Source organism: Pseudocitrobacter vendiensis, from assembly GCF_943590815.1.
GTDB classification, from domain to species: domain Bacteria; phylum Pseudomonadota; class Gammaproteobacteria; order Enterobacterales; family Enterobacteriaceae; genus Pseudocitrobacter; species Pseudocitrobacter vendiensis.
Genome location: NZ_CALSBS010000020.1, coordinates 1 through 91,757, shown reverse-complemented (window position 1 = coordinate 91,757; position 91,757 = coordinate 1). Strand labels below are relative to the sequence as shown.

The window sequence follows — 91,757 nt, the reverse complement described above, 5'->3', positions numbered from 1 at the left end:
TCCCTCTCCCTGTGGGAGAGGGCCGGGGTGAGGGCCCCTACACAAACGGCGCGTACGGATCCGCCATCTCAAACGCCGCCGTTCTCTCCGCTTTCGGCGGGTAAATCAGCTCGCTGACGATAGACACCTTCAACTTCTTCGCCTCTTCGCGCGTCAGTTTCACCTGCTGATCCCATCCTTCGGTATACACAGCACCCCATGCGCCGAGATCCAGACAGGTGACGTACATCTCCTGGCGATACGGCGACGGTTCCACTCCCAGTAAACTGGCGGCAGCGTTATTCCCGGCGAATTTGCCCAGCAGAATCGCGTGCTGGCAGGTCATCAGCGCGTGGTTGCCTTTGTCATCCGTTGCCGCATACGCCACGTCGCCGGTGGCGAAAATCGCTTCATGGCCGACAACCTGAAGATTCGCATCCACATGCAGACGCCCCTGGCGATCGCGCGGCGCATCAATTTGTGCCGTCAGGTCGCTTGCCTGCACGCCCACGGTCCAGATAACGGTTGAAGAGGCAATTCGCTGCCCGTCTTTCAGCGTGACGCCAGTAGCATCCACCGATTCGACTTCTGCATTCACAATCCATTCGACCCCCAGTTCGTTGGAGGCATCGATGACCACATTGCGGAGTTCTTCACTGTAACGTGAACCCGGCTGTGGGCCGCGCTCAACTACGACTACTCTGGTCTTAGCATTTGAGCCAAGAATGTCGCGCAGACGGCCGGGTAATTCCATCGCCATTTCAATACCGGTAAACCCGCCGCCGCAGACGACGACGGTGTTACGCGCGTCACTTTCAGTTTGAGAGGCCAGAGAATGCAGATGTTTTTCTAAAACGGCGGCGCTTTCCAGCTGATCGAGATCGAAGGCATGCGCTTCAACACCTGAGACAAATGAACGGTTTACGTGACTACCGCTCGCCAGAATCAGGCGGTCGTAGGGATGCTGGTGAGTTTTACCGTCCGCATCTTTCCAGCTCACGCTACGCGAGTCGGTGTGGATATCAGATACGGTACCGCGCAGGAATGTCACGCCGGTGACGTCGAACAGCGGCATCAGCGGGGAAACCAGCGTTTCAACGTGACTTTCATAAAAACGCGGGCGCACGCGCAGCTCTGGCTGCGGAGCAATCACTGTAATATCAATAGCCTGATTATCATGCTTGTCCGCCAGGCGCGCCGCGCTCAGGGCAGCCCACATTCCGGCAAAACCGGCACCTACGATCAAAATTTGTTTACGCATCGCTCATTCACTCTGTTAACGTCGATTAATTGACTCGGATTTTATTGGTCGTAGTTTAAAAAGGCAATGTGAAAAATCAGCACGATTGGGTGCTTCCTTCTATCATTATGATTAATATCTATTTATTTTTTTAGTTTCGCCGTATTGAAATGAAGTGTCTGGATTGATAAGGGCGAACTAGCTACAATAACTCAGAGTTATATTGGCTGAGATTAAAGCATGGCATTTTACAGTTCCGGGGTTGAGTACGGCATTCATAGCCTGATGTGCATGGTAGACAGCAAGGGCGACACCCGTGATATGAGCGTGCGCGAAATTGCCGAGTTACAAAGCGTGCCCTATGACTACCTCGCCAAAATCTTCACTCGCCTGTCAAAAGCCGGGCTGGTGCGCAGCATTGAAGGGAAGGGCGGTGGTTTTCAGCTGGCAAAACCCGCGGAGCACATCACGGTGAAAGATGTGGCTGTTGCCATCGACGGTGAGAAGCGCATCTTTGAATGCCGCGAGATTCGCCAGCGGTTGGCCGTGTTTGATGAACAGCCGCCGGAGTGGGCGTGTGAAGGCATCTGCGGCGTGCGCTCGGTAATGGACATGGCACAGCAGCGAATGGAAGAGGCGCTGGCTCAGCACACGATCCTCGACCTTGCCCGCAAGATGTACCGCAAAGCGCCGGATGAATTTGTTATCGAAGTTCAGGACTGGATTGCCGCGCGCAAAGCGTAAGCGAATTGCCTGATGGCGCTACGCTTATCAGGCCTACGTGTCGATACGTGATTGTAGGCCGCACCACCTACAAAAACGCCCGCAAAAGCGGGCGTTGTCATTATGCGCGAGAGGCGATTACTCCTCTTCTTCGTCGCGCAGCGGAACAATCAACATATCGACGTGAACGGTGTTGATCAACTGACGAGCAGAAGACATCAGCTTGCTCCAGAAGTCCTGATGATGACCGCAAACCACCAGGTCCATATCGTATTTCTTGATGGCGTCGACCAGCACCTGGCCCAGATCGCCGCTGCCGCTCAGGGTTTCGGTAATCGGGTAACCCGCATTGGTAGACAGCTCAGACAGCGCATGGTGCGTCTCTTCCGAAATGCGTTTCTGCATGTCGCCCAGATTCACATCGATAAGGCCGGTGTAGAGATCGGAGTAGTTCACATCAACATGAATCAGGGAAACTTTCGCGTTGTATGGGCGTGCCATAGAAACGGCTTTCTCAACCAGTACTTTGCTTTCTGGTGAAAGGTCTACCGCGATAAGAATGTGTTTGTAAGCCATGGTGTTACTCCTTCCATAAAGTTGTCGATGACCAATGGGCGTGAAGTCGCCCGCGTCCTGCATATCGATTGCGCGGGGGGTAGCCCTGCCTTAAATCTGCTGCATCCGGGGATGCTAATCAGGCCTTGTAATAATCTTAAAGACCTCATTGTAGAAGATATTTCTACATTATAGCGACCGGGTCTGCGCGTCAATGCGACGCGATCACCAATTCTTTAAACAAATTTATCTAAAGACACCTATTGATAACGCTTAAGGTTGTGGTAAAAAATTTCACTAATCTCCTACACTATTTAATGAGCCGATCGGATAAATAAACGTGATCGGATTCTCACCTTTTCACTGAGCTGTCTAAGCTATTGGTTATCGGGGTGCGGTAGCCCGGGAGGAGTCTCCGCTGGGTGGGTCGCCGGGGAGGAGGTATGATCAGCACAATCGCGCTGTTTTGGGCCCTGTGTGTCGTCTGTGTGGTGAATATGGCACGCTATTTCTCGTCGTTGCGTGCATTGTTAGTGGTACTGCGTGGTTGCGATCCCTTGCTCTATCAGTATGTTGATGGTGGAGGTTTTTTTACCTCACATGGCCAACCCAGCAAGCAGGTGAGGCTGGTTTGGTACATTTACGGTCAGCGCTATCGCGACCATCATGACGACGAGTTTATCCGCCGCTGTGAGCGCCTGCGCCGCCAGTTTATTTTGACCAGTTCACTATGTGGTTTAGTGGTCGTGAGCCTGATCGCTTTGGCTCTCTGGCATTAGCTTCTCGCCATAAAAAAAGACGGGCCAGTTTCCTGACCCGTCTTTTTTGTCTGCCTGATAATCAGATAATCATCAACGACAGCCAATACAATCCGCCCGAAAGCAGAATCGATGCTGGCAGCGTGAACACCCATGCCATCAGAATGTTGGTCACGGTTTTCCGTTGCAGACCGCCGCCATCCACGATCATCGTACCCGCCACAGAAGAGGAGAGAACGTGAGTGGTGGAAACCGGCATCCCGGTATAACTCGCCAGGCCGATGGATACCGCAGAGGTCATCTGCGCCGCCATACCCTGTGCATAGGTCATGCCTTTCTTACCGATTTTTTCACCGATGGTGGTTGCCACACGGCGCCAGCCAATCATCGTACCGCAACCCAGAGCCAGCGCGACGGCCATGATGATCCAGACCGGTGCGTACTCAATCGTATTGAGCATGTCGCCTTTCAGTTTCTTCAGCAGACGCTGATCGTCAGCGCTCACTTCTGGCAGCTTAGCGACTTTGTCAGTGGTATCAGAGATACACAGCATGATGCGGCGCAGCTGGCTACGCTGTTCGACGCTCAGTTTGTCGTAGGTCTCGATATCCGCCAGCATGTTCTTCACGCGGGTTAACGCGTAGAGAGAGTTTGCCGGATGACAGTGCAGCTCGCCAGACGGCGTGATGGCGGTATCAGGCTCAGGAATAATCTGGTCAACACCGGTGACTTTTTTCAGCAACGCAGGATGTTGCTGATAGAAGACTTCAACGTTATTGATAGCATCACGGGTACGGGTGATTTCGTAGCCAGATGCGTTCATGTTGACCACGAACCCTGCCGGAGCCACGCCAATCAATACCAGCATGATCAGACCAATGCCTTTCTGACCGTCGTTCGCGCCGTGAGAGAATGCCACGCCGATAGCCGAAATGATCAGGGCAATACGCGTCCAGAATGGCGGCTTTTTCTTACCGTCTTTCTTTTCACGCTCTGCCGGCGTCAGGTGGATACGCGCACGTTTTTTCGTACCGCTCCAGTAGCGACGTAGCAGGAACACCAGACCACCTGCGAAGACCAGGCCGACAATTGGTGACACGATGAGGGAGCCGAAAATATTCAGTACTTTCGGAATGTTAAGCGCATCCACCACCGATGTGCCGGTCATCAGCGCATTGGTTAAACCAATACCAATGATCGCGCCAATCAGCGTGTGAGAACTGGATGCCGGCAGACCAAAATACCAGGTGCCGAGGTTCCAGATAATCGCAGCCAACAACATGGAGAAGACCATGGCGAGGCCGTGCGCTGAACTGACATTAAGCAGGAGATCTGTCGGTAACATATGCACAATGGCATAGGCTACACTCAGGCCGCCCAGCAGAACGCCGAGGAAGTTAAAGATAGCCGCCATGGCAACCGCAAGCTGCGATCGCATAGCGCGAGTATAAATCACGGTTGCCACTGCGTTTGCCGTATCATGGAAGCCGTTAATGGCTTCATAGAACAGAACAAAAATCAGAGCAAGTACCAACAAAAGCCCGGTATGTAAATCCAGACCTGCGAACAAATGTAACATAGTACGTTACGCCATTTTGAGGACATGAACGCGCGGCATTATCATGGACTTTGGCAGCGCGGGCAAAGTGAAATATAGACTTTTTTTGATATTCCCCCACAGTTCTATAGCTGTCGCAAATGATTATTTAAGATTTTTCAAATAGATATGCGGGATTGCCTTATATTTCACTGGTACGACATGCGTGAAAAATTTACAATTCCCGACAATCACTAAGTTGAGGATAGTGCGTGGAAAGGTTTGATGCCATTGTAATTGGGGCCGGTGCCGCAGGAATGTTTTGTGCCGCGCAGGCCGGGCAGGCGGGCCTGCGCGTACTGTTGCTGGATAACGGTAAGAAGCCCGGACGCAAGATTCTGATGTCCGGCGGCGGTCGCTGCAACTTTACTAATCTTTATGTCGAACCTGCGGCATATCTCAGCCAAAACCCGCATTTTTGCAAATCTGCGCTGGCGCGCTACACCCAATGGGATTTCATCGACCTGGTCGGAAAGCACGGCATTGCCTGGCACGAGAAGACGCTGGGGCAACTTTTCTGCGACGATTCCGCCGAGCAAATTGTAAAACTGCTGGTAGATGAATGTGCAAAAGGCAACGTTACGACACGCCTGCGCAGCGAAATATTGAGCGTTGAGCGTGATGAAGCGGGCTTTATCCTGCAACTCAACGGCGAAACGGTCACCGCGAAGAAACTGGTGATTGCCAGCGGTGGACTGTCGATGCCGGGCCTTGGCGCATCGCCATTTGGTTACAAAATTGCTGAACAATTCGGCCTGAAGGTTCTGCCAACCCGCGCCGGGCTTGTGCCTTTCACACTTCACAAACCGATGCTGGATGTTTCCCAAACTATCTCGGGTGTTTCTGTTCCCTCTGTTATTAGCGCAGAAGATGGCACCGTTTTCCGCGAAAGCCTGCTGTTTACGCACCGCGGTCTCTCCGGCCCGGCGGTGTTGCAGATCTCCAGCTACTGGCAGCCCGGTGAATTCGTCACCATTAACCTGCTGCCGGATATCGACCTTGCCGAATTCCTTGATGCGCAGCGTGTGGAACACCCGAATCAGAGCCTGAAAAATACCCTGGCAATGCATCTGCCGAAACGTCTGGTGGAGTGCTTGCAACAACTGGGGCAGATTCCGGATGTCACGTTAAAGCAGTTGAATGTGCGCGATCAGCAAACACTGGTGCAAACCTTAACCGAATGGCGCGTGCAGCCTAACGGCACAGAAGGGTATCGCACGGCGGAAGTGACGCTGGGCGGCGTGGATACCAACGAACTCTCTTCCCGAACCATGGAAGCGCGTAAGGTGCCGGGGCTGTATTTCATTGGTGAAGTGATGGATGTCACCGGCTGGCTGGGCGGCTATAACTTCCAGTGGGCGTGGTCAAGCGCCTGGGCCTGTGCGCAGGCGCTGAGCGAATAACGCCGGGGGCGCTGCGCTTGCCCGGCCTACAAGGGCGCAAACTCCGTAGGCCTGATAAGCGAAGCGCATCAGGCAAAAGCGCCGGGGGCGCTGCGCTTGCCCGGCCTACAAGGGCTCAATCCCGTAGGCCTGATAAGCGAAGCGCCATCAGGCAAAAGCGCCGGGGGCGCTGCGCTTGCCCGGCCTACAAGGGCTCAACTCCGTAGGCCTGATAAGCGAAGCGCATCAGGCAAAAGCGCCTCCACCGCCTGATTCCCGAAAGCCGCCAGGATGCTGCTACAAGAACACAATAGACATACAAAAATCAGGTGTTACTATCACATTGATACTATCAATGAGTACGCGTGTTTCATTTACGGCCAGGAACGCTGATGATGACAACATTACTACCCGATTTCGCAACACCTTCATCCAGCACTCTCCTTTACGGTGAGCGTCATTCCGACGCCTGTACACCGTCTGGCTCTCTCTCCTTTTTCCCTCTTATCCCGGAGGGGAATTGTCGCTGAACGCTTGTTCGGCGCGCTTTGTGACACGCGTGGTTTGGTAACAGGGATTATGGCGGGTCGAGCATGGACAAGATTAAACGTCATTTGACGTGGTGGATCATTGGCATTGTCGCGGTGGTAGCTGCCGTGGCGTGGTGGATGTTACGGCCCGCGGGTGTGCCGGAAGGGTTCGCGGTCAGCAATGGCAGAATCGAAGCCACGGAAGTGGATATCGCCACCAAAATAGCCGGGCGCATCGACACCATTCTGGTGTCGGAAGGGCAGTTTGTGCGTCAGGGCGAGGTATTAGCGAAGATGGATACCCGCGTGCTGAACGAGCAGCGCCAGGAAGCTATCGCGCAAATTAAAGAAGCCGAAAGCGCGGTAGCGGCTGCGCGAGCTTTGCTGGAGCAGCGCCAGAGCGAGATGCGTGCGGCGCAGGCGGTGGTGAAGCAGCGTGATGCCGAGCTGGCATCCGTCTCTAAACGTCATACCCGCTCGCAGACGTTATCGACGCGCGGCGCGGTCTCCGCGCAACAGTTAGATGACGATCGTGCGGCGGCAGAGAGCGCGCGTGCAGCGCTGGAGTCGGCGAGAGCGCAGGTCTCTGCATCCAATGCGGCGATTGAAGCGGCGCGCACCAATATCATCCAGACGCAAACGCGCGTCGAGGCAGCGCAGGCTACCGAGCGGCGCATTCAGGCTGATATCGACGACAGCGAGCTCAAAGCTCCGCGCGACGGGCGCGTGCAGTATCGTGTCGCCGAGCCGGGTGAAGTGCTGGCGGCAGGCGGTCGGGTGCTCAATATGGTCGATCTCAGCGATGTTTATATGACCTTCTTCCTGCCGACCGAGCAGGCGGGGTTGTTGAAAATTGGCGGTGAAGCGCGTCTGGTGCTTGATGCCGCGCCCGATCTACGCGTTCCGGCCACCATCAGCTTTGTGGCGAGCGTTGCCCAGTTCACGCCAAAAACCGTGGAAACCCGCGATGAGCGGCTGAAGCTGATGTTCCGCGTGAAAGCGCGCATTCCACAAGAGCTGCTGCAACAGCATCTGGAGTATGTAAAAACCGGGCTGCCGGGCATGGCGTGGGTGCGTCTGGATGAACAGCAACCCTGGCCGGATGACCTGGTGGTGAGGTTGCCGCAATGACAGGCCAGATACGGCCTCCCGTCGCACAGCTTGAAGGCGTCGGCCAGCGTTACGGCGCGACGGTGGCGTTAAAGAACATTACGCTGAACATTCCGTCACGGTGCATGGTGGGATTGATTGGCCCGGATGGCGTCGGGAAATCGAGCCTGCTGTCGCTGATTTCCGGTGCGCGGGTGATTGAGCAGGGCAATGTGATGGTGCTCGGTGGCGATATGCGCGATGCGGCGCACCGCCGCGATGTCTGCCCGCGTATCGCCTGGATGCCGCAGGGGCTGGGCAAAAACCTCTACCACACGCTATCGGTGTATGAAAACGTCGACTTCTTCGCGCGCCTGTTTGGCCACAATAAAGCGGAGCGCGAGGCGCGGATCACCGAACTGTTGAACAGTACCGGGCTGGCCCCGTTCCGCGATCGCCCTGCCGGGAAGCTCTCGGGTGGGATGAAGCAAAAGCTGGGGCTGTGCTGCGCGTTGATCCACGACCCGGAACTGCTGATCCTCGATGAGCCCACAACCGGCGTTGACCCGCTTTCACGCGCGCAGTTCTGGGATCTGATCGACAGCATCCGTGAACGACAAAGCAACATGAGCGTGCTGGTCGCGACCGCATACATGGAGGAAGCCGAGCGTTTCGACTGGCTGGTGGCAATGAACGCCGGGGAAGTGATGGCGACGGGCAGCGCGCAGCAACTGCGGGATAAAACCGGCAGCGAGACGCTGGAACAGGCATTTATCGCCCTGTTGCCAGAGGCGCAGCGGCAGGCGCATAAACCGGTCGTCATTCCGCCGTATCAGGCAGAAAATGCAGAAATCGCCATTGAAGCACGCGATCTCACCATGCGTTTCGGTGATTTTGTCGCGGTGGACCATGTGAATTTTCGCATTCCGCGCGGCGAGATTTTTGGTTTTCTCGGCTCCAACGGCTGCGGCAAATCGACCACCATGAAGATGCTCACGGGCCTGTTGCCTGCCAGCGGAGGTGAAGCCTGGCTGTTCGGTCAGCCCGTTGACCCGAACGATATCGAAACCCGTCGCCGTGTGGGGTATATGTCGCAGGCGTTCTCGCTTTACAGTGAACTCACCGTGCGGCAAAACCTCGAACTTCACGCCCGCCTGTTTCATATTCCCGAAGCGGAAATCCCGGCGCGAGTCGCGGAAATGAGCGATCGCTTCATGCTCGCCGACGTCGAAGACGCACTTCCCGCCGCGCTACCGCTGGGCATTCGCCAGCGATTGTCGTTGGCGGTGGCGGTGATCCATCGCCCGGAAATGCTCATTCTTGATGAACCGACTTCCGGCGTTGACCCGGTGGCGCGCGATATGTTCTGGCAACTGATGGTTGATTTGTCGCGGCAGGATAAAGTCACTATTTTCATCTCCACTCACTTTATGAACGAAGCGGAGCGCTGCGACCGCATGTCGCTGATGCACGCGGGCAAAGTGCTGGCCAGCGGCACGCCGCAGGAACTGGTTGAGCGCCGTGGCGCGGCGAATCTGGAAGAGGCGTTTATCGCCTGGCTTCAGGAAGCCTCCGGCCCTGCACCGCAGGTGCCGCCGCCAGACGACATCCCGGTGACGCATGAAGCGCCAAAACCGCCGCGTCAGGGCTTCAGCCTGCGCCGCCTGTTCAGCTATAGCCGCCGCGAAGCGCTGGAACTGCGCCGCGACCCGGTACGTTCTACGCTGGCGATGCTCGGTACGGTGATTCTGATGCTGATCATGGGTTATGGCATCAGCATGGATGTCGAAAACCTGCGCTTTGCCGTGCTCGATCGCGACCAGACCATGAGCAGCCAGGCATGGTCACTCAATCTTGCCGGTTCCCGCTACTTTATCGAACAGCCGCCGCTCACCAGTTATGACGAGCTGGATAAACGAATGCGCGCAGGCGACGTTGCGGTGGCGATCGAAATTCCGCCCAACTTTGGTCGTGATATTGCACGTGGTACGCCGGTGAAAATCGGCGTCTGGGTGGATGGTGCGATGCCGAGCCGGGCGGAAACGGTGCAGGGTTACGTGCAGGCGATGCACCAGACCTGGCTACAGGACGTCGCCAGTCGCCAGCCGACGTCAAACGCGCAGAACGGCCTGATGACCATCGAAACCCGCTATCGCTATAACCCGGATGTAAAAAGTCTTCCGGCGATTGTGCCTGCGGTTATTCCATTACTGCTGATGATGATCCCTTCAATGCTCAGCGCATTAAGCGTGGTGCGTGAGAAAGAGCTGGGGTCAATTATTAACCTCTACGTTACGCCGACGACACGGAGCGAATTTCTGCTCGGCAAACAGTTGCCCTACATCGCGCTGGGGATGCTCAACTTCTTCCTGCTTTGCGCGTTGTCGGTGTTTGTGTTTGGCGTTGAACACAAAGGCAGTTTCCTCACCCTGACGCTGGCGGCGCTGCTGTATGTCACCATCGCTACCGGGATGGGGCTGCTGATTTCCACCTTTATGAAAAGCCAGATCGCCGCCATTTTTGGTACCTCGATCATTACGCTGATCCCGGCGACGCAGTTCTCCGGGATGATCGATCCGGTGGCGTCGCTGGAAGGGCCGGGGCGGTGGATCGGCGAGATCTACCCGACCAGCCATTTCCTGACCATCGCGCGCGGGACGTTTTCGAAGGCGCTGGATCTGGGCGATCTCTGGCCGCTGTTCATTCCGCTGCTGATTGCTGTGCCGCTGGTGATTGGCCTGAGCGTGCTGCTGCTGAAAAAACAGGAGGGATGATGCGCCGATTACGCAATATTTATAACCTGGGCATCAAGGAGCTGCGCAGCCTGTTGGGCGATAAAGCGATGCTGGCGCTGATTGTGTTTGCGTTTACGCTGTCGGTTTACTCGTCGGCAACGGTCACGCCGGGGTCGCTGCATCTGGCGCCTATCGCTATCGCGGATATGGACCAGTCGCAGCTTTCTAACCGTATTGTGAATAGCTTTTACCGCCCGTGGTTTCTGCCGCCGGAGATGATCACTGCCGATGAAATGGACGCCGGGCTGGATGCCGGGCGTTATACTTTCGCGGTGAACATTCCGCCCAATTTTCAGCGTGACGTGCTGGCCGGGCGTCAGCCGGATATTCAGGTGAACGTCGATGCCACGCGCATGAGCCAGGCGTTTACCGGCAACAGCTACATCCAGAGCATTATCAACGGCGAGGTGAACAGTTTTGTCGCGCGCTACCGCGATAACAGCGAGCCGCTGGTGGCGCTGGAAACGCGGATGCGTTTTAACCCGAACCTTGAGCCTGCGTGGTTCGGTGGGGTGATGGCGATTATCAACAACATCACCATGCTGGCGATTGTGCTGACGGGCTCGGCGCTGATCCGCGAGCGCGAGCACGGCACCGTAGAGCATTTGCTGGTGATGCCCATTACGCCGTTTGAAATCATGATGGCTAAGGTGTGGTCGATGGGACTGGTGGTGCTGGTGGTGTCCGGGCTGTCGCTGGTGCTGATGGTGCAGGGCGTGCTGGGCGTGCCGATTGAAGGCTCGATCCCGCTGTTTATGCTCGGCGTGGCGTTGAGTCTGTTTGCCACCACGTCCATCGGGATTTTCATGGGCACGGTCGCGCGCTCAATGCCACAGCTGGGGCTGCTGATGATTCTGGTGCTGTTGCCGCTACAGATGCTCTCCGGCGGCTCAACGCCGCGCGAGAGCATGCCGCAAATGGTGCAGGACATTATGTTGTCGATGCCGACGACCCATTTTGTCAGTCTGGCGCAGGCGATTCTTTATCGCGGGGCCGGGTTTGATATTGTCTGGCCGCAGTTTGTCACGCTGCTGGCGATTGGCGGGGTGTTCTTTATGATTGCCCTGCTGCGGTTCAGGAAGACGATTGGCACGATGGCGTAGCTTGCGGTTGCCGGATGGTGCTTCGCTTATCCGGCCTACGAATTCATTGATGATGTTCGCCTGTAGGCCGGATAAGGCGCAGCCGCCATCCGGCATTTCCCTGCACCACGTTTCCCTACCCCTCGCTAAACAATCGCAACAGCGTCTCAACCTGTTCATCCAGCGGGGCGAAATCCTGCTTCACAATCAAATGCAGCGGCGTGGCGCGACGCGCGCCGTGGTCGAGCGGTAAAGGCTTCAACACGCCCTGTTCCAGCAGGCGCTGTATGCGCTCTTCCGGTAACCAGCCATAGCCCACCTGATACATCACCGCATCAATCGCCGCATCAATCGTTGAAAACGTCCACGCATCGTTGCCCGGCTGACGAGCGTTGTCATGGTCGGCAATACGAATGAGCGGCCAGTTACGCAGCATCTCATCGCTGAACGGCGCATCCTGGTGAAACAACGGGTGGTCGCGGTGGGCGACGGCGACAAAATCGATATTCATCAGCCATTCGCCGCGCCCGGTAATATCCTGGCGTCGCGTCAGCACCATGACATCCGCTTCTGCCAGCACGCCGTCGCTGTCGGTGCTGTTTTCCAGCACTTCCGTCAGTCGTACCTGCGTTTGCGGATAATGCTGCTGAAACTGGCGCAAAATCGCAAACAGACGTTTACGAGGAAAGATGCTGTCTACGACCAGATTAAGCCGCGTGCGCATGCCATCGCGCAACGTGGCGGCGCGTGTTTCGACCCAGGAAAAGGCTTTCAACAAGGGTTTTACCTGGCTCAGCAGCAGTTCGCCTGCGGGCGTCAGTACCGCGCGGCGGCCTTCCGGCACCAGCAGCGCAACACCTAATCGTTCCTGCAATAGTGACAAGTTATAGCTAACCGATGACTGGCTACGGTTGGTCTCTTCTGCCGCTTTGGCAAAGCTGCCGAGCGCCACCACTTTTTCCAGTAGCGCCCATTGTTCCAGGGTGGTCTTATGCATTATTGATTTAAAATTTAGATGAATTTCATTCAAACATAGCGTTATTCATTCATTTTTTAAAGCAATAAGATAACTCCATCGAAAAGAGGAGAACGAATGATGAGCAGCTTTGATAAAAATGATTTGAGCGGTTTTATCGGTAAACATCTGGTTTATACCTACGATAATGGCTGGAACTACGAGATTTACGTCAAAAACGGCAACACCCTTGATTACCGCATTCACAGCGGTCTGGTTGGGAATCGTTGGGTGAAAGATCAGCAGGCATACATCGTGCGCGTCGGGGAAAGCATCTACAAAATTTCATGGACTGAACCGACCGGAACTGACGTCAGCCTGATTGTGAATTTGGGCGACAAACTGTTCCACGGCACTATCTTCTTCCCACGCTGGATAATGAATAACCCGGAAAAAACCGTCTGCTTCCAGAACGATCACATTCCGCTGATGAATTCATATCGTGATGCAGGCCCGGCTTACCCAACCGAAGTGATTGATGAGTTCGCGACCATAACTTTTGTACGCGACTGCGGCCCGGACGATGACACGGTCATCGCCTGCGCCGCCAGTGAACTGCCGAAAGATTTCCCGGCAAACCTGCGCTAAACATTAGCCCGGCAGGCGGCTTTTGGGCCGCCCCGGGCCAAGCAGTATCGCCAGTTTGCTGCCGCCTTTTGTGGTTTCCATCCAGATTTTACAGACGCTGGTCAGCGGCACCGACAGCAACATGCCCACCGGCCCCAGCAGCCATCCCCATATCAGCAACGACAAGAACACCACCAGCGTCGACATCCCCAGACGATGCCCCATCACGCGTGGCTCCAGAATATTGCCCAGCACCATGTGCACCACCAGGAACAGCGCGCCGACCATCAAACATTCGTAATAGCCATTAAACAGCAGCGCCTGAATCATCGGGGGGATAGCGGAAATCACCGAGCCAATGTTGGGAATATAGTTCAGCAAAAACGCCAGCACGCCCCACATCAGCGCGAACTGCACGTCGAGCAGCAGCAGGCCAAGCCAGACAATCACGCCGGTCATGAGACTAATAAACGTTTTGAGCGCCAGATAATGTGAGACCCCTTTTAATGCGCGGTGAAGGCCGGCGATATGCACTTGCGGATTCACAAGGGCAAAACGCAACTTATAGGGCACGTGGCGGGCTTCGAAAAGCATAAACACCACGGTCATAATCAGCAGCACAATGCTGGTCATCGCCCCGGATAGCTGGGTCATTAAGGTGGTCGCCAGGGTCATCACTTTATCGGAATCCATTCGCTGGAGTAATCTTTCCGGCGAAACGTGCAGATGCAGAAATGGCAGCATCTCCTGCAACTCGATAAATTTGCGGGTGAGCTCTTTGTTGTAGCTCGGCATCAGGGCAATGAAGTCATTGATCGATGAAGCGAGCACGGCCATCAGCGCCGTCAGGAAGAAGAGCATCACTATCATCACAATGGTGATGGCGAGCGCGCGGGAAAATCCCCGACGCATAAACCACCTTACCAGCGGGTTAAGCACAATGGCGAAAAAGAGCGCCAGCAGCAACTGGACGATAATATCGGCGGCGGCATGAATACCGGCCAGGATCACCACCAGGGCGGCGAGTTTGAGTAAAATATGCAGGCCCGCTTTATCAGGCTGTGGGGAGGTCATATCGAATTCCTTTTGATCGTTCGCACTTAAGTGTAGTGCGAAGCGGCAAGCGCATTATCTGAAAGTGCGCGGCGCAAAAGCGCGACTTCAATTTCAGCGCATGCAATAATGAAAACATCGTTTTAAAATTCGGATGTTTGTCATGCCAGACGCCGCAGATGGGGCGCAACTCAGCGGTTTTCGCCTCAATTTACGCATCGTTTCCGTCGTTATTTTCAACTTCGCCAGCTATCTCACCATCGGCCTGCCGCTCGCGGTGCTGCCGGGCTATGTCCATGATGTCATGGGGTTTAGCGCCTTCTGGGCGGGTCTGGTTATCAGCCTGCAATACTTCGCCACGCTGTTAAGTCGCCCGCATGCCGGGCGCTATGCCGACCAGCTCGGGCCGAAGAAAATCGTGGTGTTTGGTCTGTGCGGCTGTTTTCTCAGTGGCCTGAGTTATTTACTGGCGGCGATGGGCGGCGGCTGGCCGATGGTAAGCCTGGTGCTGCTGTGTCTGGGGCGCGTGATTCTGGGGATTGGGCAAAGCTTTGCTGGAACGGGCTCTACGCTGTGGGGTGTCGGCGTGGTGGGCTCCCTGCATATCGGGCGGGTGATTTCCTGGAACGGCATCGTGACTTATGGCGCAATGGCGATGGGCGCGCCGCTCGGCGTGCTTTGTTATCAGTACGGTGGCCTGCATGGGCTGGCGTTGGTGATTATGGCGGTTGCCGCGCTGGCGGTGATTTGCGCGCTGCCGCGTGCTGAAGTGAAAGCGGCGAAGGGCAAAGTGATGTCGTTTCGCGCGGTGCTCGGTCGCGTCTGGCCCTACGGCATGGCACTGGCACTGGCCTCGGCGGGCTTCGGCGTTATCGCCACCTTCATTACGTTGTTTTACGACGCCAAAGGCTGGGACGGCGCAGCGTTCGCGCTCACGCTCTTTAGCTGCGCGTTCGTCGGCACGCGTCTGCTGTTCCCCAACGGGATCAACCGTCTGGGCGGGCTGAACGTGGCGATGATCTGTTTTTCGGTTGAGATTATCGGCCTGTTACTGGTGGGCATCGCCGACACGCCGCTGATGGCGAAAATCGGTACCTTCCTTGCGGGAGCGGGCTTCTCGCTGGTATTCCCGGCGCTGGGCGTGGTGGCGGTGAAGGCCGTGCCGCAGCAAAATCAGGGTTCCGCGCTGGCCACCTATACGGTATTTATGGATTTATCGCTTGGGATCACCGGGCCGCTCGCCGGGTTGATGATGGCGTGGATGGGCGTATCGACGATTTATCTGGCTGCTGCCGGGCTGGTGGCGATTGCCTTGCTGCTGGGATGGCGGCTAAAAAAAAGGCCTCCGGTTGAACAACCGAAGGCCGCGTCGTCATCAGACTAATTAGTTGATGACGATAGTATTGATGATGTTCTCAGCGGCAGTCTGCGCCTGCTGCTGATTATCTGCCGGCAGGGTAACCTGCATCGTCAGCAGCTTGCCATCAATTTTGCCGAGGATAACGGAAGAGTATGCAGTCTGGCCTTTAGCAGAGATGATGCTGTCCAGTTGTTGCAGCGTCTGGCCTTTCACCTCGATGGATTTATTGGTCACAACCTGCAACTGCGGGTCGCGGCTACGCTGCTGTTCTTCCAGACGTTTCGCCATTACGCCGAGGTCTTCATCGGTGTTGTCGCCCACGATAACGATCACGGCTTTCTGCCCGGTAGCATCGGAGTAGACGTGCATATTGTTGCTCTGGGTGCCCATTTTTCCGCTCTGGTCGGTCATGTCTGCGGGTAATGAGAAGCTCAGCTTGCCATCCAGCAGATTAATCGGCTGCCCGGAGGCGTTGCTCTCTGCCGCTGCACCCTGTGCCGGAGCTTTGGTATCGCTGTTGTCACAGGCTGCCAGCCCAACAACCAGCAGGCCAATACCAACGTATTTCACCAATTTGCGCATTGACTTCTTCCTTTCGATAAACGGCCATTAACGGCTCATTCACCCATCTTATCACAACTCGGAAAACGAACCTTTAACCTGGCTGCATTGCTGACAAATCAGATTTGTCTGCCAGCCGTTTCATCAGCATATTCAGCAGTACGCCGTACATCGGCAGGAAGAAGATGATACTGATCAGCACTTTAAAGCAGTAATCGACCAGGGCGATTTCCACCCAGTGCTGTGCCATAAACGGGTCGGTGCTGCGCCAGAAGGCGATGAAGAAGAAGGCCAGCGTGTCGCTGATGTTGCCAAACAGCGTCGAGGCCGTCGGCGCAAGCCACCAGTGACGGCTTTGGCGCAGGCGGTTAAAGACGTGAACGTCGAGGATCTGCCCCAGCGCGTAGGCCATAAAGCTGGCGGCGGCGATACGGGCGACAAACAGGTTGAAGCTCGCCAGTGCGCCAAAGCCCTGCCATTCACCCATATAGAAAAGTGATGAAATAGCGTAGGAGACCATCAGCGCGGGGATCATCACCGCGAAGACAATGCGACGAGCCAGCGGCGCGCCGAAAATGCGCACGGTGAGGTCAGTCGCGAGGAAAATAAACGGAAAGCTGAACGCGCCCCAGGTGGTGTGGAAGCCAAAAACAGAAACCGGCAACTGCACCAGATAGTTACTGGAAATAATAACCAGCAAATGGAATAGCGATAGCCAAACCAGCGCGTGCTTGCGCTGTACGGATGTAAAGGGAGTCATATTGTACCTTTTTAGAGATTGGGGTGAGGGAACCCAATAAAACTGTTCGTATTCTTATCGTTACCTGCGCGATAAGGGAGCGAATGATACTGCTTCCGCGCGGCATTGCAATGGTTGTTTTTCACGCAATCGTTAACCTGACTTGCGTCACAGAAATCACGGCGTAAACTAAGGCCGATTTTTCTACGGTGAGACCACAATGACCGATCTGTTTGCCAGCCCAAACCACACTTTAGATGCCCTTGGCCTTCGTTGCCCGGAGCCGGTAATGATGGTGCGCAAAACTGTACGCACGATGCCCGTAGGCGAAACGCTGCTGATTATTGCCGACGACCCGGCAACCACCCGCGATATTCCCGGTTTCTGCACGTTCATGGAACATGAACTGATTGCTAAAGAGACCGACGCTCTGCCGTATCGCTACCTGCTGCGTAAAAGCCATTAGTTTTTGTCAGGGCAGATTCTGTGATCTGCCCTGAAATATCGTTATCACATCGTTAAAATCTCGTTTCGAAATTGTTTCTTTTGTGAGTTATCTCACCGCCCACCTCGCACTTCCCGTCTAGCTTTTAAGCGGAAAACTAAAACAACGTTTTATCTCTTACCGCAAAATACCGCTGGAGCTGACCGATGAAGATGACTGTTAAGCCATTCGTGGCCGCTTTGTGCCTTTCAACCGCCACTCTCCTGTTTACCTCTTACGCCTCGGCGCAGGTGATAAAAGCTGCAGATGTTCACCCCGAAGGCTACCCGAACGTGGTGGCCGTGCAGCATATGGGGGAGAAACTCAAACAACAAACCGGTGACAAGCTGGAGATTAAAGTCTTTCCCGGCGGCGTGCTGGGCGATGAAAAGCAGATGATCGAGCAGGCGCAGATGGGGGCGATCGACATGATCCGCGTATCGATGGCCCCGGTCGCGGCGATTTTGCCCGATATCGAAGTCTTCACGCTGCCCTACGTTTTTCGCGACGAAGATCATATGCATAAAGTGATAGACGGCGACATCGGCAAGCAGATTGGCGACAAGCTCACCAACAATCCGAAATCGCGACTGGTTTTCCTCGGCTGGATGGACTCCGGCACGCGTAATCTCATCACCAAAGAACCGGTGCTCAAGGCGGACGATCTCAAGGGCATGAAGATCCGTGTGCAGGGCAGCCCGGTGGCGCTGGCGACACTCAAAGATATGGGCGCGAACTCGGTGGCGATGGGCGTGAGTGAGGTATACAGCGGCCTGCAAACGGGCGTGATTGACGGTGCGGAGAATAATCCACCAACGTTTATCGCCCATAACTACCTGCCTGTCGCTAAAAACTACACCCTGAGCGGCCACTTTATCACCCCGGAAATGCTGCTCTACTCGAAAGTGACGTGGGACAAACTGAGCCCGGAGGATCAGCAAAAAATCATCACCCTGGCCCATGAAGCTCAGATGGAGCAGCGCGCGCTGTGGAAAGCGTACAACGAGCAGGCGCTGGCGAAGATGAAAGCGGGCGGCGTGCAGTTCCACGAAATCGACAAAACCTTCTTTGTTCAGGCCACGGAACCGGTGCGTAAAGCGTATGGCGAAAAGCATCAGGACCTGATGAAAGCCATTGCTGATGTCCAGTAGCGGAGGCCCTATGTCAGAGCGTTTTTCGCGAGCGATGGATCGGCTCTATATGCTGGCGATGTGGGTTGCCGGACTGTCACTGTTGCTGATGACGGTTGTCATTCCGGTGGGGATTTTCTCTCGTTATGTGCTCAACCGGGGCGAATCCTGGCCGGAGCCGATAGCCATTATCTGCATGGTGACGTTCACCTTTATCGGCGCGGCGGTGGGTTATCGCGCCGGGTCGCATATCGCGGTCAACATGCTCACCGACCGACTGCCCGCTACGCTGCAAAAAGCGGCGGCGCGGCTGGTGGACTTATTGATGCTGGTCGTGACCGCCATCATGTTCTGGTACAGCTTTTGGCTCTGTGTCGAGTTGTGGGAGCAGCCCGTCGCGGAATTCCCGCTAATGACTTCCGGCGAGAGCTATCTGCCGCTGCCTGTAGGTTCTGCGGTGCTGATTCTGTTTGTGATTGAGCGTCTGCTGTTCGGTTCGCAGGAACACCGCCCGGTGGTGCTCATCGGTAACCACGGTTAAGAGGTGAAAGATGGATGCGTTTATTTTGCTTTTCACCCTCGCCATTTTGTTGGCCGTGGGGATGCCTGTCGCGTTTGCGGTGGGCCTGAGCGCCGTTGCCGGCGCGCTGTGGATTGACCTGCCGCTGGAGGCGTTGATGATCCAGATAACCAGCGGGGTGAACAAGTTCACCCTGCTGGCGATCCCATTCTTCATTCTGGCGGGAGCGATTATGGCTGAGGGGGGTATTGCCCGGCGGTTGGTCAATTTTGCCTATCTGTTCGTGGGCTTTATTCGCGGCGGGCTATCGCTGGTGAACATTGTCGCCTCGACCTTTTTCGGTGCGATTTCTGGTTCATCGGTGGCGGATACGGCGTCTATTGGCAGCGTGATGATCCCGGAGATGGAGAAAAAGGGCTATCCACGCGAATACGCGGCGGCGGTGACGGCAAGCGGTTCGGTGCAGGCGATTCTGATTCCACCCAGCCATAACTCGGTAATTTACTCGCTGGCGGCGGGCGGTACGGTCTCTATCGCGTCGTTGTTTATTGCGGGCGTGCTGCCGGGGCTGCTACTGGGATTGTGCCTGATGATTCTGTGCCTCGGTTTTGCCCACAAGCGTGGTTATCCGAAAGGCGAACGCATTCCGCTCAGGCAGGCGCTGAAGATTTTTGTCGATGCGCTGTGGGGGCTGATGACGGTGGTCATTATTCTCGGCGGTATTCTCTCGGGCATTTTCACCGCCACGGAGTCGGCGGCGGTAGCCTGCCTGTGGGCATTCTTCGTGACCATGTTTATCTACCGTGATTACAAATGGAACGAGCTACCGAAGCTGATGTGCCGGACGGTGAAAACGGTCAGTATCGTAATGATTTTGATTGGTTTTGCCGCCGCATTTGGTGCGGTGATGACCTATATGCAGCTTCCGGTGCGCATTACCGGGTTCTTCACGTCGTTGTCAGATAACAAATACGTCATCCTGATGTATCTCAACATCATGCTGCTGCTGATTGGTACGCTGATGGACATGGCACCGATTATCCTGATCCTGACGCCGGTGCTGTTGCCGGTGACCAATGCGTTAGGCATCGACCCGGTGCATTTTGGCATGATCATGATGGTGAATCTGGGGATTGGCCTGATTACCCCGCCGGTGGGCTCGGTGCTGTTTGTCGCAAGCGCAGTGAGTAAGCAGAAGATCGAAAGTGTGGTGAAAGCGATGCTGCCGTTTTACGGCATGCTGTTGATGGTGCTGGCGCTGGTCACCTACGTTCCGGCGATATCGCTATGGTTGCCGAGAGTATTGGGGATGTGAGTTTGATGCGCGTTGTTGCCGGATGGCGCTTCGCTTATCCGGCCTACGAATGTATTGGCGATGTTAATCCCACGCCGCAATCTTACCGTAGGCCGGATAAGGCGCAGCCGCATCCGGCAAACCCCGGCACCGCACTCATTGACGCTCGCATGTTTTCGTAGGCCGGATAAGGCGCAGCCGCATCCGGCAAACTCCGCCACCGCACTCATTGACGTTCGCATGTTCTCGTAGGCCGGATAAGGCGCAGCCGCCATCCGGCAAACCCATCACCGCAGCCTCATTCGCAACAACCGCAGCGCGTTCAGCGTGACCAGCACCGTTGCCCCGGTATCCGCCAGCACTGCCAGCCACAACCCGGTAATGCCAAGCAGGGTGGTGACGAGGAAAATGCCTTTCAACCCCAGCGCAATGGCGATGTTCTGCCGCACGTTAGCGTGCGTGGCCCGCGCCAGGCGCAGCATTTGCGCCAGTCCGGTTAAGCGGTTGTGCGTCAACGCAGCATCGGCAGTTTCCAGCGCCACGTCGCTGCCGCTACCCATCGCAATGCCAATGGTGGAGGCTTTCATGGCCGGCGCGTCGTTAATACCGTCGCCGACCATCGCCAGCGGCGCTTTCGCATTCAGCGCCGTGACTTCGGTGACTTTATCCGCCGGCAGTAGCCCGGCGCGGAAATCGAGCCCCAGTTCGCCCGCAATGGCCGCTGCCGCACGTGGGTTATCGCCGGTCAGAATAATGCCCTGAATGCCCAGCGTATGCAGGGTGTCGATAGCTTCGCGCGCGTCATCACGCAGCGTATCGCGCAGTGCCAGTACGCCCAGCAGCGTCTCTTCACGTGTCACCAGAACTACCGTGTTACCGGCTTTTTCCAGTTCTTCAATCTGCGCTTGATGGGCATCTGCCGGGAATTTACCCGCCGCGCAAATCAGAATGCGTTTCCCGTTCACGTCGGCTTCGATACCGGAACCGGCCAGCGTGCGCTGGTCGTCGGCTGCGGGTAGCGTTAGCTGGCGCTGCTGTGCCTCGCGAACAATCGCCTGCGCCAGCGGGTGCGTTGATCCTTGCTCCACGGCGGCGGCCAGCGCCAGCAAACTGTTTTCATCGAGTTCTGCGGTAGCGACAACGGATGTCACCTGCGGTTTGCCGACGGTTAGCGTGCCGGTTTTATCGAATGCCACCTGCTGCACGCGCCCCAGTTGTTCCAGCGCCGCGCCGCCTTTAATCAACGCGCCATAACGCGCGGCGGTTGCCAGGCCAGAAGTAATCGCCGCCGGAGTGGAGATAACCAGCGCGCACGGGCAGCCAATCAACAGTAGCGTCAGGCCTTTATAAATCCACTCCAGCCAGGGCGCAGAAAACGCCAGCGGCGGGACCAGCGCAACCAGCAGCGCCACGACCATAATCGCCGGGGTGTAGATGCGGCTGAAACGGTCAATAAAGCGCTCAATCGGCGCGCGGCGCTCTTCCGCTTCTTCAATTAAACGCAGAATGCGGTCGATAGCACTGTCGCCAGGCTGTGAAGTGACGGTGATCTGCACCAGGCGATCAACGCTGGTGGCCCCGGCGCTGACGCGCTCGCCCGCACTGTGTTCCACCGGGATAGATTCACCGGTTAAGGCACTTTCATCAAAGCTGGCAAAGGCAGAAAGCAGCGTGCCGTCGGCAGGTAAGCGTCCGCCCGCTGCTACTTCAATCACATCGCCAGGGCGTAAATCCTGCTGCGCGACGGTTTCACGCTGGTCGCCACGCACGCGCACAGCGGTGTCGGGTTTCAGCGCCATCAGCGCGCTCACGCCCTGACGCGCGCGGGTCGCCGCCCAGCCTTCGAGTCGTTCGCCGATCAAAAACAGCAACAACACCATCGCCGCTTCCGCCGTTGCGCCAATAAACAGCGCACCGATAGCCGCGACGCTCATCAGCGTTTCGATAGCAAACCAGCTACCGCTTTTGATCAGGCGTAACGCCTGACGTGCCACCGGATAGAGGCCGACCAGCGTCGTCGCAATAAACGCGGCGTTCCCGAGAGGATGATTGAAATGCTCGAGCCCCCAGCTGATAACCATCAGCAGGGTCAGCAAAATGAGCGGCAGGTTTTCACGCAGGCGGGAAGACGCTTCTTCCGTTTTCGGCGCGTTTTCATTACGCAGGGTGTACCCGGCGGCGGTGACCGCGCGTTCGACCTGGTCGCGAATGTCATTATCGGCATCGACCAGCAGCTTTTCGGTGGCGAACAGCACTTTGACCTGTTTAACGCCGGGGATCTGACTTACCGCCGTTTCGACTTTGCGGGCGCAGGCGGCGCAGTCCATGCCATCGACAAGCCAGCTGTAGCGGGCATCCGGCAGGTTGTCGGCGGCGGTTGACGCGCATTCGCCGTCGCAGCAGCAGTCGTCCGTTTTGGCAGGTGCAGGGGTAAACTTCAGCGAGGAAAACTGCGGCGCTTTAGCGGGCTTCGTCTCTGGAGTCGACATGGTATCCTCCGGTTAATGATCGTTGTTTCATTAAACGCAGCATACACTCTGGAGTCGACTCCAGAGTCAAGAGCCATTTTACAGATAGAGTGCGCGGACGATCAAAAAGTGTCCGGCGAAGTAGCAGGCCGACGAAATGGCGTTATCGGCGCGGAAGCGATAGCGATAGTGGCTGACCAGCCAGACGATATTCCCCAGCAACAGTAGAGCAGCGCCCACGAAGCCCGAAAGCGCCGGGCTGGTAGGACGCAGGAACCACAGTTCACCTGCCAGCCAGACCATGACCAGTGTCATGGCGATAAAGGTGGCGACCGGGATACGCAGCTCTTCCAGTTTGCTCCAGATAACCGCCAGCAGCAGTGCGCCAATCACTAACAGCACCAGCGGCAGCGGCCAGAAAATGCTGAGCGTCATTTGGCTGGCAAACCAAATGGTGTACAGCAGATGCGACAGGAAGAATGCGCCAATGGCATAAAGCAGGCGCTGGCGCGGCAGTAGCGTTAGCGCATCGCCAACCAGAGAGGCACACAGACCTGCAACCACCAGATAGCCAATCGCCTCAAACATCGGCGCTTGCCAGGCAAGGAACAGAAGAAGAATGAGCGTAACCGGTTTAAATACCCAGCGCTGCCAGACCGGGCCACGGTAGGACGCATCGACATAAAGCCATGCCGATAAGCAAACAGCAATAAACGACCAAAGCATATTAAGTCCCTGTTATCATTAATTAGGTATTACACGCGTAGTCTTGGTCTTCAGTGTAGTGTTCATGAGCGCCTAATGACAATCGCCTTCCATGCCGTATCGCCCGAATTCCGTAAATTCCTATGAGATGTGATGATGAGTAAGATGCCGTTATTTTTTGTCGTCGTGGTCGCAATTATCGTGATTGCTGCGTCGTTTCGCTATGTGCAGCAGCGGCGGGAGAAGCAGGAAAACGAGGCTGCGCCGCTGATGCAAAAACGCGTCACGGTCAGTAACAAGCGGGAAAAAGTGCTTAACGATCGCCGCTCGCGCCAGCAAACGGAAATCCCGGCGGGCAGTTCAATGCGCTATGACGTGAGCTTTAAGCCGGAACAGGGCGGGCTGGAGATGCATTTTCGCCTCGACGGCGCGCAGTATCATGCGCTGACGGTGGGCGATAAAGGGGTGCTGAGTTATAAAGGTTCGCGGTTTGTGACGTTTGAGGCAGAGAGTTTGGGGCAGTGATGTCGGGTGGCGCTACGCTTACCCGACCTACGGTTTGCACTCATTTGTAGGCCGGATAAGCGTCAGCGCCATCCGGCAAAAAACCGCACATTACTTCTTCTTCGGCGTGATTTTTTTCTGCCACACCAGCAGTTCAAAAACGCCAAACAGGAAGATTCGCACCTTCTCTGCTTTGGTCATCTGCGGGCCATCTTTCGGAATGGTGGACTGCAATAACGCCAGTTGCATACCGTGCATCAGCACCATAAACACCAGCGCGACGTTAACGAAAATATTCAGCGGGCGCGGGAAGGGCTGGAAAAGATTGAGCAGCAAAAACGCCCACACGCACAGCATCAGTAACCGACCGAAATTAATCAGCATCCTTTTCTCCTTGTGCTTCACGATGGTACAGGCGGTATGCGACCTGACCGGCGACTTTTTCACGGTGTAGTTCCCAGCTTACCGGCACCGCTGGCAGGCCATTTTCCACTTCGCTTTCAACGTAGATAAGCGCATCGTCCGCCAGCCAGCCGTTGTTCTCCAGCAGGGTGAGCGTTTCAGCGAGCAGCCCTTTACGGAACGGCGGATCGACAAAAACGATATCATGCGGCGTGCCTGGCTGGTTGAGGAATGAGAGCGTATTCGTATTCACGACTTTGCCCTGATTCGCCTTCAGCGTGGCGAGATTTTTCTGCAACTGCTGGGCGACCTGTTTGTCCATCTCCAGCAGTGTTGCGCCCGCCGCATAGCGCGAGAGCGCTTCCAGCCCGAGCGCGCCGCTTCCGGCGAAGCAGTCCAGACACTGGGCATCGACCATGGATGGCGCCAGCCAGTTAAACAGGGTTTCACGCACGCGATCGGTGGTAGGACGCAGGCCGGGGCTGTCCGGAACCGGTAATTTTCGGCCACGCCACTGGCCGCCGATAATCCGGATCTGGCCGCTGCCCGCAGAGGTTGGTTTCTTCATTTTATTGCTCAGGTCGCTCTTTTGGCCTGCTATTCTAACGATCTGCTTACTTCGGCGAAACCTTAATCCGCAGGCGGTGATGCGCGCCGCGTTAAGTGGTAGACTAACCGACTAATTTCATCATTATTTTAGCTTTCGCCCCTGTTATGGCGAAACAGCGCCATAAATAAACCGCGAGGAGTTAAGTCGCAAATGGCAAAAGAGAAGAAACGTGGCTTTTTTTCCTGGCTGGGCTTTGGGCAAAAAGAACAGCAGCAGGACGTTGAATCTGAACAAAAAATCGAAGAACAGGCGGCGGTAGATGCGCAGCCTGCGCAGGACGATGCAGCGATTGTTGACGCGCCTGTTGAGCACACTCAGCAGGAGAGCGAAGCGTTCGCCGCCGAGGTGGTTGAGGTTACCGAAGAGGTTGTGGAACGCGAAAAGCCGCAGCCCGTTGAGACGGTTGAGCCTGAAGTCGTGCCAGAAGCGGTGATTGAGCATGAAGAGCTGCCGCTGCCGGAAGAGATTGCGCAAGACATTGCTGAGCCGGAAGTTCAGCCGGAAGAGGTTATCGTTGAAGAGGTGATTGAGCCTGTTCAGGAGGCCGAACCGCGGGTTGAAGAGGTCGCGGTTGTTGAACCGGTGGTTGAAGAGCCCGTCGTTGAAACGCCTGTTGCTGAAGAGCCTGTCGTAGAAACAGCGGTTGCTGAAGAGCCCGCAGCCGTAGAGCCTGTCGCCGAAGAAATCCTCGTCGAAGACGAGCCGGTAATTAGCGATGAAGAGCTCGACACACAGGCGTTGGCCGCGGCAGATGCCGCAGAAAACGCTATCGACGACGAAGCCACTGAAGCGCAGCAGGAACAGCCTGAGCAACAGGAACAAGAAAAACCGACCAAAGAAGGTTTCTTCGCGCGCCTGAAGCGCAGCTTACTGAAAACAAAAGAAAACCTCGGTTCCGGATTTATCAGTCTGTTCCGTGGCAAGAAAATCGACGATGATCTTTTTGAAGAGCTGGAAGAACAGCTGTTGATTGCCGACGTCGGCGTGGAAACCACCCGTAAAATCATCAGCAGCCTGACCGAAAGCGCCAGCCGCAAACAGCTTCGTGATGCCGAAGCCCTGTACGGCCTGCTGAAAGATGAAATGGGCGATATTCTCGCAAAAGTGGATGAACCGCTTAATATTGAAGGCAAAACCCCGTTCGTCATTCTGATGGTTGGCGTCAACGGCGTGGGTAAAACCACCACCATCGGTAAGCTGGCGCGTCAGTTCGAGCAGCAGGGCAAATCGGTGATGCTGGCGGCGGGCGATACCTTCCGCGCAGCAGCGGTGGAACAGCTTCAGGTGTGGGGCCAGCGTAACAATATTCCGGTGGTCGCGCAGCACACGGGCGCGGACTCCGCATCAGTGATTTTCGATGCTATTCAGGCGGCGAAGGCGCGTAACGTCGATGTACTTATCGCCGATACCGCAGGGCGTTTGCAGAACAAATCGCACCTGATGGAAGAACTGAAGAAAATTGTCCGTGTCATGAAAAAGCTCGACGTTGAGGCTCCGCATGAAGTGATGCTGACGATTGACGCCAGCACCGGTCAGAACGCCATTAGCCAGGCCAAATTGTTCCATGAAGCCGTTGGCCTGACGGGGATTACGCTCACCAAACTGGACGGTACGGCGAAGGGTGGGGTTATCTTCTCTGTGGCTGACCAATTCGGTATTCCGATTCGTTATATCGGCGTCGGCGAACGTATCGAGGACTTGCGTCCGTTTAAAGCGGGCGATTTTATTGAGGCACTTTTTGCCCGAGAGGACTAACAATGATTCGCTTTGAACACGTCAGCAAAGCCTATCTCGGCGGGAGACAAGCGTTGCAGGGAGTGACCTTCCACATGCAACCAGGCGAGATGGCATTCCTGACCGGCCATTCCGGCGCAGGGAAAAGTACCCTGCTGAAGCTTATCTGTGGAATTGAACGGCCCAGCGCCGGGAAAATCTACTTCAGCGGGCACGATATCAGCCGTCTGAAAAACCGCGAGGTGCCGTTCCTGCGTCGCCAGATCGGCATGATTTTCCAGGATCACCATCTGCTGATGGACCGCACCGTGTTTGATAACGTGGCGATCCCGCTGATTATTGCCGGAGCAAGCTATGATGATATCCGCCGCCGCGTCTCAGCGGCACTGGATAAAGTCGGGCTGCTCGACAAAGCGAAAAACTTCCCGATTCAACTTTCTGGCGGTGAGCAGCAGCGCGTGGGTATTGCCCGTGCGGTGGTGAACAAACCTGCCGTTCTGCTGGCGGATGAACCAACGGGTAACCTCGATAACGCGTTGTCGGAAGGCATTTTGCGCCTGTTCGAAGAGTTTAACCGCGTTGGCGTAACGGTATTGATGGCGACCCACGACCTGGGCCTCATCTCCAGCCGCGCTTACCGTATGCTGACGCTGAGCGACGGCCATTTGCATGGAGGCCACACGGGTGAATAAACGCGAAGCAATGAATCACATCCGCCAGTTCGGCGGCAGGCTGGATCGTATTCGCCAATCGGTGGGTAAAGGCGGCGGTGGGCGTAACGCGCCAAAACGCCCGAAAGCCGCACCGAAACCGGCTAACCGCAAAACGAATGTGTTCAATGAGCAGGTGCGTTATGCCTGGCAGGGCGCATTACAGGACCTGAAAAGTAAACCGTTCGCCACGTTCCTGACGGTGATGGTGATCGCCATCTCCCTGACTCTGCCCAGCGTGTGCTACATGGTCTACAAGAACGTGAACACGGCGGCATCTCAGTATTATCCGTCGCCCCAAATTACGGTCTATCTGCAAAAAACGCTGGATGACGATGCGGCAGCGCGCGTGGTCGCGCAGTTGCAGGCGGAGCAGGGCGTCGAGAAGGTAAACTACCTCTCCCGTGATGAAGCGTTGGGTGAATTCCGCAACTGGTCCGGCTTCGGCGGGGCGCTGGATATGCTTGAAGAGAACCCGTTGCCTGCGGTGGCGGTGGTGATACCGAAACTTGATTTCCAGGGCACTGACTCGCTCAATACCCTGCGTGACCGTGTGGCGCAGGTAGATGGCGTGGACGAAGTGCGTATGGATGATAGCTGGTTTGCACGTCTGGCGTCGCTGACCGGGCTGGTGGGCCGCGTATCCGCTATGATCGGCGTGCTGATGGTGGCGGCGGTATTCCTCGTCATCGGAAACAGCGTGCGCCTGAGCATCTTTGCCCGTCGCGATACCATTAACGTGCAGAAATTGATTGGCGCAACGGATGGTTTCATCCTGCGTCCGTTCCTTTATGGTGGCGCGCTGCTCGGTTTTTCCGGCGCATTTCTTTCACTGATTCTGTCAGAAATTTTGGTGATGCGGCTCTCTTCCGCGGTGACAGAAGTGGCGCGTGTTTTCGGAACTCAGTTTGAACTCAGTGGCTTATCCTTCGATGAGTGCCTGTTACTGCTGCTGGTTTGCTCGATGATTGGCTGGATTGCGGCATGGCTTGCCACCGCACAACATTTACGTCGATTTACTCCCGAGTAATAAAGTTCTGTTATACTCTTCCCCTGCTACGAGTTCCCGTTAGCAGGGGATACGTTCCACTCTTACCCTTCCCCTGCCCTCGCTTATCGAGTGTCACATTTTGTGCGTAATCTATTCACAGTGTTGCATTGAACTTGTGGATAAAATCACTGTCTGATAAAAGAGTGAATGATAATCTCGTTGCTCAAAAGCTCTGGCACGGTTGTTGCTCAACGGCCAGACGATATTGATTGAGAGGATTGAATGACCAAAGAAATGCAAAATTTAGCTTTAGCCCCTGTTGGTAACCTGGAGTCTTACATCCGGGCTGCGAACGCATGGCCGATGTTGACGGCTGATGAAGAGCGGGCGCTCGCTGAAAAGCTGCATTACCAGGGCGATCTGGAAGCAGCTAAAACGCTGATCCTGTCTCACCTGCGCTTTGTTGTTCATATCGCTCGTAACTACTCGGGCTATGGCCTGCCGCAGGCGGACTTGATTCAGGAAGGTAATATCGGCCTGATGAAAGCCGTTCGTCGCTTCAACCCTGAAGTGGGCGTGCGTCTGGTCTCTTTCGCCGTACACTGGATCAAAGCGGAAATTCACGAATACGTGCTGCGTAACTGGCGTATCGTGAAAGTCGCAACGACCAAAGCACAGCGTAAGCTGTTCTTTAACCTGCGTAAAACCAAGCAGCGTCTGGGCTGGTTCAACCAGGATGAAGTCGAGATGGTCGCGCGCGAACTGGGCGTATCCAGCAAAGATGTCCGTGAAATGGAATCCCGTATGGCGGCACAAGACATGACCTTTGACATGTCTTCCGACGACGAGTCCGACAGCCAGCCAATGGCGCCGGTGCTTTATCTGCAGGATAAAACGTCTAACTTTGCCGACGGCATCGAAGACGATAACTGGGAAGAGCAGGCTGCCAACAAGCTGACTGACGCGATGATGGGTCTGGACGAACGTAGCCAGGACATTATCCGCGCGCGCTGGCTGGACGAAGACAACAAGTCGACGTTGCAGGAACTGGCCGATCGTTACGGCGTTTCCGCTGAACGTGTACGTCAGTTGGAAAAGAACGCGATGAAAAAACTGCGCGCCGCGATTGAAGCGTAACCGCGCAACGCGTTAAGCAGTACCCGATAACCCCTGGATGCGAGTCCGGGGGTTTTTGTTTTTATATCGTGCATATTCTTAGGCAGGGCGGATAAGCGAAGCGCCATCCGGCAATCGCTATCGGCACTAAGAATGTCATAAATCTGTTACACCCCTTCCAAATTTCTCGTTTCAAAATCCGAAAAATGGGGTATGTTTTTAGCAGACTATGCTGCTATGACACCGCATGCATCGGTTATTACTACTATCATATGCTTATCTTATAGATAAAAGCAGAATAACGTGTCGCACAACAACATCATAACAAATACAATCACCATAACAATGGGGAACCTCAGGATGAACATGAAGGGTAAAGCGTTACTGGCAGGATGTATTGCGCTGGCGTTCAGTAACATGGCTTTCGCAGAGAACATTAAAGTCGCGGTTGTGGGCGCGATGTCTGGCCCGGTTGCGCAGTATGGCGACCAGGAGTTTACCGGTGCTGAGCAGGCGGTTGCGGATATCAACGCCAAAGGCGGCATCAAAGGTAATAAGCTGCAAATCGTAAAATATGATGATGCCTGTGACCCGAAACAGGCGGTCGCGGTAGCGAACAAAGTGGTTAACGATGGCATCAAATATGTTATCGGCCACCTTTGCTCTTCTTCCACTCAGCCCGCTTCTGATATCTACGAAGATGAAGGCATTCTGATGATCACCCCGGCGGCGACCGCTCCGGAGCTGACCGCCCGCGGTTATCACTTGTTACTGCGTACCACCGGCCTGGACTCAGACCAGGGCCCAACCGCGGCAAAATACATTCTCGATAAAGTGAAGCCGCAGCGTATCGCTATCGTGCACGATAAACAGCAGTACGGTGAAGGTCTGGCACGCGCGGTGCAGGACAACCTGAAGAAAGGCAACGCCAACGTGGTCTTCTTTGACGGCATTACCGCAGGCGAGAAAGACTTCTCGACCCTGGTCGCGCGCCTGAAGAAAGAGAACATCGACTTCGTTTATTTTGGCGGCTATCACCCGGAGATGGGGCAGATCCTGCGTCAGTCTCGCGCGGCAGGCCTGAAAACCCAGTTTATGGGGCCGGAAGGTGTGGCGAACGTTTCGCTGTCTAACATCGCGGGCGATTCTGCGGAAGGTCTGTTAGTGACCAAGCCGAAGAACTATGACCAGGTTCCGGCAAACAAACCGATTGTGGATGCGATTAAGGCGAAGAAACAGGACCCGAGCGGCGCGTTCGTGTGGACCACCTATGCTGCGCTGCAATCACTGCAGGCGGGCCTGAATCAGTCTGAAGACCCGGCGGAAATCGCCAAATACCTGAAAGCGAACTCCGTAGAAACCGTAATGGGGCCGCTGTCATGGGATGAGAAGGGCGATCTGAAAGGCTTCGAGTTCGGTGTGTTTGACTGGCATGCTAACGGTACGGCGACTGACGCGAAATAAGGTTATTCCATTGAATAATGGGCCTCGGTTTATGACCGGGGCTTTTTTATGCCTGCTTTTAATACAACTATTGCCAACATTGTTAACTGGCGTATAGTTATTTGTACGGTGATTTTCCGTACAAATTGAAGTTGAACATTAAGAGGCTGTTATGTCAGCACTAAAAAAACAGCGAATCGATCTCCGGTTAAGTGATGATGATAAAAGCATGATTGAGGAAGCTGCGGCGATCACCAATCAGTCCGTGACTCAGTTCATGCTGAACAGCGCCTCGGAAAGGGCGGCGGCTGTCATCGAAGAGCATCGACGCATTGTCTTAAACGAAGACTCCTGGAAGAGCGTGATGGATGCACTTGATACGCCTCCGGAGCCGAATGAAAAACTGAAACGCGCGGCGAGACGTCTTTTAGACATGGAGTAGAGCGTGCAAGATCTGATTATTGAGATTCTCCAGGATGACGTGGAGTATGACTGGCGTCAGTTTGATTGCGGCGAGGCGTCGTTGAATCTCTTTCTAAAAGAGCATCTGCGCCGCCAGCATGATGGCAAAGTCTTGCGTGGTTATGTGCTCAGAAGGGGTAATGAGGTGCTAGGGTACTACACCTTATCTGGCAGCTGTTTTGAGCGCATGGCGCTGCCTTCCAAATCAGGGCAAAAGAAAATACCTTATCGAAATATCCCAAGTGTTACGTTGGGTCGACTGGCGGTAGACAAATCACTGCAGGGAGAAGGCTGGGGTTCGCTGCTGGTGACGCATGCCATGAAAGTGGTGTATCAGGCCTCACAGGCCGTGGGGATTTATGGCCTGTTTGTAGAAGCGTTGAATGATAAAGCCCATGCTTTTTATCTTTCACTGGGCTTTATCCCGCTGGTTCGGGAAAATCGTCGGGCGCTGTTTTATCCTACCCAATCAATCGAGAAACTGTTTACCGCTTCTCCCACCCATCCGCCTGTGCCGTAAAGCCCAGCGCCTGCATAAATGCCGCCATTGCGCCGCGGTCTTCCACGCCGATATCCGCCATCCACCAACTGGATGCTTGCGCGTTATCCGCCAGCGTTTCTTCCAGCAGATATTGCCCCACGCCGCGTCGGCGGGTGATTTCGCGCACGCTAAGGGAGTCGAGCGTCGCCTGAGTGCCTTCAAGCGTGACGCGCACGGCGCCGAGCAGACGCTCGTTAAAGCGCGCGGCATAAATACGATGGTTGTCATCAAGGGTGAGCGTGTCGATGTCGTACTCCGGCCATATTTTTGCCAGATCGAGACGATCCTGTTCGCTGAAGTGCTGTAAGCGGATGATGGTCAGTTTCATTCGAAAAAATCCTGCCAAAACGGGTAACTGAGTGTACCTAATTTTCCTTTCAGGGCGATTCTGTTTTTTATCCATTCATTAGCTGATTAATTTTTTTAGACAGATAAAGGCAGTTTTATTCAATATGGATTGAAAAACAGGCAGTGTTTTACCCTGAAAAGTAGTGATTTATTCCGCCTTATGTACCGTTATTTTATGCTGAATTCTGGACTTTTTTTGTTTATCTCGGCAGAAATACAGAATATTATCTCTGCTTAATAGACTGAAAAATAGAGATTTTAGTCTGGTTATGGCCAAAAAACTGCGCTAAACCATTAAAGAGACTGGTAAAAATAGCGTTGTTTAAAAAAAGAACAAAGTGCGTTTTAACCATAAAACTACAAAATAAATAAATCACGTCACGAGTGGGGATCCATAAAAATGAGACCGAATGCGAAAACAGCGATCGCAGGATTGATCGCACTGGCAATGTCGCATGTTGCGATGGCAGAGGATATTAAAGTGGCTGTTGTCGGCGCGATGTCTGGCCCGGTCGCCCAGTGGGGTGACATGGAGTTCAACGGCGCGCGTCAGGCGATTAAAGACATCAACGCCAAAGGCGGTATTAAAGGCAATAAACTGGTTGGCGTGGAGTATGACGACGCGTGCGACCCGAAACAGGCCGTTGCCGTGGCTAACAAAATCGTCAATGACGGCATTCAGTACGTTATCGGTCACCTTTGCTCCTCCTCGACGCAGCCGGCTTCCGACATCTATGAAGATGAAGGCATTCTGATGATCACGCCGGGCGCAACCAACCCGGAACTGACACAGCGTGGCTATCAGCACATCATGCGCACCGCCGGTCTTGACTCCTCTCAGGGCCCGACCGCCGCGAAATATATTCTGGAGAAGGTGAAACCGCAGCGTATCGCTATCATCCACGACAAACAGCAGTACGGTGAAGGCCTGGCGCGTTCCGTGCAGGATGGTCTGAAAGCGGGTAAAGCCAATATCGTCTTCTTCGACGGTATTACTGCGGGTGAGAAAGATTTCTCGGCGCTGATCGCACGTCTGAAAAAAGAGAATATCGATTTCGTTTACTTCGGCGGCTACTACCCGGAAATGGGGCAAATGCTGCGCCAGGCGCGTTCCGTCGGCCTGAAAACCCAGTTTATGGGGCCGGAAGGCGTGGGCAACGCATCACTCTCTAACATCGCGGGCGATGCCGGAGAAGGCATGCTGGTGACTATGCCGAAACGCTATGACCAGGAACCGGCCAACAAAGCGATTGTGGATGCACTGAAGGCGCAGAAGAAAGATCCGAGCGGCCCGTATGTGTGGATCACCTACGCGGCGGTGCAGTCTCTGGCAACTGCGATGGAGCGTACCGGCAGCGAAGAGCCGCTGGCGCTGGTAAAAGATTTGAAAGCAAACGGTGCGAACACCGTGATTGGGCCGCTGAAATGGGATGAAAAAGGCGATCTGAAGGGATTTGAATTTGGTGTCTTCCAGTGGCACGCCGACGGCTCATCAACCCCGGCGAAGTAACTGTCATCCCACCCTCCGGGCGCAACACCCGGAGGGGTTGAAAAAGGTCATTCTATGTCAGAGCAGTTTCTCTATTTCATGCAGCAGATGTTTAACGGCGTTACGCTGGGAAGCACCTATGCATTGATCGCCATCGGTTACACCATGGTTTACGGCATTATCGGCATGATTAACTTCGCCCACGGCGAGGTGTATATGATCGGCAGCTATGTCTCTTTTATGATCATCGCCGCCCTGATGATGATGGGGATTGATACCAGCTGGCTGCTGGTTGCCGCCGGGTTTATCGGTGCGATTATTATCGCCAGCGCCTACGGCTGGAGTATTGAACGTGTCGCCTATCGGCCGGTGCGTAACTCTAAGCGCCTGATCGCGCTCATCTCTGCCATCGGGATGTCCATCTTCCTGCAAAACTACGTTAGCCTGACAGAAGGCTCGCGTGACGTCGCGCTGCCAAGCCTGTTTAACGGTCAGTGGACGATTGGCAGCAGCGAAAACTTCTCGGCCAGCATCACTACCATGCAGCTGGTTATCTGGATCGTGACCTTTATTTCCATGCTGGCGCTGACGCTGTTTATCCGCTATTCCCGCATGGGCCGCGCCTGTCGTGCCTGTTCGGAAGACCTGAAAATGGCGAGCCTGCTGGGTATCAACACTGACCGCGTGATTGCACTCACCTTCGTGATTGGTGCGGCGATGGCGGCGGTGGCGGGCGTGCTGCTCGGCCAGTTCTACGGCGTGATTAACCCGTATATCGGCTTTATGGCCGGGATGAAAGCCTTCACCGCGGCAGTGCTGGGCGGGATCGGCAGTATTCCTGGCGCGATGATTGGCGGCCTGATCCTCGGTATCGCCGAGGCGCTCTCTTCTGCTTATTTGAGTACTGAATATAAAGATGTGGTGTCATTTGCCCTGCTGATTCTGGTGCTGCTGGTGATGCCGACCGGTATTCTGGGTCGTCCGGAGGTAGAGAAAGTATGAAACCGATGCATTTTGCAATGGCGCTGCTCTCTGCCGTCATGTTCTTTATTCTGGCGGGCGTCTTTATGGGCGTTCAGTTACAGTTGGATGGCACCAAACTGGTGGTGGGCTCAGCGGCGGATATTCGCTGGCAGTGGGTTTACATCGGCACGGCAGTGGTTTTCTTCTTCCAGTTGCTGCGCCCTGTCTTCCAGAGCACCCTGAAAAACGTCTCCGGGCCGAAGTTTGTTCTGCCGGCGATTGACGGCTCCACCGTTAAACAGAAGCTGTTCCTCGTGGCGCTGCTGGTGATTGCCGTGGCATGGCCGTTTATGGTCTCGCGCGGTACGGTGGATATCGCCACCCTGACCATGATTTACATTATTCTCGGCCTCGGTCTGAACGTGGTTGTTGGCCTCTCTGGCCTGCTGGTGCTGGGCTACGGCGGTTTTTACGCCATTGGTGCGTACACCTTTGCGCTGCTGAATCACTATTACGGCCTTGGTTTCTGGACCTGTTTACCGCTGGCGGGGCTGGTTTCTGCGGCGGCGGGCTTCCTGCTCGGCTTCCCGGTACTGCGCCTGCGCGGTGACTATCTGGCGATTGTCACTTTAGGTTTTGGGGAGATCGTCCGTATTCTGCTGCTCAATAATACCGAAGTGACTGGTGGCCCGAACGGTATCAGCCAGATTCCTAAACCGACTTTCTTCGGCCTGGAGTTCAGCCGTTCCGCGCGCGAAGGCGGCTGGGATACCTTCAGCAATTTCTTTGGTGTGAAGTATGATCCGTCCGATCGCGTGATCTGGCTCTATCTGGTGGCGCTGCTGCTGGTGGTGTTCTCGCTGTTCGTGATTAACCGCCTGCTGCGTATGCCGCTGGGCCGTGCGTGGGAAGCGCTGCGTGAAGATGAAATCGCCTGCCGCTCCCTGGGCCTGAGCCCGACGCGTATCAAGCTGACGGCCTTTACCATCAGCGCCGCGTTCGCCGGTTTTGCCGGTACGCTGTTTGCCGCGCGTCAGGGCTTTGTCAGCCCGGAATCGTTCACCTTCGCCGAATCTGCGTTTGTGCTGGCCATTGTGGTACTGGGTGGGATGGGCTCGCAGTTTGCCGTTATTCTTGCGGCCATCCTGCTGGTGGTCTCGCGTGAACTGATGCGTGACTTTAACGAATACAGCATGTTAATGCTGGGTGGTTTGATGGTGCTGATGATGATCTGGCGTCCGCAGGGCTTGCTGCCAATGACCCGTGTGCAGATGAAGTTGAAAAACGGGAAAGCGAAAGGAGAGCAGGCATGAGTCAGCCATTATTATCCGTTAGCGGTCTGATGATGCGTTTTGGCGGCCTGCTGGCGGTCAATAACGTCAATCTGGAGCTGCACCCGCAGGAGATCGTCTCTCTGATTGGCCCGAACGGTGCGGGGAAAACCACGGTCTTTAACTGCCTGACCGGTTTCTACAAACCGACGGGTGGCACCATCATGCTGCGCGACCAACACCTGGAAGGGTTGCCGGGGCAGCAAATCGCCCGCATGGGCGTGGTGCGTACCTTCCAGCACGTGCGCCTGTTCCGTGAAATGACGGTAATTGAAAACCTGCTGGTGGCGCAGCATCAGCAATTGAAAACCGGCGTTTTCTCTGGCCTGCTGAAAACCCCGTCATTCCGCCGCGCTCAGAGCGAAGCGCTCGATCGCGCCGCGACCTGGCTTGAGCGTATTGGCCTGCTGGAACACGCTAACCGTCAGGCCAGTAACCTGGCGTACGGTGACCAGCGTCGTCTGGAGATTGCCCGCTGCATGGTCACGCAGCCGGAAATTCTGATGCTCGATGAGCCTGCTGCGGGCCTCAACCCGAAAGAAACCAAAGAGCTGGACGAACTGATTGCCGAACTGCGTAACGCACACAACACCACCATTTTGCTGATTGAGCATGACATGAAGCTGGTGATGGGCATTTCGGACCGCATCTACGTGGTGAATCAGGGCACGCCGCTGGCGAACGGTACGCCGGAGCAAATTCGTAACAACCCGGACGTCATCCGTGCGTATTTAGGTGAGGCATAAAATGGAAAAAGTCATGTTGTCTTTTGACAAGGTCAATGCCCACTACGGCAAGATCCAGGCGCTGCATGAGGTGAGTCTGCATATCAACCAGGGCGAAATCGTCACCCTGATTGGCGCCAACGGCGCGGGGAAAACCACGCTGCTGGGAACATTATGTGGTGACCCGCGCGCCACCAGCGGGCGCATCGTCTTTGATGATAAAGACATTACCGACTGGCAGACGGCGAAAATCATGCGCGAAGCGGTGGCGATTGTCCCGGAAGGGCGTCGCGTCTTCTCGCGCATGACGGTGGAAGAGAACCTGGCGATGGGCGGCTTCTTTGCCGAACGCGATCAGTTCCAGGAGCGTATTAAGTGGGTATATGAACTCTTCCCGCGTCTGCACGAGCGCCGAATCCAGCGTGCGGGTACGATGTCCGGCGGTGAGCAACAGATGCTGGCGATTGGTCGCGCGCTGATGAGCAACCCGCGCCTGCTGCTGCTGGATGAGCCGTCGCTCGGCCTGGCGCCAATCATCATTCAGCAGATATTCGACACCATCGAACAACTGCGCGAACAGGGGATGACCATCTTCCTCGTCGAACAGAACGCCAACCAGGCGCTGAAACTCGCTGACCGCGGCTACGTGCTCGAAAACGGTCACGTGGTGCTCGAAGATACCGGCGATGCGCTGCTGGCGAACGAAGCAGTGAGAAGCGCGTATTTGGGCGGGTAACGCACATGCCCGGTGGCGCTGCGCTTACCGGGCCTACAATTTCAATACTCATCAGGCCGGGTATGGCGACGTCGCCACCCGGCTTTATTGTGCCTGAATCGTATTTATACGTGCCCCACCTCCCATTTTCCTGTCACCGCAGCGTCATCGTCTTGCCATCCCTCTGACGCCTGACTATCTTTTTTTTGTAATAAAAACGTTATTTTTCTGTAATTCGAGCATGTCATGTTACCCCCGCGAGCATAAAACGCGTGAAATCGCGCATTCGAAACAACAAGAGAGATAATCAATGAAACTGTTACGACATACAGCCTCAGGATTGGCGCTCAGCCTGGTATTTGTTGGCCAGGCACTGGCAGTGACTAACATTCCGTTCTGGCATTCGATGGAAGGGGAGTTGGGTAAAGAAGTTGATTCTCTGGCGCAGCGTTTCAATGCCGCCAACCCGGATTACAAAATTGTGCCCATCTATAAGGGTAACTACGAACAGAACCTGAGTGCGGGTATCGCCGCGTTCCGTACCGGGAATGCCCCGGCGATTTTGCAGGTGTATGAAGTGGGCACCGCCACGATGATGGCGTCGAAAGCCATCAAGCCGGTGTATGAAGTGTTTAAAGACGCCGGGATTAATTTCGATGAGTCGCAGTTTGTGCCGACGGTATCCGGTTACTACTCTGACGCGAAAACCGGGCATCTCCTTTCTCAGCCGTTTAACAGCTCAACGCCTGTCCTCTACTACAACAAAGACGCCTTCAAAAAAGCGGGTCTGGACCCGGAACAGCCGCCGAAAACCTGGCAGGACTTAGCGGCCTATACCGAAAAACTGAAAGCGGCGGGGATGAAGTGCGGCTACGCCAGCGGCTGGCAGGGATGGATCCAACTGGAAAACTTCAGCGCCTGGAACGGCCTGCCGTTTGCCAGCAAAAACAACGGTTTTGATGGTGCGGATGCGGTGCTGGAATTCAATAAACCGGAACAGGTGCAACACATTGCGCTGTTGCAGGAGATGAACAAGAAGGGCGATTTCAGCTACGTCGGCCGTAAAGACGAATCGACCGAGAAGTTCTATAACGGCGATTGCGCGATTACTACCGCCTCTTCCGGCTCGCTGGCGAATATCCGTCAGTACGCCAAATTTAACTACGGTGTGGGCATGATGCCGTACGATGCGAACGCCAAAGACGCGCCGCAGAACGCCATTATCGGCGGGGCAAGCCTGTGGGTGATGCAGGGCAAAGATAAAGAAACCTACACCGGCGTGGCGAAGTTCCTCGAATTCCTGGCGAAGCCGGAAAATGCCGCCGAGTGGCATCAGAAAACCGGTTATCTGCCAATCACCACCGCGGCGTATGACCTGACCCGCGAACAGGGCTACTACGACAAGAACCCGGGCGCGGATACCGCGACGCGTCAGATGTTGAACAAGCCGCCGCTGCCGTTCACCAAAGGGCTGCGTCTGGGCAACATGCCGCAAATTCGCGTCATTGTCGATGAAGAGCTGGAAAGCGTGTGGACCGGGAAGAAAACCCCACAGCAGGCACTGGATTCTGCCGTCGAGCGCGGGAATCAGATGCTGCGCCGCTTTGAGAAATCGACGAAGTCTTAATCCGTACTTTCCCCCTCACCCTAACCCTCTCCCCAGGGGAGAGTGGACAGATCGGCGCGTTTTTTCACCCTCTCCCTCAGGGAGAGGGCCGGGGTGAGGGGCAAATTCAACCAAGAGTCCAACTATGTCATCATCCCGTCCGGTGTTCCGCTCGCGCTGGCTGCCTTATTTGCTGGTTGCCCCGCAGTTGGTTATCACCGTTATTTTCTTTATCTGGCCTGCGGGCGAAGCGCTGTGGTACTCGCTGCAAAGCGTCGATCCGTTTGGTTTTTCCAGCCAGTTTGTCGGCCTGGATAACTTCGTCACCCTGTTCCAGGACAGCTACTATCTCGATGCTTTCTGGACGACGATCAAATTCAGCACCATGGTGACCGTCAGCGGCCTGGTGATTTCGCTTATTTTTGCCGCGCTGGTGGAATACATCGTGCGCGGCAGTCGGTTGTATCAAACGCTGATGCTGCTGCCTTACGCCGTCGCGCCCGCCGTCGCCGCCGTGTTGTGGATTTTCCTCTTCAACCCAGGACGCGGGTTGATCACCCATTTCCTCGCCGAATTTGGCTACGACTGGAACCACGCGCAAAACAGCGGTCAGGCGATGTTCCTTGTGGTGTTCGCCTCGGTGTGGAAGCAAATCAGCTACAACTTCCTGTTCTTCTACGCCGCGCTGCAATCCATTCCGCGTTCGCTGATAGAGGCGGCGGCCATTGATGGCGCCGGCCCGATTCGCCGTTTCTTTAAGCTCGCCCTGCCGCTGATTGCGCCGGTGAGTTTTTTCCTGCTGGTGGTGAACCTGGTCTACGCCTTCTTCGACACCTTCCCGGTGATTGATGCCGCGACGGCGGGCGGGCCGGTGCAGGCGACGACCACGCTGATTTATAAAATTTACCGCGAAGGTTTTACCGGGCTGGATCTCTCGGCCTCCGCCGCGCAGTCGGTGGTGCTGATGTTCCTCGTCATCGTGCTGACGGTGGTGCAGTTCCGCTATGTGGAAAGTAAGGTGCGTTACCAATGATTGAGAACCGTCCGGGGCTGACGATATTCAGCCATACGATGTTGATTATGGGAATTGCGGTCATTCTCTTCCCGCTGTACGTCGCCTTCGTGGCGGCGACGCTGGATGATCAGGCGGTATTTGCCACGCCAATGACGCTGATACCAGGGACGCATCTGCTGGAAAATGTGCACCACATCTGGGTGAACGGTGTTGGCGTGAACAGCGCACCGTTCTGGCGAATGATGCTGAACAGTTTTGTGATGGCCTTCAGTATAACGGTGGGCAAAATCACCGTCTCGATGCTCTCTGCGTTTGCGATTGTTTGGTTTCGCTTTCCGCTGCGTAACCTCTTTTTCTGGATGATTTTTATCACGCTGATGCTGCCGGTTGAAGTGCGTATCTTCCCGACGGTAGAGGTCATTGCCAACCTGAAGATGCTGGATAGCTACGCCGGGCTAACGCTGCCGTTAATGGCCTCGGCAACCGCGACGTTCCTGTTTCGTCAGTTCTTTATGACGCTCCCGGACGAACTGGTGGAAGCCGCGCGTATTGATGGCGCCTCGCCGATGCGTTTCTTCCGCGACATTGTCTTCCCGCTGTCGAAAACCAATCTGGCGGCGCTTTTCGTGATCACCTTTATCTATGGCTGGAACCAGTATCTGTGGCCGCTGCTGATCATCACTGATGTGGATCTCGGCACCACCGTTGCGGGTATCAAAGGCATGATCGCCACCGGCGAAGGCACAACCCAATGGAACCAGGTGATGGCAGCGATGTTATTAACGCTTATCCCACCCGTGGTGATTGTTTTAGTGATGCAGCGTGCCTTTGTACGCGGTTTAGTGGACAGTGAGAAATAAGATGGCAGGACTGAAATTACAGGCAATAACCAAAAGCTGGGATGGCAAAACCCAGGTCATTAAACCGCTGACGCTGGACGTGGCCGATGGCGAATTCATCGTGATGGTTGGGCCGTCCGGCTGCGGGAAGTCTACGCTGCTGCGCATGGTCGCCGGGCTTGAACGGGCGACCAGTGGCGATATCTGGATTGACGGCAAGCGTGTGACCGAAATGGAGCCGAAAGATCGCGGCATTGCGATGGTGTTCCAGAACTACGCTCTCTACCCGCATATGAGCGTAGAAGAGAACATGGCGTGGGGGTTGAAAATTCGCGGCATGGGTAAACGGCAGATTGCTGAGCGGGTGAAAGAGGCCGCGCGTATTCTGGAGCTGGACGGCCTGCTCAAGCGTCGCCCGCGCGAGCTTTCTGGCGGTCAGCGTCAGCGCGTGGCGATGGGCCGCGCAATTGTGCGCGACCCAGCGGTGTTCCTGTTCGATGAGCCACTCTCGAATCTGGATGCCAAGCTGCGTGTGCAGATGCGCCTTGAGCTGCAACAACTGCATCGCCGCCTGAAAACCACTTCGCTGTACGTGACCCACGATCAGGTTGAGGCGATGACCCTCGCCCAGCGGGTGATGGTGATGAACGGCGGCGTTGCCGAACAGATTGGTACGCCGGTTGAAGTGTACGAAAAACCCGCCAGCCTGTTTGTGGCGAGCTTTATCGGTAGCCCGGCGATGAACCTGCTGGCCGGGCGTATCAACAACGAAGGCACGCACTTTGAACTGGAAGAGGGCCTGACGATACCGTTGAAGGGTGAGGCTCGCCAGCACGCCGGGCGTAAAATGACGCTCGGTATCCGCCCGGAGCATATTGCGTTAAGCTCGCAGGCGGAAGGCGGCATACCGTTGGTGATGGACACGCTGGAGATGCTCGGTGCGGATAACCTCGCACATGGTCGCTGGGGCGCGCAAAAGCTGGTGGTGCGTCTGTCTCATCAGGAACGCCCGACGGCGGGCAGCACGCTGTGGCTGCATGTGCCGGACAATCATTTGCATCTTTTTGATGGCGAAACAGGACAAAGAATATGAGTAACTGGCCTTATCCCCACGTTGCGGCCCATCGTGGCGGCGGCAGACTGGCCCCGGAAAACACGCTGGCGGCGATTGATGTGGGGGCGCGATACGGTCACACCATGATTGAGTTCGACGTAAAATTGTCGAAAGACGGCGAAATTTTCCTGCTGCACGACGATAACCTCGAACGCACCAGCAACGGCTGGGGCGTAGCGGGGGAACTGAACTGGCACGATTTACTGCGCGTGGATGCGGGTGGCTGGTTTAGCGGTGAATTCAAAGGTGAACCGCTACCGCTGCTCTCGCAGGTGGCGGAACGTTGTCGTGAATACGGGATGATGGCGAACATCGAAATCAAACCGACCACCGGAACCGGGCCACTCACAGGGAAAATCGTGGCGCTGGCGGCGCGTGAACTGTGGGCGGATATGACGCCGCCGCTGCTCTCATCGTTTGAAATTGATGCGCTGGAAGCGGCACAGGAGGTTGCACCGGAATTGCCGCGCGGCTTACTGCTTGATGAATGGCGTGATGACTGGCGTGAACTGACCACGCGGCTGGGCTGCGTATCGATTCACCTCAACCACAAACTGCTGGATGAAGCGCGCGTGGATGCCCTGCGTGAGGCGGGTCTGAAGATTCTGGTGTACACGGTGAACAGGCCCCAGCGCGCATCACAACTGCTGCGCTGGGGCGTGAACTGCATCTGCACTGATGCCATTGATATTATCGGCCCGGATTTCCAGCCTTAGGGCAAATTCGTTTTCACCGGCAGATTCGGATTGTTATTCAGCATGTCGCCGTTTTGCCGTTGCGGCAGCATATGTTGCTGATTATTCAGCATCGAATCGCTATTGCGTGATGCCCCGCCCTGGTTCAGCATCCCGCCGTTAGTATTGGGGAGCATTTGCTGACCGGCGGGGTTTCGCTCCCCCGGCTGGGCCTGCTGGATACGCTGCCTGTCATTATTCATCTGCGTTTGTAATTGCTGCTGCTGGACGCGTGTCTGCGTCTGTAACTGCTGATTCAGCATCCCTTTCTGCTGCACCTGCTGCGATTTCATTTGGGTCTGTAACCGCTGCTGGCTCGGAATTTTGTAATCCGGCAGATTGGGGTTGTTGGTGGTATTAAGCGGCTGCGCTGAAGCGGCAAACGGAAGCAGTGCCGCCAGAATCAATAATCGTTTCATTGTCTCTCCTCCCTTCTGAGGGATCACTTAAGTTTACCTCGTTTTCGCCATAACGATGATTATTTAGGAGTTTTGAACCAGGCTTAAACGGGACCTGTTACCCCAATTTTGGAGAACAACGATGATGAAACAGACGATTGCGCGTTGGCTGGCGATTGCTGCGCTGACCGCCGGAGGGAGTTTTGCCGTGGCGGCAGCGACGACCGAGCCTGCTGCACCACCGGTATCTTATGGCGTAGAGGAAGATGTTTTTCACCCGGTGCGCGCGCATCAGGGGATGGTGGCGTCGGTGGACGCGCTCGCCACCCAGGTCGGGGTGCAAATCCTGAAAGAGGGCGGTAATGCCGTTGATGCGGCCGTGGCGGTGGGGTATGCGCTGGCGGTGACGCATCCGCAAGCCGGGAACCTGGGCGGCGGTGGATTTATGCTGCTGCGCACCAAAGACGGGAAGACAACGGCTATCGACTTCCGTGAAATGGCCCCCGCCCAGGCTACGCGCGATATGTTCCTCGATGATCACGGCAACCCGGACAGCAAAAAATCGCTGACCTCACATCTGGCCTCCGGCACGCCGGGCACGGTGGCGGGTTTCTCACTGGCGCTGGAAAAGTACGGCACGCTGCCGCTCAATAAAGTGGTTCAGCCCGCGTACAAACTGGCGCGCGATGGCTTTGTGGTGAACGACGCGCTGGCCGACGATCTCAAAACCTACGGCAGTGAAGTCATTCCCAACCATGAAAACAGTAAAGCGATTTTCTGGAAAGACGGTGAGCCGCTGAAAAAGGGCGACAAGCTGGTACAGAAAGATCTGGCGAAAAGCCTGGAGATGATTGCTGAAAACGGCCCGGATGCGTTTTATAAAGGTGTTATCGCCGATCAGATTGCCGACGAGATGCACAAACACGGTGGGCTTATCACCAAAGCGGATCTTGCGGAGTACAAAGCGGTAGAGCGCACGCCAATCAGCGGTGATTATCGCGGTTATCAGGTCTTCTCGATGCCGCCGCCGTCTTCTGGTGGGATCCACATTGTGCAAATCCTCAATATTCTCGAAAATTTCGACATGCATAAATATGGCTTTGGCAGCGCTGACGCCATGCAGGTGATGGCGGAAGCTGAGAAGCGCGCCTATGCGGATCGCTCGGAATATCTTGGCGACCCCGATTTTGTGAAGGTGCCGTGGCAGGCGCTGACCAGCAAAGCCTATGCGAAGTCGATAGCCGAACAGATTGACGTCAACAAGGCGAAACCCTCCAGCGAAATTCGTCCTGGCAAGCTCGCGCCTTACGAGAGTAATCAAACCACCCATTTCTCAGTGGTGGATAAAGACGGTAACGCGGTGGCGGTGACCTATACACTGAACACCACCTTCGGTACCGGGATTGTTGCCGGGAACAGCGGCATTCTGATGAATAACCAGATGGATGATTTCTCCGCCAAGCCAGGCGTGCCGAACGTTTATGGTCTGGTCGGCGGTGACGCGAACGCGGTTGGGCCGAAGAAGCGTCCGTTGTCGTCGATGTCGCCAACGATTGTGGTGAAAGACGGCAAAACCTGGCTGGTTACCGGTAGCCCTGGCGGCAGCCGGATTATCACCACGGTGCTGCAAATGGTGGTGAATACCATCGATTATGGGATGAATGTCGCCGAAGCCACTAACGCACCGCGATTCCACCACCAGTGGCTGCCGGATGAACTGCGCGTGGAGAAGGGCTTTAGCCCGGATACGTTGAAGTTGCTTGAGCAGAAGGGGCAGAAAGTGGCCCTGAAAGAGGCGATGGGCAGTACGCAGAGCATTATGGTAGGGCCAGATGGCACGCTGTATGGCGCGTCTGACCCGCGTTCGGTGGATGATTTGGCGGCGGGGTACTGAATTTAACCCCCCTCACCCTAACCCTCTCCCTGTGGGAGAGGGCCGGGGTGAGGGCATCAGGCCGCACGAACGCCTTTCACTCGCGCCATAAAATACGCATCCACATATTCGCCGTTGCGCAGCCCGTACTTCTTCCCGGTGCCTTCAATTTCAAATCCGTGCTTCTTATACACCGCAACCGCCGGGGCGTTATCGACAAACACGGTGAGCTCTATACGCTCTACGCGCAGCCAGTTGTCGCACATATCAATCATCTCGCGCACTAACGCACTGGCGACGCCGCGGTTTTGCCAGCCAGCATCAACGCAAATGCCGAAATCGGCCACATGGCTGCGACGTGGGCGTTGCGCTACGTCGATACACAGATGCCCGACCACCGTGTCGTCAATGCAGGCGACCAGCTGCTTGATGCCGGGCTGGTCGGCGAGACGCGCTTCCCACATTTGCTCAGAAGGATGGGGAACCTGTAGCGTGTTGTAATACACCTCCGGTTGGGCGTGGATCTGCCGAATGGCAGCGTAATCTTTAGGTTCCGCGTGGCGTATTACTATCTCACTCATTCCTTGTTTCCTCTGTGGGGGGATTATCCCTTTCAACATCATTGACTTTAAAAGCGGAGTCAACTGACATTTTTTGCAAAAAGTGTTGGACAAGTGCGAATGAGAATGATTATTATTGTCCTGCATTCAGGAAGACCCCTGAGGGAGAACCTGAAAGCACGACATTGCTCACATTGCTTCCAGTATTACTTTAGCCAGCCGCGTGCTGGCTTTTTTTTTGGGGATTGTTCCAGCCTGGCTTACTTGCCATTTTGTTCCCGGGCTGTGCTCGCCATCCTCAGTACATTAAGTACGCTCCGGTTGCTGCGCGCAGGCCGTGAACAAACTGGCTGCGACGCCGACGGCTGGTGCACGGGCATTGGTGTCATTCCTTGTCCAAACTTCCTCATTTTGTCTCTCTTCGCTTTGCGCTATGGTGTAACCAGATACCTTTAAAGGACGACATCATGGCCCTACATTGTGCATTCATTGGTTTTGGTAAAAGCACCACCCGCTATCATCTTCCCTATGTTCTGAACCGCAAAGACAGCTGGCACGTGGCGCATATCTATCGTCGCAGCGCGAAGCCGGAAGAGCAGCATCCGCAGTATTCTCACATTCACTTCACCAGCGACCTGGATGAAGTGCTCAATGACCCCGAAGTGAAGCTGGTGGTGGTGTGTACCCACGCTGATAGCCACTTCGACTACGCGAAGCGCGCGCTGGAAGCCGGGAAAAACGTGTTGGTCGAAAAGCCGTTCACCCCCACGCTTGCCGAAGCGAAAGAACTGTTTGCGCTGGCGAAAAGCAAAGGGCTGACCGTTACGCCATATCAGAACCGTCGCTTTGACTCCTGCTTCCTGACTGCGAAAAAGGCGATTGAGAGTGGCAAGCTCGGCGATATCGTGGAAATCGAAAGCCACTTTGACTATTTCCGCCCGGTTGCGGAAACCAAACCAGGGTTACCGCAGGACGGCGCGTTTTATGGCCTTGGCGTGCATACGATGGATCAGATTATTTCCCTGTTTGGCCGCCCGGATCACGTCGCTTATGACATCCGTAGCCTGCGTAATAAAGCCAACCCGGACGACACCTTTGAAGCGCAGCTTTTCTACGGCGATCTGAAGGCCATCGTCAAAACCAGCCACCTGGTGAAAATCGATTACCCGAAATTTATCGTGCACGGCACCAAAGGCTCGTACCTGAAATACGGCATCGACCAGCAGGAAACCAGCCTCAAAGCCAATATTATGCCGGGTGAACCGGGCTTTGCGGCTGATGACTCCATTGGGCAGCTTGAGTACGTTAACGATGAAGGCGTGACGGTAAAAGAAGAAGTCAAACCGGAAACCGGCGACTATGGCCGCGTCTACGATGCGCTGTATCAAACCCTTACTCAGGGCGCGCCGAATTACGTCAAGGAATCTGAAGCTCTGGCGAATCTTGAGATCCTCGAACGTGCCTTCGAACAGGCTTCACCAGCCACGATTGCCCTCGCCAGATAAGATGTTACGACTCCTCTATTCTTGTTCACATTTTTTGAACAGAGGAGTCAATTTTCACCCACTATCATCCCAGGCGGTTTAGGGCCACACTTACTCCATCAAAACATGAGGGGGTAACAAATGATTTTCTTACGCAAAGCAAATGAACGTGGTCATGCAAATCATGGTTGGCTGGATTCCTGGCATACCTTCTCGTTTGCTAACTATTACGACCCGAATTTTATGGGCTTCTCGGCACTGCGCGTCATCAACGATGACGTGATTGACGCAGGCCAGGGGTTCGGTACGCACCCGCATAAAGATATGGAAATTTTGACCTATGTACTGGAAGGCGCCGTTGAACACCAGGACAGCATGGGCAACAAAGAACAGGTTCCGGCGGGTGAGTTCCAGATTATGAGCGCGGGTACCGGTGTACGTCACTCCGAGTACAACCCAAGCAACACTGACCGTCTGCGTCTGTATCAAATCTGGATCATTCCAGAAGAAACCGGTATTACGCCGCGCTACGAACAGCGTCGCTTTGATGCCGAGCAGGGTAAACAACTGGTGCTGTCACCGGATGCGCGTGAGGGTTCGCTGAAAGTGCACCAGGATATGGAACTTTACCGCTGGGCGCTGGCGAAAGATGAACAGTCGGTGCATCAGATTGCCGCTGACCGCCGCGTGTGGATTCAGGTGGTAAAAGGTAACGTCACCATCAATGGTACCAAAGCCACCACCAGCGATGGCCTGGCGATTTGGGATGAGCAGGCGATTTCTGTTCATGCTGACAGCGAAAGCGAAATTCTGCTCTTCGATCTGCCGCCAGTATAATAACGCGTAAATAAATAAGAGAACCTCCCCAATCAACCGGGGAGGTTCTTTTGTCTCCGTGGTAAACTGAGAGGATGTTTCACTTTTATTTCTCTCAGGACGATGAAAAAGAAAAGACCCGTACTTCAGGATGTGGCCGATCGCGTTGGCGTGACCAAAATGACGGTCAGCCGTTTCTTACGCAATCCGGAGCAGGTCTCCGTCGCACTGCGAGGTAAAATTGCTCAGGCCCTGGATGAGCTGGGTTATATTCCTAATCGTGCCCCCGATATTCTCTCCAATGCGACCAGCCGTGCGGTTGGCGTTCTCCTTCCTTCCTTAACCAACCAGGTTTTCGCTGAAGTGCTTCGCGGCATTGAAAGTGTGACCGACGCCTATGGTTATCAGACGATGCTTGCGCACTACGGCTATAAACCGGAACTGGAGCAGGAGCGTCTGGAATCGATGTTGTCGTGGAATATTGACGGCCTGATCCTTACCGAGCGTTCGCATACGCCGCGTACTCTGAAGATGATCGAAGTTGCAGGCATTCCGGTTGTCGAACTGATGGACAGCAAATCGCCATGCCTGGACATCGCGGTTGGTTTCGATAACTTCGAAGCCGCGCGGCAGATGACGGCGGCGATTATTGCACGCGGCCATCGGCATATCGCCTATCTTGGCGCGCGTCTCGATGAACGTACTATCATCAAACAGAAGGGTTACGAGCAGGCGATGCTTGACGCCGGGTTAGTGCCTTACAGCGTGATGGTCGAGCAGTCATCCTCATACTCGTCTGGGATTGAGCTGATGCGCCAGGCGCGTCGCGAATATCCGCAGCTTGACGGCATCTTCTGTACCAACGATGACCTTGCGGTGGGCGCATCCTTTGAGTGCCAGCGTCTGGGCTTACGTATTCCTGATGATATCGCCATCGCCGGTTTCCACGGTCATGACATTGGGCAAGTGATGGAACCCCGCCTGGCAAGCGTCCTGACGCCGCGTGAGCGGATGGGGCGCATTGGCGCGGAACGCCTGTTAGCGCGGATCCGAGGTGAAGCAGTTACGCCTAAAATGTTAGATTTAGGTTTCACTTTGTCACCGGGCGGTTCAATTTAGCCCTGACAAATTTGAACTAGATCACACATATTCATTTCCGGCACGAATGGTGATTGCTTCTCCACTGGTCCGGCATGACAATGTTACCGATAACAGTTACCCGTAACAAATTCTTGTGTCCAGCAGGAGGACGCTTTGAGCACGACTAATCATGATCACCATGTCTACGTTCTGATGGGCGTATCTGGCAGTGGTAAATCCGCAGTCGCCAGTGAAGTGGCGCATCGACTGAATGCCGCGTTTCTTGATGGCGATTTCCTTCATCCGCGTTGCAACATCGTCAAAATGTCCTCCGGCGAACCGCTGAACGACGACGACCGTAAACCGTGGCTGCAAGCGCTGAACGACGCCGCATTCGCCATGCAACGTACTAACAAAGTTTCCCTGATTGTCTGCTCTGCGCTGAAAAAAGCGTACCGCGACATTCTGCGTGAAGGTAACCCGAATCTCTCCTTCGTGTACCTGAAAGGCGATTTCGATCTGATCGAAAGCCGTTTGAAGGCGCGCAAAGGTCACTTCTTCAAAACGCAAATGCTGGTGACGCAGTTCGAAACGCTGCAGGAACCGAATGCGGATGAACGTGATGTGCTGGTGGTTGATATCGATCAGCCGCTGGAAGGCGTTATCAACAGTACTATTGAAGTGATTAACAAAGGCAGTAACGCGTGACAACTTTAACGCTGGTTTTAACAGCAGTAGGCTCTGTTCTGCTGCTGTTGTTTTTAGTCATGAAGGCGCGTATGCACGCCTTCCTGGCTTTGATGGTGGTTTCTATTGGTGCAGGTCTTTTCTCGGGTATGCCGCTGATTAAGATCGCGCAAACCATGGAAAAAGGGATGGGCGGTACGCTGGGCTTCCTGGCTATCGTGGTCGCGCTGGGCGCGATGTTCGGCAAAATTCTGCATGAAACGGGCGCAGTCGATCAGATTGCCGTCAAAATGCTGAAATCTTTTGGCCACAACCGCGCGCACTATGCGATTGGCCTGGCGGGTCTGATTTGTGCACTGCCGCTGTTCTTCGAAGTGGCGATTGTGCTTCTGATTAGCGTCGCGTTCTCTATGGCGCGTCACACCGGGACGAACCTGGTGAAACTGGTGATTCCTCTGTTTGCCGGTGTTGCGGCAGCGGCGGCGTTCCTGCTGCCTGGGCCTGCACCGATGCTGCTGGCTTCCCAGATGCACGCCGATTTCGGCTGGATGATCCTGATTGGTCTGTGCGCGGCGATCCCGGGCATGATCATCGCCGGCCCGCTGTGGGGCAACTTTATCAGCCGCTACGTTGAGCTGAGCATTCCGGAAGACATCACCGAGCCGCACCTGGGCGAAGGCAAAATGCCATCGTTCGGTTTCAGCCTCGCGTTGATTTTGCTGCCGCTGGTTCTGGTTGGCCTGAAAACCATTGCGGCGCGTTTTGTCGCTGAAGGTTCTACCGCATACGAATGGTTTGAATTTATCGGTCACCCCTTCACCGCAATCCTGATTGCGTGTCTGGTTGCTATTTATGGCCTGGCGTATCGTCAGGGTATGGCGAAAGACAAAGTGATGGAAATCTGTGGTCACGCGCTGCAACCTGCGGGCATTATCCTGCTGGTTATCGGTGCAGGCGGCGTGTTCAAACAGGTTCTGGTTGACTCCGGCGTGGGCCCGGCACTGGGCGAAGCGCTGACCGGTATGGGTCTGCCGATTGCGCTGACCTGCTTCATCCTGGCGGCTGCGGTACGTATCATTCAGGGTTCCGCCACGGTTGCTTGTCTGACGGCGGTGGGTCTGGTGATGCCGGTAATTGAGCAGTTGAACTACAACGGCGCGCAGATGGCGGCACTCTCTATCTGTATCGCGGGCGGCTCGATTGTGGTCAGCCACGTGAACGATGCTGGTTTCTGGCTGTTCGGTAAATTCACCAACGCCACCGAAGCACAGACGCTGAAAACCTGGACCATGATGGAAACCATCCTCGGTACCGTGGGCGCGATTGTCGGTATGATTGCGTTTACCCTGCTGAGCTAGGTTTTACAGAACGTTATTGCGAAAGGGCTTCCTGATGGAAGCCCTTTTTTATTGGCGAAAATGCCCGGTGGCGCTTCGCTTGCCGGGCCTGCGGGGTGGCGAAATTGTTGTAGGCTGGGTAAGGCGTAGCCGCCACCCGGCTTCGGTCCGGGCTATCAGCCCTTCATCCACATCCGAATGCCGTCCAGGAACATCTGGGTTGCCATCATTACCAGAATCAGCCCCATCAGGCGCTCCAGTGCGTTCACGCCTTTCTCGCCCAGCAGTCGTAAGAACAGCGACGATTGCAGCAGAATCGCTACCGTGCCGCCCCAGGCAATCAGTAACGCGATAACGAGGTGGCTTATATTGTTGGGATATTGATGCGAGAGCAGCATTAACGTCGCCAGAAGGGTCGGCCCGGCGACCAGCGGAATGGCGAGCGGCACAATAAACGGCTCTTCACCCGCCGGTAAACCGGAACTATTTTCGGAACTACTCGGAAATATCATCTTAATGGCAATCAAAAACAGAATGATGCCGCCAGAGATAGAAACCGTTTCGGCACGCAGGTTCAAAAAGGCCAAAATCTTCTCGCCGGCGAACAGGAAAATCAGCATGACGAGAAGTGCGATTAAAAGCTCACGTATCATGATCGCCCTGCGGCGCCTGGGTTCCGTGTGTTTTAATACCGACATAAAAATCGGCAAGTTTCCTAATGGATCCATAATCAGGATCAACAAAACGGATGCAGAAAAGATTTCATTCATAACCTAAATTCCCTGATAATCATTGCGGATTTTCTGCTAAACACGTAGCCGATGGAAAGGTTTCCGAAGTGGCGCGTGTTGGCTCCCAAAATGGGGGTAATAAGTTGCATTTCTGATTGCTTTGCAATCATTGATTAATTTCACTTGCGACTTTGGCTGCTTTTTGTAATGTGAAGGATGTCGCACCGGATCTGGTGGCATTAACAGCACATCTCTGCAGGAAAAAACGTTATGAAAAATGTTGGTTTTATCGGCTGGCGTGGAATGGTCGGCTCTGTACTCATGCAACGCATGGTGGAAGAGCGCGATTTTGACGCCATTCGCCCGGTCTTCTTCTCCACCTCCCAGCTTGGGCAGGCGGCGCCGTCTTTTGGCACCACCACCGGTGGTACGCTGCAGGATGCTTACGATCTTGACGCGCTGAAGGCCCTGGACATTATTGTCACCTGCCAGGGCGGCGATTATACCAACGAAATCTATCCAAAGCTTCGTGAAAGCGGCTGGCAGGGCTACTGGATTGACGCGGCTTCTTCGCTGCGCATGAAAGATGATGCCATTATCATTCTTGACCCGGTCAACCAGAAAGTCATCACCGATGGCCTGAACAACGGTGTGAAAACCTTTGTGGGCGGCAACTGCACCGTCAGCCTGATGCTGATGTCCTTAGGCGGCCTGTTCGCTAACGACCTGGTGGAGTGGGCGTCCGTTGCTACTTATCAGGCGGCTTCCGGCGGCGGTGCGCGTCATATGCGTGAACTGCTGACCCAAATGGGCCAACTGCACAATCACGTCGCCGATGAACTGGCGAACCCGGCTTCCGCTATTCTCGATATCGAACGCAAAGTCACCGCGCTGACGCGCAGTGGCGATCTGGCGGTCGATAACTTCTGTGTACCGCTGGCAGGTAGCCTGATCCCGTGGATCGACAAACAGCTCGATAACGGCCAGAGCCGTGAAGAGTGGAAAGGCCAGGCCGAGACCAACAAAATCCTCGCTACGCCGTCCACCATCCCGGTTGACGGCCTGTGTGTCCGTGTCGGCGCGCTGCGTTGTCACAGCCAGGCCTTCACGCTGAAACTAAAAAAAGATATTTCTATCGCCACCGTTGAAGAGCTGCTGGCGGCTCACAACCCGTGGGCGAAAGTCATCCCGAACGATCGTGACATCACCATGCGCGAGCTGACCCCAGCGGCGGTCACCGGCACGCTGACCACGCCGGTTGGGCGTTTGCGTAAACTGAACATGGGGCCGGAGTATCTCTCCGCCTTCACTGTCGGTGACCAGTTATTGTGGGGGGCAGCAGAACCGCTGCGCCGCATGCTGCGCCAGCTGGCTTAATATTCTCAGGGGGGCTTTATGCCCCCCTGTTTACATCTGATAGGTTTTGCGTACTACAAGGAGTAAACGCGAATGTATTCATTTTTCTCTGAGGTTAAATAAAGCGTTGGCTATGCTGTAAGCAAGGTTCCATATTTGTGACCTTGGCTGAAGGTTGGGCGGTGCAGAGAGGAAGCACATTGTGCTGTGCCGTGCAGGTCAAAAATGTCGTCCACATAACTGGAACGAGACGACACTCATATAACAGGATGATGAACCATGTCCGATCGTATTGATAGAGACGTGATTAACGCGCTAATTGCTGGCCATTTTGCGGATCCTTTTTCCGTTTTGGGTATGCATAGTACCGAAGCAGGGCTGGAAGTCCGGGCGCTTTTACCTGATGCGACTGATGTCTGGGTTATCGAACCGAAAACCGGGCGTAAAGTCGGTAAGCTCGAGTGTTTAGACTCGCGCGGTTTCTTTTGCGGCGTTCTGCCGCGACGTAAAAATCCATTTCGTTATCAACTGGCGGTGGTTTGGCATGGTCAGCAGAATCTGATCGACGACCCTTATCGCTTCGGCCCGCTGCTGCAGGAGATGGACGCATGGCTGTTGTCTGAAGGCACGCACCTGCGTCCGTACGAGACGCTGGGTGCGCATGCCGACACAATGGACGGCGTTACCGGCACGCGTTTCTCGGTGTGGGCCCCGAATGCCCGTCGCGTCTCTGTGGTCGGGCAGTTCAACTACTGGGATGGTCGTCGTCATCCGATGCGTCTGCGTAAAGAAACGGGGATTTGGGAACTGTTTGTGCCCGGCGCACATAATGGTCAGCTCTATAAGTTTGAGATGATTGACGCACATGGTCAGCTTCGTATCAAAGCGGACCCCTACGCCTTCGAAGCCCAGATGCGCCCCGAAACGGCATCGCTGATTTGCGGCCTGCCGGAAAAAGTGGTGCAGACGGAAGAGCGTAAGAAAGCAAATGGCTTCGATGCGCCGATTTCCATTTATGAAGTGCATCTCGGTTCCTGGCGTCGCCATACGGATAACAACTTCTGGCTGAGCTATCGTGAGCTGGCAGACCAGTTAGTGCCTTACGCTAAATGGATGGGCTTCACCCATCTGGAGCTGCTGCCTGTTAACGAGCATCCGTTCGACGGAAGCTGGGGCTACCAGCCAACCGGATTATACGCACCGACGCGCCGTTTCGGTACGCGCGAAGATTTCCGTTACTTTATCAATGCCGCGCACGCTGCCGGTCTGAACGTGATTCTCGACTGGGTGCCTGGCCATTTCCCGTCGGATGACTTTGCGCTGGCGGAGTTCGATGGCACCAAACTCTACGAACATGATGACCCGCGTGAAGGCTACCATCAGGACTGGAATACCCTGATTTACAACTATGGCCGCCGTGAAGTCAGCAACTATCTGACGGGTAATGCGCTGTACTGGATAGAACGCTTTGGCATCGATGCACTGCGCGTGGATGCGGTAGCTTCCATGATCTACCGCGACTATAGCCGTAAAGAGGGCGAGTGGATCCCCAATGAATTTGGTGGCCGCGAAAACCTGCAAGCGATTGAATTCCTGCGCAATACCAACCGCGTGCTGGGTGAGCAGGTACCCGGTGCGGTAAGTATGGCAGAAGAGTCGACCGATTTTCCCGGCGTTTCGCGCCCGCAGGAAACCGGCGGCCTGGGTTTCTGGTACAAGTGGAATCTGGGCTGGATGCACGACACGCTCGACTACATGAAGCTTGACCCGGTCTATCGTCAGTATCATCACGACAAAATGACCTTTGGGCTGCTTTATAACTACACGGAAAACTTCGTGCTGCCTCTGTCGCATGATGAAGTCGTCCACGGCAAGAAATCGATTCTCGACCGTATGCCGGGCGATGCCTGGCAGAAGTTTGCCAACCTGCGCGCCTACTACGGCTGGCTCTTCGCCTTCCCGGGTAAAAAGCTGCTGTTTATGGGCAATGAGTTTGCTCAGGGGCGCGAGTGGAACCACGACGGCAGTCTCGACTGGCATCTGCTGGAAGGCGGCGACAACTGGCACCACGGTGTTCAGCGTTTGGTTCGCGACCTGAACCACACTTATCGCCACCATAAAGCGCTGCACGAGCTGGATTTTGACCCGTACGGCTTCGAATGGCTGGTGGTCGATGACCACGCGCGTTCGGTCTTTATCTTTGTGCGTCGTGATAAGCAAGGCAATGAGCTGATCGTCGCCAGTAACTTTACGCCGGTGCCGCGCCATGATTATCGCTTTGGTATCAATCAGCCGGGTAGCTGGCGAGAAGAGCTGAATACTGATTCGGCACACTATCACGGCAGTAATGCCGGGAATGGCGGCGTGGTGCACAGTGACCATATTGCCAGCCACGGTCGTGAGCACTCCCTGAGCCTGACGCTGCCGCCGCTGTCGACTATCTGGCTGGTCCGGGAGGGGGAATGACCGTACTCGCAGCAGGAACACCCACGCCGTTAGGCGCGCGCTATGACGGCAAGGGCGTGAATTTCACGCTCTTCTCTGCCCATGCTGAGCGGGTGGAACTCTGCGTGTTCGATGCGCAGGGCAACGAGTCGCGCTACGACTTACCTGCGCGCAGTGGTGATGTCTGGCACGGATATCTGCCAAAAGCGCGCCCGGGGCTGCGTTATGGCTATCGCGTCCACGGGCCGTGGGACCCCGCGCAGGGCCACCGCTTTAACCCGGCGAAACTGCTTATCGACCCATGCTGCTTTCGGGTCGATGGCACGCTGAACGATGATCCAACCCTGCACGGCGGGCATCAGCAGCCGGATAACAGCGACAGTGCAGCGATCGCGCCGAAATCGGTCGTGGCTGCGCTGGATTATCAGTGGGAAGACGACGCACCACCGCGTACCGCGTGGGGCAAAACCGTCATCTACGAAGCGCATGTAAAGGGGCTGACCTATCGCCATCCGGGGATTCCGCAGGAAATTCGCGGCACCTACAAAGCACTCGCTCACCCGGTGATGCTTAACTACTTCAAGACGTTGGGTATTACCGCGCTGGAGCTGATGCCAGTAGCGCATTTTGCCAGCGAACCGCGCCTGCAACGCATGGGGCTAAGCAATTACTGGGGCTACAACCCGATGGCGATGTTTGCCCTCGACCCGCGCTACGCCAGTTCGCCCGAGCGCGCGCTGGATGAATTTCGCGATGCCATAAAAGCGCTGCACCGCGCCGGAATTGAAGTGATTCTTGACGTTGTGCTGAACCACAGCGCGGAGATTGACCTTGATGGTCCGACCTTCTCGCTGCGCGGAATTGATAACTGTAGCTATTATTGGATCAGGGAAGATGGTGATTACCATAACTGGACGGGGTGTGGAAACACGCTCAACCTCAGTCATTCTGGCGGCGTGGAGTATGCCCGTCAGTGCCTGCGTTTTTGGGTAGATGTCTGCCATGTTGATGGTTTTCGCTTCGATTTAGCGACCATTATGGGGCGTACGCCGGAATTTCGTCAGGATGCGCCACTGTTTGAAGCCATTAAACACGACCCGGTTCTGTCTGCGGTGAAGCTGATTGCTGAGCCGTGGGATATCGGGATGGGCGGTTATCAGGTGGGTAATTTCCCGCCGCCGTTTGTGGAATGGAACGACCATTTTCGCGATGCAATGCGCCGTTTTTGGTTGCAGGAAAATCTCTCGTTGGGCGAGTTTGCCCAACGTTTTGCCGCCTCCAGCGACGTTTTTGCGCGAGGGGGGCGTAGCCCGTCGGCTGCGGTGAATCTGGTGACGGCGCACGATGGCTTCACGCTGCGTGACTGCGTTTGCTTCAATAATAAGCATAACGAAGCCAATGGTGAGGAAAATCGCGACGGCACTAGCAATAACCATAGCAATAATCATGGTATAGAAGGATTAGGTGGTAACCTGGACATTATTGAGCGCCGTCGGGCCAGTGTACATGCGCTGCTCACAACGCTACTGCTGTCTCAGGGGACACCGATGCTGCTGGCCGGTGACGAACATGGTCATAGCCAGCACGGTAATAACAACGCCTACTGCCAGGACAATCCGTTGACCTGGCTGGATTGGGAAAACGCCAATGCCGGGCTTACCGCATTTACCGCCGCGCTGATTCATCTGCGCCAGACCATCCCTGCCTTAACGCAGGATACCTGGTGGCAGGAGGGAGACGGCAATGTGCAGTGGCTCAATCAACATGCGCAACCGCTGCATCCTGATGAGTGGCAAAACGGCGTAAGGCGGATGCAAGTTCTGCTTTCCCATCGCTGGCTTATTACGCTCAATGCGACGCACGACGTGGCTACACTCGTTTTACCTGAGGGGGAGTGGCGTGCTGTTCCCCCCTTCGCCGGAGAGGATAATCCGGTCGTCATGGCTGTCTGGCATGGGCCCGCGCACGGAGTGTGCGTATTTCAAAGGTCATAGGCTCTGAAACATTCCGCAGATAGCGGATGAAGACGAGCAACAAAAGGAGTTAATCATGGTTAGGCTGGAAAAAAACGATCCCTTAATGCTGGCGCGCCAGTTACCGAATAAAACGGTTGCGCTGATCCTCGCGGGTGGCCGCGGCACGCGCTTAAAAGATCTCACCATCAAGCGTGCGAAACCGGCGGTGCACTTTGGCGGGAAATTCCGCATCATCGACTTTGCGCTGTCGAACTGCATCAACTCAGGGATTCGTCGTATTGGCGTGATTACGCAGTATCAGTCACACACGCTCGTACAACACATCCAGCGCGGCTGGTCCTTCTTTAGCGAAGAGATGAACGAGTTTGTCGATCTTCTGCCGGCGCAGCAGCGCGTACACGGCGAAAACTGGTATCGCGGTACCGCCGATGCGGTAACCCAGAACCTCGACATCATCAATCGCTATAAAGCGGAATATGTGGTGATCCTCGCGGGCGACCACATCTACAAACAAGATTACTCGCGCATGCTTATCGACCACGTCGAAAAAGGCGCGCGCTGCACCGTGGCGTGTATGCCAGTGCCCATTGAAGAAGCAACGGCATTTGGCGTTATGGCGGTAGACGAAAGTGAGAAGATAATCGACTTCGTCGAGAAACCGGCTAATCCACCGGCCATGCCCAACGACCCGAGCAAATCCCTCGCCAGTATGGGTATCTATGTCTTTGATGCTGAATATCTTTATGAGCTGCTTAAAGAAGACGATCTGGACGAAAACTCCAGCCACGACTTCGGCAAAGATATCATCCCGAAAATCACCAAAGCTGGCATGGCTTATGCACATCCTTTCCCACTCTCCTGCGTACAGTCTGACCCTAATGCAGAACCGTACTGGCGTGATGTAGGTACGCTGGAAGCGTACTGGAAAGCGAACCTTGACCTGGCGTCCGTCACGCCCGAACTAGACATGTATGACCAGAACTGGCCGATTCGTACCCATATGGAATCTCTGCCGCCGGCGAAGTTCGTTCAGGACCGCTCCGGTAGCCATGGGATGACCCTGAACTCGCTGGTCTCCGGCGGCTGCATTATTTCAGGTTCCGTCGTGGTGCAATCCGTCCTGTTCCCGCGTGTGCGCGTGAACTCGTTCTGTAACATTGATTCGGCAGTTTTATTACCGGATGTTTGGGTTGGCCGTTCATGCCGCTTACGCCGTTGCGTTATCGACCGCGCCTGCGTTATTCCGGAAGGAATGGTGATTGGTGAGAATGCGGAAGACGATGCACGCCGTTTTTACCGCTCGGAAGAGGGGATTGTGCTGGTAACGCGTGACATGCTGCGCAAATTGCAGGTCAAACAGGAGCGATAATGCAGGTTTTACATGTTTGTTCAGAGATGTTCCCGTTACTGAAAACTGGCGGTCTGGCTGATGTTATTGGCGCGCTGCCTGCAGCGCAAATTGCTGATGGAACGGATACGCGCGTGCTGTTACCAGGTTTTCCGGATATCCGCCGGGGCATCACGGATGCGCAGGTCGTTACGCGCCGTCAGACGTTTGCCGGGCCGATTACGCTGCTGTTCGGGCATTTTAACGGCGTGGGCATTTACCTGATCGACGCGCCGCATTTGTATGACCGCCCGGGGAGCCCGTACCACGATACTAACCTGCATGCCTATACCGATAACGTTCTGCGCTTTGCGCTGCTGGGGTGGGTAGGCTGCGAGATGGCTTGCGGGCTTGATCCGTTCTGGCGTCCGGAAGTGGTGCACGCGCACGACTGGCATGCGGGCCTGGCCCCGGCTTACCTGGCGGCGCGTGGTCGCCCGGCGAAGTCGGTGTTTACGGTGCATAACCTGGCTTACCAGGGCATGTTCTATGCGCATCACATGAATGACATTGATCTGCCGTGGTCGTTCTTCAACATGCACGGGCTGGAGTTTAACGGCCAGATTTCGTTCCTGAAAGCAGGGCTCTACTACGCCGATCACATCACGGCGGTGAGCCCAACCTATGCACGAGAGATTACCGAACCACAGTTTGCTTACGGCATGGAAGGATTGCTGCGCCAGCGCCACCAGGAAGGCCGTCTTTCCGGCATCCTGAATGGCGTGGATGACAACGTATGGAGTCCGGAAAAGGACATACTGCTGGCGTCGCGATATAACCGCGATACTCTTGAGGAGAAAGCGGAGAACAAACGCCAGCTACAAATTGCGATGGGCCTTAATGTTAACGATAAAGTGCCGCTTTTTGCCGTTGTCAGCCGATTAACCAGCCAGAAGGGGCTGGATCTTGTTCTGGAAGCTCTACCGGGTTTGCTGGAACAAGGCGGGCAACTGGCGCTACTGGGGGCCGGCGATCCTGTTCTGCAGGAAGGCTTCCTTGCGGCTGCGGCAGAGCATCCGGGGCAGGTTGGCGTCCAGATCGGCTATCACGAAGCCTTCTCGCACCGCATTATGGGCGGCGCGGACGTCATCCTCGTGCCGAGCCGTTTTGAGCCTTGCGGCTTAACGCAGCTCTATGGCCTGAAGTACGGCACGTTACCGCTTGTGCGTCGTACCGGTGGCCTGGCGGATACGGTCTCAGACAGTTCGCTGGAAAACCTGGCCGATGGCGTCGCCAGTGGTTTTGTCTTTGAGGACAGTAATGCCTGGTCGCTATTGCGAGCCATCCGGCGTGCTTTCGTGTTGTGGTCTCGCCCATCGCTCTGGCGCTATGTTCAGCGTCAGGCGATGAGCGTGGATTTTAGCTGGCAAGTCGCGGCGCGCTCTTACCGCGAGCTTTATCAACGCTTGATGTAATCACAGGAACCATTTCTATGAATGCGCCATTTAGCTATGCATCACCGACTCTTAGCGTTGAGGCTCTCAAGCACTCTATTGCCTATAAGCTGATGTTCACAATTGGGAAAGATCCGGCCATTGCCAACAAACATGAGTGGCTGAACGCCACGCTGTTTGCGGTGCGTGACCGCATGGTGGAGCGCTGGTTGCGCTCCAACCGCGCACAACTTTCTCAGGAAACGCGGCAGGTTTATTACCTGTCGATGGAGTTTTTGATTGGCCGCACCCTTTCCAACGCGCTGTTATCCCTCGGCATCTATGAAGATGTCAAAAACGCGCTGGAAGGGATGGGGTTAGACCTTGAAGAGTTGATTGACGAAGAAAACGACCCAGGGCTCGGCAACGGCGGCTTAGGCCGACTGGCGGCCTGCTTCCTGGATTCCCTCGCTACCCTTGGTCTACCAGGGCGCGGCTACGGCATCCGCTACGACTACGGCATGTTCCGCCAGAATATCGTCGATGGTCGCCAGAAAGAATCGCCGGATTACTGGCTGGAATACGGTAACCCGTGGGAGTTCGAACGTCATAACACCCGCTACAAAGTGCGCTTTGGCGGCCGTATCCAGCAGGAAGGCAAAAAGAGCCGCTGGGTCGAAACCGAAGAAATTATCGCCGAAGCCTACGACCAAATCATTCCTGGCTATGACACCGACGCGACCAACACGCTGCGTCTGTGGAGCGCTCAGGCGAGCAGTGAAATCAACCTCGGTAAATTTAACCAGGGTGATTACTTCGCGGCGGTGGAAGACAAAAACCACTCGGAAAACGTCTCCCGCGTTCTCTACCCGGATGACTCCACCTATTCGGGCCGCGAACTGCGTCTGCGTCAGGAGTATTTCCTCGTTTCCGCGACCATTCAGGATATTTTAAGCCGTCACTACCAGTTGCATAAAACCTATGCCAACCTGGCGGATAAAATCGCGATTCACCTCAACGACACCCATCCGGTGCTGTCGATTCCTGAGCTGATGCGCCTGTTAATTGATGAGCACAAATTCAGCTGGGATGACGCGTTTGAGGTGACCTGCCAGGTCTTCTCTTACACCAACCACACGCTGATGAGCGAAGCGCTGGAAACCTGGCCGGTCGACATGCTCGGTAAGATTCTGCCACGTCACTTGCAAATCATCTTTGAAATCAACGACTACTTCCTTAAAACCCTGCAAGAGCAATACCCGCAGGATATGGGGCTGCTAAGCCGTACCTCCATCATTGATGAATCTAACGGGCGCCGCGTGCGCATGGCCTGGCTTGCGGTCGTCGCCAGCCACAAGGTGAACGGTGTGTCTGAATTGCACTCCAATCTAATGGTGCAATCACTGTTTGCTGACTTCGCGACCATCTTCCCTATGCGCTTTACCAACGTCACCAACGGCGTCACGCCGCGCCGCTGGCTGGCGCTGGCGAACCCGTCGCTGTCAGAAGTGCTGGATGAGAACATTGGCCGCACCTGGCGTACCGACCTTAGCCAGCTGAGTGACCTCGAACAGCATATCGATTACCCGACGGTAAATCAGGCAGTACATCGCGCCAAGCTGGAAAACAAAAAACGGCTGGCGGCGGCGATTGCCCAACATCTCAATGTGGTGGTCAACCCGAACGCGCTGTTTGATGTGCAGATTAAGCGTATCCACGAATACAAACGTCAGTTAATGAACGTGCTGCACGTGATAACACGATACAACCGTATCAAAGCTGACCCGACGGCGGAGTGGGTACCGCGTGTGAACATCTTTGCCGGAAAGGCGGCGTCGGCGTACTACATGGCGAAGCACATCATCCACCTGATCAACGATGTTGCCAATGTGATCAACAACGATCCGCAAATTGGCGACAAGCTGAAAGTGGTATTTGTGCCGAACTACAGCGTCAGTCTCGCGCAGGTGATCATTCCGGCGGCCGATCTCTCCGAGCAGATCTCGCTGGCAGGAACGGAAGCGTCCGGTACCAGTAACATGAAGTTTGCGCTTAATGGTGCGTTGACCATTGGTACGCTGGATGGCGCAAACGTCGAGATGCAGGAGAAAGTGGGCGAAGACAATATCTTCATCTTCGGTAACACCGCTGAAGAGGTGGAGGAGTTGCGTCGTAACGGCTACAAACCGCGTGACTACTACGAACAGGATGAAGAGCTGCATCAGGTGCTGACGCAAATCGGCAGCGGGCTGTTCAGCCCGGAGGAGCCGGGACGTTACCGCGACCTGGTCGATTCTCTGATCAACTTCGGCGACCACTATCAGGTGTTGGCGGATTACCGTAGCTATATCGATACGCAGGATAAAGTCGATGAGCTTTACCGTAACCCGGAGGAGTGGACGACCAAAGCGATGCATAACATCGCCAATATGGGCTACTTCTCGTCAGACCGTACCATCCAGGAATACGCCAAAAATATCTGGCATATTGATCCGGTGAGATTGTAATTCACTAAAAATGCGAAGGGGCCTGAAGGCCCCTTTTTTACGTGCATATTTCGGAAAAGTGCGTGGGGCGTAAGTAGTTTGTCGTGAGTTACAATTGCCTTTTCGCAGGGAAATGCGGATTGCACAATGAAAAACATAAAATGGATATTTCTGTCTCTGATCATGGCTTTTATCGGTGTGCCCATTCTGGCGCACTGCCTGGCATTATTCTGTGGACTCTGTGTTGCCATTATCGCTTATGTTTTAGAGGGGCTTGGTCTGGCAAAAGAGACGGATGGGCTTCCTTCCGCATTGCTGCTGCTCGCCGTTTGCAATCTGATGTTTTTAGGTGGTCGCATTTGGTCCAGAGATAACGCGCCGGAAGAGAACCTCATCTGGCGGCACGTGATTCTGTTGCTGCCCGCGCTCCTGGCATTGTTGGGGTGGATTTACGCACTACATCAGGCCGGCCTCCGTTTTTACACGATGGGTAGTGGAACACTCGCCGTATTGTTCCCCTGGATGGGGATTCATATCGTTACACTTGTCTGCCAATGGTACTGGGGAAGTCTGCTGATACCGGTTTGTTCGCAGCTAAGCTTTACGCTCGGCTATGGCTGGTCGTTCAGGCGGTGTTTCTTCACAAACAAAGCTGGCATCTGCCGAAGCATCATTCTTTTTCTTATCGCCTTAGCCTCAACTTACGCGGCGTACCAGGCGTGGCAGCAGCAACTCAAATATCCCAACGTTATTTATGAAGAGCGTGATACCCGCAACTACCGGCCTGATAAATGGCATAACGAACTCATCCCGCTTCAGGGCGAGCCCGCGTTACAAGTCACCCACAACTGGCCGCGGATGGACGGCGCGACGGCGGGCTATCCTCTCTATGCGTCTGCGTTTTATGCGCTTAACGTCTTACCGAAACGGTTTGATGAGCAGAAATACCTGCTCAATTCGCGCACGCCGAGTGCCTGGGAAAATATTATCAAAGGCAATGTCGATATTATTTTCGTCGCACAGCCTTCTGCCGGACAGAAATCAGATGCGCAGAAAATGGGCGTTAAGTTGACCTACACACCGCTCGCACGTGAAGCGTTTGTCTTTATCGTCAACAAAAACAACCCCATTAACAGCCTCACCACTGAGCAGGTCCGCGATATTTTCAGCGGCAAAATTACCAACTGGCAACAGGTCGGCGGTCTGGATGTGGAAATTGAGCCCTGGCAGCGGCCCGAGGGGTCAGGTAGCCAGACCGTCATGCTGGCGAAGGTCATGAAGGGGATGCCAATGCTCAAACCCAGGGAGATGAAGGTTGCTAACCAAATGGGCGAACTGTTGGATGTGGTGGCGCAATATCAGGATACCCCCGGCGCGATTGGTTACACCTTCCGTTATTACGCCACGCAGATGCATGCCCGTGAGGGCGTCAAACTGCTGGCGATTAATGGCATTGCCCCCACGGCTGAGAACATCCACAACGAAGTTTATCCCTGGGTCGCACGTGTTTACATGGTTACTCAGGAAAACCCAACTACGGAAACTCAGAAAGTAGTCGAGTGGTTTTTAAGCCCACAGGGACAAAGGCTGGTGCAGGATGTGGGGTATGTGCCGATGTATGAAGCACTCGCTAACTCAGGGTAGTAACATGGAATCAGTTGATAGATTATTTGCCGACCTCGTTGGCACCGATCCCTACACTGGCGTTGAAATCACCATTGCCAATTGCGAATCAGGATATTGGGATGAGGATATGGTTCCACGCCTGATTAATCAGGCACTGGACGAAGGGGAAAAGTTTGTTGGTGTAGCAGGACTTGATGGCTTGCACCGTTATGATGTCACTCTGAATGTCGGTTTGTCCTCGAGTCATATCTGGCCTGGGTTTTCCCTCGACCCTGCGACTATCAGTCGGCTTTGTGCCAGCGGCGCTGAGTTTGGTTTTGATCCTTATATTAGCGATGTGCCTGATATCGCGTGTGAACTCAACACAACAGATGACTTTACCGTTTATTTCTCGGCAATGAAAAATCCTGATGAGCGAACAATCATTGCCTGCCGCCCACTTAGGGAATGCACCTCCTGGATTGAGGATATATACACTCATTGGGTCTTCAGAGATGCGCTAAAATTTCATGGGGATAACAGCCTGCGCGGATTCCGCAAGAAGCTGGCGACGCTGACGTACTACTGCCGTAATTACTCTTCAACAAACTGTATGGATGAAGGATGCCGCACCTGTGAGGATAACTGTGTTCGCCCCAGTTTTTCTTTGTCGCGCAGTACCCTCATTAGGCTGAATGCCGCTAATGCGAGCTTTGTGTATATACCCTTTACGCGCTCACAAAAGCGGAGGACGTAATATGCAACCCAGTCCCGCTATGCTTAATCTGATTGAACAGATTTATCACACCTTTCGTCGGTACGGTACCTAAACAATTTGTGGTGTGCTTGAAGACTGCCTCAATAAACAACAGCAAAAGGCGCTACAGCTAACCTCGCTACGCGCCATCCCTTATGCATTATTAAATGACTGGATGATTGATGAGTGTTTATGCGCGATGTCAGATTTGTAGCAGAGACAACGCCGGGTACGGCAACGCCTTACCCGGCATTCTGTTAAGACGCCAGCGACAGTTCACGCTTTCCCGCGTTTTGCAGCAGCCATTGTGCTACGCGTGACTGCTGTTCCGCGTTCAGCCACATTCCCTGCTTAGTCCTGCGCCACAGCGCGTCATCGGCGCGTCGAACCCATTCATGTTCAACCAGATAACGCAGTTCGGCTTCATAAAACTCATGACCGAAATCTTCGCCTAAATCAGCCACGCTTTTCGCCTGGCCCAGTAACAACTCGCTGTTACTGCCGTAGGTGCGGGCGAAGTGGCGTGCCAGCGATTCACTGATAAACGGATAGCGGCGGCGAAGCGTTGCCGCGTAGTCGTCGCGATCGCCGTTAATGTCACCACCGGGCAGCGTCGCGCTTTTGGTCCATGCCGGGCCGATATTTTTGTAATACGGCGCCAGTTTCTCCAGCGCGTGCTCTGCCAGCTTGCGATAGGTAGTGAGCTTTCCGCCGAACACCGACAGAAGCGGGGCCTGGTTATCGACGTCGTGTACGTCCAGCGTGTAGTCGCGGGTAATGGCCTGCGGTGAATCTGATTCATCATCGCACAGCGGACGAACACCAGAGTAAGTCCAGACGATATCGTCGCGCCCCAGCTGTTTTTTAAAGTGCGCGTTATAGACCTTCAGCAAATAGCTGATTTCCCCTTCGTCGATTTCGACATTCTTCGGATCGCCGTGATACTCCTGGTCAGTGGTACCGATAATCGAAAACTCATCCATCCACGGGATAACGAACACAATACGCTTATCTTCGTTTTGCAGGATGTAGGCCTGTTTCTGCGTATGCACGCGCGGCACCACAATGTGGCTGCCTTTGATCAGGCGAATACCGTAAGGCGACGGAAGATGCATGCCGTCATCGAAGAACTGTTTCACCCACGGACCGGTGGCGTTGACCAGGCCACGCGCCTGCCAGGTGTATTTTTTACCGGTATCGATGTCTTCCGCTTCCACAATCCACAGGCCATTTTCACGGCGAGCAGAGGTGGCGCGGGTGCGAGTCAGTACCTCGCCACCTTTACGCGCTACCATTTGCGCGTTGGCGAGTACCAGGCGCGCATCGTCGACCCAGCAGTCGGAATATTCGAATCCGCGCACGATTTCCGGTTTGAGGACCGACTCTGCGCCAAAACGCAAACCAGTCGAGCTCGGCAGGCTGGTGCGTTTGCCCAGGTGATCGTACATAAACAAACCAATGCGGATCATCCACGCCGGACGCAGATGCGGGCGATGCGGCAGACGAAAGCGCATCGGGAAGGCGATATGGGGTGCCATTTTTAACAGCACTTCCCGTTCGGCGAGCGCTTCGCTCACCAGGCGGAATTCATAGTGTTCAAGGTAGCGCAGGCCGCCGTGGATGAGCTTAGAACTGGCGCTGGAGGTGGCGCACGCCAGATCCTGCGCTTCCAGCATCAAAACGGACAATCCGCGCCCGGCGGCATCCGCTGCGATCCCTGCGCCGTTGATCCCGCCACCTATCACAATCAGATCTTTGGTTTCCATGCTCGCTACCTCGTTCACTTTCGTTATAGCTCAATAATGCTCGATAACGAAAATAATAGCAAACAAACGCGCGTTCGGTAACATCAAAAAAACAATTTACAGTGATGTGTGTAACATATTGGCGTTTCACTGCCGTCAGGACGTACACTTGGCGGTAAAATGGCGTGAGTTCGCCCACCTGCAATAAAGAGAAGAGAAACCATGGAACAGTTTGTGTGTATCAATGTAGAAGAAGCGCACCAGAAGTTACGCCAGCAGACCGCCGTGCTGGTCGATATTCGTGACCCGCAGAACTATGCGCTGGGCCACACGCCGGGTGCGTTTCATCTGACCAACGATACGCTGGGCGCGTTTATGCGCGACAATGATTTTGACACGCCGGTGATGGTGATGTGCTATCACGGCAACAGCAGCAAGGGCGCGGCGCAATATCTTCTACAGCAGGGCTACGATGAAGTGTATAGCGTGGACGGCGGCTTCGATGCCTGGCATCGCCACTTCCCGGCAGAGGTTGAGCACATCGCGCTTTAGGCATTTGAATGCGATGTTATACTGTCCCCCTTTGTGTGGAATAAGCGACCCTCTGCATGTTGATGATTACCTCTTTTACGAATCCGCGCGTCGCCCAGGCCTTTGTGGACTACATGGCGACGCAGGGTGTTATCCTGACAATACAACAACATACTCAGAGTGATGTGTGGCTCGCCGATGAAAGCCAGGCCGAGCGCGTGCGCGCCGAGTTGAACCGTTTTCTGGAAAACCCGGCAGACCCGCGTTATCTGGCGGCGAGCTGGCAATCGGGCCACACCAACAGTGGGCTGCACTATCGTCGTTTCCCGTTCCTCGAAACGCTGAAGGCCAATGCCGGTCCGGTGACCATGGCGGTGATGATCGCCTGTATTCTGGTTTTTGTCCTGATGAACGTGGTGGGCGATCAGGCCGTGATGATGTGGCTGGCCTGGCCCTATGACAGCTCGGTGCAGTTTGAAGCCTGGCGTTACTTCAGCCACGCACTCATGCACTTCTCGGTGCTGCATATTCTGTTTAACCTGCTGTGGTGGTGGTATCTCGGCGGGGCGGTGGAGAAACGCATCGGCAGCGGTAAACTGGTGGTGATCACCGCGATCAGCGCGCTGTTGAGCGGTTTTATCCAGCACCAGTTTAGTGGCCCCTGGTTTGGTGGGCTGTCTGGCGTGGTGTATGCGCTGATGGGGTACGTCTGGCTGCGCGGTGAGCGCGACCCGGACAGCGGTATTTACCTGCAGCGCGGGTTGATTATCTTTTCGTTGGTCTGGCTGGTTGCCGGTTGGTTTGATCTTTTTGGCATGTCGATTGCCAATGGCGCACATGTTACCGGCCTGGTGGTCGGTCTGGCGATGGCGTTTGTCGATACGCTAAATGCGCGAAAGCGCGCGTAATTTTTTCAGGGACTCACCATGAAACAAACACAACGTCATGACGCGATAATTGAGCTGGTCAAATTGCAGGGCTACGTCAGCACTGAAGAGCTGGTGGAGCACTTTTCCGTAAGCCCACAAACCATCCGCCGCGACCTGAACGACCTGGCGGAGCAGAAAATGATCCTGCGCCACCACGGCGGCGCGGCGCTACCTTCAAGTTCGGTAAACGCCTCGTGGCACGACCGAAAATCGACGCAGACGGCGGAGAAAGAGCGCATTGCCCGCAAGGTGGCCAGCGAAATCCCTAACGGCTCTACGCTGTTTATCGATATCGGTACCACGCCGGAAGCGGTCGCCCACGCTCTGCTCAATCATAGCGACCTGCGTATCGTCACCAATAACCTCAATGTGGCGAACACCCTGATGGTGAAAGAGGATTTCCGTATTATCCTCGCGGGCGGCGAATTGCGTAGCCGTGACGGTGGAATTATCGGTGAAGCTACGCTCGATTTTATCTCCCAGTTCCGCCTTGATTTCGGCATTCTGGGGATCAGCGGTATCGACAGCGACGGTTCGCTGCTTGAGTTTGATTACCATGAAGTGCGCACCAAGCGTGCAATCATTGAGAACTCGCGTCATGTGATGCTGGTGGTTGACCATTCTAAGTTTGGCCGCAACGCGATGGTGAATATGGGCAGTATCAGCATGGTGGATGCAGTCTACACAGATGTGTTGCCGCCGGATGGGGTAATGAAGGTGATTGCCGAACATAACATCCAGCTGGAGTTGTGCCGGGCGTAACGGTGAGAAGTGCCGGATGGCGCTTCGCTTATCCGGCCTACAAACAATCGGTAGGCCGGATAAGGCGTAGCCGCCATTCGGCATCGGTTACATCTGGAACTGCCCTTTGCTCAGGTCAGTCACGATGGTATTCATTTTGTCTTCCGTCAGTTGATAGTAGCGAATGGAAATCGCGGTAATCAGATAGAAGATAGCCGGTAACACGGTAAACAGAATCAGTACGCCGCGAATCGCTTCGGCGGATTGTTGCTCCACGCCTGCCTGGTAGCCGTAGAAAGCCAGGCCCCAGCCTGTTAACGCGCCACCAATTGCCACACCCAGTTTGATGATGAAAATATTCGCTGCGACGTTCATACCAGTAATACGACGCTGAGTTTTCCATTCGCCATAGTTGTTGGCATCGGTGATCATTGACCACTGCAGCGGAGCGTTAATACCCTGCAACACGTTCAGAATAATGTGCACGATAAATGCCGGCACCCAATATTCGCTCGGCAGCACGAGGAACAGCAAACCAATTAACGCACTCAGCGTGTTTACCCACACGGAGGCGCGAATTTTGCACACCTTTGAACCCAATGGTTTTGCGGCCAGGCTTCCGACCACCGCAGCAACCGTCGTCGCCAGCATAAATAGCGAAATAACGCTGCTACCCTGATTCAGAATATATTGCACGAAATAGACCAGCAAACTGCCACGCACCACCACACCGCACAGCATTGCCAGGTTATAAACCGACAGTATCCACCACTGATCGTTTTTTACCAGGATTTTCACATCGCGCAGAATATTGAGGTTCTCCTCTTTTACTGGCTCGATACGCTCTTTCGTGGTTATGAAGCAGATTAAGAACATGATGCAACCAATTACGCCGAATATCCCCATCGCCCATTGCATACCGCTTGCGCGATCGCCCGGTGCGAGGAAATCTGCCAGTGGCAGAATCAGCGCTGTCCCCATTGCACCACCGATTGGCGCAATAGCGAAACGCCAGGATTGCAGAGAGAGGTTTTCTGACGGGTCTGCGGTAATGGCCGCACCTAATGAGCAGTAAGGAATATTTATCGCGGTATACATCAGCGTCATAAATATATAGGCGATGACGGCGTAGATAATTTTTCCTGTCTGGTCAAAGTCTGGTGTGGAATAAACCAGAATACAGCTTACGGCAAACGGTACGCAGATAATTAATAACCAGGGGCGGAAGCGCCCCCAGCGACTTTTTGTCTGATCCGCAATTGCCCCCATAATGGGGTCGGTAATCGCATCCAGCACCCTCACGGCTAAAAATAGTGTCCCCATGACTGCCGGAGGTAAGCCATAAATATTAGTGTAGAAGTACGCCAGAATAGCAACTGAGGAATCAAAAACAATATGGCTTGCGGCATCGCCCAAACCAAATCCAAACTTCTCTTTAGCACCGACTTTTTCGGTTAATGCCGACATATAATCACCCTTTTATGACGTGCCAACTTGCAGTTGTAGTTATAAAAGGTGAGGCGAAGAAGAAATATTCTAATTTTTCACTTCTGATTTATGTTTCTTCTCTAATGTGACGTAGCTATCTCTTTTAAATAGTAAGTATCAACATACAATATATTTTGGTGATAATAATTTACCACCAAAATATATACTAAACGCCATATCCCATCATTTTCAGCAACTGTTGCGCGTGCTGTACTGCATCCTGACGATGCGCTACGCCCAGTTTCTGGTACAGATTACGGATATGCGTCTTGATGGTCGTGGCGGCGACGTCCAGTTCACCGGCAATCTGCTCATTGCTGTAACCCGAGTAGATAAGCCCCAGCACCTGCCATTCACGCTGAGTGAGCGGGCTGGTGCGGATAAGCTCCGGCACTTCCGGGTGATTCAGCAGACGTTCGACGAAGTTTTCATCAAAATGCGCAAACTTATGTCGATGGTGCTGATTGATTTCGCGCAGAATGCGCTGAGCGCGATGCTGATCGAGTTCCGGCAGCGTGTTGAGCTGAATAAGCTGACGCAACTGCTGCGCCATCGCCTCGCCCTCAATCACAAAGTGGCTGATAAATCCGGTGCGGTTGGCCAGCGTCAGCGCTTCCAGCAGGACGCGCTGGGCTTCATTTTTACGCCCGGCCTGCCAGAAAAGTTGATTCAATAACAGCAGGTTTCGGTTGAGATCGCTCATCAGACGCAGTGAACGTGCATTTTCGTTCAGCTCTTCCAGCACCATTTCAGCGGCATCAAATTCGCCGAGCAGGATCTGCACGCGGGCGATGTTGCGCCACTGGCTTTGCAGGAAGTGGTTATTGGCGAATGCCGGTTTTGGTGTATGGCGCAGCCAGTTGGCAGCAGATTTTTTGTCGCCGACCATTTGCCAGTAAATCACCCGCACTTTATCGGCGTTAGAGACCCAGTCGCTGTGATAGGGGCCATTTCCGAGTAAATTTTCCAGACGATTCAGGTGGCTGCGGGCATTGTCGAGATCGCCACGCGCCAGAGAGCATTGTACCAGCAGCGCCAGGCACTGAAGCTGCTGCTGTGGCTGATAGTTTACCAGCACGTCCATGCCGGTACGCGCAGTGGCTTCGGCTTCATCCAGACGCGCCCACGCCCACAGTAATTGCGCGCGAATACGCAACAGGAACTCGTGCATGGGCAGTTGTTCGAGGTGTTGATCGCGAATCAGCTGGAACGCTTTTTCCTGGCACTCCCAGGCGGCCTGTAAAAAGCCCTGGGCAAACAGAATTTCACTTTGCTGGATAAGGCTCCACAGCGCGTAATGCCAGACGTCATGACGGCGCGCCATCTGCTCCGTTTGCTGCATTACAGACAGCGACTGACCCAGTTGCCCTTTGCAGTGCAGCACTTCGCCGTGCACCGAGGTGGCGACGATGCGGCTGTAGAAACTAGCCAGCGGCAGCTCATCAAGGGCCACCATCGCCAGACGTTCGGCTTCTTCCGGGTCGCCATCGTTTATTGCTACCTGCGCGCGCAAAGCGTTGAAATCACCATGCAGGGCTTTGTCCATCTCGAAGTCCATCTCCTGCTCGGCACGTGCCAGCAGGGTATTAACTTCGCTATAGCGATGCTGGCTCTGCATTAGCCATGCCTGTAACAGCACCAGGCGCGGGTTTTCCAGCAGGCTTTTCCACGGCAGGGCCGAGAGCGACTCTTCCAGCAGCGCGAGTTCGCTGTGATGGAACAGACCCCAGGCGTGGTTCAGCAGAATATCGCGCAGCATTTTGGGGTCGCCCGCCGCAAGCGCGTGATGAATCGCCTCGCTCGGGAAGCCTTGCGCCATCCAGCTTTCGGCGGCGGCGCGATGTATATCGGGTAACTCTGTCGCCAGTTCCCACTGACAGCGCTGGCGCAGGAAGCTACAGAACAGCGGGTGATAGTTAAACCATTCACCGGAGTCATCCATACGTTGCAGGAACAGCCCCTGACGCTCAATTTCTTCCAGACGCATCTGGCCGTTTTCTTCGCCGGTGACACGAACAATGAGCGCGTCGTTCATCGAGCGCAGCAGCGAGCTTTTTAGCAGAAAATTCCGCGTCGCAGGCTCCACGTTATCCAGCACTTCATCGACCAGATAATCGGACAGATGGCTGGCATTAATGCCGGAGAGGCGGCGGGCGGAGTGCTGGGTGGCATTATTACGCTGACGCGCCGACAGGGCGATCAGCTGTAACGCCGTCGCCCAACCGGCAACGTCGTCACACAGACGGCTGCTCTCAGCAAGCTCGATAGGCGAGGTGAGGCGGCAGTCGAAGAATTGTTTAGTTTCACAGTGGTTAAAGGCCAGCTGTTGGCTACCGATTTCCAGTAGTTGGTCGCGCACGCGAAGGTTGGCGATACCCAACTGCGGTAAATTACGCGACAGAACAACTAACGTCAGGTTTTCCGGCTGATGGCGCAGGAAAAAACGCATGGCGTCATGGATCACCGGATTGGTGATCAGATGATAATCGTCAATCACCAGATACAACGGTTTCTGCCATTCGCTCAGCTCAACAAAAAGCTGAGAAAACAGTGAGGACAGGCTCGCATACTGGCGTTTTTGCACCATGTTTTCACTGGCGCTGCAATGGCCGCCCGTCGCCTGCTGAATCGCGGCGATAAGGTAGCTGGCGAACCGTTCCTGCTGGTTATCCCCTTCATCAAGGGAGTACCAGCCCAGTTCGTTTTTTCCCGCCGCCCACTGTGAAATGAGCGTCGTCTTGCCATAACCTGCAGGGCTGGTGATCAGCGCCAGACGATAATTGTTCGCGCCTGAAAGCTTCGCCAGCAGCCGTTCCCGAATCACTGTGTGTTCAAGACGGACGGGTCGACTTAATTTTGACGGAATCAACATAGCAATCACTTCACTGTGAGGAGAGAAAAATATTTTTTTAGGGCTCGTAATTAATCAATACAAAGGTCGGCCAAATGACAATTTATTGCAAGTTATGTCCGTTATTGATGTTTGCGAATTTGCACTCTGTCACAATTCTACTTATTGCCCATTTAAAAGACAGAGACCGGTTGCAGGGCGCGTGGTGTCTGGGTTTGTCAAAAAGGGTAAAACTCTGAAAAAGCGACAAAGTGCATGGGGTTAATTAAACAACTATTAAATTTTCCGCCGGATGCGCTATTAGGCTTACGAATCATCTTGTTTTCATTTCAGGTTATTTCATCAGCGTAACTATTTCCTTGCGGCCATAAATTAGGAAAAACACCATTTCATTTTTATGACACACCGCGCGGATATCTTCGTTCTGATAACTGAAACTGCCGCCTGGCAGAATGGATGGCCGCCTGGTGCTGGGTGAAATTTGCACAAATCAGGAATTAGTGAATGCTGTAATAGTGTCTGCGATCACACTTTTCGCTCATCCCTGCGACTCCTCCCCGCCTAATCCGGGACGGGATGAGGAAGACACACAGTCAGCCAGGCAAACTATCACTAACGTTTATGTAAAAAGGACTCGAATTCTCTATGTCACAGCCCTCCTTCAATAAAGAACTGTTTCAGGCGGCCCTGACGCGTCAGTGGCAACGATTTGGTTTACAGGCTGCTTCTGAGATGACCTCTCACCAGTGGTGGCAGGCTGTGAGCGGCGCGCTGGCAGAAATGCTCTCCGCTCAACCCGTGGCGAAACCGGCGAAGGATCAACGCCATGTGAACTACATTTCGATGGAGTTCCTGATTGGTCGTCTGACCGGCAACAACCTGCTTAACCTCGGCTGGTATGAAGGCGTAAGCGAAGCCCTGAACGCCTTTGATATCAACCTGACCGACCTGCTGGAAGAAGAAACCGATCCTGCACTGGGTAACGGCGGTCTGGGGCGTCTGGCGGCCTGCTTCCTCGACTCCATGGCGACCGTCGGTCAGTCGGCAACGGGTTACGGCCTGAACTATCAATATGGCCTGTTCCGTCAGTCCTTCGAAGGCGGTCAGCAGATGGAAGCGCCGGATGACTGGCAGCGCGGTAGCTACCCGTGGTTCCGCCATAACGCGGCGCTGGATGTGCTGGTCGGTATCGGCGGGAAAGTCAGCAAAGAGGGCCACTGGACCCCGGCATTCGAAATCACGGGTGAAGCCTGGGACCTGCCGGTACTCGGCTACCGTAATGGCGTCGCACAGCCGCTGCGCCTGTGGCAGGCGAAGCACGCGCATCCGTTTAACCTGACCAAATTCAACGACGGCGACTTCCTGCGTGCAGAACAGCAGGGCATTGATGCCGAAAAACTGACGAAAGTACTCTATCCGAACGACAACCATACGGCGGGTAAAAAACTGCGCCTGATGCAGCAATACTTCCAGTGCGCCTGTTCAGTGGCGGATATTCTGCGTCGTCATCATCTGGCGGGCCGCAAACTGCATGAACTGGCGAATTTCGAAGTCATTCAGCTTAACGATACACACCCGACTATCGCCATTCCGGAACTGTTGCGCGTGCTGATTGATGAGCACCAGTTGAGCTGGGACGATGCCTGGGCTATCACCAGCAAAACCTTTGCCTACACCAACCACACCCTGATGCCGGAAGCACTTGAGTGCTGGGATGAAAAACTGATTAAAGCGCTGCTGCCGCGCCATATGCAGATCATCAACGAAATCAACGCGCGCTTTAAAAAGCTGGTTGATAACACCTGGCCGGGCGACAAAGCGGTTTGGGCGAAACTGGCGGTCGTGCATGACAAACAGGTTCGCATGGCGAATATGTGTGTGGTCAGCGGTTTTGCGGTGAACGGCGTGGCCGCGCTGCACTCCGACCTGGTGGTGAAAGATCTGTTCCCGGAATATCACCAGCTGTGGCCGAACAAATTCCACAACGTCACCAACGGCATTACGCCGCGTCGCTGGATCAAACAGTGCAACCCGGCACTGGCTGCATTGCTCGATAAGTCGCTTAAGAAAGAGTGGGCGAACGATCTCGATCAGTTGAGCAATCTGGAGAAATTCGCCGATGACGCGAACTTCCGCCAGACCTATCGTGAAATCAAACAGGCCAACAAAGAGCGTCTGGCGGAGTTCGTGAAAGCGCGTACAGGCATTGAAATCAATACTCAGGCGATTTTTGATATCCAGATCAAGCGTCTGCATGAGTACAAACGCCAGCACCTGAACCTGCTGCACATTCTGGCGTTGTATAAAGAGATCCGCGAGAACCCGCAGGCAGACCGTGTACCGCGCGTATTCCTGTTCGGCGCGAAAGCAGCACCGGGCTACTACCTGGCGAAGAACATCATCTTCGCGATTAACAAGGTGGCAGAAGCGGTCAATAACGATCCGAAAGTGGGCGACAAACTGAAAGTGGTCTTCCTGCCGGATTACTGTGTTTCGGCGGCGGAAAAACTGATCCCGGCGGCGGATGTTTCCGAGCAGATCTCTACCGCAGGCAAAGAAGCGTCTGGTACCGGCAACATGAAGCTGGCGCTGAACGGTGCGTTAACCGTCGGTACGCTGGATGGCGCGAACGTGGAAATCGCGGAAGTGGTTGGCGATGAAAACATCTTCATTTTCGGTAACACCGTAGAACAGGTGAAGGCGCTGAAAGCCAAAGGCTACGATCCGCTGAAATGGCGTAAGAAAGATAAACTGCTGGACGCGGTGCTCAAAGAGCTGGAGAGCGGCAAATACAGCGACGGCGACAAACACGCGTTCGACCAGATGTTGCACAGCCTGCTGAAAGGCGGCGACCCGTACCTGGTGCTGGCTGATTTCGAAGCCTACGTGGCAGCGCAGAAACAGGTCGATGTGCTGTATCGCGATCAGGAAGCGTGGACTCGCGCTACTATCCTGAACACCGCGCGCTGCGGCATGTTTAGCTCCGATCGCTCCATTCGCGATTATCAGAAACGTATCTGGCAGGCAAAACGCTAAGGACAGGCCTATGGAAAGCAAACGCCTCGACAATGCCGCGCTGGCGGCGGGGATCAGCCCCAACTATATCAATGCGCACGGTAAACCGCAGTCTATCGGTGCTGACACCAAACGGCGTTTGCTGGACGCAATGCATGCTACCGCCACGAAAGTGGCGGTGACGCCCGTCCCGAACGTCATGGTCTGGACGCATGGCAAAAAAATGGCGCTTACGGTTGAAGGCAGCGGTGAGTTTCATTGGCTGCTGACCACCGAAGAGGGCAAGCAGTATCAGGGCGAAGCGACAGGAGGCAAAAACCTGGCGCTGCCTGCGCGTCTGCCTGAGGGTTATCACTCCCTCACGCTGACCCAGTCTGATGAACGCTGGCACTGCCGGGTGATTGTCGCCCCGGAACGTTGCTATGAACCGCTGGCGTTGAAAGAGAAAGAAAAACTGTGGGGGGCGTGCGTACAGCTCTACACACTGCGTTCTGAAAAGAACTGGGGGATTGGCGACTTTGGCGATCTGAAAGCGATGCTGCCGGAAATCGCCAAACGTGGCGGGGCGTTTATCGGCCTCAACCCGATTCACGCGCTCTACCCGGCGAACCCGGAAAGTGCCAGCCCGTATAGCCCGTCTTCACGCCGCTGGCTGAATGTGATTTATATCGACGTCAATGCAGTGGAGGATTTCCAGCACAGCGAAGAAGCGCAGGCCTGGTGGAAAAAACCGGCCACGCAGAAGGCGCTGAAAGCCGCCTGTGATGCGGTGTGGGTTGACTACACGGCGGTTACAGAACTGAAAATGACCGCCCTGCGTATGGCGTGGACGCGTTTTGCCAAACGTGACGACGCGCAGATGACCCAGTTCCGCAACTTTGTGGAACGTGAAGGTGACAGCCTTTACTGGCAGGCGGCGTATGACGCGCTGCATGCCAACCAGGTGAAAATCGACAAACTGCGCTGGGGCTGGCCGGCCTGGCCGGAAGCGTATCAGGATGTCGACAGCCCGGAAGTGCGTGCCTTCTGCGCGCAGCATGCCGATGAAGTCGATTTCTACCTTTGGCTGCAATGGCTGGCGTACACCCAGTTCGCGGCCTGCTGGCAGGAAAGCCAGCAATATGACATGCCGATTGGCCTTTATCGCGACCTCGCCGTGGGCGTGGCGGAAGGTGGCGCGGAAACCTGGTGTGACCGCGAGCTTTACTGCCTGAAAGCGTCAGTGGGCGCACCACCAGATATCCTTGGGCCGCTGGGGCAAAACTGGGGCCTGCCGCCGATGGATCCGCATATCATTACTGCGCGTGCTTATGAGCCGTTTATCGACCTGCTGCGCGCAAACATGAAAAACTGCGGCGCGCTGCGTATCGACCATGTGATGTCTGTGCTGCGTCTGTGGTGGATCCCTTACGGTGAGACGGCGGACCACGGTGCGTACGTGCATTATCCGGTAGACGATCTGCTGTCGATTCTGGCGCTGGAGAGTAAACGTCATCGCTGCATGGTGATTGGCGAAGATCTCGGTACCGTACCGGTGGAGATTGTCGGCAAACTGCGCAAGAGCGGAGTTTACTCATACAAAGTGCTCTACTTCGAAAATGACAGCGACAAAACCTTCCGCGCGCCAAAAGCGTACCCGGAGCAATCCATGGCGGTCGCCACCACCCATGACCTGCCGACGCTGCGCGGTTACTGGGAAAGCGGTGACCTGACGCTGGGTCGGGCGCTGGGGCTCTATCCGGACGAAGTGGTGCTGCGTGGTTTGTACCAGGATCGTGAACTGGCGAAGCAGGGCCTGCTTGATGCGCTGCACAAATATGGTGTGCTGCCAAAACGTGCCGGGCATAAAGCCAGCCTGATGAGCATGACCGACACCCTTAACCGTGGCATGCAGCGTTATATCGCTGACAGCAACAGCGCACTGCTGGGGCTGCAACCGGAAGACTGGCTGAATATGGAAGAGCCGGTCAATATCCCCGGTACCAGCGATCAGTACAAAAACTGGCGTCGTAAGCTGACTACCAGTCTTGAGCAGATGTTTGCCGATGAACGGGTAAATAAGCTGATTAAGGATTTGGATAAGCGGCGCAAAGCGGCAGGTAAGAAGAAGTAAAAGCGAATCAAAATATTTCCCTCACCCCGGCCCTCTCCCTAAGGGAGAGGGTGAAAACCGTATATACCCGACCACTGGCACAATCGGTTCCCTCTCCCTAAGGGAGAGGGTTAGGGTGAGGGTGAAAATCTCACATCAAACAACCATTCCCAGCAGCAGACAACCTACCAGACCACACACGGAGATGATGGTTTCCAGCATCGACCAGGACTTGATGGTCTCGCCGATAGTCAGGTTGAAGTACTCTTTGAACAGCCAGAAGCCCGGATCGTTCACGTGAGAGAAGATAACGCTACCGGAACCGACCGCGATAACCATCAGCTCCGGGCTCACGCCCGTGGTGGCGATCAGCGGAGCCGCGATACCACCGGCAGTGATAGCCGCAACGGTTGCAGAACCCAGCGCGATACGCAGCACAGCGGCGATAGACCAGGCCATCAGCAGCGGAGAAACGTTGGAGCCATGCATCATTGAAGCGATGTATTTGTCCACGCCGCTATCAACCAGAACCTGTTTAAACGCACCGCCACCGCCGATGATCAACAGCATCATGGCAATGATTTTGATGGAAGAGGTCAGCGTATCGTTCACCTGGTCCATGTTACGACCACGGTTCAGACCGAACGTGAACACGGCAATCAGGACGGCAATCAGCGTAGCCATTACCGGGTCGCCGAAGAATTCAGCGTACGGCAGCACCGCGTGGCCTTTCGGCAGCACCATTTCTGCAATGGCGCGCAGGGCCATCAGGATGACTGGAACCAGGGCTGTCCAAACGCTCACGCCGAAAGAAGGCATTTCTTCTTCGGTGAAGGTTTTCGGGTTGTGCAGACCTTCCGGAATGGGTTTGTCGATGCTTTTCAGGCAGCGTGCATATACCGGACCCGCCAGAATTACGGTCGGGATTGCCAGCAGCGTACCGTACAGCAGGGTTTTACCCATGTCTGCGTGGAAGATGGTTGCAATCGCGGTCGGGCCCGGGTGCGGCGGCAGGAAGCCGTGCGTAACGGACAGCGCGGCAGCCATCGGTACACCGATATACAGCAGCGGAATACGTGCGGAAGCGGCAATGGTGAACACCAGCGGCAGCAGCAGAACGAAGCCCACTTCATAGAACAGGGCAAAACCGACGGTGAAACCGGTCAGAACCACAGCCCACTGAATGTTTTTGCGGCCGAACTTTTCGATAAGCGTGGTGGCGATACGCTGAGCACCGCCGCAGTCTGCCAGCAGTTTCCCGAGCATTGCGCCGAAGCCCATAATCAGCGCAAGGCTGCCCAGGGTTCCACCCACACCGTTTTTGATGGAGACGATGACTTTGTCGAGCGGCATACCCTGCATCAACCCGACGGCGAGCGCCACCAGGATAAGGGCAATAAAGCCGTTCATTTTAAAACGGATCATCAGCAGTAATAACAGGATAACCCCGATAGCTACTATGACTAATGGCATGATGCACCTGGCCTTTAATTTATATGGGTAACGTCATTGTTTCAGTGACAACGTCCAATTGTCCCCTGGAGAGGGTGGACACACTTCATTGCGTCGGAATCTCACTTTTGCCAGCTAAAGGATAGCTGGCTATTGATTTACGTGACGACGCTATGGGGCGGATGATACGGGTAACATGCGGGGGTGAGAATTACCTGTGCAGCATAAATGTAAAAATTGCGACAGATGTCATACTATTTGCCGGGGTTTTGCAAAGATGTGTATAGGGAATTGCGAGCCATGTTGCGCGGTAACATTACCGACATGGATTTATGTGGAGTGAAGCATTTGCCGGATGCGGCTTCGCCTTATCCGGCCTACAAAATCTGCACAACACGTAGGCCCGGTAAGCGCAGCGCCACCGGGCAATCAGGGAAGGGGGAAAACTTAGTAGTAAGAGTGTTCGCCGCGCTGGTGTTCAGTCAGGTCGCGCACGCCTTTCAGTTCCGGGAATTCAGCCAGCAGCTGCTTTTCAATCCCTTCTTTCAGCGTCACGTCTACCATCGAGCAGCCGTTACAGCCGCCGCCGAATTGCAGAATCGCGTAACCTTCGTCGGTGATTTCCATCAGCGTCACACGGCCGCCGTGGCCTGCCAGTTGCGGGTTAACCTGCGCCTGAATCATGTACTCAACGCGTTCCATCAGCGGTGCATCGTCAGACACTTTACGCATTTTGGCATTTGGCGCTTTCAGGGTTAGCTGAGAACCCAACTGATCGGTAACAAAATCAATTTCCGCATCTTCGAGATACGGTGCGCTCAACTCATCGACATAGGCGGTGAGTTGTTCAAATTTCAGGGCAGTATCACTTGCTTCCACCGCATCCGGCGGGCAATAAGAAACGCCACATTCTGCGTTTGGCGTGCCAGGATTGATAACAAATACGCGGATTTGTGTACCTTCTTCCTGATTTACCAGCAGTTTGGCAAAGTGCGCTTGTGCAGCATCGGAAATACGGATCATAGCTTTGGCCTAATAGTTGACTACTTTAGTTGGTTATAATACGCCCATCAGAGGGGGTCTACAAGGTGCGACACAGGCACCATACCTGAACGCTCGCCGCGCCGTTTCGCAAAAGCAGGCGGGAAATTTCGGCGACAGTGCTGCCTGTGGTGACGACATCATCCACAATCACCATATGGAGCCCCTTCACCGGTAATTCAAGCCGGAAGGCATTTTTCAGGTTACGGGCGCGTAACCGCGCGCTGAGCTGGTGCTGGGTGGCGGTTTTTCGCACCCGTTTAAGAGCAAAAGGATGCCAGGCGCAGCCAAGCCATTTTGCCAGCGCCTGACACAACAGGTCGCTCTGATTAAATCCCCGTCGCCAGTGGCGTCGCTGCCAGAGCGGCACGCTGATGAGCCGGTCGGGCCGGGGTAATCCCGACCTTTGCCGCACGTTCAAGAGCATGAGCCGTGCCAGAATTGGGGCGAGCTCCGGCTTATCGCAGAATTTAAATTCATGAATCAAATGACTGAGCGGCGAAACATAATCATTCACCGCTATTAACCGGCTCCAGGGCGGCGCCTTGCGCAGGCAGCGCCCACATACGACGTGCCCGACCGCCGCCGGAAGGCCGCATAGTGGGCAACGCGTTTGTGTGTTGAATAAGGTTCGCGCGCAGCGGGAACAGACGCCCCAGCGTGAAATCGCCAGCGGCATTTGGCATAGCCAGCACAAGCTGTGGACTGTTAGCATATTGCACCTCGAAATCTGGATGTGGGAACAATAACTGATGAACAACGTTTGGTGGCAAACCAAAGGTGAAGGAGATTGTCATCTTGTGCTGCTGCACGGATGGGGGCTGAACGCGCAGGTGTGGGATTGCATAACGCCGGAACTGAGCGCGCATTTCACGCTGCATCTTGTCGACCTGCCAGGTTTTGGCCGCAGCCGTGATTTCGGTGCAATGTCGCTGGATGCGATGGTGGAGCATGTTCTTGCTCAGGCGCCTGAGCAGGCAGTTTGGTTGGGCTGGAGCCTCGGCGGGCTGGTGGCGAGCCAGATAGCCCTGACGCATCCACAACGCGTCCAGGCGCTGGTTACTGTCGCGTCCTCACCTTGTTTCTGTGCGCAGGACGACTGGGCCGGCATCAAGCCCGAGATTCTGGCGGGCTTCCAGCAGCAACTGAGTGAAGATTTTCAGCGTACCGTTGAGCGCTTCCTCGCACTGCAAACGCTGGGCACGGAAAGCGCCAGGCAGGATGCGCGTGCGCTTAAAAGCACGGTACTGTCACTGCCGATGCCGACCGTCGATGCCCTTAATGGCGGTCTGGAGATCCTGAAAACCGCTGATTTGCGTCAGGCGCTGACCTCGCTGGACAAACCTTTTCTGCGTCTTTATGGCCGACTGGATGGTCTGGTGCCGCGTAAGGTTGTGCCTGTGCTTGATGCCCTGTGGCCGCAGAGTGAATCGTACCTTTTTGCCAAAGCCGCGCATGCGCCGTTTATCTCGCATTCGGATGAATTTTGTCAGGTTATTCGCGAGTTTGCCGACGCTAAAATTTAATTTTTTGTGTCCACATGGCAAAAGTTTCAAAGCGGAACAATACTTATCCTGCCGGTACGCTTAATGCGTTGATAGCCGTTGCGTACCGTATATAAAACAAAAACTTATATAGGGATAACGTTATGAAACTTGTTACAGGTATTGTCGCGACTCTGGTTATGGGCTCGCTCTCTTTTGGTGCGCTGGCGGCACAAGAGATTCAGAAAGAAGATGTCGCGAAGATGAACCTCACTAAGGTTGGCGAAATCACCACTTCGCGCACCACATCTCCGATGGATGCGAAGCGTGATTTGTCGAAAAAGGCGGATGAGCTGGGTGGGAAGTATTACGTGATTATCGCCGGTTCAAAGAATGAGAAAACCGTGCACGGTAACGCGGACGTTTATAAGTAATTAAAAAAAGCGGGTCTTCGGACCCGCTTTTGCCATGAGCGCCTGCATTTTTGCCATGAGCGCCTGCATTTTTGCCGGATGGCGCTGCGCTTATCCGGCCTACGGGTAAGCGGATGTTGGCCCATTTTGTAGGCCCGGTAAGCAACGCGCCACCGGGCAGATCAGCACAGCACCCACCATTCGCTCAGGCAGGCGCGCCCTTCCGGGCACTGCTTACAGCTTCCCGACAGACAACCATCCGCGTCTTCCTGCACGCGACGTGCTTTCCCCATCGCTTCCAGGCGTTCGAGCATGGCATCGATCATCGGCTGCGGCGTGTGTAACTGCGCGCTGAGTTGTGATGCCTCCATGCGTCCTTGCAGTGCCAGCATATCGCGAACCTCAATTAACGATGCCATTACCTCTCCTTAGTGGCAACTGCCAGAAGTTTCGTGAGCATGAACGTTTTTGCGCGTCGCGAGTAGATTCACATCCACGCGGCTGCGCGCCCGGCGCAGCGCGCCAATCACTATCACGTTAAACAGAATCACCGCCAGAATGCACACCAGGCTGTACTGAGGGTGTTGTTTGAAGCTGGTAGCCTGATAGAAAAGTGTCGCTAGCGAGTAAGCGATGTTCAGCCCCCACAGCACCGAGAAGCCCATCCAGCCGCGGCTGGATTCACGGGCAATGGCGCCCATCACCGAAATGCACGGAATGTAGAGCAGAACGAAAATCAGGTAGCTGTAGGCCGCCGCTGCACTGCCGAATTTGCTGCTCATCACGCCCATTGCGCCGGTGGCCATTTCGCCGTCGCCCTTGCTGGCTTCGATTGGGTTCGCCAGCACGCTCAGGCTGAAGGTGTCTTTCAGGCTCTGCCAGGTTTCATCGGCTGCGCCCAGCAGTTCGTCGGTCAGGCTAAAGGTGGCAGGATCGAAATCTTCTTCCTGAATATTTTCAGCGGTGTAGAGGGTGTTCAGCGTACCGACCACCACTTCTTTCGCCATCGCCCCGGTAAACAGGCCGACCGCAGCCTGCCAGTTGTCTTCGTGAACGCCAATCGGTTTCAATAGCGGCGTTAACTGACGGCTGACAGAGGCAAGGGCAGAGTCGTTGATATTATCGACCGCCTGGCCGCTCAGTGAGAAGCTGTTCAGGGCACTCAGGAAAATACTGACGATGACAATCACTTTACCCGCGCGAACGACAAAGCCTTTCAGGCGCTGCCAGGTCTGGATAAACAAACTCTTCAGATGCGGAATGTGATAAACCGGCAGCTCCATCACGAACGGTGACGCTTCACCACGCATGATGGTGTATTTGAGCATCAGGCCGGTGAGGATCGCCATCACGATGCCCAGTACGTAAAGCGAGAAGACCGCCAGCGCGCCCTGTTGACCAAAGAAGGCTGCCGCGAAGACGGCGAAAATAGCCAGACGTGCGCCGCAGGACATAAACGGCGCCATCATGATCGTCATCAGACGTTCACGCGGGGCGTCCAGCGTACGTGCGCCCATTACCGACGGCACGTTACAGCCGAAACCCACAATCAGCGGCACGAAGGATTTGCCCGGCAGACCAAGCGACTGCATCAGGCGGTCCATAACAAATGCCGCACGCGCCATGTAACCGGAATCCTCAAGGAAGGAGAGGAACAGGTACATCATGCCGATTTGCGGTACCAACGGCAGCACGGTGTTGATGCCGCCGCCAATCCCCTGGGCGAGGAAAATCGTCAGCCATTCCGGGAAGTGCAGCGTTGCACCCACCCATTGAATGCCGTGAATAAAGATAGCGACCGAGCCGCCGTCGAAAATAGGCTGCAATGCGCCGCCGATGTTAATCGCCAGCAGGAACATCAGGTACATCACGAACAGGAAAATCGGCAGCCCCAGTACGCGGTTGAGCACGATTTTATCCACGGCAGCGGTGAAACGGCTTGGCTCGGCGGTCAGGGTATTACTGACGCTGTCGCAAATGGCGGAGATGCTCTGATAACGCGCATCGGCGATATGCAACGCCGGGTCATCCAGCTCGTCGCTCAGGTTAGCCAGCGCGATATCGAGTTTATCCGCCGCACCGCCTGCGTAAGCGCGGCTGTAGATATCACCTTCCAGCATTTGCATACCGAGCCAGCGGCGCTGTTTTGCCGGAATGGACTCCGGCATCGCGCGTGCCAGATTCTCTGCTTCACGCAGTAGCGGCGCGGCGTAGTGCACCAGCTCAATTTCATCGTTACTTTGGTAGCGGTCAACCGCCAGTTTCAGGGCGTCTATCCCGCGGCCACGCGTGGAAACCAGCGGAACAACCGGGCAACCCAGACGAGCGGAGAGGGCGTCGATATCAATGCGGATTTGCTGTTTCTCCGCGATATCCAGCATGTTGAGCGCCACGATGCAGGGAATACCCAGCTCAAGCAGTTGCAGTGTCAGATAGAGGTTGCGCTCCAGGTTAGAGGCATCGACGACGTTAATCAGAAGGTCGGCGTCGCCGCTCAAAATATAGTGGCAGGCGATTTGCTCATCGAGTGAGGTTTGCGAGGAGATGGTGGTCAGGGAGTAGGTCCCTGGCAGGTCGACCAGCGTGACACTGTGATCGGTCGTAGAAAACGTCCCTTCTTTACGCTCGACCGTTACACCGGACCAGTTCCCCACGCGCTGACGCGCGCCGGTTAATTGATTGAATAATGTTGTCTTGCCGGAATTAGGATTACCAATTAAGCCAATGGTTAGTTTTTTCATTTTTTGTGAACTCTATAACAGCTAAATCGGATTAACGAGAAATGGATTCAAGATCCAGAAATTCCAAATCTTTTTTGCGTAGGACTAAACTGACTCGACGCGTTTCAATATGAATGGGGTCGCCTAATGGCGCGACACGCACAACCTGGAAAGAGGAACCGGGCAGCATACCGAGCGACAGCAGTTTCTGACGCCAGGCCGGACTGATGTCACGGGAGAAGCCAGTAATTTTCCACGCACTATCAGGAGTAAATTGCATAGGGCCTACTTATTTCATCGCGAGTCACTGTCGCGCGGGTTCAACAGAAACGAACGGAAAGGCGCGCGGACATGAGAGAGGTTAATTAATCTACAATACGATGATAATGAGAATGGTTTGTATCTTCAATAGATAAAATGTGACCGGATGTTCTTTCTGAGAATAAAGTGGGGCAAAGTTGATTTGGCGCAAAACAATTAGGGTAAACCGTATGTTTGTTTATTTCATCGAATGTTAATGCAGTGATAATAATGCTAAATATAAAAACAATTAATATATTTCCGAAATAAAAAGCCCGATAACGTTTATCGGGCCCACAGACGTTTCTGGTTTGTAGGCCGGGTAAGCGCAGCGCCACCCGGCAAACCAAACCGCACGATTTAGCGTTTTTTGCCCATCGCCGCCGCCAGCGCATCCATCATCGCGCTGTTACCCGCAGGCTGTGCATCGCGACCGCGTGGTTTTGCAGCTTTGGCCGCCGGGCGATTACCCGGGTTGCGCTCATTGCTGCTACCGCCGCGACGGGCGTTGGTTTCACCTGGCTGCTCGTCCAGACGCATGGTCAACGCAATACGTTTACGCGGCAGGTCCACTTCCAGCACTTTCACTTTCACGATATCGCCAGCTTTCACCACCGTGTGCGGATCTTCCACAAACTTATCCGCCAGCGATGAGATGTGAACCAGACCATCCTGATGCACGCCGATATCGACAAAAGCGCCGAAGTTGGTGACGTTAGTGACCGCGCCTTCCAGAATCATCCCCGGCAGCAGGTCGTTCATGGTCTCAACGCCATCGGCGAACTTCGCCGTTTTAAACTCAGGGCGCGGGTCACGGCCTGGTTTTTCCAGCTCTTTGATGATATCGGTGACGGTTGGCACGCCGAAACGCTCGTCGGTGAATTCAGAGGCTTTCAGGTTACGCAACTCGCTGCTATTACCCATCAGATCTTTCAGCGCCTGTTGTGTCCGCGCCAGAATACGCTCGACCACCGGATATGCTTCAGGGTGCACCGTTGAGGCATCCAGCGGGTTATCACCGTGGTTGATACGCAGGAAGCCCGCGCACTGCTCAAAGGCTTTCGGCCCCAGACGGCTGACTTTCAGCAGTTGCTGGCGGTTCTGGAACTGACCGTTCTCATCGCGCCAGCTCACAATATTCTGCGCCATCATGCGCGTCAGGCCCGCTACGCGAGTTAATAGCGGAACGGAAGCGGTATTCAGGTCTACGCCAACGGCGTTTACGCAGTCTTCCACCACCGCATCCAGCTTACGCGCCAGCGAGGTCTGGCTGACGTCGTGTTGATACTGGCCGACGCCGATGGATTTCGGGTCGATTTTTACCAGCTCGGCGAGCGGGTCCTGCAAACGACGGGCGATAGAGACCGCGCCACGCAGAGAAACGTCGAGGTCCGGGAATTCCAGCGCCGCCAGTTCAGACGCGGAGTAAACCGATGCCCCTGCTTCGCTGACGATCACTTTCTGCGCCGTCACTTTCGGGAACTGTTTCTGCACGTCGAGGAAGAAACGCTCCGTTTCGCGTGAAGCCGTACCGTTACCGATAGCGACCAGCTCAACGTTATGTTTCTCGCACAGCGCTGCCACCGCGACAGCCGCTTTCGCCGCCTGCCCTGTGTGCGGGTAGATAGTGTCGGTAGCAACCAGTTTGCCGGTGCCATCCACAACGGCCACTTTCACGCCGGTACGCAGGCCCGGATCGAGGCCCATCGTCGCGCGCAGGCCCGCAGGTGCGGCCATCAGCAGGTCGTGCAGGTTACGGGCGAAGACGTTAATCGCTTCGTCTTCCGCACGTTCACGCACGGTACCCATCAGTTCGGTTTCCAGGTGCATCAGCACCTTGATGCGCCACGTCCAGCTCACCACGCCTTTGCGCCAGCTATCCGCTGGGGCGTTGTTCAGGCGCAGGCCAAGGTGGTCGATAATAATCTGTTCGCCGTGGCTCTCTTTCGGCGGCTCGTCGAACTGCGGGTCGGCATTCAGCGAGAGTTGCAGGATGCCTTCGTTGCGGCCTCGGAACATCGCCAGCGCGCGGTGAGACGGTACGGTAGAAATCGGTTCGTGATGGTCGAAGTAGTCGCGGAATTTCGCGCCTTCTTCCTCTTTACCTGCCACCACGGTCGCCACGATATGGGCGTTTTTCCACAGATAATCACGCACTTTCGCCAACAGGCCCGCGTCTTCAGCAAAACGCTCCATCAGGATATAGCGCGCGCCATCCAGCGCGGCTTTGGTGTCCGCTACGCCTTTGTCGGCATCGATAAATTTGGCGGCTTCCGTCTCCGGGTCATGGGACGGTTCGTTCCACAGCAGCTCAGCCAGCGGCTCCAGCCCGGCTTCAATGGCGATTTGCCCGCGCGTGCGACGTTTTTGTTTATACGGAAGGTAAAGGTCTTCAAGCTCGGTTTTGCTGAGGGTGCCGTTAATGGCTTTTTCCAGCGACTCGGTCAGTTTACCTTGCTCGCTGATGGACTTAAGAATGGTCTGGCGACGCTCTTCCAGTTCACGCAAATAGCCCAGTCGGGACTCCAGATTACGCAACTGCGTGTCATCCAGACCGCCGGTGACTTCCTTACGATAACGTGCAATAAACGGCACGGTATTCCCATCATCAAGCAGGCGAACGGCGGCTTCCACCTGTTCTGCGCGTGCCTGAAGTTCACCCGCAATAATGCGGCAGAGCGAATCATTCATCATGGTGTTGTCATCTGTTGGGTCGAAAAAATCAGGGGATAGTTATACGGATTGACCGGCAAAAATGCCAGTCGCCACCGTATTCTCTCGGATTGTTCCGGGCGCGCTACTTCACATATTCGATCTCATTGATGTACCAGCTCGCTTCACCGGCAGGGGTCTGCACCACGGCCAGGTCGCCCACCTCTTTTTTCAGCAGGCCGCGCGCCATCGGCGAATCAATTGAGATGTAGTCGTTACGGCCAAAAATTTCATCGTAGCCGACAATGCGAAAGCGCTTCACATCGCCGTCGTCGTTTTCAATCTCCACCCACGCGCCAAAGAAGACTTTGCCTTCCTGCTGCGGGGAATAATCGACAATCTTCAGGTTTTCCAGACATTTGGTGAGATAACGCACGCGGCGGTCGATTTCACGCAGGCGCTTTTTGTTGTACTGGTAATCGGCGTTTTCACTGCGATCGCCCAGACTTGCAGCCCAGGTCACTTTTTTGGTGACTTCCGGGCGTTCCTCGCGCCAGAGGTAATCCATCTCTTTTTTCAGTTTTTCATACCCTTCACGGGTAATTAAAGGCGTTTTCATCCGCGTTTCCTGCCTTCTGCTGGCCTGTTGGAAAGCACAAAAGAGTCCAACAGGATGAATAATGTGTCTTATGATTAAATGTATACTTAAGCCGCTGTAAAATATGCTTTGTAACAATTTAGCCTGGAATTTATACCAGATTTAACTGGTGACCGGCTTACGCTTTTTTAAGAATACGCACTGATAATTGTTGCGAACCTTTGGGAGTAAAAACAATGCAAGAGAATTATAAGATTCTGGTGGTCGATGACGACATGCGCCTGCGTGCGCTGCTTGAACGTTATCTGACCGAGCAGGGTTTCCAGGTTCGAAGTGTAGCCAACGCCGAACAGATGGATCGTCTGTTAACCCGCGAATCCTTCCATCTTATGGTACTGGATTTAATGCTGCCAGGCGAAGACGGTTTGTCCATCTGCCGCCGTCTGCGTAGCCAAAGCAACCCAATGCCGATCATCATGGTGACGGCGAAGGGCGAAGAAGTTGACCGTATCGTCGGCCTGGAAATCGGCGCTGACGACTACATTCCAAAACCGTTCAACCCGCGTGAACTACTGGCCCGTATTCGTGCGGTGCTACGTCGTCAGGCGAACGAACTGCCGGGCGCGCCTTCTCAGGAAGAGGCGGTGATTGCCTTCGGTAAGTTCAAGCTGAACCTCGGTACGCGTGAAATGTTCCGTGAAGATGAGCCGATGCCGCTGACCAGTGGGGAATTTGCGGTACTCAAAGCGCTGGTGAGCCACCCGCGTGAACCGCTCTCTCGAGACAAACTGATGAACCTGGCGCGCGGTCGCGAATATTCCGCGATGGAACGTTCCATCGACGTACAGATCTCCCGTCTGCGCCGCATGGTGGAAGAAGATCCGGCCCATCCACGCTATATCCAGACCGTTTGGGGCCTGGGGTACGTCTTTGTCCCGGACGGTTCTAAGGCATGAGGCGATTGCGCTTCTCACCGCGAAGTTCGTTTGCCCGCACGTTATTACTTATTGTCACCTTGCTGTTTGTCAGCCTGGTGACAACCTATCTTGTGGTGCTGAACTTCGCGATTTTGCCAAGCCTCCAGCAGTTTAATAAGGTCCTCGCCTACGAAGTCCGTATGCTGATGACCGATAAACTTGAGCTGGAGGACGGTACGCAGCTGGTAGTGCCGCCTGCGTTCCGCCGCGAAATTTACCGCGAACTTGGCATCTCGCTCTATTCCGATGAAGCGGCGGAAGAGGCGGGGCTGCGCTGGGCGCAGCATTACGAATTTTTAAGCCAGCAGATGGCGACGCAGCTAGGTGGCCCGACGGAAGTGCGCGTCGAGGTGAACAAAAGCTCGCCTGTCGTCTGGCTGAAAACCTGGTTGTCTCCCAACATCTGGGTGCGCGTTCCCCTCACTGAAATTCATCAGGGCGATTTCTCGCCACTGTTCCGTTACACACTCGCGATCATGCTGCTGGCTATAGGCGGTGCGTGGCTGTTTATCCGCATCCAAAACCGCCCCTTAGTTGACCTCGAACATGCCGCGCTACAGGTCGGTAAAGGCATGATCCCGCCGCCGCTGCGCGAATATGGCGCGTCGGAAGTGCGTTCGGTGACCCGTGCGTTTAACCATATGGCCGCAGGCGTGAAGCAACTGGCCGATGACCGCACCTTGCTGATGGCGGGCGTCAGCCACGACCTGCGCACGCCGCTCACCCGTATTCGTCTGGCGACGGAGATGATGGGCGAGCAGGACGGCTATCTGGCGGAATCGATTAACAAAGATATCGAAGAGTGCAACGCGATCATCGAACAGTTCATCGACTACCTGCGCACCGGGCAGGAGATGCCGATGGAAATGGCGGATCTTAATGCTGTACTGGGCGAAGTGATCGCCGCCGAAAGTGGTTATGAGCGCGAGATAGAAACCGATCTCCAGGCAGGAGAAATTCTGTTGCGAATGCACCCGCTCTCTATCAAACGCGCGCTGGCCAATATGGTGGTGAACGCCGCGCGTTACGGTAATGGCTGGATCAAAGTCAGCAGCGGCAGCGAGCTCAACCGCGCGTGGTTCCAGGTGGAAGATAACGGCCCGGGAATTAAACCCGAACAGCGCAAGCATCTGTTCCAGCCGTTTGTGCGCGGTGACAGCGCCCGCAGCACCAGCGGCACGGGGCTCGGCCTGGCAATTGTGCAACGTATTATCGACAACCATAACGGCTTGCTGGAAATTGACACCAGTGAACGTGGCGGACTGTTGATTCGCGCCTGGCTCCCGGTTCCGGTGGCGCATGTGCAGGGGCCGGTGAAAGAGAGTTAAAAGCTCCCCCTCACCCTAACCCTCTCCCGCA

79 protein-coding genes are annotated in these 91,757 nt (G+C 55.0%); 53 read left to right on the top strand and 26 right to left on the bottom strand.

Annotated features, from left to right (window positions below; genetic code table 11):
• Nucleotides 1-37: 37 nt before the first annotated feature.
• Complete coding sequence (locus tag NMC31_RS18600; RefSeq protein WP_253898780.1) at nucleotides 38-1,240, bottom strand: NAD(P)/FAD-dependent oxidoreductase; 1,203 nt, start codon at nucleotides 1,238-1,240, stop codon at nucleotides 38-40.
• 219 nt (nucleotides 1,241-1,459) lie between these two features.
• Between NMC31_RS18600 and NMC31_RS18595 the strand changes: the two genes are divergently transcribed.
• Entirely contained in the window at nucleotides 1,460-1,963 is a 504-nt protein-coding gene (locus NMC31_RS18595) for an RrF2 family transcriptional regulator (protein WP_253898779.1), read from the top strand.
• A 117-nt stretch (nucleotides 1,964-2,080) separates the two neighbouring features.
• On the opposite strand, the gene uspA is transcribed toward NMC31_RS18595, so the two are convergent.
• Entirely contained in the window at nucleotides 2,081-2,518 is a 438-nt protein-coding gene (uspA, locus tag NMC31_RS18590) for a universal stress protein UspA (protein ID WP_004106650.1), read from the bottom strand.
• 422 nt (nucleotides 2,519-2,940) lie between these two features.
• Between uspA and uspB the strand changes: the two genes are divergently transcribed.
• Nucleotides 2,941-3,276 carry a universal stress protein UspB gene (uspB, locus tag NMC31_RS18585; RefSeq protein WP_149464079.1) on the top strand — a complete coding sequence of 112 codons (336 nt, stop codon included), beginning with the start codon at nucleotides 2,941-2,943 and terminating at the stop codon, nucleotides 3,274-3,276.
• Nucleotides 3,277-3,337: 61 nt separating this feature from the next.
• On the opposite strand, the gene pitA is transcribed toward uspB, so the two are convergent.
• Complete coding sequence (gene pitA / locus NMC31_RS18580; RefSeq protein WP_108476775.1) at nucleotides 3,338-4,834, bottom strand: inorganic phosphate transporter PitA; 1,497 nt, start codon at nucleotides 4,832-4,834, stop codon at nucleotides 3,338-3,340.
• 230 nt (nucleotides 4,835-5,064) lie between these two features.
• Here pitA and NMC31_RS18575 point away from each other — a divergent pair, with 230 nt between their 5' ends.
• The 4 genes from NMC31_RS18575 (at nucleotide 5,065) to NMC31_RS18560 (ending at nucleotide 11,751) form a co-directional block, all read left to right on the top strand.
• Nucleotides 5,065-6,255 carry a BaiN/RdsA family NAD(P)/FAD-dependent oxidoreductase gene (locus tag NMC31_RS18575; RefSeq protein ID WP_253898778.1) on the top strand — a complete coding sequence of 397 codons (1,191 nt, stop codon included), beginning with the start codon at nucleotides 5,065-5,067 and terminating at the stop codon, nucleotides 6,253-6,255.
• Between the two features lie 572 nt (nucleotides 6,256-6,827).
• Nucleotides 6,828-7,895 carry an HlyD family secretion protein gene (locus tag NMC31_RS18570; protein WP_253898777.1) on the top strand — a complete coding sequence of 356 codons (1,068 nt, stop codon included), beginning with the start codon at nucleotides 6,828-6,830 and terminating at the stop codon, nucleotides 7,893-7,895.
• Complete coding sequence (gene rbbA / locus NMC31_RS18565) at nucleotides 7,892-10,627, top strand: ribosome-associated ATPase/putative transporter RbbA (protein ID WP_253898776.1); 2,736 nt, start codon at nucleotides 7,892-7,894, stop codon at nucleotides 10,625-10,627. Before NMC31_RS18570 ends, rbbA begins: the two co-directional genes overlap by 4 nt.
• Complete coding sequence (locus NMC31_RS18560; protein ID WP_149464085.1) at nucleotides 10,627-11,751, top strand: ABC transporter permease; 1,125 nt, start codon at nucleotides 10,627-10,629, stop codon at nucleotides 11,749-11,751. Before rbbA ends, NMC31_RS18560 begins: the two co-directional genes overlap by 1 nt.
• 115 nt (nucleotides 11,752-11,866) lie before the next feature.
• On the opposite strand, the gene NMC31_RS18555 is transcribed toward NMC31_RS18560, so the two are convergent.
• Nucleotides 11,867-12,727 carry a LysR family transcriptional regulator gene (locus NMC31_RS18555; RefSeq protein ID WP_253898775.1) on the bottom strand — a complete coding sequence of 287 codons (861 nt, stop codon included), beginning with the start codon at nucleotides 12,725-12,727 and terminating at the stop codon, nucleotides 11,867-11,869.
• A 96-nt stretch (nucleotides 12,728-12,823) separates the two neighbouring features.
• Here NMC31_RS18555 and NMC31_RS18550 point away from each other — a divergent pair, with 96 nt between their 5' ends.
• Nucleotides 12,824-13,333, top strand: a complete 510-nt coding sequence (locus NMC31_RS18550; protein ID WP_253898774.1) for a phenolic acid decarboxylase — start codon at nucleotides 12,824-12,826, stop codon at nucleotides 13,331-13,333.
• Between the two features lie 3 nt (nucleotides 13,334-13,336).
• On the opposite strand, the gene NMC31_RS18545 is transcribed toward NMC31_RS18550, so the two are convergent.
• Nucleotides 13,337-14,386, bottom strand: a complete 1,050-nt coding sequence (locus NMC31_RS18545) for an AI-2E family transporter (protein WP_149464088.1) — start codon at nucleotides 14,384-14,386, stop codon at nucleotides 13,337-13,339.
• Nucleotides 14,387-14,528: 142 nt separating this feature from the next.
• Between NMC31_RS18545 and NMC31_RS18540 the strand changes: the two genes are divergently transcribed.
• Nucleotides 14,529-15,749, top strand: coding sequence for an MFS transporter (locus NMC31_RS18540; RefSeq protein WP_253898773.1), 1,221 nt, complete (start codon nucleotides 14,529-14,531; stop codon nucleotides 15,747-15,749).
• Here NMC31_RS18540 and NMC31_RS18535 read toward each other — a convergent pair whose 3' ends face one another.
• Both NMC31_RS18535 and NMC31_RS18530 read right to left on the bottom strand, forming a co-directional pair.
• Nucleotides 15,750-16,307, bottom strand: a complete 558-nt coding sequence (locus tag NMC31_RS18535; RefSeq protein ID WP_253898772.1) for a DcrB family lipoprotein — start codon at nucleotides 16,305-16,307, stop codon at nucleotides 15,750-15,752. It lies immediately after the preceding gene.
• Between the two features lie 73 nt (nucleotides 16,308-16,380).
• Nucleotides 16,381-17,046 carry a 7-cyano-7-deazaguanine/7-aminomethyl-7-deazaguanine transporter gene (locus NMC31_RS18530; RefSeq protein ID WP_253898771.1) on the bottom strand — a complete coding sequence of 222 codons (666 nt, stop codon included), beginning with the start codon at nucleotides 17,044-17,046 and terminating at the stop codon, nucleotides 16,381-16,383.
• A 199-nt stretch (nucleotides 17,047-17,245) separates the two neighbouring features.
• On the opposite strand from NMC31_RS18530, the gene tusA reads away from it, so the two are divergent.
• The 4 genes from tusA to NMC31_RS18510 all read left to right on the top strand — a co-directional run bounded on the left by tusA (nucleotide 17,246) and on the right by NMC31_RS18510 (nucleotide 20,474).
• Nucleotides 17,246-17,491 carry a sulfurtransferase TusA gene (tusA, locus tag NMC31_RS18525; RefSeq protein WP_149464092.1) on the top strand — a complete coding sequence of 82 codons (246 nt, stop codon included), beginning with the start codon at nucleotides 17,246-17,248 and terminating at the stop codon, nucleotides 17,489-17,491.
• Nucleotides 17,492-17,676: 185 nt separating this feature from the next.
• On the top strand, nucleotides 17,677-18,660 hold the full coding sequence (locus NMC31_RS18520; RefSeq protein WP_253898770.1) for a TRAP transporter substrate-binding protein: 984 nt from the start codon (nucleotides 17,677-17,679) through the stop codon (nucleotides 18,658-18,660).
• 10 nt (nucleotides 18,661-18,670) lie between these two features.
• Nucleotides 18,671-19,180 carry a TRAP transporter small permease gene (locus NMC31_RS18515; RefSeq protein ID WP_253898769.1) on the top strand — a complete coding sequence of 170 codons (510 nt, stop codon included), beginning with the start codon at nucleotides 18,671-18,673 and terminating at the stop codon, nucleotides 19,178-19,180.
• Nucleotides 19,181-19,190: 10 nt separating this feature from the next.
• On the top strand, nucleotides 19,191-20,474 hold the full coding sequence (locus NMC31_RS18510) for a TRAP transporter large permease (protein ID WP_149464095.1): 1,284 nt from the start codon (nucleotides 19,191-19,193) through the stop codon (nucleotides 20,472-20,474).
• 266 nt (nucleotides 20,475-20,740) lie between these two features.
• On the opposite strand, the gene zntA is transcribed toward NMC31_RS18510, so the two are convergent.
• Together zntA and NMC31_RS18500 are read right to left on the bottom strand one after the other, a co-directional pair.
• A complete protein-coding gene (zntA, locus tag NMC31_RS18505) occupies nucleotides 20,741-22,942 on the bottom strand; it encodes a Zn(II)/Cd(II)/Pb(II) translocating P-type ATPase ZntA (protein WP_253898768.1) in 2,202 nt (733 codons plus the stop codon).
• Nucleotides 22,943-23,020: 78 nt separating this feature from the next.
• Nucleotides 23,021-23,647 (bottom strand): lysoplasmalogenase, encoded by a 627-nt coding sequence (locus NMC31_RS18500; RefSeq protein WP_253898767.1) that lies wholly within the window; start codon nucleotides 23,645-23,647, stop codon nucleotides 23,021-23,023.
• Nucleotides 23,648-23,782: 135 nt separating this feature from the next.
• Here NMC31_RS18500 and NMC31_RS18495 point away from each other — a divergent pair, with 135 nt between their 5' ends.
• On the top strand, nucleotides 23,783-24,151 hold the full coding sequence (locus tag NMC31_RS18495) for a DUF2500 domain-containing protein (protein ID WP_149464189.1): 369 nt from the start codon (nucleotides 23,783-23,785) through the stop codon (nucleotides 24,149-24,151).
• A gap of 90 nt (nucleotides 24,152-24,241) precedes the next feature.
• Here NMC31_RS18495 and NMC31_RS18490 read toward each other — a convergent pair whose 3' ends face one another.
• Both NMC31_RS18490 and rsmD read right to left on the bottom strand, forming a co-directional pair.
• Nucleotides 24,242-24,514 carry a DUF1145 family protein gene (locus NMC31_RS18490; RefSeq protein ID WP_149464098.1) on the bottom strand — a complete coding sequence of 91 codons (273 nt, stop codon included), beginning with the start codon at nucleotides 24,512-24,514 and terminating at the stop codon, nucleotides 24,242-24,244.
• On the bottom strand, nucleotides 24,504-25,100 hold the full coding sequence (gene rsmD / locus NMC31_RS18485; RefSeq protein WP_253898766.1) for a 16S rRNA (guanine(966)-N(2))-methyltransferase: 597 nt from the start codon (nucleotides 25,098-25,100) through the stop codon (nucleotides 24,504-24,506). Before rsmD ends, NMC31_RS18490 begins: the two co-directional genes overlap by 11 nt.
• A gap of 192 nt (nucleotides 25,101-25,292) precedes the next feature.
• On the opposite strand from rsmD, the gene ftsY reads away from it, so the two are divergent.
• The 7 genes from ftsY to NMC31_RS18450 all read left to right on the top strand — a co-directional run bounded on the left by ftsY (nucleotide 25,293) and on the right by NMC31_RS18450 (nucleotide 32,118).
• Nucleotides 25,293-26,897: a signal recognition particle-docking protein FtsY gene (ftsY, locus tag NMC31_RS18480; protein WP_253898765.1), complete on the top strand. Its 1,605-nt coding sequence runs from the start codon at nucleotides 25,293-25,295 to the stop codon at nucleotides 26,895-26,897.
• A 2-nt stretch (nucleotides 26,898-26,899) separates the two neighbouring features.
• Nucleotides 26,900-27,568: a cell division ATP-binding protein FtsE gene (gene ftsE / locus NMC31_RS18475; protein WP_015962623.1), complete on the top strand. Its 669-nt coding sequence runs from the start codon at nucleotides 26,900-26,902 to the stop codon at nucleotides 27,566-27,568.
• Nucleotides 27,561-28,616, top strand: a complete 1,056-nt coding sequence (ftsX, locus tag NMC31_RS18470) for a permease-like cell division protein FtsX (protein WP_149464101.1) — start codon at nucleotides 27,561-27,563, stop codon at nucleotides 28,614-28,616. The genes ftsE and ftsX overlap by 8 nt, the downstream gene beginning before the upstream one ends.
• 243 nt (nucleotides 28,617-28,859) lie before the next feature.
• Nucleotides 28,860-29,714 carry an RNA polymerase sigma factor RpoH gene (rpoH, locus tag NMC31_RS18465; protein WP_015962625.1) on the top strand — a complete coding sequence of 285 codons (855 nt, stop codon included), beginning with the start codon at nucleotides 28,860-28,862 and terminating at the stop codon, nucleotides 29,712-29,714.
• Nucleotides 29,715-30,053: 339 nt separating this feature from the next.
• Entirely contained in the window at nucleotides 30,054-31,157 is a 1,104-nt protein-coding gene (gene livJ, locus NMC31_RS18460; protein ID WP_149464102.1) for a branched chain amino acid ABC transporter substrate-binding protein LivJ, read from the top strand.
• A gap of 151 nt (nucleotides 31,158-31,308) precedes the next feature.
• A complete protein-coding gene (locus tag NMC31_RS18455) occupies nucleotides 31,309-31,578 on the top strand; it encodes a type II toxin-antitoxin system TacA family antitoxin (RefSeq protein WP_149464103.1) in 270 nt (89 codons plus the stop codon).
• Nucleotides 31,579-31,581: 3 nt separating this feature from the next.
• Complete coding sequence (locus NMC31_RS18450) at nucleotides 31,582-32,118, top strand: GNAT family N-acetyltransferase (protein WP_253898764.1); 537 nt, start codon at nucleotides 31,582-31,584, stop codon at nucleotides 32,116-32,118.
• Here the strand turns inward: NMC31_RS18450 and panM are convergent.
• Entirely contained in the window at nucleotides 32,084-32,467 is a 384-nt protein-coding gene (gene panM / locus NMC31_RS18445; protein WP_253898763.1) for an aspartate 1-decarboxylase autocleavage activator PanM, read from the bottom strand. The two genes, NMC31_RS18450 and panM, sit on opposite strands and share 35 nt — an antisense overlap.
• Nucleotides 32,468-32,887: 420 nt before the next feature.
• Between panM and livK the strand changes: the two genes are divergently transcribed.
• From livK to ugpQ, 10 genes are all read left to right on the top strand, one after another.
• Nucleotides 32,888-33,997 carry a high-affinity branched-chain amino acid ABC transporter substrate-binding protein LivK gene (livK, locus tag NMC31_RS18440; protein WP_108476795.1) on the top strand — a complete coding sequence of 370 codons (1,110 nt, stop codon included), beginning with the start codon at nucleotides 32,888-32,890 and terminating at the stop codon, nucleotides 33,995-33,997.
• A 54-nt stretch (nucleotides 33,998-34,051) separates the two neighbouring features.
• The gene (gene livH, locus NMC31_RS18435; RefSeq protein WP_149464107.1) at nucleotides 34,052-34,978 is read left to right on the top strand and encodes a high-affinity branched-chain amino acid ABC transporter permease LivH; all 927 of its coding nucleotides are present in this window, start codon (nucleotides 34,052-34,054) and stop codon (nucleotides 34,976-34,978) included.
• Nucleotides 34,975-36,252: a high-affinity branched-chain amino acid ABC transporter permease LivM gene (locus NMC31_RS18430; protein WP_253898762.1), complete on the top strand. Its 1,278-nt coding sequence runs from the start codon at nucleotides 34,975-34,977 to the stop codon at nucleotides 36,250-36,252. Before livH ends, NMC31_RS18430 begins: the two co-directional genes overlap by 4 nt.
• Nucleotides 36,249-37,016 (top strand): high-affinity branched-chain amino acid ABC transporter ATP-binding protein LivG, encoded by a 768-nt coding sequence (livG, locus tag NMC31_RS18425; RefSeq protein ID WP_015962634.1) that lies wholly within the window; start codon nucleotides 36,249-36,251, stop codon nucleotides 37,014-37,016. Before NMC31_RS18430 ends, livG begins: the two co-directional genes overlap by 4 nt.
• Nucleotide 37,017: 1 nt before the next feature.
• On the top strand, nucleotides 37,018-37,731 hold the full coding sequence (gene livF / locus NMC31_RS18420) for a high-affinity branched-chain amino acid ABC transporter ATP-binding protein LivF (RefSeq protein WP_015962635.1): 714 nt from the start codon (nucleotides 37,018-37,020) through the stop codon (nucleotides 37,729-37,731).
• 289 nt (nucleotides 37,732-38,020) lie between these two features.
• The gene (gene ugpB, locus NMC31_RS18415) at nucleotides 38,021-39,337 is read left to right on the top strand and encodes a sn-glycerol-3-phosphate ABC transporter substrate-binding protein UgpB (protein WP_253898761.1); all 1,317 of its coding nucleotides are present in this window, start codon (nucleotides 38,021-38,023) and stop codon (nucleotides 39,335-39,337) included.
• Between the two features lie 124 nt (nucleotides 39,338-39,461).
• Nucleotides 39,462-40,349, top strand: a complete 888-nt coding sequence (gene ugpA / locus NMC31_RS18410) for a sn-glycerol-3-phosphate ABC transporter permease UgpA (RefSeq protein ID WP_253898760.1) — start codon at nucleotides 39,462-39,464, stop codon at nucleotides 40,347-40,349.
• Entirely contained in the window at nucleotides 40,346-41,191 is an 846-nt protein-coding gene (ugpE, locus tag NMC31_RS18405) for a sn-glycerol-3-phosphate ABC transporter permease UgpE (protein WP_253898759.1), read from the top strand. The genes ugpA and ugpE overlap by 4 nt, the downstream gene beginning before the upstream one ends.
• Before the next feature lies 1 nt (nucleotide 41,192).
• Nucleotides 41,193-42,263 (top strand): sn-glycerol-3-phosphate import ATP-binding protein UgpC, encoded by a 1,071-nt coding sequence (locus NMC31_RS18400; RefSeq protein ID WP_253898758.1) that lies wholly within the window; start codon nucleotides 41,193-41,195, stop codon nucleotides 42,261-42,263.
• Nucleotides 42,260-43,000, top strand: coding sequence for a glycerophosphodiester phosphodiesterase (ugpQ, locus tag NMC31_RS18395; RefSeq protein WP_149464114.1), 741 nt, complete (start codon nucleotides 42,260-42,262; stop codon nucleotides 42,998-43,000). Before NMC31_RS18400 ends, ugpQ begins: the two co-directional genes overlap by 4 nt.
• Here the strand turns inward: ugpQ and NMC31_RS18390 are convergent.
• Complete coding sequence (locus tag NMC31_RS18390) at nucleotides 42,997-43,437, bottom strand: DUF2756 family protein (RefSeq protein ID WP_253898757.1); 441 nt, start codon at nucleotides 43,435-43,437, stop codon at nucleotides 42,997-42,999. The two genes, ugpQ and NMC31_RS18390, sit on opposite strands and share 4 nt — an antisense overlap.
• Nucleotides 43,438-43,561: 124 nt before the next feature.
• Between NMC31_RS18390 and ggt the strand changes: the two genes are divergently transcribed.
• A complete protein-coding gene (gene ggt / locus NMC31_RS18385; protein WP_436650708.1) occupies nucleotides 43,562-45,310 on the top strand; it encodes a gamma-glutamyltransferase in 1,749 nt (582 codons plus the stop codon).
• 56 nt (nucleotides 45,311-45,366) lie between these two features.
• Here ggt and yhhY read toward each other — a convergent pair whose 3' ends face one another.
• Complete coding sequence (yhhY, locus tag NMC31_RS18380) at nucleotides 45,367-45,870, bottom strand: N-acetyltransferase (RefSeq protein ID WP_149464117.1); 504 nt, start codon at nucleotides 45,868-45,870, stop codon at nucleotides 45,367-45,369.
• 446 nt (nucleotides 45,871-46,316) lie between these two features.
• Here yhhY and NMC31_RS18375 point away from each other — a divergent pair, with 446 nt between their 5' ends.
• The 5 genes from NMC31_RS18375 (at nucleotide 46,317) to gntU (ending at nucleotide 51,274) form a co-directional block, all read left to right on the top strand.
• Nucleotides 46,317-47,354: an oxidoreductase gene (locus tag NMC31_RS18375; RefSeq protein WP_149464118.1), complete on the top strand. Its 1,038-nt coding sequence runs from the start codon at nucleotides 46,317-46,319 to the stop codon at nucleotides 47,352-47,354.
• A 120-nt stretch (nucleotides 47,355-47,474) separates the two neighbouring features.
• Complete coding sequence (locus NMC31_RS18370) at nucleotides 47,475-48,170, top strand: pirin family protein (RefSeq protein ID WP_149464119.1); 696 nt, start codon at nucleotides 47,475-47,477, stop codon at nucleotides 48,168-48,170.
• A gap of 102 nt (nucleotides 48,171-48,272) precedes the next feature.
• Complete coding sequence (gene gntR, locus NMC31_RS18365) at nucleotides 48,273-49,268, top strand: gluconate operon transcriptional repressor GntR (RefSeq protein WP_015962646.1); 996 nt, start codon at nucleotides 48,273-48,275, stop codon at nucleotides 49,266-49,268.
• 135 nt (nucleotides 49,269-49,403) lie between these two features.
• Nucleotides 49,404-49,937, top strand: a complete 534-nt coding sequence (gene gntK / locus NMC31_RS18360) for a gluconokinase (RefSeq protein WP_149464120.1) — start codon at nucleotides 49,404-49,406, stop codon at nucleotides 49,935-49,937.
• Complete coding sequence (gene gntU / locus NMC31_RS18355; RefSeq protein ID WP_108476565.1) at nucleotides 49,934-51,274, top strand: gluconate transporter; 1,341 nt, start codon at nucleotides 49,934-49,936, stop codon at nucleotides 51,272-51,274. The genes gntK and gntU overlap by 4 nt, the downstream gene beginning before the upstream one ends.
• A 155-nt stretch (nucleotides 51,275-51,429) precedes the next feature.
• Here the strand turns inward: gntU and NMC31_RS18350 are convergent, their stop codons facing one another.
• Nucleotides 51,430-52,023, bottom strand: coding sequence for a YhgN family NAAT transporter (locus NMC31_RS18350; protein WP_108476567.1), 594 nt, complete (start codon nucleotides 52,021-52,023; stop codon nucleotides 51,430-51,432).
• A 231-nt stretch (nucleotides 52,024-52,254) separates the two neighbouring features.
• On the opposite strand from NMC31_RS18350, the gene asd reads away from it, so the two are divergent.
• From asd to NMC31_RS18310, 8 genes are all read left to right on the top strand, one after another.
• Nucleotides 52,255-53,361, top strand: coding sequence for an aspartate-semialdehyde dehydrogenase (gene asd, locus NMC31_RS18345; RefSeq protein WP_253898755.1), 1,107 nt, complete (start codon nucleotides 52,255-52,257; stop codon nucleotides 53,359-53,361).
• 258 nt (nucleotides 53,362-53,619) lie between these two features.
• Nucleotides 53,620-55,806 (top strand): 1,4-alpha-glucan branching enzyme, encoded by a 2,187-nt coding sequence (gene glgB, locus NMC31_RS18340; RefSeq protein ID WP_149464122.1) that lies wholly within the window; start codon nucleotides 53,620-53,622, stop codon nucleotides 55,804-55,806.
• Complete coding sequence (glgX, locus tag NMC31_RS18335; protein WP_253898754.1) at nucleotides 55,803-57,779, top strand: glycogen debranching protein GlgX; 1,977 nt, start codon at nucleotides 55,803-55,805, stop codon at nucleotides 57,777-57,779. The genes glgB and glgX overlap by 4 nt, the downstream gene beginning before the upstream one ends.
• A gap of 55 nt (nucleotides 57,780-57,834) precedes the next feature.
• Complete coding sequence (gene glgC, locus NMC31_RS18330) at nucleotides 57,835-59,130, top strand: glucose-1-phosphate adenylyltransferase (RefSeq protein ID WP_149464124.1); 1,296 nt, start codon at nucleotides 57,835-57,837, stop codon at nucleotides 59,128-59,130.
• Nucleotides 59,130-60,563, top strand: coding sequence for a glycogen synthase GlgA (gene glgA / locus NMC31_RS18325; RefSeq protein ID WP_253898753.1), 1,434 nt, complete (start codon nucleotides 59,130-59,132; stop codon nucleotides 60,561-60,563). The genes glgC and glgA overlap by 1 nt, the downstream gene beginning before the upstream one ends.
• Before the next feature lie 17 nt (nucleotides 60,564-60,580).
• The gene (glgP, locus tag NMC31_RS18320; RefSeq protein WP_253898752.1) at nucleotides 60,581-63,028 is read left to right on the top strand and encodes a glycogen phosphorylase; all 2,448 of its coding nucleotides are present in this window, start codon (nucleotides 60,581-60,583) and stop codon (nucleotides 63,026-63,028) included.
• A 126-nt stretch (nucleotides 63,029-63,154) separates the two neighbouring features.
• A complete protein-coding gene (locus NMC31_RS18315; protein ID WP_253898751.1) occupies nucleotides 63,155-64,651 on the top strand; it encodes a PstS family phosphate ABC transporter substrate-binding protein in 1,497 nt (498 codons plus the stop codon).
• A 4-nt stretch (nucleotides 64,652-64,655) separates the two neighbouring features.
• Nucleotides 64,656-65,369, top strand: coding sequence for a YbbD family protein (locus tag NMC31_RS18310; RefSeq protein ID WP_253898750.1), 714 nt, complete (start codon nucleotides 64,656-64,658; stop codon nucleotides 65,367-65,369).
• A gap of 257 nt (nucleotides 65,370-65,626) precedes the next feature.
• Here the strand turns inward: NMC31_RS18310 and glpD are convergent, their stop codons facing one another.
• Nucleotides 65,627-67,135, bottom strand: coding sequence for a glycerol-3-phosphate dehydrogenase (glpD, locus tag NMC31_RS18305; protein ID WP_253898749.1), 1,509 nt, complete (start codon nucleotides 67,133-67,135; stop codon nucleotides 65,627-65,629).
• Nucleotides 67,136-67,336: 201 nt separating this feature from the next.
• Here glpD and glpE point away from each other — a divergent pair, with 201 nt between their 5' ends.
• The 3 genes from glpE to NMC31_RS18290 are packed head-to-tail and all read left to right on the top strand — an operon-like array spanning nucleotide 67,337 to nucleotide 69,336.
• On the top strand, nucleotides 67,337-67,666 hold the full coding sequence (gene glpE / locus NMC31_RS18300) for a thiosulfate sulfurtransferase GlpE (RefSeq protein ID WP_253898748.1): 330 nt from the start codon (nucleotides 67,337-67,339) through the stop codon (nucleotides 67,664-67,666).
• A 56-nt stretch (nucleotides 67,667-67,722) separates the two neighbouring features.
• A complete protein-coding gene (glpG, locus tag NMC31_RS18295; RefSeq protein ID WP_253898747.1) occupies nucleotides 67,723-68,553 on the top strand; it encodes a rhomboid family intramembrane serine protease GlpG in 831 nt (276 codons plus the stop codon).
• 18 nt (nucleotides 68,554-68,571) lie between these two features.
• Nucleotides 68,572-69,336 carry a DeoR/GlpR family transcriptional regulator gene (locus NMC31_RS18290; RefSeq protein WP_149464132.1) on the top strand — a complete coding sequence of 255 codons (765 nt, stop codon included), beginning with the start codon at nucleotides 68,572-68,574 and terminating at the stop codon, nucleotides 69,334-69,336.
• 87 nt (nucleotides 69,337-69,423) lie between these two features.
• On the opposite strand, the gene NMC31_RS18285 is transcribed toward NMC31_RS18290, so the two are convergent.
• Both NMC31_RS18285 and malT read right to left on the bottom strand, forming a co-directional pair.
• The gene (locus NMC31_RS18285) at nucleotides 69,424-70,782 is read right to left on the bottom strand and encodes a glycoside-pentoside-hexuronide (GPH):cation symporter (RefSeq protein WP_253898746.1); all 1,359 of its coding nucleotides are present in this window, start codon (nucleotides 70,780-70,782) and stop codon (nucleotides 69,424-69,426) included.
• Between the two features lie 187 nt (nucleotides 70,783-70,969).
• The gene (gene malT, locus NMC31_RS18280; protein ID WP_253898745.1) at nucleotides 70,970-73,675 is read right to left on the bottom strand and encodes an HTH-type transcriptional regulator MalT; all 2,706 of its coding nucleotides are present in this window, start codon (nucleotides 73,673-73,675) and stop codon (nucleotides 70,970-70,972) included.
• 624 nt (nucleotides 73,676-74,299) lie between these two features.
• Between malT and malP the strand changes: the two genes are divergently transcribed.
• A complete protein-coding gene (gene malP / locus NMC31_RS18275) occupies nucleotides 74,300-76,690 on the top strand; it encodes a maltodextrin phosphorylase (protein ID WP_253898744.1) in 2,391 nt (796 codons plus the stop codon).
• A gap of 10 nt (nucleotides 76,691-76,700) precedes the next feature.
• Complete coding sequence (gene malQ / locus NMC31_RS18270) at nucleotides 76,701-78,782, top strand: 4-alpha-glucanotransferase (protein WP_253898743.1); 2,082 nt, start codon at nucleotides 76,701-76,703, stop codon at nucleotides 78,780-78,782.
• 135 nt (nucleotides 78,783-78,917) lie between these two features.
• On the opposite strand, the gene gntT is transcribed toward malQ, so the two are convergent.
• From gntT to gntX, 3 genes are all read right to left on the bottom strand, one after another.
• A complete protein-coding gene (gene gntT / locus NMC31_RS18265; protein WP_149464137.1) occupies nucleotides 78,918-80,234 on the bottom strand; it encodes a gluconate transporter in 1,317 nt (438 codons plus the stop codon).
• Between the two features lie 426 nt (nucleotides 80,235-80,660).
• Nucleotides 80,661-81,236, bottom strand: coding sequence for a Fe-S biogenesis protein NfuA (nfuA, locus tag NMC31_RS18260; RefSeq protein WP_015962666.1), 576 nt, complete (start codon nucleotides 81,234-81,236; stop codon nucleotides 80,661-80,663).
• Between the two features lie 58 nt (nucleotides 81,237-81,294).
• Nucleotides 81,295-81,969 (bottom strand): DNA utilization protein GntX, encoded by a 675-nt coding sequence (gene gntX, locus NMC31_RS18255; RefSeq protein ID WP_253898742.1) that lies wholly within the window; start codon nucleotides 81,967-81,969, stop codon nucleotides 81,295-81,297.
• 37 nt (nucleotides 81,970-82,006) lie between these two features.
• Between gntX and bioH the strand changes: the two genes are divergently transcribed.
• Both bioH and NMC31_RS18245 read left to right on the top strand, forming a co-directional pair.
• On the top strand, nucleotides 82,007-82,780 hold the full coding sequence (gene bioH / locus NMC31_RS18250; RefSeq protein WP_253898741.1) for a pimeloyl-ACP methyl ester esterase BioH: 774 nt from the start codon (nucleotides 82,007-82,009) through the stop codon (nucleotides 82,778-82,780).
• 122 nt (nucleotides 82,781-82,902) lie between these two features.
• Complete coding sequence (locus tag NMC31_RS18245; protein ID WP_253898740.1) at nucleotides 82,903-83,172, top strand: YdgH/BhsA/McbA-like domain containing protein; 270 nt, start codon at nucleotides 82,903-82,905, stop codon at nucleotides 83,170-83,172.
• 161 nt (nucleotides 83,173-83,333) lie between these two features.
• Here the strand turns inward: NMC31_RS18245 and feoC are convergent, their stop codons facing one another.
• From feoC to greB, 5 genes are all read right to left on the bottom strand, one after another.
• Nucleotides 83,334-83,570 (bottom strand): [Fe-S]-dependent transcriptional repressor FeoC, encoded by a 237-nt coding sequence (gene feoC / locus NMC31_RS18240; RefSeq protein ID WP_253898739.1) that lies wholly within the window; start codon nucleotides 83,568-83,570, stop codon nucleotides 83,334-83,336.
• A gap of 9 nt (nucleotides 83,571-83,579) precedes the next feature.
• Entirely contained in the window at nucleotides 83,580-85,892 is a 2,313-nt protein-coding gene (gene feoB / locus NMC31_RS18235) for a Fe(2+) transporter permease subunit FeoB (RefSeq protein WP_253898738.1), read from the bottom strand.
• Nucleotides 85,893-85,923: 31 nt separating this feature from the next.
• Entirely contained in the window at nucleotides 85,924-86,151 is a 228-nt protein-coding gene (gene feoA, locus NMC31_RS18230) for a ferrous iron transporter A (protein WP_149464142.1), read from the bottom strand.
• A gap of 380 nt (nucleotides 86,152-86,531) precedes the next feature.
• Nucleotides 86,532-88,865, bottom strand: a complete 2,334-nt coding sequence (locus tag NMC31_RS18225) for a Tex family protein (RefSeq protein WP_253898737.1) — start codon at nucleotides 88,863-88,865, stop codon at nucleotides 86,532-86,534.
• 103 nt (nucleotides 88,866-88,968) lie between these two features.
• On the bottom strand, nucleotides 88,969-89,442 hold the full coding sequence (greB, locus tag NMC31_RS18220) for a transcription elongation factor GreB (RefSeq protein WP_015962674.1): 474 nt from the start codon (nucleotides 89,440-89,442) through the stop codon (nucleotides 88,969-88,971).
• A 215-nt stretch (nucleotides 89,443-89,657) separates the two neighbouring features.
• Here greB and ompR point away from each other — a divergent pair, with 215 nt between their 5' ends.
• Together ompR and envZ are read left to right on the top strand one after the other, a co-directional pair.
• Nucleotides 89,658-90,377 (top strand): osmolarity response regulator transcription factor OmpR, encoded by a 720-nt coding sequence (ompR, locus tag NMC31_RS18215; protein WP_001157751.1) that lies wholly within the window; start codon nucleotides 89,658-89,660, stop codon nucleotides 90,375-90,377.
• Entirely contained in the window at nucleotides 90,374-91,726 is a 1,353-nt protein-coding gene (gene envZ / locus NMC31_RS18210) for a two-component system sensor histidine kinase EnvZ (protein ID WP_149464144.1), read from the top strand. The genes ompR and envZ overlap by 4 nt, the downstream gene beginning before the upstream one ends.
• Nucleotides 91,727-91,757: the final 31 nt, after the last annotated feature.

Coding starts and splice junctions, on each gene's coding strand:
- NMC31_RS18570 (WP_253898777.1), top strand. CDS start 6,828: ATGGACAAGATTAAACGTCATTTGACGTGGTGGATCATTGGCATTGTC.
- NMC31_RS18545 (WP_149464088.1), bottom strand. CDS start 14,386: ATGACCTCCCCACAGCCTGATAAAGCGGGCCTGCATATTTTACTCAAA.
- gntX (WP_253898742.1), bottom strand. CDS start 81,969: ATGCTAACAGTCCACAGCTTGTGCTGGCTATGCCAAATGCCGCTGGCG.
- NMC31_RS18550 (WP_253898774.1), top strand. CDS start 12,824: ATGATGAGCAGCTTTGATAAAAATGATTTGAGCGGTTTTATCGGTAAA.
- NMC31_RS18530 (WP_253898771.1), bottom strand. CDS start 17,046: ATGACTCCCTTTACATCCGTACAGCGCAAGCACGCGCTGGTTTGGCTA.
- ggt (WP_436650708.1), top strand. CDS start 43,562: ATGAAACAGACGATTGCGCGTTGGCTGGCGATTGCTGCGCTGACCGCC.
- NMC31_RS18370 (WP_149464119.1), top strand. CDS start 47,475: ATGATTTTCTTACGCAAAGCAAATGAACGTGGTCATGCAAATCATGGT.
- yhhY (WP_149464117.1), bottom strand. CDS start 45,870: ATGAGTGAGATAGTAATACGCCACGCGGAACCTAAAGATTACGCTGCC.
- bioH (WP_253898741.1), top strand. CDS start 82,007: ATGAACAACGTTTGGTGGCAAACCAAAGGTGAAGGAGATTGTCATCTT.
- NMC31_RS18375 (WP_149464118.1), top strand. CDS start 46,317: ATGGCCCTACATTGTGCATTCATTGGTTTTGGTAAAAGCACCACCCGC.
- rsmD (WP_253898766.1), bottom strand. CDS start 25,100: ATGAAGAAACCAACCTCTGCGGGCAGCGGCCAGATCCGGATTATCGGC.
- ugpQ (WP_149464114.1), top strand. CDS start 42,260: ATGAGTAACTGGCCTTATCCCCACGTTGCGGCCCATCGTGGCGGCGGC.
- uspA (WP_004106650.1), bottom strand. CDS start 2,518: ATGGCTTACAAACACATTCTTATCGCGGTAGACCTTTCACCAGAAAGC.
- rbbA (WP_253898776.1), top strand. CDS start 7,892: ATGACAGGCCAGATACGGCCTCCCGTCGCACAGCTTGAAGGCGTCGGC.
- NMC31_RS18595 (WP_253898779.1), top strand. CDS start 1,460: ATGGCATTTTACAGTTCCGGGGTTGAGTACGGCATTCATAGCCTGATG.
- malP (WP_253898744.1), top strand. CDS start 74,300: ATGTCACAGCCCTCCTTCAATAAAGAACTGTTTCAGGCGGCCCTGACG.
- livK (WP_108476795.1), top strand. CDS start 32,888: ATGAGACCGAATGCGAAAACAGCGATCGCAGGATTGATCGCACTGGCA.
- glpE (WP_253898748.1), top strand. CDS start 67,337: ATGGAACAGTTTGTGTGTATCAATGTAGAAGAAGCGCACCAGAAGTTA.
- ftsE (WP_015962623.1), top strand. CDS start 26,900: ATGATTCGCTTTGAACACGTCAGCAAAGCCTATCTCGGCGGGAGACAA.
- NMC31_RS18285 (WP_253898746.1), bottom strand. CDS start 70,782: ATGTCGGCATTAACCGAAAAAGTCGGTGCTAAAGAGAAGTTTGGATTT.
- NMC31_RS18540 (WP_253898773.1), top strand. CDS start 14,529: ATGCCAGACGCCGCAGATGGGGCGCAACTCAGCGGTTTTCGCCTCAAT.
- glpG (WP_253898747.1), top strand. CDS start 67,723: ATGTTGATGATTACCTCTTTTACGAATCCGCGCGTCGCCCAGGCCTTT.
- rpoH (WP_015962625.1), top strand. CDS start 28,860: ATGACCAAAGAAATGCAAAATTTAGCTTTAGCCCCTGTTGGTAACCTG.
- NMC31_RS18515 (WP_253898769.1), top strand. CDS start 18,671: ATGTCAGAGCGTTTTTCGCGAGCGATGGATCGGCTCTATATGCTGGCG.
- NMC31_RS18225 (WP_253898737.1), bottom strand. CDS start 88,865: ATGATGAATGATTCGCTCTGCCGCATTATTGCGGGTGAACTTCAGGCA.
- malT (WP_253898745.1), bottom strand. CDS start 73,675: ATGTTGATTCCGTCAAAATTAAGTCGACCCGTCCGTCTTGAACACACA.
- livH (WP_149464107.1), top strand. CDS start 34,052: ATGTCAGAGCAGTTTCTCTATTTCATGCAGCAGATGTTTAACGGCGTT.
- NMC31_RS18520 (WP_253898770.1), top strand. CDS start 17,677: ATGAAGATGACTGTTAAGCCATTCGTGGCCGCTTTGTGCCTTTCAACC.
- panM (WP_253898763.1), bottom strand. CDS start 32,467: ATGAAACTGACCATCATCCGCTTACAGCACTTCAGCGAACAGGATCGT.
- NMC31_RS18390 (WP_253898757.1), bottom strand. CDS start 43,437: ATGAAACGATTATTGATTCTGGCGGCACTGCTTCCGTTTGCCGCTTCA.
- glgX (WP_253898754.1), top strand. CDS start 55,803: ATGACCGTACTCGCAGCAGGAACACCCACGCCGTTAGGCGCGCGCTAT.
- NMC31_RS18455 (WP_149464103.1), top strand. CDS start 31,309: ATGTCAGCACTAAAAAAACAGCGAATCGATCTCCGGTTAAGTGATGAT.
- livF (WP_015962635.1), top strand. CDS start 37,018: ATGGAAAAAGTCATGTTGTCTTTTGACAAGGTCAATGCCCACTACGGC.
- NMC31_RS18310 (WP_253898750.1), top strand. CDS start 64,656: ATGGAATCAGTTGATAGATTATTTGCCGACCTCGTTGGCACCGATCCC.
- envZ (WP_149464144.1), top strand. CDS start 90,374: ATGAGGCGATTGCGCTTCTCACCGCGAAGTTCGTTTGCCCGCACGTTA.
- NMC31_RS18600 (WP_253898780.1), bottom strand. CDS start 1,240: ATGCGTAAACAAATTTTGATCGTAGGTGCCGGTTTTGCCGGAATGTGG.
- glpD (WP_253898749.1), bottom strand. CDS start 67,135: ATGGAAACCAAAGATCTGATTGTGATAGGTGGCGGGATCAACGGCGCA.
- glgA (WP_253898753.1), top strand. CDS start 59,130: ATGCAGGTTTTACATGTTTGTTCAGAGATGTTCCCGTTACTGAAAACT.
- ugpA (WP_253898760.1), top strand. CDS start 39,462: ATGTCATCATCCCGTCCGGTGTTCCGCTCGCGCTGGCTGCCTTATTTG.
- gntT (WP_149464137.1), bottom strand. CDS start 80,234: ATGCCATTAGTCATAGTAGCTATCGGGGTTATCCTGTTATTACTGCTG.
- NMC31_RS18555 (WP_253898775.1), bottom strand. CDS start 12,727: ATGCATAAGACCACCCTGGAACAATGGGCGCTACTGGAAAAAGTGGTG.
- feoA (WP_149464142.1), bottom strand. CDS start 86,151: ATGCAATTTACTCCTGATAGTGCGTGGAAAATTACTGGCTTCTCCCGT.
- NMC31_RS18350 (WP_108476567.1), bottom strand. CDS start 52,023: ATGAATGAAATCTTTTCTGCATCCGTTTTGTTGATCCTGATTATGGAT.
- NMC31_RS18560 (WP_149464085.1), top strand. CDS start 10,627: ATGCGCCGATTACGCAATATTTATAACCTGGGCATCAAGGAGCTGCGC.
- NMC31_RS18430 (WP_253898762.1), top strand. CDS start 34,975: ATGAAACCGATGCATTTTGCAATGGCGCTGCTCTCTGCCGTCATGTTC.
- tusA (WP_149464092.1), top strand. CDS start 17,246: ATGACCGATCTGTTTGCCAGCCCAAACCACACTTTAGATGCCCTTGGC.
- feoB (WP_253898738.1), bottom strand. CDS start 85,892: ATGAAAAAACTAACCATTGGCTTAATTGGTAATCCTAATTCCGGCAAG.
- asd (WP_253898755.1), top strand. CDS start 52,255: ATGAAAAATGTTGGTTTTATCGGCTGGCGTGGAATGGTCGGCTCTGTA.
- feoC (WP_253898739.1), bottom strand. CDS start 83,570: ATGGCATCGTTAATTGAGGTTCGCGATATGCTGGCACTGCAAGGACGC.
- NMC31_RS18535 (WP_253898772.1), bottom strand. CDS start 16,307: ATGCGCAAATTGGTGAAATACGTTGGTATTGGCCTGCTGGTTGTTGGG.
- NMC31_RS18490 (WP_149464098.1), bottom strand. CDS start 24,514: ATGCTGATTAATTTCGGTCGGTTACTGATGCTGTGCGTGTGGGCGTTT.
- livJ (WP_149464102.1), top strand. CDS start 30,054: ATGAACATGAAGGGTAAAGCGTTACTGGCAGGATGTATTGCGCTGGCG.
- ugpE (WP_253898759.1), top strand. CDS start 40,346: ATGATTGAGAACCGTCCGGGGCTGACGATATTCAGCCATACGATGTTG.
- ugpB (WP_253898761.1), top strand. CDS start 38,021: ATGAAACTGTTACGACATACAGCCTCAGGATTGGCGCTCAGCCTGGTA.
- malQ (WP_253898743.1), top strand. CDS start 76,701: ATGGAAAGCAAACGCCTCGACAATGCCGCGCTGGCGGCGGGGATCAGC.
- NMC31_RS18400 (WP_253898758.1), top strand. CDS start 41,193: ATGGCAGGACTGAAATTACAGGCAATAACCAAAAGCTGGGATGGCAAA.
- NMC31_RS18495 (WP_149464189.1), top strand. CDS start 23,783: ATGAGTAAGATGCCGTTATTTTTTGTCGTCGTGGTCGCAATTATCGTG.
- NMC31_RS18315 (WP_253898751.1), top strand. CDS start 63,155: ATGAAAAACATAAAATGGATATTTCTGTCTCTGATCATGGCTTTTATC.
- ftsY (WP_253898765.1), top strand. CDS start 25,293: ATGGCAAAAGAGAAGAAACGTGGCTTTTTTTCCTGGCTGGGCTTTGGG.
- ompR (WP_001157751.1), top strand. CDS start 89,658: ATGCAAGAGAATTATAAGATTCTGGTGGTCGATGACGACATGCGCCTG.
- nfuA (WP_015962666.1), bottom strand. CDS start 81,236: ATGATCCGTATTTCCGATGCTGCACAAGCGCACTTTGCCAAACTGCTG.
- NMC31_RS18500 (WP_253898767.1), bottom strand. CDS start 23,647: ATGCTTTGGTCGTTTATTGCTGTTTGCTTATCGGCATGGCTTTATGTC.
- uspB (WP_149464079.1), top strand. CDS start 2,941: ATGATCAGCACAATCGCGCTGTTTTGGGCCCTGTGTGTCGTCTGTGTG.
- NMC31_RS18290 (WP_149464132.1), top strand. CDS start 68,572: ATGAAACAAACACAACGTCATGACGCGATAATTGAGCTGGTCAAATTG.
- livG (WP_015962634.1), top strand. CDS start 36,249: ATGAGTCAGCCATTATTATCCGTTAGCGGTCTGATGATGCGTTTTGGC.
- pitA (WP_108476775.1), bottom strand. CDS start 4,834: ATGTTACATTTGTTCGCAGGTCTGGATTTACATACCGGGCTTTTGTTG.
- NMC31_RS18510 (WP_149464095.1), top strand. CDS start 19,191: ATGGATGCGTTTATTTTGCTTTTCACCCTCGCCATTTTGTTGGCCGTG.
- gntR (WP_015962646.1), top strand. CDS start 48,273: ATGAAAAAGAAAAGACCCGTACTTCAGGATGTGGCCGATCGCGTTGGC.
- glgB (WP_149464122.1), top strand. CDS start 53,620: ATGTCCGATCGTATTGATAGAGACGTGATTAACGCGCTAATTGCTGGC.
- zntA (WP_253898768.1), bottom strand. CDS start 22,942: ATGTCGACTCCAGAGACGAAGCCCGCTAAAGCGCCGCAGTTTTCCTCG.
- glgC (WP_149464124.1), top strand. CDS start 57,835: ATGGTTAGGCTGGAAAAAAACGATCCCTTAATGCTGGCGCGCCAGTTA.
- glgP (WP_253898752.1), top strand. CDS start 60,581: ATGAATGCGCCATTTAGCTATGCATCACCGACTCTTAGCGTTGAGGCT.
- NMC31_RS18245 (WP_253898740.1), top strand. CDS start 82,903: ATGAAACTTGTTACAGGTATTGTCGCGACTCTGGTTATGGGCTCGCTC.
- greB (WP_015962674.1), bottom strand. CDS start 89,442: ATGAAAACGCCTTTAATTACCCGTGAAGGGTATGAAAAACTGAAAAAA.